The organism is Pseudomonas sp. S8 (assembly GCF_050473925.1).
GTDB lineage: Bacteria > Pseudomonadota > Gammaproteobacteria > Pseudomonadales > Pseudomonadaceae > Aquipseudomonas > Aquipseudomonas parakoreensis.
Genome location: NZ_JBFDVZ010000016.1, coordinates 5,704,953 through 5,820,295, shown reverse-complemented (window position 1 = coordinate 5,820,295; position 115,343 = coordinate 5,704,953). Strand labels below are relative to the sequence as shown.

The following is a 115,343-nucleotide window of genomic DNA, read 5'->3' as shown; positions in this document are numbered from 1 at the left end:
TAGCAGGCGTAGCCTTCAGCCCGGGCCATCGCGACCACAGTGGCCGAATCGAGGCCACCCGATAGCAGGATTACCGCACGTTTTTCGTGAGTGTTCAGTTGTTCAGTCATATCAGCGCCCCGGCTCGTCATTCCATAGATATTTATGCAGCTGCAACTGCAACCGCACCGGCAGGTTGTCTGCCACCACCCAGTCCGCCAGATCCCTGGCATTGAGGTCATGATGACTTGGGGAAAACAGCACTTCACCCGCACGTCGATCAAGACCGTACTGGATCAGCTTCGAGACCGCCCAGTCATAGTCGTCCCGCGAACAGATGACAAACTTCACCTGATCGTTGGGCGTCAACAGTTCGATGTTTTCGTAGCGGTTGCGGTGCGCCTCTTTGGAGTCCGGCGTCTTCAAGTCGACCACGCGACTGACGCGCGAATCCACCGCCGAGATATCGAGCGCACCACTGGTTTCCAGTGATACTTCGTAACCGGCATCGCACAACTGCTTGAGCAAAGGGATGGCATTGGGCTGCGCCAGCGGCTCACCGCCGGTCACGCAGACGTAGCGCGGGCGAAACCCGGCCACTTGCTCAAGGATATCGTCGAGGGTGCGGATCGTGCCGCCGCTGAATGCATAGGCGCTGTCGCAGTATTGGCAACGCAATGGGCAACCGGTCAGGCGCACAAAAACCGTGGGCAGCCCGGCAGTCCGCGTTTCCCCCTGCAACGAGTAGAAAACTTCGGTGATTCTCAATGTGTCTTGCATAGTCGCCACGGGCGTAACAGCTAAACAGGCTGTCCGCCTCCGTCAGGCACTTCAGGCAACCCCGCCAACGCGTAGATCACCAGAAGCGTGTTTCAGAAAAAGGGCGTGAATTCTAACGAAAAAACCCGCGACAAGCGCGGGTTTCTTCCAAACGGGTCAAACACACTTACATACGTTGCAGATCGCGTTGGGCCAACTGAGCAGCGGAGGTCCCCGGGTATTGGGAAACCACTTGTTGCAGAATGCCTTTGACCTTGTCGGTATGACCGAGGCGGCGCTCTACATCAGCCAGCTTGTACAGCGAATCCGGCACTTTGGCGTGCTTGGGATAGAGCTGTGAAACCTTGGCAAAAGCCTGACCCGCACCTTGCAGATCGCCCTTGGCCAGGTTCACTTCGCCCAACCAGTACTGGGCATTGCCCGCATATTGGCTGTTCGGGTATTTGCGCAGGAATGCCGAGAAAGCCTGGCTGGCCTTGTCGAAATCCTTGGCTTTGATCAGGTCGAAAGCCGCATCGTAATACAGCTTTTCCTTGGCCGGATCACCCGGTTCGCTACTGGCAGCAGGTGCCTGGGCGGCGGCAGCCCCGGCGCCAGCGGCAGCACCGGCAGCAGCACTTGCATCGCCACCGGCAGAAGAATTCTCAGGAGTCGCGGCAGGTGCAGCACCGGATCCTATGCGCCGATCAAGATCCTGGTATCGCTCCAGGGATTCCTGCTTCATGCGCGCAACCTGATTCTGCAGTTCTTCGATCACACCTTGCTGGCGCGATATCTGATCCTGCATCTGTTGCAGTTGGTTGAACAGCATGCCCTGTGCCGAGGCAGGGGCCGAAGCCGCTCCCCCGGCATAGGCGCCGTTCGTACCGTAACCCGCAGGCGGATAACTGCTCCCGCTATTGTTATAACCGGAGTTGTCATCGACCACAGGAACCGCAGCCCACGCCGCAAGCGGCGCGAGGCTGAGAGCCAGAACAGTTACAGCACGACGGCACGTTCGCATATCGAATTACTTACGCAGTTCGACGCGACGGTTTTGAGCCCAGGACTGCTCGTCGTTGCCGGTAGCAACTGGACGCTCTTCGCCGTAGGAAACCAGTTCCAGCTGAGCTGGGGAAACACCTTGCAGTACCAGGTAGCGCTGAACGGCTTTCGCACGACGCTCGCCCAGTGCCATGTTGTACTCACGAGTACCACGTTCGTCGGTGTTGCCTTCCAGAACAACGCGAGCGCCGTTTGCTTTCAGGTCTTTGGCGTGAACGTCCAGAGCGCGCATGGCTTCTGGCTTCAGGTCCGAGCTGTCGTATTCGAAGTAGAAGGTGGTGATTGCGCGCAGAGCAGCTTCTTCGCTCAGGGAACCGTCAACGGCACCAGTGTTTGCGCCGTAACCAGCGTTTGGATCAACAGCGCCTTCACCGGCGTTGTCGCCGCCTTTGGACGAGCAACCTACAGCTACGGCCATGGCCAGAGCCAGCGCAGCAAATTTACCAAACTTCAGCATTTCCATCGTGAAACTCCTAATGAACCCCAGTGTGTTAAGTAAAACGTAAAGCGCCGCGTCAGTTCAGGTAAGGGGACCAGGACGGTTCTCTGACTTCGCCTTGTGCGGTAGGAAGCGGGAGCCTCACGCGTCCATTAATGGACACGAGCATCAAGACTCCCCGGCCCTGCTGGCGGGTGGCGTAGATTACCATGGTGCCGTTGGGCGCAACAGTGGGTGACTCGTCCAGAGTGCTATCAGTGAGGATCTTTACACTGCCTCGCTGCAAATCCTGGGCCGCCACCTTGAAATTGGTGAAACCGTCCTGGCGATGGATCATCACCAGGGTCTTTTCATCAGCCGAAAGCTTCGGGTTGGCGTTGTAGTTGCCAATGAAGGTCACACGCTCGGCACCACCGCCGCTGGCGCTGGTCTTGTAGATCTGCGGCTTGCCGCCACGGTCCGAGGTGAAGTAGATGGTCGAACCATCCTTGCCCCAGTACGGTTCGGTGTTGATGCCAGGACCAGCCGTCACGCGAGTGATCTGACGCGAACCCAGGTTCATCACATAGATGTCCGGGTTGCCGTCTTTCGACAGTACGAACGCCAGGCGATTGCCATCCGGCGACCAGGCTGGTGCGCCGTTCAGGCCTTCGAAGTTGGTGATCTGCTCACGGCGACCGGTGTCGATGTTCTGCATGAAGATCCGTGGACGCTTCTGCTCGAACGACACGTAGGCGATGCGCTTGCCATCCGGTGCGAAACGCGGCGACAGGATCGGCTCGCGCGATTGCAGCAGAGTCACGGCACGGGCACCGTCGTAGTCCGAACGCTGCAGGGTGTAGCGAGTGTTCTTCTCGGAGAAACGCTCGGCTGTCACGTACAGCAGGCGGGTCGAAAACGCACCTTTGATACCGGTGAGTTTTTCGAACGACTGATCCGAAATGAAGTGCGCCATGTCGCGCAGTTGCTCGGTGGTACCGGAAACACTGCCGTCAGCCACTTTCTGCTCGGTAGCCACGTTGAACAGTGCCCACTGAACCTGCAGACGACCGCCCGCTGGCGCAATGCTGCCGACCATCATGTATTGAGCACCCACCGCCTTCCAGTCACGGAAGATGATTTCGCTCGGCTGGCTTGGCTGGCTGATCATGTTCTGCTTTGGAATCGGCGAGTAATAGCCCGAGTTCCGCAAATCGTTACCAATGATTTCAGCCATGTCGTCCGGCAACACGGCACCGCCCTGCATGCCGAACGGTACGACGGCAATCGGGGTGGCCCGATCGCTGCCGCTGGTGACCAGAATGTTCTTTTCATCAGCCATCGCGATCCCTGCCATGCAGCAGATCACGACCAGCATTCCTCGAAGAAGGTTTCTCACAAGGCTAGATCCTCAGGTGTGAATGTCATCTTGAATGAACGATACGGAGCGAAATCGCTCGGCTTCATTCCCTGCATTTCCGTCAAACGTCCAATATTTTTGACCGCCGCGACCGCCGAAGCATCGAACGGACCGTCGCCACTGGATTTGGCCACGCTGACCGAAGTCACCGTACCGTCCGGCAACATGCCGATTTGCAGCACGACCGTCATGCCTTTGCGTGCCGAAGGAGGACGCGCCCAACCTTCCGCTGCCCGCGCACGAATCAGGTCATCGAAACTGCCCGCGACTTCGTCACCCTGCTCATCGGCCAAGGCCTGCTGACGCTGTGGCGTATCGGAAAGCAAATCTGCCAGGGCCTGAGCCTTTTTCTCTTCGGCGGACTTACGTGCCGCTTCCTGCGATTTTTTCTTCGCAGCATCGGCAGCAGCTTTCTTCTTCGCTTCGTCGGCGACTTTCTTCTTCGCCTCTTCAGCTTCAGCTTTTTTCTTGGCGTCTTCGGCGGCTTTCTTCTTCGCGTCTTCGACGATCTTCTTCTTGGCTTCTTCAGCGGCCGCTTTCTTGGCCTCTTCTTCAGCCGCCTTCTTGGCTTCTTCTTCGGCTTTCTTCTTGGCTATATCAGCCAATTGTTTCTCTTCTGCCTTCTTGGCCTCGGCTTTCTTCGCATCGTCGGCTTTCTTGGCTTCATCAGCCTTTTTCGCCTCGTCCGCTTTCTTCGCCTCGTCGGCCTTCTTGGCTTCCTCGGCCTTTTGAGCCGCTTCTTCTTTCTTTTGTTCCGCAGCCTTCACCGCTTCCTGCTCGACCTTTTTCTGTTCCATCTGCTCGACTTCGGTCTGGCGCGCGGCGGATTTCTTCGCCTCACCCGCAATCTTCTGATTGGTCTGGGTGGTTGCCTGACTTTTCGATTTCAGCTGGTACAGGGTCGCCTGGACAATCGGCTTGGCCGGCGGCAACTCGGGTGTGAAGGCAAAACTGACGAACAGCATGCCGAACACCAGCACGTGCAGGACAATCGCCAGAACACTGGGCCAGAAGTAGCTTTCCGAGGCGGACGGCTCTCGCTGTTGCTGCATCAGGGGGCCTCGGTAATCAAACCAACATTACCGACCCCGGCTTTCTGCAACCCGCCCATGGCACCCATGACGGCGCCGTAGTCGACCGACTTGTCGCCACGGATAAAGACCTGGGTACGCTTGCCGCCTTCGGTGCCGGCGCGAATGATCTTGGTCACTGCGTCAGTCATCTGTGGCAGCGTCATTGCCCTGTCCTGCTGCTTTTCAGTATCGACTTCGCTGCCAAGGTTCCAGTAGTAGGTCTTGTCAGCCTTGATCGAAATGGTCAGCACCTGAGTGTTGTTGTCCTGCGGCAAGGCTTCGCTGGAAACCTTGGGCAGATCCACTTTCACGCCCTGATTGAGCATCGGCGCGGTCACCATGAAGATAACCAGCAGCACCAGCATCACGTCGATGTATGGCACCACGTTCATCTCGGCGACCGGCTTGCGCTTGTTTCGGGCTCGAGCGATTAAAGCCATCGGGAAATACCTGCTTATTCTTCGCTGGTGTGCACTTTGCGGTGCAGGATCGCCTGGAACTCATCGGCGAAGGTGTAGTAGCGGCTCAGCAAGGTTTCGCTGCGGGCAGAGAAACGGTTGTAAGCGATAACGGCCGGGATCGCGGCAAACAGGCCGATCGCAGTGGCGATCAGGGCTTCGGCGATGCCCGGGGCCACGGTGGCCAGGGTCGCCTGCTGGGCGCTGGCCAGACCGCGGAAGGAGTTCATGATGCCCCACACGGTACCGAACAGACCGATGTACGGGCTGACCGAACCCACGGTGGCGAGAAACGGCAGGCTCTGCTCCAGCTTCTCTTCCTCACGGGAGATCGCGACGCGCATGGCCCGCGCCACACCTTCCATCACCGCTTCCGGGTCAACACCTGGCTGCTGACGCAGACGGGAGAATTCCTTGAAGCCGGCACGGAAGATCTGCTCCACGCCGGAATCCGGATCCGGGTTGCTGCCGGCCTGACGGTACAGCTTGGACAGGTCGATACCCGACCAGAAGCGCTCTTCAAAGCTCTCCAGGGCGCGTCGACCGGCGCGCAGCAGATTGCTGCGCTGAAAGATCATGATCCATGAGGTCACCGATGCGGCCACCAGGGTCAACATTACCAACTGCACCACGATGCTGGCATTGCTGACCAGGCTCCACATGGAGGAATGGTCGACGACGTTAGCTTCCACGCTTTATCTCCTGCTTTGAGTGTGTACCCGTGCCGCCCGCGTCGGCAAAGGCCGCACGCAAGGATTCGGGCATGGCCCGGGGTTTCAAACTGTCGGTGCGCACGCAGGCCACCAGAAACTGCCCTTCACAGAGCAGCACATTATCCGTGGCCCGCCTGACCTGCTGTTTGAAGCGCAGGCTGGCACGGTTCAATTCGATTACATCAGCGCTTACCAGCAGTTCGTCGTCCAGTCGCGCCGGCGCGTGGTAGCGCGCTTCGCTGGAATGCACGACAAACAACAGGTCCTCTCCGGCCAGTTCCGACTGGGCAAAGCCCAGCGTCCGGAGCCGCTCGGTTCGAGCCCGTTCCATAAACTTGAGGTAATTAACGTAATACACGATGCCGCCCGCATCGGTGTCCTCGTAATAAACGCGACAACGATGTGCGAACGGCTCAAGCCCGTTTTGCGCGCGCATACTCTAGTGCTTACTCCTCGGGTTGCCAATCCGGCCAGGCAACTGTTTTTTCAGTGTTTAAGGCTTTACCGCAAAAGTACCGTCCTGTGACAGTACAAACGCTGAATAAATCGCCAAAAAATGTGTATCAATCGTCCACGGCATCGAGAAACTCGTCTGCCACGGGCATCTCGCCCATTCGTGACGGAATGTTTAAACCGAAATGCAGGTACGCATGCCGCGTCACCACCCTGCCCCGCGGTGTACGCATGATGTAGCCCTGTTGAATCAGGTACGGCTCCAGCACGTCTTCGATGGTGTGGCGCTCTTCACTGATCGCCGCCGCCAGACTGTCGATGCCCACCGGGCCGCCATCGAACTTCTCGATCATGGTCAGCAGCAAGCGCCGGTCCTGGTGATCGAAGCCGTGTTCGTCGACGTCCAGCAGGTTCAACGCCAGATCGGCCACCGACTTGGTGATGTGGCCCTTGGCCCGCACTTCGGCAAAATCGCGTACCCGCCGCAGCAGACGGTTGGCGATCCGCGGCGTACCGCGAGCACGACGAGCAATTTCAAAAGAGCCCTCCGGGTCCAGCGGCAGTCCGAGAATAGACGCCGAACGACTGACAATCGTCGCCAGATCCGCCGTGCTGTAGAACTCAAGACGCTGGACGATACCGAAGCGGTCACGCAACGGATTGGTCAGCATGCCGGCACGGGTTGTGGCGCCCACGAGAGTGAACGGTGGCAGATCCAGCTTGATCGAGCGTGCCGCCGGCCCTTCACCGATCATGATGTCGAGCTGGAAGTCCTCCATCGCCGGGTACAGCACTTCTTCAACGATGGGTGACAGACGATGGATTTCGTCGATGAACAACACGTCGTGCGGCTCAAGGTTGGTCAGCAGAGCCGCCAGATCGCCCGGACGTTCAAGTACCGGACCGGACGTGCTCTTGATCGACACGCCCATTTCCTCGGCGATGATGTTGGCCAGTGTGGTTTTGCCCAGACCCGGCGGGCCGAAGATCAGCGTGTGGTCGAGGGATTCACTACGGCCACGCGCCGCCTGGATGAACAGTTCCATCTGCTCGCGCACGGTCGGCTGGCCAATATAGTCGGCCAGACTGACCGGGCGAATGGCCCGATCCTGGACTTCTTCGCGCTCGCGCGGACTGTGCGCGGCGGCGATCAGACGATCAGCTTCAATCACTTAAATCATTCCCTTCAGGGCGCGGCGGATCAGGTCTTCACTGCTCAAATTCTTGTCCTTGATGGCGGTAATCGCCTTGCTCGCTTCCTGCGGCTTGTAGCCCAGGGAAATCAGCGCACTGACGGCATCGTTCTCGGCAGTGTTGACCGGCGCCGGGCCGTCCGGCTGGTTCGGCACCAGAGCGAACATGGCTGGTGAGGTTTCCCAGGCCTTGAAACGATCCTTGAGTTCGACCAACAGGCGCTCAGCGGTTTTCTTGCCGACACCCGGGACCTTGGTCAACGCCGAGGTGTCCTGCGATTGCACGCAGCGGATCAGCTCATCGACTTCCAGACTCGACATCAGCGCCAGGGCCAGTTTCGGCCCGACACCATTGAGACGGATCAACTCACGAAAAAAGTCTCGCTCACGCTTGCCGGCGAAACCATAGAGTAACTGCGCGTCTTCGCGTACGACCAAATGGGTGTGCAGCGTCAGCGGTTCACCGACCGACGGCAGACGATAAAGGGTGGTCATGGGCACTTCCAACTCATACCCGAGGCCGTTTACATCCAGAATCAGGTGCGGCGGCTGTTTCTCAGCCAGGGTGCCGCGCAAGCGTCCAATCACGTTTCAGATCCTTGAGCGTTGGCCAGCCGTGGGCTGGCGACAGATGGAAGGCGGGAATCGGGCCGACGACCCAGGCGCAAAATCCGCATTCCGCAAAAATGATTGCTGATGCTATCAGAGACGCAGGCGCCCGCCACGACTGCGTGCGGTTCCCAAACCATGCGGCAGCAGGCTGGAACGGGTATGCGCGTGACAAATGGCAATGGCCAGAGCATCCGAGGCATCGATCTGCGGCTTGCTGGTCAGCTTGAGCATGTGCATGACCATCATCTGCACCTGTTCTTTATTGGCCGCGCCGGTGCCGACCACGGCTTGCTTGACCTGAGTCGCGGTGTACTCAGCAATCTCCAGGCTCTCCTCGGCGCCAGCCACAATGGCGGCGCCGCGAGCCTGCCCGAGTTTGAGGGCGGAATCGGCGTTTTTCGCCATGAACACTTTTTCGATGCCCATGGTCACCGGGCCATAGGTCTGAATGATTTCACGCACACCGCGATAAACGATCTGCAGCCGCTCATGCAGCTCGCCGGCGCCGGTACGGATGCAGCCCGAGGCCACATAGATGCAGCCGCCACGTCCGGTATCGCGAACAATCCCGTAACCGGTGATGCGCGAGCCGGGGTCGATACCCAGAATTAATGTCATAACGCCTGCAGAAATTGATGCGAAAGCTGAGGGTACATGTAGGAGCTGCCGAAGGCTGCGATCTTTGTGTTTTTAAAAATCAAAAGATCGCAGCCTTCGGCAGCTCCTACAGGTGAATTGTAGAGCCATCAAAAACTGCGACCTTTGTATTTTGCATCAGCCGAGCTGAGCGGCCACGTCTTCCGGAATGTCGGCGTTGGAATAGACGTTCTGCACGTCATCCAGATCCTCAAGCATGTCGATCAGCTTGAGCACCTTCTCCGCGCCTTCCAGATCCAGTTCGGCGCTGGTGGTCGGCTGCATGACGATTTCCGCGTCGTCGCCCTTGAACCCCGCCGCTTCCAGCGCGTTGCGCACGGCATAGAAGCTGGTGAACGAGGTGAACACGTCGATCGAGCCGTCTTCATGGCTGACCACGTCGTCGGCATCGGCTTCCAGCGCCGCTTCGGTCAGGGCGTCTTCATCGACGCCCGGGGCAAAGCTGATCTGCCCTTTGCGCTCGAACAGGTACGCCACCGAACCGTCGGTGCCGAGGTTGCCGCCGCATTTGCTGAATGCATGGCGGACGGCTGCAGCGGTACGGTTGCGGTTGTCGGTCATGCATTCGACCATCACCGCCACGCCGCCCGGGCCGTAACCTTCATAGGTCAGCTCTTCAACGTTGTCCGCTTCCGTCGCACCGGCGCCACGTGCCACGGCGCGGTCGATGATGTCGCGGCTCATGTTCGCACCGAGGGCCTTGTCCAGGGCCAGGCGCAGACGCGGGTTGGAACCCGGATCGCCGCCGCCCTGACGGGCCGCAACGGTCAGTTCACGGATCCACTTGGTGAAGATCTTGCCTCTCTTGGCATCCTGACGTTCTTTGCGGTGCTTGATGTTCGCCCACTTGGAATGACCTGCCATAACTCGCTCCGAATTCTCTTGAAACGTTGCCCGCCCTGCTCACGCAGTGGCCAGCAAACAAAAAATCTCGACCTGCTCTCTATAGAAAGAAAAAAGGCGCATCCGAAGATGCGCCTTCAGGCCCGTCTTACTCAGCCTTTGGCGTTTCGCGCAAACGAATGTGCAGCTCGCGCAGCGCCTTGGCATCCACCACACCCGGCGCTTGCGTCATGACGTCCGCAGCACTCTGGGTTTTCGGGAAAGCAATCACTTCACGGATCGACTGGGCGCCGGTCATCAGCATCACCAGACGGTCCAGACCGAAGGCCAGACCACCGTGCGGCGGCGCACCGTACTTCAGCGCGTCGAGCAGGAAGCCGAACTTCTCTTCCTGTTCCGCTTCGTTGATGCCCAGCAGGCGGAACACCGCTTGCTGCATTTCCTTGCGGTGGATACGGATCGAACCGCCGCCCAGCTCGGTGCCGTTCAGAACCATGTCGTAGGCACGGGACAGAGCGCCGGCCGGGTTGGCTTCCAGCTCTTCAGGCGAGCACTTCGGCGCGGTGAACGGGTGGTGCAGTGCCGAGAAGCTGCCGTCGTCGTTTTCTTCGAACATCGGGAAGTCGACGACCCACATTGGCGCCCACTTGCAGGTCAGCAGGTCGAGGTCGTGACCGAGCTTGATACGCAGCGCGCCCAGGGCTTCGCTGACGATCTTGGCCTTGTCGGCGCCGAAGAACACGATGTCGCCGTCAACTGCACCAACGCGATCAAGGATCACGTTCAGGTTGGCTTCAGGGATGTTTTTCACGATCGGCGATTGCAGACCGTCAACACCGGCAGCGCGCTCGTTGACCTTGATGTACGCCAGGCCCTTGGCACCGTAGATGCCGACGAACTTGGTGTAGTCGTCGATCTGCTTGCGCGGCATGCTCGCTCCGCCTGGAACGCGCAGTGCAGCGATACGGCATTTCGGATCGTTGGCCGGGCCGCTGAACACCTTGAATTCGACTTCTTTGAGTTGATCGGCAACGTCGACCAGTTCCAGCGGGTTACGCAGGTCTGGCTTGTCGGAACCGTAACGACGCATGGCTTCTTCAAAGGTCATGTGCGGGAATTCGCCGAATTCCAGATCCAGCACTTCCTTGAACAGGTTGCGGATCATGCCTTCGGTCAGGCCCATGATGTCTTTTTCGTCGAGGAAGCTGGTCTCGATGTCGATCTGAGTGAACTCAGGCTGACGGTCGGCACGCAGGTCTTCGTCACGGAAGCACTTGGCGATCTGGTAGTAGCGGTCGAAACCGGCAACCATCAGCAGTTGCTTGAACAGCTGAGGCGATTGCGGCAAGGCGAAGAAGGAACCGGCGTGAGTACGGCTCGGCACCAGGTAGTCGCGAGCACCTTCCGGGGTCGCGCGGGTCAGGATCGGCGTTTCCACGTCAAGGAAGCCGTTCTCGTCGAGGAAGCGACGGATACTGGTGGTCATGCGCGAACGCAGACGCAGCTTCTCGGCCATTTCCGGACGACGCAGATCGAGGAAGCGGTAGCGCAGACGGGTTTCTTCGCCGACGTCGGAGTATTCGTTGAGCGGGAACGGCGGGGTTTCCGCTTCGTTCAGCACTTCCAGCTCGTAGCCCAGCACTTCGATCATGCCCGACGCCATGTTGGCATTGGTTGCACCAGCCGGACGCAGACGCACCTTGCCGGTGATTTTCACCACGTACTCGCTGCGCACGCGATCGGCGGCGGCGAAGCTTTCGGCGCGATCCGGATCGAACACCACCTGCGCCAGACCATCACGATCACGGATATCGAGGAAAATCACCCCGCCGTGGTCGCGACGACGGTGAACCCATCCGCAAAGGGTAATTTCCTGGCCTTCCAGGCTTTCGTTCAGTTGGCCGCAATAATGGCTGCGCATCATGGTAGTGGTTTCGCTTCTCGTAATTCGAAATTCGGTGGAGATACCGTCGCACTCAAGCACTGCGGAATCTCACGCGTGTCGTTCGACCTGGGCCTGAACCCTAGTCAGATTTGTCGCCACCGGCCAGATTCTTCTTGGCTCCGGTCTTGAAATCGGTTTCGTACCAACCGCTGCCGCTGAGGCGAAAACCCGGCATGGACAGCTGTTTTTTGAGCTCTGGCGCCTGACAGGCAGGGCAGTCGACCAGCGGTGCCTCGCTGATCTTTTGAATGGCTTCCAACTGATGACCACAGGAAGCACATTGGTAATCGTACATCGGCATGGGGGTGTCTCGGCGATCAGATTGCCACCGCGCGCAGGGCTTTGCGGCGAAAGAGCGGGATTATATCCATTAAATGCGGGCTGTGCAGCCGTAAGACTGCACAGCCCGCCACGTCATTTCAAGTATTGGTCGTTCCGGGCATGACGGTCGCCGGGGTATCCCGCAGACCATTCATCACACACACCACCCGCACCAGACCGCTGAAGTTTTTCACCCCGCCGTGGCGCAGGTGCACTTCACGGTCCACATGTGACAGCAGCGTACTGACCGAACAGCCGTTGTGCCCGGCCATGTCACCAAGAATGTTCCAGTAAACCTGCTCGAGCCTCAAGCAAGTGGCAAACCCGTTCAAACGCACTGACCTTGCCAGCGGCCGGATCAACTCAAAATCAAAATCGCTGACAAACGGATCGACCTTCATTTCCCGTTGCGAACCGACATGCTCGCATCGCCTGTCTCCACCTACCATATCGCTGACACTCCTTTGCCATCGCTGCTTGTAATAAAGACAACATCCTGTGCCTTCATAAAAACGCAGACGCAAAGTCAGCGCCAGATGACTAGTTGCCCAGCGACGTAGGATAAGCCGACATGTTCAGTAAGATTTGAAACAGTACGCGGACATCCCCCCGGACATCCGCGCAAACGCTTGTCAGGTCTCGAGCAACGCGCGCAGCATCCACGCAGTCTTCTCATGCACCTGCATGCGCTGAGTCAGCAGGTCGGCTGTCGGCTCGTCACTGACCTTGTCCAACAGCGGGAAGATCCCGCGAGCGGTACGAGTCACAGCCTCTTGGCCCTCGACCAACTGCTTGATCATGTCCTCGGCGCTTGGCACGCCGACTTCCTCTTTAATGGAGGAGAGTCGCGCGTAAGTCGCGTAGGCACCCGGCGCCGGAAAACCCAGGGCGCGGATACGCTCGGCGATCAGATCCACCGCCAGCGCCAGCTCGTTGTATTGTTCTTCGAACATCAGATGCAGGGTCCTGAACATGGGACCTGTGACGTTCCAGTGGAAGTTATGGGTTTTCAGATACAGCACGTAGGTGTCCGACAACAACCGCGACAGCCCCTCGACGATGGACTTGCGGTCTTCTTCACTGATACCGATATCGATTGCCATGCTTACCCCCTAAGGCGATTGAATTCATCCAACAGGTGCAGACCCACTCTAGCAAGGCAGCCGCGACCTCGCAGCCGGCAATTTTCGCTCGCCGTGCGACAAATCGACCGGGCAGGTGCCGCTGGCCGGGGTGATTTGAGTCGCTGCAGGCTTTGCTGTTAAATAGGCAGTGTGTCGCTATGCCCCATTTTTCGGGGCCTCGCGCATAGGCTGATGCCGGGCACGTGTCCAACGCCTCTTTATTGTTTCCGAAGCGAACCGTGCGCCTTCAGCTCTTCCTTGTGAGCCGTCATAACGTGAGCCAATCAAAATGTTGAAAATCGTCCACCTGCTAATGGGCGCAGCGGCTTTGCTGCTGTCGTTCATACCCAGCTTGAAAGCCGAAGCTGTTCCTTACCTGCAACAACCCGATGCACTTTACCTGGCCTTTTTCGGCCTGCTGAATCTGGTCATCGCTCCAGTGATTCCTTACTGGAACAAAGGCCCGCGCCAGCATCTGCAAAATCTGGTCAGCGCTCTTCTCGTGCTGACTGTCGTCCTGCAAACCCTGACCCTGATCGCACCGATGCCTGTCATCGCCGGTCAACCGGCGGTGTTGTTCAGCCTGGTGATCGCCCTGGTTGCCGTGGTCCTGCATCTGGCCATCAGCTTCTACAAGTCTTCACCGGCCGCCGCACCGACTACCTATGACATGAGCAACCGCGATACCGGTACCGTCAAGTGGTTCAACACGTCCAAAGGCTTCGGCTTTATCTCCCGGGATTCCGGCGATGATATTTTCGTGCACTTTCGTGCAATCCGTGGCGAAGGCCACCGCGTCCTGGTCGAAGGCCAACGCGTGGAGTTTTCGGTGATGAACCGGGACAAAGGCCTGCAAGCCGAGGACGTGATCGCCGCCCTGCCGCGTCGCTGATCCAAGGCAATAAAAAACCGCGAACAGCCAGGCTGCTCGCGGTTTTTTTTTACGCCTGCATAAAGGTGTTGGCATCAGTAATGCGGTGGTGGCGCCTCTTCCTCGAAAGAATCGAACTGCCCGACCATCTCCTCCTGACGCTTGAGCAACGCCGCCATTTGCAACTGCAGGCGCTCGATCACGCGCTGCTGCGCCACCAGCTCATCGTTCAACGCCTGAATGGTGTCATCCTGAAACGCCAGACGGCTTTCCAGATCGGTAACGCGTTCTTCAAGGTTCATGGATCAACCCTCCAGAAACGTGAAGTGTTCGGTCAGCACCAGACTCAGCCGCTCACGAATGCCCGCCACCTCCTCGGCGCTGTAGGGTCTGGCCGGGTGTTTACCCCAGACCGGCGCCGGCCAGGCCGCGTCATCACGCTTGCGCACGATCACATGCATGTGCAACTGGCTGACAACGTTGCCCAGCGTTGCAACGTTCAACTTGTCGGCGTCGAACAGATCCTTCAGCAGCTCGGCCAGCGCCGTGGTTTCCTGCCACAACTGCTGCTGGTCGGCGACATCCAACTGAAACAACTCGCTGATATCGTCGCGACGAGGCACCAGGATGAACCACGGGTAATTGGCATCGTTGGACAGCAGCAGCCGGCAGAGCGGGAAGTCACCGATGGTCAGGGTGTCCTGTTGAAGTCGTGAATCTAAAGCAAACACTGCGTGCACTCCCAGCTGATCGACATAATTCAGCTTAGCGGCCGTGAACGACAGGCGACACACCAAGCGACAGGCAGGCAGCATACCTGCGAATCCATCAGGCTTCACGAGCGCCGTGCCCACCCAGGCCATCACAGCCCAGGCAAGAGACATTTGCAGAGACCGCGCACCATTACAGCGCCAGGACGGTGCCCGGACACGGGCAAACACCCGAAGTGGGCAGGTTCATTGACAGCAGGCTCGTCACAAGCTGTATGAATCCGGTACAGCCTGTAAATTTTTTGCACCAAAACCGCACAGTGCGTCTACGCTCAGTGCGTCGGGCATCCGCCAAATACTCACTGACGGGGTGAACCGGTAACGTTTTTGGTTGTCATGGCCCCACTCGAACCTGACAACACGATGCAAAGGTATGCGTCAAGCCCCTGATACAAAAGGGCTTGAACCCCCGTTTTTATGCGGTTTTTACAGCGAAAGGCGGGTGTGCAGAAAAATAAACGTGGCAACCCTGCACTTTGTGCACGCTTGTTGCATTGAGACACACATGGTCTATAGCGCACCACGGGAAGTGGCAGCTTGAGACCAAACAAATACGGTGGCAGGGTTGCCCCAATGGAGATTCAAGTGTTTTGCCAGGGACTCTTTTTTACCGATGCAAAAAGGCCCAGAAACAGCGATAAAGTTGTCAGCCCGGCTGCATGGGTAACGTGAATTTGCGACATCAACCCAGCTGTTTGCGACGTCGTCGTAAAGATCATGAAAGGTTGTATGAGCAAGTATCGCCAACATTGTCGGCGTGATATAAGTTTGCGCCGACACAAAAAGAAAGAGCCGCCCAGATAATAAAACAGGTGGGACGGCAGTACTCTTCTAAAACCAAAGGAGCAAATCACGATGCGCGTGATGAAGTGGAGCACAATCGCACTGGCAGTTGCAGCAGCAGCCAGCACTCAGTTGGCTACGGCCGCCCCGTTTGTTAGTGACCAGGCAGAAGCCAAAGGTTTCGTTGAAGATGCAAAACTCACCGAAACGTTGAAGAACTACTACTTCAACCGCGACAACAAGAACGGCGGCCACGACCAGAAAGACTGGACTCAGGGCTTTCTCGGTAACTTCACTTCCGGTTACACCCAAGGCACCGTAGGCGTCGGTATCGATGCATTCGGTTACCTGGCGGTCAAACTGGATGGCGGTGATGGTACTTCCGGCACCGGTAACATGAGCCGTAGCGACACCGTCAAAGCCAACGGTTATGCACACGACGTTAACGACAGCCAAGGCAAAGCCGGCGCAGCCGTTAAATTCCGCATCTCCAAAACCGAGCTGAAATTTGGCGACATGCAGCCAAGCACCGCTCCGGTATTCGCTGTTGGCGGCTCCCGTATCCTTCCGCAAACGGCCACTGGCTTCCAGTTGCAGAGCAGCGAAGTCAAAGACCTTGACCTCGAAGCCGGTCACTTCTACTCGGCCACCAGCCAGGACAAAAACGCTCGTGAAGGCGGCCTTTACGCCACTTACGCGGGTGTTGAAGCCAAAAACATCGACTACTTCGGTGGCAAATACGGCATCACTGACAACCTGACTGCCTCGCTGTACGGCGCCAAGCTGGAAGACATCTGGAACCAGTACTACGCCAACGTGAACCTCACCACCCCATTCGGTGGCGACACTTCGCTGAACACTGACTTCAACATCTACCGCACCACCGACACCGGCAGCGCCAAAGCGGGCGACATCAGCAACACCGCCTTCTCGCTGGCAACCGCCCTGTCGTTCCTGAAGGCACACACCTTCACCCTGGCCTTCCAGAAGGTCAACGGCGACACTCCGTTCGACTACATCGGCGTAGGCAAGAACAACCGTGGTGGCGACTCGATCTTCCTCGCCAACTCCATCCAGTACTCCGACTTCAACGGTGCAGGCGAGAAATCCCTGCAAGCCCGTTACGACCTGAAAATGGCCGAGTACGGCGTTCCTGGCCTGAGCTTCATGGTTCGTTACGTTAAAGGTTGGGATATCGACGGTACCCACACTCCAGCGGGTAGCGCTTACGCCGGCCTGTACGGTGAAGACGGTAAACACCACGAAACCAACTTCGAAGCCAAGTACGTTGTTCAGTCTGGCCCAGCGAAAGACCTGTCCTTCCGCATTCGTCAAGCCTGGCACGTTGCTAACGCTGACGAAGGCGAAGGCGACGTTAAAGAGTTCCGCCTGATCACCGAATACCCACTGAACATCCTGTAATTGTCAGTGGTTAGTTTGGAAGCATAAAAAAAGGCCCATCTTCGGATGGGCCTTTTTTATTGCCTGTCACTTGTCATAAATGCCTGACCAACAAGTCAGGCATTTAATTAGCAACCTATCATTGTGTAGCTGTTTCCTGAACCACACGAATCACCCGCTGTGGAAACGGAATATCAATACCGGCCGTCTTCAAACGATCACGCGACTGTTCGTTAAACATGAACATCACGTCCCAGTAGTCTGCAGTTTTAACCCATACACGCAGGGAAACAGTGATCGAACTGTCACCCAACGTCGAAATGACCGCTTGTGGCGCAGGGTCCTGCAGAACGCGCTCATCCTTGGCCAGATCCAGCAGCACCTGACGGGCTTTCTGCAGATCCGCTTCGTAATCCACACCCACGTCGAACACCACCTTGCGGGTTGGCTGACGGTTGGTGTTGGTGATGATGCCGTTCGACAGATTGCCGTTCGGGACGATGATGGTCTTGTTGTCACCGGTACGCAGCACGGTGTGGAAAATCTGGATGCTGTCGACAGTACCCGCCACGCCTTGCGCTTCGATCCAGTCGCCGATACGGAACGGACGGAACAGCAGAATCAGCACGCCGCCAGCGAAATTCGCCAGGCTGCCCTGCAACGCCAGACCGATGGCCAGGCCAGCAGCACCGATCGCGGCCACGAACGAGGTGGTTTCCACGCCGATCATCGAGGCCACGCTGACGATCAGCAACACCTTGAGGATGATGTTCGCCAGGCTGCTGATAAAGCCTTGCAGCGCCAGGTCGGCATTGCGCAGGGCCAGCAGACCGCCAAGCTTTTGCGTGACCTTGTTGATCAGCCACCAGCCGATCGCCAGGGTAATCACCGCCAGCAGCACACGGCTGCCGTATTCCATGATCATCGGAATCCACGCCTGGGACGCCTTGACCAGGTTGTCTACCTCAGCATTCAAATCCATCTTCCATCTCCTGATTTCCGGCTACCCGGGCTGTAAAAAATCAGCGGCAGAAACCGCCAGGTATACATAAAACAATGTGGGAGCGAGCTTGCTCGCGAAGGCGATGTGTCAGTCAACTCATGGCTGAATGACATACAGCTTTCGCGAGCAAGCTCGCTCCCACAGATCATCTGACCGAGCTTAGTCGCGGAAGTTGTTGAACTGCAGCGGCATGCCGAATTCCTTGGCACGCAGGGCCGCGATGGCTTCCTGCAGGTCATCGCGTTTCTTGCCGGTCACACGCACCTGTTCGCCCTGAATCGCGGCCTGCACCTTGAGCTTGGCATCCTTGATGTGAGCGACGATTTTCTTCGCCAGCTCCTTGTCGATGCCTTCCTTGAGGATCGCGTCCTGCTTCATCAGCTTGCCCGAGGCATAAGCGTCTTTGACTTCAAGGCACTGCACATCGATCTTGCGCTTGGTCAGGGCCAGCTTCAGGATCTCGATCATCGCTTCCAGCTGGAACCCGGCTTCAGCGGTGAGGTTGACGGTCAGGTCCTTTTCCTTGAACTCGAAGCTGCCTTTGCCTTTCAGGTCATAACGACGATCGAGTTCCTTCACGGCGTTCTCGACCGCGTTGGTCAGCTCGTGTTTGTCCAGTTCGGATACCACGTCGAACGACGGCATGTAGTCTCTCCAATAAAAAGGCGCGCTCGATCAGGAGGGAGCGCGCTTGGCTTGCGGTTAAAATCCGGCTCATTATAACGGGTCTTTTCCCACCAACACGGCGAGCCTTGCATGCCAGTACCTTACCGAGTGAAAAACTGATGTCCACCCCCTGGCACGTTCTCGGCGCCGGGAGCCTCGGCACCCTCTGGGCCACGCGTCTGGCCCGCGCGGGTCTGCCGGTACGGCTGATCGTGCGTGATGCCGAGCGTTTGCGCAGCTATCAGGCGGCCGGCGGGCTGACCCTGGTCGAGCACGGCGCAGCCACCACCTACGCCGTCCCCGCGCAAACGGCGGATGACCCGGAGCCGATCCGCCGCCTGCTCGTCGCCTGCAAAGCCTATGATGCCGAAAGCGCGGTCGCCCGCCTCGCCCCGCGCCTGAGCGCAGATGCCGAGCTGATCCTGCTGCAGAACGGCCTCGGCAGTCAGGACGCGGTCGCAGCGGTGGTTCCGCAGGCACGCTGCATTAGCGCCTCCAGCACCGAAGGCGCGTTCCGCGACGGCGACTGGTGCGTGGTGTTTGCCGGGCACGGTTTCACCTGGCTGGGCGATGCCGGTCATCCGGTGGCGCCGATCTGGCTGGACGACCTGCAAGCGGCGAACATCCCCCACGAATGGAGCACCGACATCCTCACCCGGCTGTGGCGCAAGCTGGCGCTCAATTGTGCGATCAATCCTTTGACCGTGCTTCACGATTGCCGTAACGGCGGACTGGAGCAGCATCAATGCGAAGTCGCCACGCTGTGCGCGGAACTGGCCGAGTTGCTGGAGCGTTGCGGTCAACCGGCAGCCGCGCTCAATCTGCAACAGGAAGTCGAACGAGTAATCCACGCCACGGCGGCCAACTACTCGTCGATGTATCAGGACGTGGCGAACCAGCGCCGCACCGAAATCAGCTACTTGCTGGGCCACGCCTGCAAAGTCGCCACCCGTCATCAACTGAACCTGCCGCACCTCAAGCAATTGCAGCAGCGTCTGGTCGAGCATCTGCGCAGCCTTGGATTGCCCAGCGACTGAGCAGCGGCTACGCTGCCCACTTGTTCCTCTGCTGCGATAAACCTGATGCCATTGCGCCAGCGCCTTGAAAACCTGCCGGTCGGCCAGAAACTGCTGGCCGCCCTGCTGGTGTTGTTGACCACCGTTCTGCTGGTCGCCAACCTGACCTTTATCAGCGCCGCCTATTACATCTCCCAGGAAAGCATGGCGCCACAGGCGCTGCAGACCATCGGCCGGCTGATCTCCAACCCGAGCCTGGTCGCGCAAGCTCTGGAATCGCCACAAAGCGCCGAACGCCTGCTCAAGGAACTCGACAGTTATTCGCCGCTGCGCGCGGCAGCGCTGTATGACGGCAAAGGTGACCGTCTCGCTCAGGTGCAGCGTGGCGACAAGCTCAATCTGCCGGAACACTATCGACACATCGAAGCCTGGCAACTCACCGAGTTTCGCAGCAACCAATTGATCACCTTGCCTCGCCCGGGCACTGCACCGGGTCATCTGCTGCTGGTGGCCAGCAGTGAACTGCCGATGGCGTTTTACACCGGCACCCTGACTGCCAGCCTCGGCATCCTGATTTTCAGCGTGCTGCTATGGCTGGTAATCGCGCGGCAGATCAAACGCCTGATCACCCGCCCGATCCATGAGCTGGAGGAGCTCTCGCGCCAAGTCACTCGCGAAGAGAACTACGCCCTGCGCGCCTCGCGCGGCAATCACGACGAAATCGGCAGCCTCGCCGAGGCGTTCAACACCATGCTCTCGCGCATCGAAGCCCGCGAGCAGCAGCTCAAGCGCGCCCGCGATGACTCGCAGGCCGCCTACGATCAGGCTCAGGGGCTGGCCGAAGAAACCCGTCACACCAACCGCAAGCTGGAACTGGAAGTCCAGGTTCGCAGCAAGATCGAGAAGAAGCTCACCGGCTTCCAGAACTACCTCAACAGCATCATCGACTCCATGCCCTCGGCGCTGATCGCCCTCGACGAACAGCTCTACGTGACGCAGTGGAACCAGGAGGCCAGCGCCCTCTCCGGCACGCGCCTGGATGAAGCGTTGAACCAGCCGATCTTCCTCGCCTTCGAACCGCTCAAGCCGTTTCTGCCGCAACTCAAGCAGACCGTGGAAGAACACACGGTGGCGAAGATCGAGCGGGTGACCTGGTTCAAGGACGACGAGCCCAAGCATTACGCCCTGACCTTCTACCCACTGATGGGCGGTGCCGGGCGCGGCGTGGTGATCCGCATCGACGACATCACCCAACGCCTGTCGCTGGAAGAAATGATGGTGCAATCGGAAAAAATGCTTTCGGTCGGTGGCCTCGCCGCCGGCATGGCCCATGAGATCAACAATCCGCTCGGCGCGATCCTGCACAACGTACAGAACATTCGCCGGCGGCTGTCGGCGGATCTGCCGAAGAACCTCGAAACCGCTGAACAGCTCGGCATCGAACTGGACACGGTCAACCGTTACCTGCAAAGCCGCGAAGTGCCGAAACTGCTCGACGGCATCCAGCAGGCCGGCGCCCGCGCGGCAAAAATCGTCACCCACATGCTCAGTTTCAGCCGGCGCAGCACCCGGCAAATGGCCCCGTGCGATCTGCCCGCGTTGATCGATCAAGCGGTGGAAATTGCCGGCAACGACTTCGATCTGGCGATCGGTTTCGACTTCAAGGGTCAGGCGATTATCCGCCAGTTCGACCCGGCGCTCGGCCCGGTGCCAGGCACCGCCAACGAACTGGAGCAGGTGCTGCTCAACCTGCTGAAAAACGCTGCGCAAGCCATTCATCAGCGCGACGATGACAGCGAGCCCGGGCGGATCATCCTGCGCACCCGACTCAATCCGCCATGGGCCGAGATTCAGGTCGAAGACAACGGCATCGGCATGAGCGAGAGCGTGCGCAAACGCACCTTCGAGCCCTTTTTCACCACCAAGGAAATCGGCCAGGGCACGGGGCTGGGGCTGTCGGTGTCGTACTTCATCATTACCAACAACCATAAAGGCCAGATGGAAGTGCAATCGGCGCCGGGTCAGGGCACCTGTTTCACCCTGCGTCTGCCGCTGACACAACCGGCAGCCATCCCCGCCGAAACCAATCAACTAACGAGGTAACCCATGGGCTTTCGCTTGTCGAAGATCTACACCCGCACCGGCGACAAGGGTGAAACCGGCCTGGGCGATGGCCGCCGCGTGCCCAAGGATCACCCGCGCATCGAAGCCATTGGCGAAGTCGACACACTGAACAGTCAGGTCGGTGTGCTGCTGGCCGGGCTGATCGCCGAGCGCGAGGCGTTCCCCGATCTGAATGAACTGATCGAGGTGCTCGCGCCTTGCCAGCATCGTTTGTTCGATCTGGGCGGTGAGCTGGCGATGCCGGCCTATCAGGCGCTGAACACGGCGGAAATCGAACGCCTGGAAGCAGCGATTGATGTGTGGAACGAAGAATTGGGGCCGCTGGAGAATTTCATTCTGCCCGGCGGTTCGATGCTGATCGCCCAGGCTCATGTATGCCGCAGCCTGGCGCGCAGTGCCGAGCGGCGCTGTCAGCATTTGAATGCGATTGAGCCGTTGGCCGGGGTGGGGTTGGCGTACATCAATCGGTTGTCGGATTTGCTGTTTGTGGCCGCAAGGTTGATTGCGCGGCGGCAGGGGATTGCAGAGATTCTGTGGCAGCCGGCGGCGAAGCCTTCAGGAACGTAGTGTTTGATCGGCCGCCATCGCTGGCAAGCCAGCTCCCACAAGGTTTTGTGTCGTTCTCCGCATTTGCGGTGCATCCAATACCTGTGGGAGCTGGCTTGCCAGCGATGAGGCCAGTGGCCTCAGCACATAATCAAGCTTGCGGCCAGAATGCGCGAATCCCCGCTACACCCTGAGCGCCAACACCCCAAGCCTTCTCGCGCTCCGCCGGACCAACGCCGCCGAGCAAGAACACCGGCTTGCTGAAACCCTCGATCAACATCGACGCTTGCTCCCAGCCCAACGGCTGCGCATCCGGATGGGTCAGGGTCGGCTGTACCGGCGACAGCGTGACGAAATCCACGCCCATCTGCTCGGCCAGCGCCAGCTCCTCAGCGTTATGGCACGAAGCCGCGAGCCAGCGCTCCGCCGGCAACGGGCGCCCCGCTTCGGCGTATTTGCGCAGTTGCGCGGCGGTAATGTGCCAACCGGCCGACGGGAAATCACCGAGCCATTCGAACGGCCCCTTGATCATCAACTGCGCCTTGCCAGCACACAGGCCGACTGCATCCACCGCCAGGTCTCGATACTTGGGGTCATAGCCGTTCGGTGCGCGCAGCTGAATCAGTTTGATCCCGCCGGCAATTGCCTTCTGAATGCCGCGCAGCAGGGCCGGGGCTTCCAGATCTTCCGGGGTGATCAAGTATTCGCCGGGCAAACGCGCGGCGGCGACAATCGGCTGGTTGGCGGCCGGGAATTCGTAGTTCAGCAGATCCTTGGCGCTGACCCAGGCCAGTGGCTGACCTTCGGCACCGTGCGGCTCACCGCTGAACTGCGACACTTCCCAGACATCCAGCAACACCTGCTTGTCCGGGTAATCGTGGCGAACCTTGATCAGCGGACGAGCAGCGCCAACGACAATGCCCAGCTCTTCGTGCAGCTCGCGCGCCAAGGCGCTTTCGACGGATTCATCAGCCTCGACCTTGCCACCGGGAAATTCCCACAGACCTCCCTGATGCTGGGTATCGGCACGGCGGGCGATCAGGATCTTGCCACTGTCGTCACGAATGACGGCAGCGGCGACATGTACGCGTTTCACGGATTCAACTCCTCCAGTCCAGCCTTTTGCCATGCCTTGAAGGCGGGCCATTGGTAGACGGTTTCAACATAGGCTTGATCAACCGCCGGTAACGGCACCTGGTAAGTTCGCAGACGCACGGCAATCGGCGCGAAGAACGCGTCAGCCAGGCTCACCCGGCCAAACAGATACGGCCCAGGCTCCGTGGCGGCAGCACGGCATTCAGCCCACAGCGCGAGCATGCGTTCGATATCGACCTTCACCTCTGGCGGCACCGGGTTGAGCGGTGCGTCGTGGCTCAGGTTGAACGGCATGTGATTGCGCATGGCGAAAAAGCCACTGTGCATCTGCGCGCACGCAGAACGGGCCTGAGCGCGAGCGTGAACATCGCTCGGCCAGAGCTGTTCGGCCGGGAACTGTTCGGCCAGGTATTCGACAATCGCCAGGGAGTCGGCGATGGTGCCGCGAGAGGTTTGCAGCAACGGCACCTTGGCGGTCGGCGAATGCTTGAGCAGCCGCTCGCGGGTGTCGGGCTTGCCGAGCTTGATCAGTTCTTCGCTGTAAGGGGCGCCGGTCAGTTCCAACGCCAGGGCGGCGCGCAAAGACCAGGAGGAAAGCAGTTTGTCGCCGATGATCAGGTGCAAGGACATGGTGTGGCGCCTTTTCGTCAGTGGAAAGCTTCAAGACTTGTAGTGACTGGACCGACGCTTTCGCGGGCAAGCCCGCTCCCACAGTAGTTTCGGTCGTGCACAAATCTCGTGTACACCACAGAACCCTGTGGGAGCGGGCTTGCCCGCGAAGAGGCCGGCAGCCCACCCTCACCCTTTGGATCAGGTGCGGTACTCGGCGTTGATCTTCACGTACTCATGCGACAGGTCGGTGGTCCAGATGGTTTCGCTGCAGTCGCCGCGACCCAGTTCGATACGGATGGTGATCTCTTCCTGCTGCATCACCGCCGAACCCTGCGCTTCAGTGTAGGTCGCTGCGCGCGCGCCACGGCTGGCGATGCACACGTTGCCGAGGAACACGTCGATCTTGCTCACATCCAGGTTCGGCACGCCGGCACGGCCGACAGCCGCCAGAATACGGCCCCAGTTCGGGTCGGAAGCAAACAGTGCGGTCTTGATCAGCGGCGAGTGGGCCACGGTGTAACCGACATCCAGGCATTCCTGATGATTGCCGCCGCCATTGACTTCAACGGTGACGAACTTGGTTGCGCCTTCGCCGTCACGCACGATGGCCTGGGCCACGTCCATGCACACTTCGAATACCGCCTGCTTGAGCTTGGCGAACAGCTCGCCTTCGGCACGGGTGATTTCCGGGAGGGCAGCCTTGCCGGTGGCAATCAGCATGCAGCAGTCGTTGGTCGAGGTGTCGCCGTCGATGGTGATGCGGTTGAACGACTTGTTCGCACCGTCTAGCATCAGGTTGTGCAGCACATCGCGGGAAACTTTGGCGTCGGTGGCGATGTAGCCGAGCATGGTCGCCATGTTCGGGCGAATCATGCCGGCGCCTTTGCTGATGCCGGTAACGGTGATGGTCACGCCATCATGCTGGAACTGGCGGCTGGCGCCCTTGGGCAGGGTGTCGGTGGTCATGATGCCGGTGGCGGCCGCTTCCCAGTTGTTTTCCGACAGATCATCCAGCGCCGCTTGCAGCGCGCCTTCGATCTTCTCGACCGGCAGCGGCTCACCGATCACACCGGTGGAATACGGCAGGATCTGGCTGGCATCGACACCGGTCAGTTCGGCCAGTTTCGCCGTGGTGCGCTCGGCAGCCGCCAGGCCCGGTTCACCGGTGCCGGCGTTGGCGTTGCCGGTGTTGGTCAGCAGATAACGCACGTCGTTCTGCACACGCTTTTTCGCCAGGATCACCGGCGCGGCGCAAAAGGCGTTCAGCGTGAACACCCCGGCCACGGTCGAGCCTTCGGCACAGCGCATCACTACCACATCCTTGCGCCCGGGGCGCTTGATGCCGGCCGAAGCGATACCGAGTTCAAAACCGGCAACCGGGTGCAACGTTGGCAAAGGACCAAGACCAACAGCCATGAATGCGCTCCTTACTCAATGATGTCAGCACCGCTCAGAGTGATGGCGGTGGTGTAAATGGCAAAACGCCGCGACGGCAGGAGCCGGTCGCGGCGCGGGTATTTCAGCGATTGAAACGGGAGTTACTGGATCTGCCCGTGGCAATGCTTGAATTTCTTGCCCGAACCGCAGTAGCACAGTTCGTTGCGACCCAGCTTCTGCTCGTTGCGAACCGGCGCTGTGGCGAGGGCTACATCGACCTCTTCACCCAACACTTCCGGCTGCTCCAGACCAGGGGCCTCGGCGTGTTCGAACTGCATGCGCGCGGCCAGTGCTTCGGCTTCCTCACGCAGGCGTTGTTCTTCGGCTTCCGGATCTTCGCGGCGCACCTGAACGTGCGACAGCACACGGATCGAGTCGCGCTTGATCGAATCCAGCAGCTCGGAGAACAGCGTGAACGACTCGCGCTTGTATTCCTGCTTCGGGTTCTTCTGGGCGTAGCCACGCAGGTGAATGCCGTGACGCAGGTGATCCATGGTCGACAGGTGGTCTTTCCACAGGTCGTCGAGGACGCGCAGAACGATTTGTTTCTCGAACGAGCGCAGTGCTTCGGCACCGGCCTGATCTTCTTTCTCGTTGTACGCCGCCATCAGCTCGACCATCAGCTTCTCGCGCAGGGTCTCTTCGTACAGGTGATCGTCTTCGTCGAGCCATTGCTGGATCGGCAGTTTCACCCCGAAGTCGCTGGCAATCGACGCTTCCAGACCGGCCACGTCCCACTGCTCTGGCAACGATTGCGGCGGAATGTGTGCGCTGACGGTGGCGTTGAGCACGTCCTGACGGAAGTCGGCGATGGTTTCACCGATGTTGTCGGCGGCCAGCAACGTGTTACGCATGTGATAGATCACTTTACGCTGTTCGTTGTTGACGTCGTCGAACTCGAGCAGTTGTTTACGGATGTCGAAGTTGCGACCTTCCACCTTGCGCTGCGCCTTTTCGATCGCGTTGGTCACCATGCGGTGCTCGATCGCTTCGCCCGGCTGCATGCCCAGGGCTTTCATGAAGTTCTTCACCCGGTCAGAGGCGAAGATGCGCATCAGGCTGTCTTCCAGCGACAGGTAGAAGCGGCTGGAACCGGCATCGCCCTGACGGCCGGCACGGCCACGCAGTTGGTTGTCGATACGACGGGATTCGTGACGCTCGGAGGCGATCACCTGCAGACCGCCGGACTCCAGCACTTGCTGGTGACGTTTCTGCCAGTCGGCCTTGATCTGGGCGATCTGCTCAGGACTCGGGTTTTCCAGCGCCGCGACTTCCACTTCCCAGTTACCGCCCAACAGGATGTCGGTACCACGACCGGCCATGTTGGTGGCGATGGTCAGGGCGCCCGGACGACCGGCTTGCGCGATGATCTCGGCTTCTTTTTCGTGGAACTTGGCGTTCAGTACCTTGTGCTCGATACCTTCCTTGTTGAGCAGGCTGGACACGTGCTCGGAGGTTTCGATGGTCGCGGTACCCACCAGGATCGGACGGCCCTGGGCCATGCCTTCCTTGATGTCGTTGATGATCGCCGCGTATTTCTCTTCGGCGGTCAGGAACACCAGGTCGTTGTAGTCTTTACGCGCCAACGGCTTGTTCGGCGGAATCACCATGACCTGCAGGCCGTAGATCTGGTGGAATTCGAACGCTTCGGTGTCGGCGGTACCGGTCATGCCGGACAGCTTGGTGTACAGACGGAAGTAGTTCTGGAACGTGGTCGAGGCCAGGGTCTGGCTCTCGGCCTGGATATTCAAACCTTCCTTGGCTTCGATGGCCTGGTGCAGGCCTTCGGACAGACGACGACCCGGCATGGTACGACCGGTGTGTTCGTCGACCAGTACGACCTGACCGTCCTGCACGATGTATTCGACGTTGCGGTGGAACAGCTTGTGCGCACGCAGACCCGAATAAACGTGGGTCAGCAGGCCCAGGTTATGCGCCGAATACAGGCTCTCGCCTTCGGCCAGCAGGCCGACGCCGGTGAGCATTTCTTCGATGTACTGGTGACCGGCTTCGTTGAGTTCGACCTGACGGGTCTTCTCGTCGATGGTGTAGTGACCGGCCTTGGTGACCTGGCCTTCGACTTCTTCGACATGCAGTTCAAGCTGCGGGATCAGTTTGTTGATCTCCATGTACAGCTTGGAACTGTCCTCGGCCTGACCGGAAATGATCAGCGGGGTACGGGCTTCGTCGATGAGGATGGAGTCGACTTCGTCGATCACGGCAAAATTGAGTTCGCGCTGGAATTTCTCTTCCATGCTGAACGCCATGTTGTCGCGCAGGTAGTCGAAACCGAATTCGTTGTTGGTGCCGTAGGTGATGTCGGCAGCGTAGGCGGCGCGCTTCTCTTCCGGCGGCTGGAACGGCGTCACGACGCCGACGGTCAGGCCGAGGAATTCATACAGCGGACGCATCCAGTTGGCGTCGCGGCGGGCCAGGTAGTCGTTCACGGTCACAACGTGCACGCCCTTGCCGGACAGCGCGTTGAGGTAAACGCCCAGGGTGGCCACGAGGGTTTTACCCTCACCGGTACGCATTTCGGCAATCATGCCTTCATGCAAGGTCATGCCGCCGATCAACTGGACGTCGAAGTGGCGCATGCCCATGACGCGCTTGCCGGCTTCACGGGCGACCGCGAAGGCTTCAGGCAACAGCTTGTCGAGGGATTCCCCTTTGGCGATACGGGCCTTGAACTCGTTGGTCTTGGCACGCAATTGATCGTCCGAAAGGGCCACCATTTGCTCTTCGAAGGCATTGACGAGCTGCACCGTCTTGAGCATGCGTTTGACTTCACGCTCGTTCTTGCTTCCAAAAAGTTTCTTTAACAAAGGCGCAAACATATCGGCAGGATCTTCCACACTAAAGGGATGGAGGGCGGCCCCGTGAGTCGCCCGTGCAGCCCTCATGGCCGCATGCGAACGAGCATTCTACCCGGAAACGGTGGTGAGGAAAGTGGCGATATTCCACGATGCTGGCACTGCGCTTTGACGGGGCTCACTTAAAATAAGGGCGTTTTGCTCAACTTCAACCCATCAAGGCAAGAAGTTAGTTGTTGATTTAATGGGTAAAGCAGGGACAAAAGCAATGGGCGAGTGGTTCCGTTGCTTTCTGCTAACATGGCGCTTCTGTTACTTCAGGTGTTCGATCATGGCATTTCGCCCTCTTACAGCCAGAGCGCCCGCCGTTCTGCTACGCGAAGCCAAGCCGCTCAAAGCCATTCTCGGTCATGCCCAACGCCTCGCTCATCTGCAACGCCTGCTTGAAAGCCAGCTGCAACCGGCCGCCCGCACACATTGCCATGTGGCCAAGTGGCGTGAAGGCCAATTGACGCTGGTGGTGACCGACGGGCACTGGGCGACGCGCCTGCGTTACCAGCAAAAACGCCTGCAACGCCAACTGCAGCTGTTCGAAGAATTCGCCAACCTGACGCGCATCCTGTTCCGCGTGAAACCGCCGCTGGTCCAGCATCGGCCAGGCGGACACTCAATGGATCTGTCGACGGATGCAGCGCAGACGATTCAATCAACGGCCGACGGGATCAGCGATCCTGGCCTGCGTGCAGCGCTTGAGCGTCTGGCGGCGCACGCTAAAGACAAAAGCTGAAGGCAAGATCAAAGGATCGCAGCCTGCGGCAGCTCCTACATTGGGAATGCGTTCCCCTGCAGGATCTGCCGCAGGCTGCGATCTTTGCCTTTAGCGGCGTTTGCTGCCGCCGAGCAACGACCCCATCAGCCCGCGCACCAGTTGTTTGCCGAGATTGTTCGCCGCCTGACGCATCGCTGACTTCAGCGCCTGCCCCGCCGCCGTCCCCAGGAATTCCCCGGCACGGTCGGCCAGGCTCGGTTCTTCAGGCGCGGCCTTACCGGTCGGCACTTCTGCCTCCGGCGCCAGATCCTTGCGGCCCATCAGGATTTCATACGCCGATTCACGATCGATCGGCTTGTCATATCGACCCTTGAATGGTGACCCTGCGATCAGCATAGTGCGTTCGGTCTCGCTCAGCGGCCCGATCCGCGACTGCGGCGGCGCCACCAGCACCCGCTGGACCATTTCCGGCGTGCCCTTTTCCTGCAGCGTCCCGACCAGTGCTTCGCCGATGCCCAGTTCGGTCAATACCGACAACGTATCGAACGCCGGATTCGGCCGGAAGCCATCGGCCACCGCCCGCAGGGATTTCTGTTCCTTGGCGGTAAACGCACGCAAGCCGTGCTGGATGCGCAGGCCAAGCTGCGCCAGCACGTTATCCGGCAAATCCCCCGGCGACTGGGTGACGAAATACACGCCGACACCTTTCGAGCGGATCAGCCGCACCACCTGTTCCAGACGCTCTTGCAGAGCCTTGGGCGTATCGCCGAACAGCAAATGCGCTTCATCGAAGAACAGCGCCAGCAGCGGTTTGTCGGCGTCGCCGCGCTCCGGCAACTGCTCGAACAACTCGGCCAGCAGCCACAACAGGAACGTCGCGTAGACCTTCGGCGCCTCGTGTACCAGACGGCTGGCATCAAGCAAATGAATGCGCCCACGGCCATCGGCGCACGGTTGCAGAATGTCTTCGAGTTGCAGTGCTGGCTCGCCGAACAAGGCCTCAGCGCCTTGCTGCTCCAGGGTCGCCAGCCGACGCAACAGCGCCTGGCTGGAACCGGTGGTCATCAGCGCGGCGTCTTCGCCCAACAGTTGCGGGTTGTCCTTGAGGTGGTTGAGCAGCGCTTTGAGGTCTTTCAGGTCCAGCAACAACAGTCCTTCACGGTCCGCCACTTTAAATGCCGCGTACAGCGCCGCCTGCTGGCTGTCGGTCAGTTCCAGCAGGCTGCCGATCAGCAGCGGGCCCATTTCACTCAAGGTAGTGCGCAACGGATGACCGGATTCGCCGTGAATGTCCCACAGCGTTACCGGATAGGCCTGCGGCTTGTGGTCGAGCCACGGCATCCCGGCGATGCGCTCGGCGACCTTGCCCTGCGGATTGCCGGCAGCGCCCAGGCCGCACAGGTCGCCCTTGATGTCGGCGGCGAACACCGCGACCCCGGCGTCACTGAACGCTTCGGCAAGACGTTGCAAAGTCACGGTCTTGCCGGTCCCGGTCGCACCGGCGATCAGCCCGTGGCGGTTGGCCAGGCGCATGGCCTGAGCAATCGGTTGCCCCGCCAGATCGGCGCCGATAACGAGTTGCGATGTGTCAGGCATTTTGTCACCTATGGTTAATCTTTAATCCGCTGTGGCCGATAGATAAGGGCGAGAACCTGACTGAAAAGTCGGTCGGACATTTCCCTAAGGAGAGCCGGAAATATCAGTTTTTTTCACCCTTGCCCATATTGCGCGTCTTTATAAAAGCACGCCCAGGACATTAAGACCTTAGCGGAACCCCAAGCCATGAACAAAAACCTGCGCTTCAGCCATAAAATTTTGCTTGCCGCCGCCCTCATCGTCATCGCCGCTTTCGCCTCGTTCACGCTGTACAACGACTGGCTGCAACGCAACGCGATCCGCGATGACCTGAACAACTATCTCAACGAGATGGGCGAAGTCACCGCCGACAACATTCAGACCTGGCTCAACGGGCGCATTCTGCTGGTCGAGAACGCCGCGCAGAACATCGCCATCAACCCGGAGCCGGCCAACGTCGCCAGCCTGCTGGAACAGAAATCCCTGACCTCGACGTTCATGGCCACGTACCTGGGCGATGCCACCGGTCACTTCACCATCCGCCCGGACGTAAAGATGCCGGACGGCTTCGATCCACGGGTGCGCCCCTGGTATAAAGGGGCCGAGAGCAGCAGCGCCTCGACCCTGACCGAACCGTACATCGACGCCGCCACCGGACAGTTGATCATCTCCATCGCCACCGCCTCGAAAAAAGCCGGTCAGAGCGTCGGCGTGGTGGGCGGCGACCTGAGCCTGCAAACCCTGGTCGACACCCTCACCGCCCGGGACTTCTCCGGCATGGGCTACGCGTTCCTGGTCAGCGCCGACGGCAAAATCCTCGTGCACCCGGACAAGGCGCTGGTGATGAAGTCACTGAAAGAAGCCTACCCGCAGGACACCCCGCGCATCAGCAGCGACTTCAGTGAAATCACCGTCGACGGCAAGACCCGCATTGTCAGCTTCACCCCGATCAAAGGCCTGCCGTCGGTGAACTGGTACATCGGTCTGTCGGTGGACAAGGACAAAGCCTTCTCGATGCTCAGCGAGTTCCGCACCTCGGCGGTGATTGCCACCGTGATTGCGGTGGTGATCATCATTGCGCTGCTGGGCATGCTGATTCGCCTGCTGATTCAGCCGCTGCACGTCATGACCCGCGCCATGGAAGACATCGCCGATGGCGAGGGCGACCTGACCAAGCGCCTGACTATCGTCAACAACGATGAATTCGGCGTGCTGGGTACCGCATTCAACCGCTTCGTCGAGCGTATCCACGGCTCGATCCGCGAAGTGTCGTCGGCCACCGGCCAGGTCAACGAGGTCGCGCTGCGCGTGGTCGCCGCGTCCAACTCGTCGATGTACAACTCCGACCAGCAAGCCTCGCGCACCAGCAGTGTCGCCGCCGCGATCAATCAACTGGGCGCTGCCGCCCAGGAAATCGCGCGCAATGCCGCACAAGCCTCGAACCAGGCCAGCGACGCCCGCGGCCTCGCCGAAGACGGCCAGCAAGTGGTGGATCGCAGCATCAAGGCGATGAACCAACTGTCGAGCATGCTCAGCGCCTCCAGCACCAATATCGAGTCGCTGAACAGCAAAACCGTGAACATCGGGCAGATTCTGGAAGTGATCACCAGTATCTCCCAGCAAACCAACCTGCTGGCCCTCAACGCCGCCATCGAAGCGGCGCGTGCCGGTGAGGCCGGACGTGGTTTTGCCGTGGTCGCCGACGAAGTGCGCAACCTGGCGCACCGCACTCAGGAATCGGCGCAGCAGGTGCAGACCATGATTGAAGAGCTGCAAGTCGGCGCCCGTGAATCGGTGAGTACCATGAGCGACAGCCAGCGCCACAGCCAGGACAGCGTGGAAATCGCCAACCTCGCCGGCGAACGCCTGAACAGCGTGACCCAGCGCATCGGCGAGATTGACGGGATGAACCAGTCGGTGGCCACCGCGACCGAAGAGCAGACGGCGGTGGTCGAGTCGATCAACGTCGACATCACCGAAATCAACACATTGAACCAGGAAGGCGTCGAAAACCTGCAGGCGACCTTGCGCGCCTGTTCGGATCTGGAGCAGCAGGCTTCGCGGCTGCAGCAGTTGGTCGGAAGTTTCCGCATCTAAGATCAAAAGATCGCAGCCTGCGGCAGCTCCTACAGGGTGAACACACATCCTGTGTAGGAGCTGCCGCAGGCTGCGATCTTATTACCCTTGAGACCCACCGCCAATTCCCGACCGAACATCTATTCTGGATAAAGGTCAACCAAGGGAGAGCAGCACAGCGGAGGGCTCGTCATTGTGCATATCGCCGACATCACCATGTTCTACGCCCCGGCCAGCGGCGGCGTACGCACGTACCTGGACGCTAAGCACCGCCGGCTGGGCGTCAAACCGGGCATTCGCCACAGCCTGCTGATCCCCGGTGCGCACTTCGGTGAACACGATGGCGTCTACACAGTGCCCGCACCTGCCCTGCCCTTCGGCAACGGTTATCGCTTCCCCGTGCGTCTTGCGCCGTGGCGCAATGTCCTGCAGGACTTGCAACCGGATCTGATCGAAGTCGGCGACCCGTACCTGACTGCCTGGGCGGCGCTCGACGCGCGGCGTCAACTGGATGTACCGGTGATCGGCTTTTATCACTCGGACCTGCCGTTGCTGGTGAGTAATCGAATGGGCCATTGGGTCACGCCGAATGTCGAGGCTTACGTCAGCAAACTGTACGGCAACTTCGACCGGGTGCTGGCGCCGAGTCAGGTGATGGCCGATAAACTCCGGGGCCTGGGGGTGCGCAACGTGTTCGTGCAGCCGCTGGGGGTGGATCTGCAAACTTTCCATCCTGGCGCCCGCGACAAGGGCTTGCGCGCCGAACTGGGAATTGCCGAAGACACCCGTCTGCTGATTTTTGCCGGACGCGGCTCCAAAGAGAAAAATCTGCCGGTGCTGCTCAAATGCATGCAACGCCTCGGCCCGCGCTATCACCTGTTGCTGGTCGGTTCATCGATGCCCGCCGTGGTGCCGGACAATGTCAGCGTGATCGACTCCTTCTGCCCGGCGCCCACCGTGGCCCGGTTGATGGCCAGCGCCGATGCCCTGATCCATGCCGGCGATCAGGAAACCTTCGGCCTGGTGATCCTCGAAGCCATGGCCTGCGGGGTTCCGGTGGTCGCCGTGGCGGCCGGTGCGTTTGAAGAAATCGTCGCCGAAGACTGCGGCTTGCTCTGTGCACCGAACAACCCGCAAGCCATGGCCAATGCGGTGCGCGAGCTGTTCAGTCGCGGCTGCCTGAAACTCGGCCGACAAGCGCGACAACATGTCGAACGGCGTTATTCCTGGGACAGCGTGGTCGACAGTCTGCTCGGCCATTACCACGCGGTGCTCGGTCACTCTCTGCCCAGGGTGGCCAATGGCTGATTCCTTGAATGACCGCGCAGTGCTGCTGGTGCTGCACGACGTGGCACCGTCGACGTGGGCGGATTATCGGCCATTTGTCGAGGCGGTCGACGCAATGGGCGGCGTGCCGATGACCTGGCTGGTCGTTCCGGATTTCCATGGCCACGATGCGCTTGAGGATCATCCCGTGTTTTGCCGAATGCTCGGCGAGCGCGTGGCCCGTGGCGATGAACTGGCCTTGCACGGTTTTTTCCATGACGACCGTGAGCCGGCACCGACCACACCGCGCGACTGGTTCATGCGCCGGATCTACACCCACGAAGGCGAGTTCTATCACCTGTCCCGCGACGCCGCCCTGGCTCGCCTGCGTGCCGGCATCGAACTGTTCCGGCGCAATGAATGGCCGTTGCACGGCTTCGTCGCCCCGGCATGGCTGATGAGCGAGGGCACCCGCCAGGCCCTTCGTGAAACGTCATTGAGCTACACCAGCGACCCGCAACATCTTTATCAATTGCCGGATTTCACCGCCATCAACGCCCCGGGCCTGGTCTGGAGTGCGCGCAGTGCCTGGCGCCGGGGTCTGTCAAAACTCGTCAGCGACCAACGCGAACAGCAATGGCGCGACGCGCCGGTGATTCGTCTAGGCTTGCACCCGGTAGACATGCGCCACGCCTTCCCGCGTGATTACTGGCTACGAACCGTTGAACGGCTGCTGGCAGAAGGACGCACGCCCATGAGCAAAATCGACTGGCTCACCGAGCAACGCGAGCGAATGGAGCGCGCTGCATGAGTCGCGGCATTGTGTTGTTGATCGGCCTGCTCGCTGCTGTACTGATCCCGGTGCTGCTCGGCGGCGGCGAGATCGGCGCGCGGTTGCAGAACTTTCCGCTGCACTGGCTGCTGATCATGTTCGGCATGATTCTGCTCTGCTGGGGCATCAACACCCTGCGCCTGCGCTTGCTGCTGGGCGATCAACGGGATCGGGTCACGCCGCTGAAAAGCCTCGGTGTGGTGATGGCCGCGGAATTCGCCTACTGCGCCACGCCCGGCGGCAGTGGCGGGCCGCTGACGATCATGGCCTTGCTGGCGCGCAGCGGCGTACGCCCGGCCCGAGGCAGTGCGGTGTTTGCCATGGATCAGTTGAGCGATCTGCTGTTCTTTCTCTGCGCCCTGAGCGGGATTCTGATTTACGCGTTGTTTCAGCACCTGAGTGACCGCCTCGAATGGTTACTGATGGTCAGTGCGGTGTCGCTGTTCGGTGGGCTGTTCAGTTGCGTGCTGCTGGCGCGCTACCACCGCCGCCTGATCCTTCTGAGCGGACGCCTGCTTGCCCGCCTCAATGTGCAACCGGCCACGCGTCGGCGCTGGGCGCGCAAGCTGCTGCATTTTCTCGACGCGTTTATCGACACCCTCAAGTTGCCGTGGCAGACGCTGATCAAGGTATTCGCCCTGACCTGCATGCACTGGCTGCTGCGTTACAGCGTGCTGTATCTGGCCCTGCGCGGACTCGGCGCGGACCTGCAGTGGGCCTGGAGTTTTCTGGTGCAGATGCTGTCGCTGGGGGCTGGTCAAATGAGCCTGTTGCCCGGTGGCGCGGGGGCGGCGGAACTGACTTCGGCGGCGCTGCTGGCACCGATGATCGGCAAATCCACCGCAGCGGCAGCGATCCTGATCTGGCGGGTGGTGACGTTCTATTTCTATCTGGTGGTGGGCGGCCCAGTGTTTCTGTTGATGCTGGGGCGGCCATTGCTCAAGAAGCTGCTGAAGATCAGGCAGGCTTCTTAGGTTCGTCCGCCTCCTTCATCTGCTCCCACAACTCGGCGGCGCCGGGGAACTCGGTGCCGTCTTCCGGGCTCAGGTCATCCGGGTCATAACGGCTCAGACAACCTTCGCCCAATGTGGCCGGCGCTTTCGAAGTGGCTTTGTCCAGTGGATCGCTCACGGCATTTCCTCCAGGGCTGAAACGAAAAAAGGGCCTGGGATGATTGAACGCCCAGGCCCTTCTTTACTCAAGCACGCGTGGGGTAGATCAGAACACCACGGTCTTGTTGCCATGCACCAGCACGCGGTCTTCGAGGTGATAACGCAGGCCACGGGCCAACACCATCTTCTCGACGTCACGGCCGAAACGCACCATGTCTTCAATGCTGTCGCTGTGGCTGACGCGCACTACGTCCTGCTCGATGATCGGACCGGCGTCCAGCTCTTCGGTCACATAGTGGCAAGTCGCGCCGATCAGCTTCACGCCGCGCAGCGACGCCTGATGGTACGGCTTGGCACCGACGAAAGACGGCAGGAAGCTGTGGTGAATGTTGATCACCTTGTGCGCGTATTCGCGGCACAGCGCCGGCGGCAGGATCTGCATGTAGCGCGCCAGCACCACCACTTCGGCGTCGTGCTGTTTGACCAGACGCGAGACTTCGGCGAACGCTGGCTCCTTGTCCTGCGGATTGACCGGGACATGGTAATAAGGAATGCCGTGCCACTCGACCATGCTGCGCAGGTCATTGTGGTTGGAAATCACGCAGGAGATTTCGCAATCGAGCTCGTCGCTGTGCCAGCGGTGCAGCAAGTCGGCCAGGCAGTGGGATTCGCGGCTGGCCATCAGCACCACGCGTTTCTTCTGCTCGGTATCAGTGATTCGCCAGTCCATCGAGAACTCTTCGGCGATTGGCGCAAACTTCTCGCGCAGCACTTCAATACCGAACGGCAGCGAATCGGCGCGGATCTCGTGACGCATGAAGAACCAGCCGTTCTGATTATCCGAATGGTGGCTCGCTTCGGTGATCCAGCCATTGTGGGATGCCAGAAAGTTACTGACTTTGGCAACGATGCCAACGCGGTCAGGGCAGGAAATCACCAACCGAAAGGTGCGCATGAGGGGGAAACTCCAGAACTTCGCAAAGGCGGCCATTCTAGCGACTGTGCGCGGAAACTGCAGTATTGATCAGCACTCGCCCCGAGAAGGCGCGGTTCATGGCGCCTGAGCGCACTGTACGACAAAGCGATGATGTGCTCGTGAAGCTGTTCGGCCAGATAATTGTGAATATTCGTGATGACTGCATCACATTATTTAGATGACCATTCAATTTACCGGTTATTTCACGTAACTAATTCAAATAAAAAAACCGCTTAAATGTTTACTTGATGAAACAGCCTGACTATTATTGCCGCACTGTCCCCTGCCATTCAACACATCCGCATAAGGTAGTTACCATGTCCTTGATCAACGAATATCGCGCCACCGAAGAAGCTATCAAAGAGCTGCAAGCCCGTTTGAAGAATCTGTCGCAAGACGACAAATTGCAAGCCGAGCTGGAATTCGAAGGCAAACTGCGCACCCTGATGGGCGAATACTCCAAGTCCCTGCGCGACATCATCGCCCTGCTGGATCCGGAATCGAAAACCAAAGGCACCCGTGGCGCCGCAGTCAAAACTACTGGCACCAAGCGCGCACGCAAAGTTAAACAATACAAAAACCCGCACAACGGCGAAGTCATCGAAACCAAAGGTGGCAACCACAAGACGCTGAAAGAGTGGAAAGCCAAGTGGGGCGGTGACGTGGTTGAAGGCTGGGCTACCCTGCTGGGCTAAGCCGCAACGCCGGTCGCCGATAGCCTCTGCGACCCATGAAAAACGCCAGCATACGCTGGCGTTTTTTTATGCGTGATGTTTCATCGACGCACTATGTTCGATTTCAAAGATTCAAACGTTTGCGCAATGCCTGGACATAATTCTGCCACTCATTGAGCACTTGATTCTGCATCGGCGTAGCACTAAGCGCCCATTGCTGCGCGGCTTCGGCAAAAGATTGCAGGGTATTAGGTGCGCCCATGTGCGGCTCGGACAAACGCTGCTGGCAGAATATTCTCCAGCGCTCTTGCTCGGCAAAACTCAACGTATCGGGAAAGTTGCGTGCGCGATATCGAAAGAGTAATTCCGGTAGACGTTCATCATCGAACGGCCAGTGCTCTTGCGCTAATTGCGCCGGATCCGCTGTCCTCACTTGCTCGCACAGGCGCCGATCGCGATCACCGATAAATCCATCGTACAACTGCTGTTCCGGATCTTCATTCGGGGTGAAATCTTCGCTGGCATAAATTGCCGTTACTTTATCTTTCCAAACTTGTTGTGCGTCACTTAGCCGCAGCGCACGCGCCTGATACAGCGCCATGTCCAGGTCCAGGCGCTGCTGATCTGCGGCACGCAATACCGACAACGGCGCCACCACCGGACAACGGTTGATGTGAATCAGCTTGAGCGGCACCGGCAGTTCCCCCTCGGCGAGATCATCGCGACGGGTGTACAGGCGCTGACGCAGCGTTTCGGCGTCCAGATCGAGCAGACCTTGCGGGTCAAGGTGCAAGTCACAGACGATCAGGGCATTGCGATTGCGCGGATGCCAGGCCAATGGCAATACCACACCAACATAGTGCCGCGCCGCCGAAAAGCGCCCGGAGATGTGCACCAGCGGCTGCAACAGGCGAATCTGATCCATGACTTTCTGTTTGCTGCGCAGTTGGAACAGCCAGTCATACAACTTCGGCTGTTTCTCGCGGATCAACCGCGCCAGGGCGATGGTGGCACGTACGTCCGAGAGCGCTTCGTGAGCATGCCCATGGTCGATGTTGTTGGCGACCGTCAGGCGTTCGAGCTTGAGGGTGACCTTGCCTTCGTCATCGGTCGGCCAGACCAGACCGTCGGGGCGCAACGCATACGCGGCGCGCACCACATCGATCAGATCCCAACGACTGTTGCCGCCCTGCCATTCACGGGCATACGGGTCGAAGAAATTGCGATAGAGACTGTAGCGGGTCATCTCGTCGTCGAAACGCAGGGTGTTGTAACCCGCACCGCAAGTACCGGGTGCCGCCAGTTGCGCATGCACCCGAGTCATGAAATCGGCTTCGCTCAAACCCTGTTCGGCGAGACGGCTCGGGGTGATACCGGTAATGGCGCACGCCGCCGGGTGCGGCAGGATGTCTTCGCTGGGCTGGCAGTAGAGGTTGACCGGTTCGTCGATTTCATTGAGATCGTGGTCGGTGCGAATCCCGGCGACCTGCAGCGGACGGTCATTGCGCGGATTGATGCCGGTGGTTTCGTAGTCGTACCAGAAGATTGAAGTCACGGGCGGTTCCTGAACTTGAGATCGGCAAAGTCTAGGCGTTCAACCGCCATTGCGGCCAGCGCCGTGTCATTCGGCCAGCCTGCGCCACACGCGGTGCAATACATAGTTATGTGGTTTTCCCCCAAGAGGCTGCTAGCATCGGACAAATCTCGTATCCCGATCCGGCCCCATCAGGTAGCCCATGCTCGAGAACACAGCACTGCCACGGAAAGCACCGCTGAACCCGCCACTCGATACCCGCTATCCAGTGGAAACCCCGGAGGGCATCGACCTGCCGTTGCGCCCGGCCGGTCTGTTGGTGCGCAGCCTCGCCTTCGGCATCGACCTGGGCATTCGCGGCGCCATCCTCGGCGTGCTGTTCCTGGTGCTGGCGTTTCTTGGCCAGCTCGGCATGGGCCTGGGTTCGTTGCTGCTGTTTGCCGTCAGCTGGTGGTACATGGTGCTGTTCGAAGTGCTGCGTCAGGGGCGTTCGCCAGGCAAGCAATGGATGGGCCTGCGAGTGATTCACGACAACGGCACACCGGTCGGCTGGTCGGCGTCGCTGCTGCGCAACCTGCTGCGTTTTGTCGATCTGCTGCCCTTCGGTTACGCCTTTGGCGCCATCAGTTGCCTGCAACATCCCACCTTCAAACGCCTGGGCGACATCGCCGCCGGCACTCTGGTGGTCTACCGCGAACCCGCCCTGCTTCGCCCGCAATTACCCGACGTCCAGCCGCGCCGCTCGCCCGTGCCGCTCAACCTCGGTGAACAACGGGCCCTGCTCGCCTTCGCCGAACGCCAGGCCGAACTGTCGCCGGCGCGGGTCAATGAGCTGGCCGCCCTGCTCGCCCAGCCGCTGCACATCCCGGCACCCAAAGCGGTCAGCGAGCTCAATGGCATCGCACGCGGCTTGCTGGGTCCGACATGAAGCAAAGTCTTTTCGAAGCTCGCCACAAGGCCGAATGGGAGCGTTTCACGCTGGCTCTGGAACGCCTCGAACGTGGCAAGGACACTTCGCAGGTGGCCGGATTCCCCAAGGCTTATCGACGCCTCTGCCAGCATCTGGCATTGGCGCAGGAGCGCGGCTACAGCAGTTTTCTGATCGACTCGCTGCAACAACTGGTGTTGCGCGGCCACCAGCAGCTGTATCGGCACCGCAGTCGCTTCGCCGCCAACCTGCTCGGTTTCATCCTCGCTGACTTCCCCCGGCTGGTGCGCGCCGAATGGCCGTTCGTGCTGGCCGCTGGCCTGGTGTTTTTCGGCAGCCTGATCGGTTTCGCCTTGCTGGTGTATGCCTTTCCCGAACTGATCTACAACCTGATCCCCGCCGAACAGGTGCGCGAGATGCAGAGCATGTACGACCCGGTGGCCGGGCACCTCGGGCGCTCGGCCGAGCGGGCGGCCAGTGAGGACTGGGTGATGTTCGGCTATTACGTGATGAACAACATCGGCATCGCCTTCCAGACCTTCGCCAGCGGTTTGCTGCTGGGCGTGGGCAGCGCATTTTTCCTGTTCTACAACGGGCTGGTCATCGGTGCGGTGGCCGGGCACCTGACCGAGATCGGTTTTGGCCAGACGTTCTGGTCATTCGTGATCGGCCACGGCGCCTTCGAGCTGACGGCCATCGCCCTGGCGGGGGCGGCGGGGCTGAAACTGGGCTGGAGCGTGATTGCGCCCGGGCGGCTGACGCGCGGCGAAGCGCTGGTGGAGGCCGCGCGCAAAAGCGTGCTGCTGGTGTGCGGGGTCATGCTGTTCCTGTTGATCGCGGCGTTCATCGAAGCGTACTGGTCGTCGAAGACCGGGGTCACGCCGCAGATCAAATACGCGGTCGGTGCTGCGCTGTGGATCGCAGTCGCGGCTTATCTGCTGCTCGCCGGAAGGACACGCCATGCGCCTGAGTGATGCCACCGTGGCGATCCGCCCGCGCAGCAGCTGGGAAGCCATGGACCTGGGCGTGCTCATGAGCCAGCAGCATCGACGCCTGTTGATGACCAGTTGGGCCATCGTCACCCTGCCGCTGTTCGCCGTGCTGACCTTGCTGCTGTGGGATTCGCCGTCGCTGGCGGTATTGATTTTCTGGTGGCTGAAACCGGCGTACGAGCGCCTGCCGCTGTACATCCTGTCCAAGGCCCTGTTCGGCGAAACGCCCACGCTGAAACAGGCCCTGCGCGAATTTCCGCGGCTGTTGAAACCACAGCTGCTGGCCAGCCTGACCTGGCGCCGCCTGAGCCTGAGTCGCAGCTTCCTGCTGCCGGTGGTGCAACTCGAAGGCCTCGACGGCACGGCGCGTCAGCAGCGCTTGCAGGTGTTGCTGCAACGCAATGCCGGCGCCGCGCAATGGCTGACGATCATCGGCATGCACCTGGAGACCGCGCTGTGGATCGGCCTGATGGTGCTGTTCTACATGCTCCTGCCGCAGCAGATCGAAACCGACTGGGACTGGCAATCGCTGATCCTCGACAGCGATCACCACTGGCGTTGGCTGGAGCACCTGACCAACGCTTTCTACGCGCTGGTACTGGTGGTCTGGGAACCGGTGTATGTCGCCTGCGGTTTCAGTCTGTATCTGAACCGACGCACTGTACTGGAGGCGTGGGACATCGAACTGGTATTCCGCCGTTTGCGCCAGCGCCTGAGCGGCAGCGCTCTGGGCCTGCTGTTGGCCGTCTGTCTATGGTTGCCGACAGTGCCGCCGGCGTGGGCGGATGCGCCGTCCAACGCCCCGCAGGCACCTCGCCTGCTGAATCAACCGCTGACCAGTCAGGCTGCGCACGACAGCATCAAGGCACTGCTCGAACAACCACCGTTCAAGAACAAGGAAAGCGTGACGCGCTATCGCTTGGGTGACGACCCGGCAGCCCCGGCCGAGGGCAAACCCGGCGAGGCCCCGCAATGGCTGAAAACCCTGCTCGGCTGGCTCGACGGTCAACGCTTCAATGCTTTGGCGGTCTTGATCGAAGTGCTGCTGTGGGGCGCGTTGCTCGCGGCTATCGGCTGGCTGGTCTGGCGCTACCGCGAATTCCTGCGCACCTTCGTCAGCCGTCGGCCGAAGCCGCCCGCCCGCGTCCGATCTCCTGCCCCACAGCAAGCATTCGGCCTTGACCTGAACCCGCAATCCCTGCCCGACGACATCGCCGCCAGCGCCGAACAACTCTGGCAAACCCAGCCGCGCGCCGCGCTGGGCCTGCTCTATCGCGGATTGCTCAGCCGTCTGCTGCACGATTTTGCCCTGACCTTGAAACCCGCCGACACCGAGCATCAGGTACTGGTGCGGGTTGAGCAATTGCAGCGCCCTGAACTGCTGGCGTTCAGTCGCAGCCTGACGCTGCACTGGCAGAACATGGCCTATGGGCACCGCGAGCCGGCGGCCCATCTGCGACAGGAACTGTGTGACGGTTGGCGCGCCTTGTTCGACCATGGAGCGCACGCTTGAGCCGGCGCAGCGCGTGGTTGCTCGTCGGGCTGATCGTCGCCCTGCTCGCCGCGTTGAGCGTTTATCTGTACCTCAAGGCCCGGCCCTATCAGGAAGTGATCGATCACGGCCCGTCGCCCCAGGCGCAAGCCAATCCTTATCTGGCGGCAGAAATGTTTTTGCGCGAGCACGGCCTCAACGTCAGCCATGCCGAAACGCTGGCGGTGCTGCCCGATATTGATCCGCGCCGGCACACCCTGCTGTTGTTTGGCGAGCGTTCGCGGATGACACCGCGTCAGGTTGATCAAGTGTTGAACTGGGCTCGCGCCGGCGGGCGAATCGTGTTCGTGGCCGAAGCGTTGTGGGACAAGCAGGCCAAACAGAGCGATGACCTGTTGCTGGACCGGGTGCAGTTGCACCAGTCGCTGAGCAAGGATCTCAAGGAACCGCCGGCGGACCTGGCCGATGACCCGTACCCGAACCTGACCAAACTCTACCTCGAAGACGAGGACGCGCCGGCCTACGCCGGTTTCGACACCGCGTTCCATCTGGACGACCCGAAGAATCTCGCCCAGGCCTGGGCCAACAGCGCCAAGGCCACGCACATGATGCAATTACCCTACGGCGTCGGCTCGATCACGGTGGTCACCGATGCCGAACTGTGGAAAACCCCGGCTATCGGCAAGCACGACAACGCCTGGCTGCTCTGGTACCTGAGCGCCGACACCGACGTCACGCTGATTTACAGCACGACGCACGATGGTCTGCTGACCTTGCTCTGGCGTTACTTCCCGCAAGCCATCGTCGCCCTGCTGGCGCTGATCGTCCTCGGCTTGTGGCACGTTGCTGTGCGCCAAGGGCCACTGCAGGCACCTGCCCCGAGTGGCCGTCGCCAGTTGCAGGAACACTTGCGCGCCAGTGCTGATTTCATCGTGCGCCACAACGGTCAGCACACGCTGTTGCAAGCCCTGCAACAGGATGTGCTGCGCCGCGCTCGCCGCCGCCATCCCGGCTTCGACCAGTTGAATGTGGCTGAGCAATGGCTGGTGCTGTCGCGCCTGACCCGACAGCCGACCCGCGCCATCAGCCAAGCCCTGAGCCCGGTGCCGAAACAGCGCATGAGCAGCGCTGATTTCAGTCGCCAGGTGGCCCACCTGCAAACCTTGAGGAACACGCTATGAGTGAACAGATCGAGCCCGGCAGCGCCACTCACGCCGCCCAGCAACGCCAGCGTGCCAGCCAGTTGGCGCAAGCGGTGCGCGGCGAATTGCAGAAGGCCTTGATCGGCCAGAACAGCGTGATTGACGACGTGCTGACCGCGTTGATCGCCGGCGGCCACGTGCTGCTCGAAGGCGTCCCCGGACTTGGCAAGACGCTGCTGGTTCGCGCCCTGGCGAAATGCTTCGGCGGCGAGTTCGCGCGCATCCAGTTCACCCCGGACTTGATGCCCAGCGACGTCATCGGCCACGCGGTCTACGACCTGCAGAGCGAACAATTCAAGCTGCGCAAAGGGCCGTTGTTCACCCACCTGCTGCTGGCCGACGAGATCAACCGCGCCCCGGCCAAGACTCAAGCCGCATTGCTCGAAGCCATGCAGGAACGCCAGGTCACCCTCGAAGGCCGGGCGCTGCCGATCGCCCAGCCGTTCATGGTGCTCGCCACGCAAAACCCGATCGAACAGGAAGGCACTTATCCGCTGCCAGAAGCCGAGCTCGACCGTTTCATGCTCAAGGTGCGCATGGATTACCCGGAGGCCGAGCAGGAGTTGAACATGGTGCGTCAGGTCAGCCGCTCGACCCGTGCCGACATGCTCGATGTGCAACCGCTGCGCACGGTACTGCAGGCCAAGGACGTGCAGGCTTTGCAGCGCATCGCCAGCGAGCTGCCGATTGACGACCAAGTGCTGGATTACGCGGTGCGACTGGCACGCAGCACCCGCTCCTGGTCCGGCCTGACCCTCGGCGCTGGCCCGCGAGCCTCGATTGCGCTGGTGCGATGCGCCCGCGCCCGTGCGTTGCTGCGTGGCGGCGAGTTCGTGATCCCTGATGACATCAAGGGTTGCGCGCTCTCGGTGCTGCGCCATCGGGTGCGAGTAGCGCCAGAGCTGGACATCGAAGGCCTGCAGGTCGATCAGGTGCTGCAGCAGTTGCTCGACCAAGTGCCGGCGCCGCGCTTGTGAGAGTTCAGGAAAGATCAAAAGATCGCAGCCTTCGGCAGCTCCTACACGGAATCACGCTCCCTGTAGGAGCTGCCGCAGGCTGCGATCTTTTCAGCAGACAACCTGGTACAGCGCCATGAAACCTTCGCGCCTGTTATTGATCTGGCTCGCCGCCCTGTGCCTCATCGGTATCCTCACGGGCACCCTGCAAGCCCTCGACATCGACGTGCCCGCCCCGCTGTCGGCGATCAACTGGGGCTTGCTCCTGGCGCTGCTGGTACTGGCGATCATCGATGCGCTGCGCCTCAGCCACCGGCCCTCGCCACGCATTCAGCGCCAGACCCCAGGCAGCCTGGCGCTCGGACGCTGGAGCGAGGTACGGCTGCAGCTCAGCCATGACTTCAAAGAACCGGTTGCGGTGGATATTTTCGACCACGTGCCACAGGGGCTGAGCTTCGAAAACCTGCCGCTGGCGGTCGAACTGCAACCCGGGCAATACAGCGAGGTCGGCTATCGCCTGCGCCCGCTCAAACGTGGGCACTTCAGCTTCGAGCATTGCGAAATCAATCTGCCCAGCCCGTTCGGTCTGTGGACAGGCAGACGCCTGCTCGACGTGCGCGGCGAGATCCGCGTCTATCCGGACTTCGCCCGGCTGTACGGCGGCGAACTGCTCGCAGTGGACAATTGGCTCAGCCAGCTCGGCGTACGTCAGCGCCAGCGTCGTGGCCAGGGGATGGAGTTTCATCAACTGCGCGAATTTCGCGAGGGCGACAGCCTGCGCCAGATCGACTGGAAAGCCACCGCCCGTCAGCGCACGCCGATTGCCCGCGAGTATCAGGACGAGCGTGATCAACAGCTCATGTTCATGCTCGATTGTGGCCGGCAAATGCGTAGCCAGGATGGTGAGCTGTCGCATTTCGACCATGCGCTGAATGCGTGTCTGCTGCTGAGCCACGTGGCCCTGCGTCAGGGTGATGCCGTGGGGCTGAGCACCTTCGCCGTCGCGCAACCGCGTTTTCTCGCGCCGATCAAGGGTGCCAGTCAGCTCAAGGTCCTGCTCAACGCCGTTTATGATCTGGACAGCAGTCAGCGTCCTGCCGACTATTCAACCGCGACCCATCAGCTGTTGGCGCGGCAGAAGCGCCGGGCGCTGATCGTGCTGCTGACCAACCTGCGTGACGAAGACACCGAAGACCTTCTCGCCAGCGTCAAACGTCTGAGCCAGCAGCATCAAGTGCTGGTGGTCAGCCTGCGCGAGGAAACCCTCGATCGCGTGCGCAATGCCCCGGTACAAACCCTGACCGAGGCATTGGCCTATTGCGGCACGGTGGATTACCTCAATGCCCGGGCCGAGCTGCATGAGCAGTTGAATGCTCATGCAGTTCAGATGCTGGATGTGCGCCCTGAGGAACTGGGCTCAGCAATGGTGACGCGATACTTGAGCTGGAAGAAGATCGGAGCAATTTAACGACGTGGGAACGGATGAAAGCTCACGCCGCTAACGGCATCCAGTCAGTGCCGCGTTATTTATCTTCTGCATCCTCATTCGCGCTCCGCGCGATGACCCGGAATCGAGCACCATTTGAACCAACAATGCCCGGACTATACAACGACATCGCAAATTGCGTTTGCACGGGAACATCTACCTTCATTTTCCAGAGGACAATGCGTTGGTCGACTCTCCTTAGCACATTGATAGCTGGAGTAAAGATGATGCCTGGATGAGTGCATCCGACAGAGCATTGCCGACCGATCCAATCGACTGGAAAATGTCCCTGAATACTGACCTCGCTGCCTTGCACTAGAGGACTGATCACATGAAACGGAATGCTGACGATCAAATCATCGGCCATCAGTGCAACTTCGTTTATCACACGATTGTCATAGTCGCTCACCCATACATCAACACCAGCCGTGACATCGTCTCGCCCGCTCCTCACGGAAGCACTGAGCCTTGCTATTCCGGTGTCGGGGTACTCCGTCGGCAGAACCGAATGCCGAGACCAGCCGCTCGCATCAGTTTTCACCACTACCGATTGATTTGCCGTTAAAGACCAGGTCACCTCTATATTTTCTGCAGGCCTGCCGGTAGTTCGGTTCAGCACTTGTACCTGCGCAGACTGCGGTTTGGAAAGTTCCACAGCCGTACTGGCCACCGTCAGATCCTTTAGCTCCAAGTCATGACTAACGAAAAATTCCAGCGATTGTGAATTTTGGAAGCCTACCGTTGCAGTGAGTACGAAAGTCCCCAATTCCCACTGTTCGAAGTCCACCCGCGATTTGCCGTCAACTCCTGTTTTGGTGTCAGGTAAATTCCTTCCTGGAAACGCCCATACGACTTTTATTCCACCAACGGGCTTGCCGCTTGAATGCGATACAACGGTCACTTCCGCAATGATTCGCTGGCCGGGAAGAATAGTTTGCGCGGGGCTGGTCAACGACTCAATCACCGGCACTATGCCGAAATATCCCAGTCGCGCCATATCCCAACCACCCAGCCCGCCTCGGACAATGGCCGATAAGACTTCATCTACGTCAGCCGGATAATTAAAGGTCAACCGCGCAAGACCCTCCTCATCCGTCAGCGACGGCGTCAAGGTACTGCCTGCAAAATCCCAGCGCACCTGCACACCCGCCAGCGGTAAACCGGTACGTGCCGACACCACTTTGGCTATGGCATGCGCCTGTTGCTCATTGGGTGGCAAACGAGAATCTTCCGGTTCGTACAATTCGCTGATGACGCGCGGTTCTTCAAGCGTATACCGCAGCTCAACCGACTCCGCATGCGCCGTCTCTCCCACCGTCGCCGTCACCACCGCCGGACCCGGTGCCTGCGGTTTGAAGCGCACAGAGGCAACACCATAAAAGTCGGTCAGACGGGTGACCGTCCCCAAATCCTCGTTGCGCCAGGTCACCAATACTCCGGCGATACCCTGACCGGAAACGGACGACACCACTTTCACCTGCTCGACCAGTTCCTGCTCCCATTCCAGCATTTGCTGAATGCTAGTACTGGTGCGAAGTTTCCACACCTGCGCCCCCTCTCCCAGCGACATCGCGTTGGCCGGTGACAGACGGGCCAGACGCTCAGCCCCAAGACGCAAGGCGAAGCCACCGTCCTTCAAGTCGGCACAACGCAAGGAGTAGCGCAGAAAACCGAAGGCTGAAGGCTGGCGTGGCGCGCCGAGCGCGGGTTCGAAACTCAGCCCCAGTTCCACTGGCCCGGTACCGGTCAATCCCAAGGTCAGATCCTGCTCCAGTAGCGGGCTGTTGTCCGGGAACAGCACTTCGACGACATGTGAACCGTTGCGTCGCGGAAAGTAGGTGTGACTGCCCCATGGATGTTCATCATGTCCATCGAACCGCACCCGCACTTCCTCCCAAGGGTCACGGGCAAGTGCCGTAAAGGACAGGGCTCGCTGCTCTTTGTAGCCATCGAAGCGGCTGAGCACGTTGGCTACCACCTCCTGCTGACCCGCCGTAACCGGCAGCAGGCCAAAACCCGACCAGCCGAGGTCATCGCTGGCGACAGTGTCGGAGCCGATTGCGCTCGTCCACTGCACCGCCACCTGCGCGACTGCCTGGTGGGTGAAAGCCGAGACCACCCGGATCCAGCTCCAGGCTTTATCCTTGCCAAGGACGGCATCGACCGCGGACTCACGCCAGTCTTCGATTCGCAACTTGTTGTGGCCGAGCAGCATCGGGTTGGCGGTCATGGACAGGTTCAATGCCGGCAAATAAAGACCCAGCATAAAGGTGCCGGAGACCTTGCTCGCGCTGAAGTCCAGTACCCATCCGACACCACCGTCTTCGAGTGGCCGGGCAGTATCGAGCGGAGGTTCGACGCTCGCGTCCAGCTCTTCAGCCGGGGTTCCCAGCCACATCAACGTCCCCTGCAGTCCCACCAGAGGGCTCAAGGCATTGGGCAGGTAGCGCAAGCTGTGCGTGGCCCCGATGCAGGGAAACATTCTCTGACTGGCGATTGTCGCAGTCATCTGATCCAGCATCACCGTCAGTTCATCCACAAGCTCTGTAGAGATCAGCCGCCCGAACAACTCCCGGGGCGCGGCAAGCACCGGACTGCTCAAGGTCAGGCTGAACAGACTGCTGGTACTCGAGGCAACCTGCGAACTGAACGTCCACTCCAGACCTTTTGCCTCAAGCTTGCGCGGCTCGCCGATAGACGTGACGGTCAACCCGATTCCCGGCGACTCCCCCCGCCATTGCAGCGTCACCATCTGGTCAAGCAGCACACTGCCGGCCGTGGGTTCGACTTTCAGTGTGTGTGGGGCTCCGCGCCAGCACAGCAACCCCAACTCGGCCAGATCGACTGCGACATCGTCGAACAAAATCCTGACCTGATTCTTCCACGGACTGCTGGCCAGCGCCGTCACTGCAAACGTTCGCTCTATCGGCACCGCGTCATCGTGCGCCCGCACGCGAGCGGTCACCAGCAGCTCACCAGCGCGGCTCGGTTGATACAGCACACTGGCCCAGCCGCCGAGCCCCGATCGGGTGACAATCGTGCCTTCGGGCGTCTGCCAGTCCACCCGTGCATTGTTGACCGGCTCGCCGTCGCCACTGGTGACCACATGCACCACCTGCACCCGCAACAGAACACTTTCGCCTTCGTCCACCACGGGAAACTTGTTGGCCTCCTGAGCGTCGCCAATGCGCACCAGATTGCGTGCCAGTGACATCGGTTTTCTGTCCGAACGCAGCAATAACTTTGAGCACGAAAGCTGTAACTGGAAACGCCCGTCAAGCTCGTCCCGGCAGTCCAGTTCCCAGCTCAAGTCAGCGGCGTCGGACGGCACCCATTCCTCCAGCTCGGGACGTACCCGCACACCCAACTGTGCCGCGGAATCGCCTTCCCAGCGCATGGCCAGTTCGCTGCCACGTAACGCCTCAGGCAGCCGCACACTCAGCTGATAAGTCGAACCCCGATTGGGATAACCGGTCTTTTGCGCCCAAGGCGAGGCATCGCCTTCTACCACGGCCAGTACGTCTTTCCATGGATCGGTCGCCAGCACACGAACGTCCAGCTTCGTGGTCTCGACCCCGCTGGCGTAGTAAGGGCTCGCCACCGAGGCCAGAATGGCGATGTCGCCTGCTGCAACGGGCAGATAATCGAAATACGCCCAGCCTTCCGGGTCGGTGGGTGTCGTGCTCAGAACCCCCCGCTCTTCTGTGGCCCAGGTCACCGTGCGCCCCGCCAGAAACTGACCGGTGTACCAGGACGCCACTCGCACCCCCAGACGCACTGATTGTTCCAACTCCAGCACCGGGAAATACGCGGCTTCCAGCACCTCACCAAACATCAGCCGGTGATGCCCCAGCGAGACCTGCATCGAGTATGGCTCGGCGGTGAACTGGTTCACCAGTTGCACCGTGAACAAGTAAGGTTCCTGATTACCGATCAACGGGCATTGAAGGAACCACGGTGAATCCAGTGGTTGATCCACGCCCCAGGCAGGGGTCGCAATAATGGCACCTTGTGGATTGTCATCGCACACCAACGCAGCTTTGGTGTGCAGCCAGGGACTGTCGGGGGCGAGTATGAACTCAAGTCGGTGCTGAAAGTTCTCCGTCGCGCCCAGCCCCAGAAAAATCGATTCGTCAGGCAACAAGTGCTCTGCGTCTACCTTCACCGTGCGCATCTGCGGCAGCTCAAGGTGCAAGTCCAGGCGAATGCGGGTGATCACAACCTGCAGGTGATAGTCCTCGGGATCAGCATTGGCCGGAGCGACGATTGTGAGGCGAATCTTGTCTTGGCGCTGTACCGGCAGATCCAACGGAGCGTTGTAGAACGTCGGTTTGAAATCCAGCGGCTGCCCACCGGCAATCCGGACCTGATCCTCCGCGGAGTTGCGAGGGTTGCCCGGCGGCAACAGTATTTCTCTCAACGGGGTGCCATTTTCAGCCGTGATAAGTATTTTTCCCGGTTCGGTGTGCCGCGTTTCATACAAAAAACTCAGCACATACCTGGCGCTGGCACCCGGTTCCACAGGTAAAGTGAACTGTTGGGAGACAGAGGCACGGTTTCCCGCAGTAAGCACTTTAATCTGCACATCCTCATACACCTCGCCTTTGACTGAAATCTCGCGGGGATTGTCGCCCTTTTCCCAGAACTCCAGAGCCTCACGGAAATCCCCATTGAGCACCAGACTGTCATTAGCCTGAATCACCGGTTCAAACATGATGGTCTGCTCCTTGGTTATTCCGTGACTGTCGGGAAGTCAGCGCCCGGGTGACGAGGTCTTTGACGGCGAGGGTAAACGTCGGCTCACCGGCCTTGGCCGTGTATCGGACGCGCACAATGATGTCGGTAAGCGATTCGAGCATCGACGCTTGCCCCGCGCTTTTGGGCCAGGGAAAGTGCAACTGCCAGCGCGAAACCGCGCCGGTGTTCTCGAACGGGTTGAGCAAGCCCTCGTCCGGTTTACCGGCGTTCATACCGTTGTCGGCGATCCCTACCGATAAACCGATCTGCTGACCACTGCGCAAATTGAACAGCACCTCGGCCGGCGCCACCTTGCCCGCCGGCTGATGCAGGTACTCGACCGAGCGTGCCGAGGCCTGGGTAGCGGTCATGCTGCCAATCTGCAGCAGCGTCGCCTGTACATCCTGATAAGTTCCGAGCACTCCGGGCAGATCGACCTCGACCAGGTTGATCAGCCGGCAATATTCGCCGGGGTGATCGCGATCGAATGACAGCTGCGTCAGCTGAAATTCCAGCGTGCCCTTGTCGATCAGCTCTTTTAGTGCCTGGGCCCAGTCGGAAAACCCCGTCTGCGGATCAACCCGGTCATCGAACAACCGTCGCAACGAAACGGTCTTGACCCGCTCCAGACGGCGCTCATGGCTTTGCAGGTACAGGCGATCCATGCGCAGCAGGTATTCGCGCAAGTGCTCACCGGCGGTCAATCCGTGACGGTTGTCCAGCCAGACCTGCGGTAACGCTTCAGCGGTTTCGTAATCGCCGGTTTCAGCACTCAACGACGCACGGGCACTCAGGCACAGACTGACCACCGCATCGTAAGCCTGATAGTGCAAGGCCTTGAGCTGGCCCAGAAGCCAACCGAACAATTCTGCGTTGGTCGCACGTTTTTTCAGATAGTTGTAGAGCGTCAGAGCCTGACCGTTGGCCCGCCGGGTTTGCTCCAGACTCGTCCTGGCCGCTTCGAGGGCGAATGTTTGCGCGGCGATCTGCTCGGCCAGCGCCCCGACTTCGGCCAATGCCTGATCGCGTTGCAATTCCCACTCTCTGCGGCGCAGGCGGTAGCTTTCGGTGATGGCCTGTTTATCCGCGTCGACCTGCAACAGCATCGCGCCGATTTCCAGACCGAAAACCACGGCATCGGCGATTTTTTCTGGACGATGACCACCGTTGGCCACGCCGAAAATATTCGGCAGGGCCCCCACGACCGCGCCTCCGGTCTTGATCGCGTGCGTCCCTGCATTCATCCATTTGACGGCCTGCAGCTTTTCCATGACCTGGTATTCGGCATCGCTGATGTGTTCGTCGTACCAGGCCTTGTATCGATCGGCCCGCTGCCTGGCCATGGCCTGACTCTGCCTCAGGCCCGTGAGTCCCGCTTCAAGCTGGGCAATGGATTGTTCTTGAACCGTGCGGGCGTAGTCGCCCAGTTCCTTGAGATGCTCTTGCTGCAGTTCTTCCTGCTCGGCCCGATCGCGCTGTTCCAGCAGGCGCAAAACCTGGCTGCCGTACTCCTGTAATGTCTGCACGGCGCGCAAGGCCGCCTCGTAGGTGACCCGCCAGCGGAAGGCGCCCACCACCAGACGTCCGCCCATCGGCCGCGGCATGCCAATCCCGCCAGCGGCCAGATCGAGCAACAATTGATTGGGATCGGTGGGCGGGCTGAACAGCGGAACGTCCAGTAGTTTGCCATCCAGGGTCAGGTTGTTGCGCAAGTTGTTCAGTCGCTGGCCCGGCCAGTCGAACAGATCAAGCAACTGTTCGTTGATCGGCAGTTTGAACGGCTCGTTCGCCAGCAGGCCCAACAACGGTGAAGCTTCGGCAGCCGGAGGAATGTCTGCCGGAGCAAACTGCAGTTCCTGCTCGAACTGTTCGAGCATCGGGCGGTTCGTGCTCCGCTTCAACAAGTCATCAACCGTCCGCGCTTGCCAGCGAGTCACCGCCCGGGCAAAGGGCGGCTTGCCCATCAGAAACTCGGCTTGTACGTAACACAGTTTTGCCGCCACCAGCGCATCGCGGGTGAGCTGGCGGTAGTACCAGTCGCCCCACGCGACCAGGTTTCTCACGTACTCGGTGAACACCAGAATCCGATAGTGTCGTGGTGCGGCATAGGCAATCGCATCAGGATCGGTGGGCATCTGTGTTTCGTACCCGACGTTCCCCTCGCTCGCCAGGGGGCGGCAGCGCCAATAACGAGGTTTCTTCGGTTCGACCGACGTTTCAACGGCTTGCGGATCGAACACATAATGCAGCCAGTTCTGCGCCTCCAGATAGCGATCCTCAGCCCGCAAACGGGTCGCCACCAAATGCGGCAGATGAAAAAACAGCTCCCAGAAATACAGACCATTGGCCCCGTCGAACGCCCCGTTCGGCTCAGCGATCGGACCCGCAGCTGGAGGGGGTTCCGTCAGGAACTGGGTGTCCCAGTCCAGTACGGCCTCCACGGAAATATTGCTGCGCAGCACCAGCTCCGGGCCGAACAGCGAGTTCAAGCGTGTGCGAGGCAACATGCCGGGCTGTCTGAATCCGATAAACTGCGCGGCATTCAGCGTATTTTTTTCCAGCGTCGGCGGCACGAAACGAGTGATCCCGGTCAGCGAGACTGTAAATTGCCTGCTGCCTTGTTCGGCGTTGCTCAAGGAGAAGTCGACCAGCCCGGTGAATCCACCTTTCGAGCGCTTGAGGTGCATCCAGTCGGTGGCCCACCCCCCTGCAATCGGTTTTGATGCCTTGACAGGTTCAGGGTCGCCTACTGCACCATTGCTCAGTGCCAGCTCAAACTCGGCGAGCTCGCTGATGATTCCGCCCCTCTTCCGACATAGCCCCCTGACCCAGAGAAGATCCTCTGTACCCTCCTCCGAAAACACCGCCTGCAGCCCGTAATAATCCGTCAGCGCCCCCGAGGTCTCACTCTTGATCGCGACCACTGGCTGATTCTTCGGTGTCAGCGGATGCTGCAAGGTCAGAATATCGGTGAAGCGATGAGTGGCCAGATGATCGAGCCAAGTGCCGTCGTCTTCGTCCAGCGAACGAAAAAGCACGTCACGGGTGGTGGCGCGTATGTTCAGACCCGCAGGGCTGGTGAGCAATACACCCAGCCGTCCCTTGGGGTGAATGAGGTCATCGGCCAACGTCATCGCCAGCAACCGGGCACCCGCGCTGGTATCGCTGTCCTGATCAGCTCTGTACAAGCACAGGGGTGCGGACCATTCCGCGTTCTGGCTCATGAACGCCAGGTTGATATCCAGCTTGGGGGGCAAATAGCCGTCCTCCCCTTTTTTACCCACCTGGTCGCGCCATTCGGCCCACACCAGACACATGCGTCCCGCCCAGAACAACGGCCGTAAATCCAGAACCCGACCTCCCACCGGAATGTCGACGGGTTGCCATTCACTCCATGTCGCCGGGTTGACCGGATTACCGGCAGCGGTGAGTTCGATGTCGGCCTTGCGCCAGTAATACTGCAACGGCTGCACCCGCTGACGACCGATGAAACAGTAAGTTGCACGGCTCGGCGAATCGCCATCCAGACAGGCGCTGATAATGTCCAGATTGCAGGTCTGTTCGAATACCTTGAGGTATCCCTGCAACGCACGCCGCACCGAATCGTCGGTCAGACGCGTCTGATTCAAATCATTTTCCAGCGCCTTGAACAGACGTGTCTTGCGTTGCCGCACAAAGGGATTGATGAAGTTTTCCGGATAGACCGCGATCAACGTCAGCGCCGCCCAGTCGGGGTAATTGCTGTACAGCTCCCAGAGCTTCAATTCCGCCGCCGGGAATGCGATGTCTTTGTAGCCTGGCTCAAGCTTGCGATAAGCCGCATGAATGAATTGCTGCGCGCAACCGGTCGCCTCGGCAACCCATGAACTTTGCACCGGGTAGTTGTCCAGCGGATCCATGCGCAATAACTCGAACAGATCCTGCGGCGTTTTCACGAAAGGGTATTTCTCCCTGGCAGCCTGACCGATGCAGTACTCGACCAATGCTGCGCGGCGTTTTTCCAACAAGGGAGACAATTTGCGTTGAGTCATGGTCTTGTCCTGAGTCGTGGGGTGAACGCTGCGTCAACCAACGCTGTCATTGGAGAATTGGTGCTTCGGTGAAAGTGACCGGGTCAAAATATATTTCGCTGTTATTGGCTTCGCAGCGCACGCTGAAAATGAACGTGCCACCGGACGAACTCGACACGTACACCCGCGTAATCCCCTCGGCATCGGCATAATTCTGTTCGGGACGGATCACCGCCGAGCCGCTACTGCCGCTGGCGGGTCGGGCATACCAGCGCACCAGACGGTTGCGTCCGGGGTTTCGATAGTTGTCGCGCAGCGTGGCGTACAACGCGACTTCCTGCCCCGCAGGAACCGGTTCCAGCGGCACCAGAGACGTTAATGGTGCCGGGAAGAAGAGCGTCTCGGGGTCATCGGTGATGTTGATGGCCGGGGCCTGTTGCGCATCGATCAGGTCAAGCCAGAACAGCGGCGTTTCCTGCCCCATGACCTTGCCCGGCAGATACTCGACCGATACCGTTCCGTCGACCTCGGTGGCCTTGGTCGCAAGCGTGCCGAGGCTCACCTGCCAGTACACGTTGACACCACTCAATGGCCGCTTGTCGGCATCGAGCAGCGTCACGGTAAACATCACTTTCTCGTCGGGTTTGCCGGCCACCACCTCAGTCTTGTCTACAACACAGGTCATGGTGACCAGCGGTTGCGCTACCTCATCGGCGAAGGCGCCCACCGACTCACGGTTGTCTGAAAGGCTGAACAGCGAGCGCTCGGCAGCGACTCGATAAGCATCCCTGTCTACGGTCTGCGGCAGGTTCCCCACGAGGAAAATCGTCAGGGCGTCCATGCCGCTGTCCCGGGCCAATACGCGGACGCGCATCAGCAAATCGAGCTGGGGCAGTGTCTTGAGAATCTTCAACGTCGGGTCGATGCGGCTGACACATTCACGCACCTCCTGCACGCTCCAGTCGAAAAACGTCGCCAGCCGCAACGCGGCCGCTTCCTGTGCCAGGCGCAACGCATCGCCTGTCAGAGGGCTGGGCAATGCATTGACCTGACGCAGGTAGTCGAGCAGTTTGCCGGCCGGCTGCTCGCTCAGCTCGAAGGCCCGACCCAGCGCGCTCAGGTAATACAGGGTACGAATCGTCAGCTGATGTCGATCGTTCTGAGCCATCCAGGCCTTGTGGCCGTATTGCAGAAAGTCGTCGAGCAACACCGCAGACAGATCCAGCTGGTTCGTCACGGCGCTGCGACGTCGCACATCAGCCAACAAGCTCAGCAGCGGGTCGGACTGTTCAGAAGCACGTGCAGCGTGGCTGAGCGCATCAGCGGCATCATGATCGGCACGTGCGCTGACCTGAGACAACAATTGATAAACCGTGGACTGTGCCCAGGTCAGCATCAGCAATCCGCGTTCGATATCAAGGCCGGTGTACGCCACCAGACACTCCCTGGCGACCGAGACCTGCGCTTCCCGCGCCTGCAACAGCACGCCGAGCATTCGCTCGACAAGCGCGCCCCGAACACTGGCATCGTTCTCGCCCAGCCCTTCCCTGATGGCCTGGTCGAAAATCTCCCGGGCCAGGCTCAAGTACTGGGCCTCGGGTAATTGCAGATCGATGATCAACCCCCTGTGGTCGACCAGCTTGGTCAGCAATTGCAGCCAGTCCAGCCCCTCCAGCGAGGGTACGCCAGCCATCGACAACCCGGCATTGTTGAACAGCGTCGCCGGCAGCAGGTTAAGAATCTGTTCAAACAACCGACGCTCAGCCTGCGTGGCCACCGCCAGCGCCTGCAGCGGTGCCACCTGATTCAACATCCATAGGACAGGGATTTCGCGATCCCTGCACCAAGACACACAGGCGTGCAGGGCATCAATCAGATTGAGCACATCCGGTGGGGTTTCGCTTTCGGGCGGTGTGTACAGGCGCGGTACGCCTGCGAGCCCGTCGACCCAGCGCTCGCCACCCAACAGGGTCAGCATCAGCACCCCTTCGACCGGGGTAATGCCCAGTAACCGTGGCAACTTCACCAATCGGTAGAAACTCGAAATGACTGCCGGGGAGCGCCGGAGCGTGCCGTTAAACCCGTGTGCCCGTTCGATCGCGACCGCAAGGTAGGCATAAGTCTGCAGATCGATAGCCAATCCGCTGCACAACTGACTGATCGTCAGTTCCGCCCCAGACTGCGCCGGCAGCGTCGCAAATGCTCCGCCGTCCAGCATCAGCGGCTGACGATAATTGCCCTGGCTGTTGAAGGTACGATCGAACAGTGACAGGACATCGGCACGGCCGTAAATCGGGATTTCATCGATAAAAACCGCGAAGTCCTCTGCCGAACAGCCAAAGCGTTCACGCAGCGACTGAAACAAGCCGAGGGCCTGCACCTGATGAGTGGAAATCCACCACGGGGCTGCCAGTTTCGCCTGACGTGCCTCTGCCCTGATCGCCGCCGTCAACAACGCATCCACCTGCTCGCTGGGCAGCTCCAGCCATCGATCCAGGCGCAACTTGCGATTCATTCGCTCGTAGCGGTCAATGGTGTCCGGGGTTTGTGTAAAACGATGCAGAAAAGTTGCGCTGTCTTCACTGTAAGCAATGCCGAGTGCCGGACTGGTCGCGGCATTGAGATACACCGAGCCGGATCGCTGGCTCTCGTCAGCGCCCGGTTGCTCGCTTTCATACACAGTGACGTTGGCCGAACGCGTCGGGGCGAATTCGCGAATCGACAGCAACGACTCGATATCCCGGGTGTCCAGCCCTGTGTGCTGGCCAAAGAACTTTACCTGATTGAGGTCCTGCCAATCTTCTTCGGCCGTACCAAAGTTGCGTTGGTAATATTCGAGTTTCTCTGCCTCGTCAGTGGGCGCTTCCGTCAACAGTTCACGCTGGTGGGGGCCCAACCGCGACGCATGGGTAAAGGCGCGCCCGGCATTGTTCTCCCACACCTCAGGCTGCAGGAAGTAGGGATAGGCCAGATCCACCACCTGGACGATATCGCCCACCGACAGGCCATGTTCACGGGCGACAAAATCAAGCGTGACCCAATGCTGGTGGTACGGCAGACCGTTGGGATAACGGGTCTGGATCAACGCCTCTTCGAGGTCAGCAGTATTATCGTTTACCTTGATGAACGTTTCGAGCACCGGGACGATGATGTCCAGCGCCGACACCGCCTGATGCACGGCATTGAAGTCAACCAGCAGCTTCTTCAGATCCTGACGACGCTCATGCAAATCGAATTTTTCGTCGCTGCCAACGGCGTATATTTTCTCCTCGATCCAGCGCAACAGCTCAATCAGGTAGGCCACCGGGGAGACGATTGACTCCAGTGCCTGCGGCGGACAGAGGCCATCGAAATCTGGCGAGAACAGCTGCTCGTAGCTTGGCCCTTCGACCCTCGACAACAGACCGCTGGCGGGGCGCGTTATCCGGGCGTTCGAACCGCTCAACGAGTGTTCAATGAACCGGCGCCGGACGAACACAGCCAGGCTGTTGGCTCTGCGTAAAAAGGTCTGCGCATCGTCGGGGTTCAACCGGTAATGCCTGACCAGCCCCTGAACGCCTTGCTCGACCAGCGGAAAAATCGAACCACCGTTTTCGAGGTGTTCACAAAAATCGGCGTAGCTTTCGCGCTGTTCGTCACTGAAGACTTGTTTCAGCCACTGCTGCACTGGGCGGATCAAAGGCTCGGTCATGGTCGGGCTCCCGGAGCAATCGACGTTATCTCGAAACGCTCGCTTTCAACCCAGTCGGATACGGTCGAGCCGTCCGCTGCGTCGGTGATGGTTTGTTGGAATCGACACCACTGGCCGCCCGGGAGCAGGGGTTGCGTTGCTTCGCCGCACCAGCCTTCAGCAGTGACGGCAATGCCTGCGCTCAGCGCGGTTTCAGGGTTGAACCAGGGCACTACGCGCCCGACGCCCGTGCGTCCCTTGCCGACGAAGCGCAGCGGATGTTCTACCCAGAATCCCGGCGCCGGTTCATCGATAGTTGGCAAATATGTGCCCAATACCACTGGAAGTGCAGCCGAGGCGGCAGATTCGAAATCATCACGCGAAGCCACCGCCACCAGATTCGCGGGGCCGAGGGACTGCCCCGTTTCAAGCATCAAGGACCAGGTACGGTCCTCAAGCACCGGAGCGCTCGCTCGCACCGTGCCTCCGTTGCCTGTCAGCATCACAAGAACGGTGTCACCCGGATAGCCGAAGCCGGACACAACGACCTGACGACCGATGTGCACGCCCCGCTCAGGGCTTTCGATTACTGGGACGGCTGGCACCACTTTGTAGGTGCGCGGAGCGCTTTCTTTTGACTCGTGGGTCTCCAAGAATTGCCGGCCCTTCACGGTGTAATTGCCGACCGGCAGCGTTACCTCGGCACGCCATTCGCCCACAGAGTTGACCGGGACTTTATCGAGCAGGATTTCACTCGGATTTTCACGCCAGATCGTCACTTGACCAAAGGGTTCGGCGGTGCCCGAAAGCGTCGAGGTACGGGTCAGCGATTGATTCGGCGCCGGCACCTTGATGACCGGCGGCACCAGCACTACAAAATAGCTGCGCACGGCACTGGGCAAAGAAGGTCTGCCAGCAATGGTTTGCACGGCTTCGATCTGGTATTTGCGAAACTCGAGTTTTTTCAGTTCGACGAACCAAGCGTTATGAGTGGTCAGACGTTTCGGCTCACCCAGATTCCGCCCGAATTGCGCGTCCCGCAGTTGCAATGTCGCACCGTTGTAGCCGTTGACTCCGCGCACGGTCATGTCGTAGTGGGTGTCTGTGTTTTCAGTCGGTTCGGTGATCACCAGCCGCTCCGGGCTGACTGAAAACGCTTGCGAAGCGGGCGGCGATGCGCGTCCGGCAACGCTCTGGATCACCGTCACGGTGTGCTCCCTGTCCGGAGCGAAGCCGGCGTCGCGCTTGAAGGTCCATGTGCCGCTGGTGCCGACCGGCCGGTGCTCGTTCGCACTGTCGCTGTACATCAGCCTCAGCATCGCGCCGGGCCAGCAGGTGCCGGAGATCTTCGGTGACAGTCCATCGTCCTCGACGGCAGTGATGATGGGGGCCAGCAGCGGCACGCTGATCGTCATTTCCACCGGGTCGGAAGCCAGCGCACCGTCCTTTTGCACCAATAGCACCACCTTGGTGGTGTTCGGTTCCCAGCGTGCAGATGCCTGTGCCGACCAAACCAGAGCCGATACCGATGCCGGCGGCGCAATCGCCGCTCCGGTAGCCTTGTCCGTCACGTGCACGGTCGCGCCACTGACCCCTTTGCCAGACAGGATCGGCGTGTAATCGACCACCGTATAAGACAGGTCAGTCGGTGCTGGAAAACGGTCGATATTGATGATCAGCTTTACCGCCTCCGACTCCGCATTACCCAGTTTTTGCACGACTCGCACCGTGCGCGTCGAACCTGGCGCCCAAGCTTGAAAAGCCCGGGTCGACCAGCCTTGCGCCGTGACGGTGGTTGCCGGCGCAACCGCATTGCCATTGGCCTCGTCGGTAACCTCGACCGATGCGTCGGTAACGCCCTTTCCGGTGAAGGTGGGGGTGTAATTGGAAACGGTGTAAGTCACCTCCGTGGGCGGAGGCAGTTTCGATGAAGTTTTGAACAGGTACTCATGCGAAGGAATCCAGCCCCCGGCGTTATCGGAAACCTTCTGCACGATCTTCAGATCGTAGTCGCCGATGGGCCAGTTCTGTGAAGTTGTTCTCCAACTGCCTGCGGTCACGACTACGGCAGGTGGCAGCGTCGCACCTGCCGGGCCTTTGACAATCGTGATCTCGACTGTGGCGTTGGTAAGCCCTGCACCGGAAAACTCGATGGTGGTAAGGGTTGGATTGGTGACGCTGACGGAGGTCAGTGCTGGCGGGCGGACTTTGAAAGTACGTGGCGGACCCACATCAGAAGTAACCCCTGACACCGTTTGCTTTGCGACGATCGTGAACGAACCGAACGGCATGTCTCGGGTGAACGTCGTGACCCGCCATTGTCCGTTGCTATCTGCCGTGCCCTGGCCAATTTTATATGAATGTTCTAAATCCTTGAGGACTTCGACGACGGCGCCTGAAGCAGCTCGCCCCCCAGCGATTGTGCCTCTCGGATCGGTCACTGCGCCTTCGGCCGGCGTCGTGATTGTCGGGCGCAGAAGCAAGGTGAAGAATTGCGGAGTGGTCCAATCATTCATGTCACGGTGGCCAGCCGTGATATCGACGCGACCGCCGTCAGGGTAGTTGGACTGGTTGAATGATGCTTCCCATGTATCGTCAGGCTTGACGGTTGTCGTGGCGTGTAACACAGCGCCCCCCGGTGTCATCACATCAATGACTTTGCCTGGCGTGCCTCGGCCTTTGATCAGCAATCCGCTGGCCGACTGAAGCACAGCGCCGTTCGCCGGAGAGTCGACGCGTGGTGCCACGTACCTTGGCTTGAGGTTAACGATATTGGACTTACCGGAGTTCTGGTTGCCAATGATTTGCTCGGCGTAGAAAGCCAATACGCCGGGTGGCAACCCGATGGAGGTATTCCACCTCCCGTTGCTCAGGACAGAAGCAGTACCCACTGGAATTTCGGTACCGTTGTTCTGACACTTCAAGTGAATTGTGCCGGGGACAAGCCCGTTTCTACCGGAAACAGTGAACGGCTTCTCGACATCGATCTCGGTTCCGGAAGTCGGAACCTCGATAATCGGTTTCTGTGCTGGATAGATATCAAGGCCCCAACCTTCGTCGGGTTCAACATCGTTGTTGGTTCCGTCGTAGTCAACCCGGATTGCCAGCGACACGCCAAAATCAGGAGGGCCGAGCAGGGAGTCGAGAAAAATTTCGTAATCGTGCCATTGGGTGTCCTGACGCATGGAGTCAGGGGATTCCTTGCGAACCCAGTCACGAGCTTGAAGACCCACATCTATATTGGCGCGATACCAGTTCCCGTAGCGCGTGGTCATCTTGTAACGCAAGGTCTTTACATAGATGCGGCCGGATTCGAACTTGTACCGGCACACCATTTCAGTTTGCAACTGCGGCACTCGGGGGTGGGTCTGGTAAAGCGATGTTTCGACCGCGTCCGCCCAGAACACCTCGGAAAACTGCGCTCCATCGCCCAGTTCCTTGAGTGATCCGTCTGCCAGTTTCGTGACCTGAGCGATACTGATCTGAACCTTTTCGGTATCAAGCCAGGCTCGTCCTTTCTCGTCGTCCTCGACGGTTTCGTTCATGTCGGCAGTGCTCCGGGCAATGGGTCGCTCACGTTGTGGGATCAACATACGTGTGCTCATTGCGCGCAACCACTGTCAGAACTGACAGTTCAAAAGATCCAATTCATCTAAAAAAACACTGCTTGATTACTAGAACAGCTAAGGCTTTCCACGCCCAACTTCGACACGCGCAGCTAACTACATCGTCTTGTGCCTTTGCCTACAGATCCGCCAGAATCCGCCGGCTTGTGCGCCTTGCCGATGCCCCGTAACGTGATCCGTGCCGCTGCCAATCAGTGGTCGGGTTTAGTCGCCCGGGGGGTTCACCAATGTGCATAAGTGTCATCAAATCGGGTATTCCCTATCCCCGCACTCGATGGTGGCTGTGCACAGGGCGCCCTCGGGCGCGCCGGTATTTCGTATGCCTCCCGGTCGACTAACCTGCTTACAGCCGCCACCCTCGCGCAATTCCGTGGATCGCGGCATGCAGATGTTTCCCGTTGCGGCGCAGAAGACGCTGGACAGTGAGCGGGCGATTGCTGTGGGTTAGCCTGTAGATAGATGTTGTCTGGGCTGACGCCATCGCGGGCAAGCCCGCTCCCACAGGGATTTGTGGTGTGCACAAACGCTTTGATCAACCGAGGACACTGTGGGAGCGGGCTTGCCCGCGATGGCAATCGTGCGAGCGCCGCCGAAGTCAGGCCGAAGCCGGCAATGGCTGGAAGCTGAAGTACTGGCGCAGCGCCTCGACCAGTTGCCCGTATTCCGGAGGCGGGCGTTGCAGGCTGAAACCGGCATCGTAATGCAACGGTGTTGCGTCTTCCTGGCACCACAGGCAACACGCGTTGAGGTCGATCACCTGCTGGCAACCATCGCTGGCAGGGATTTTCAGGCGTAGACGGAATTCGGCGCCGATCATCATCGGCAACTGACTGATGAGCATCAGCCCGTCTTCGGACACGTTGCCCAGAAAACCGATGGGTTTGTCGGTGACGCTGTTGTACACCCGGAGGAAGTACGGCAGTTGATGCCGTTCGATTCGGCGGTCGGTAAACATGCGCAGTACGCCATGCAAGGCTCCATCACAGAGCCGCACCTTTGCTTCGGAACGTGCCCGTCTCGCAGACACACTCTCCCCGCTCCCGGTGTGACGGTCGCCAGTACGCCATCACCTCAACCTCTACCAGTCGCAGGTGTTGCCCCGGTTCAGGCGCCAGGCGCAGAACCGGATCACTGGACTATAGCTCAGCTTGTACAGTCGGCCAGCGTTTGTACGACACTCGGCATCAGAAGCGTTGCGAACCTGGCGCGGCCGCTGCGCTGCGCGTCGGGTAATGACCCAGGCTCTGCAGGGTTTCCAGGCGCGCGCGAGCGCGGAAGGCGTATTCGCTGTTGGGGTAAGAGGCGATGATGAACTGGTAGGTCTGCGCCGCGTCGATGTACATTTTTTGCCGTTCCAGACACTGGCCGCGCATCATCGACACTTCCGGCCACACATACGGGCGGGCCCGGCTGGCGCGTTCGACCTTGGACAGTTCGAGCATCACCTGCTCGCAATTGCCCCGGTCATAGGCGCTGTAGGCGTTGTTCAGATGATGGTTCATCGACCAACGGGTGCAGCCCGTGACGGCGAGGACGCTGAGGGCAAGGGCGGCAATGGGCACGAATCGCATGGGGTATTCTCCTGTCTTGTGATCATTATCGACCTCGGGCGAGAAATCTTCAGAGCCCTTTGTTCCGATTGTCGCGTTCAATAAAGAAAACAATAAGTAGTGCAAACGAACAATGACTACACCCAAAGAGCGTAGTAGCCTCTGCGAGCGCTTGAACCTGAGGAGTCTTTGCATGTCCGTCCGTCGTACCAAAATCGTCGCTACCCTTGGCCCGGCCAGTAACTCGCCGGAAGTTCTCGAACAGCTGATTCTGGCTGGTCTGGACGTCGCCCGTCTGAACTTCTCCCACGGCACCCCCGACGAGCACAAGGCTCGCGCGAAGCTGGTGCGTGACCTCGCGGCCAAGCACGGTCGCTTCGTCGCCCTGCTGGGCGACCTGCAAGGCCCGAAAATCCGTATCGCCAAATTCGCCAACAAGCGCATCGAGCTGAAGATCGGTGACAAGTTCACCTTCTCCACCAGCCATCCGCTGACTGAAGGCAACCAGCAAGTGGTCGGCATCGACTACCCGGATCTGGTCAAGGACTGCGGCGTGGGCGACGAGTTGCTGCTCGACGATGGTCGCGTAGTGATGCGCGTCGAAACCGCCACCGCGACCGAACTGCACTGCATCGTGACCATCGGCGGCCCGCTGTCCGATCACAAAGGCATCAACCGTCGCGGCGGCGGCCTGACCGCGCCGGCCCTGACTGAAAAAGACAAGGCCGACATCAAGCTCGCCGCCGAAATGGAAGTCGACTACCTCGCCGTGTCCTTCCCACGTGATGCGGCCGACATGAACTACGCCCGTCAACTGCGCGACGAAGCCGGCGGCACTGCCTGGCTGGTGGCGAAGATCGAACGCGCCGAAGCCGTGGCCGATGACGAAACCCTCGACGGTCTGATCAAGGCCTCCGACGCCGTCATGGTTGCCCGTGGCGACCTCGGTGTGGAAATCGGCGACGCCGAGCTGGTGGGGATTCAGAAGAAGATCATTCTGCACGCACGCCGCCACAACAAAGCGGTGATCGTGGCGACCCAGATGATGGAGTCGATGATCCAGAACCCGATGCCGACCCGCGCCGAAGTGTCCGACGTGGCCAACGCCGTGCTCGACTACACCGACGCCGTGATGCTGTCTGCCGAATCCGCTGCCGGCGCTTATCCGCTGGAAGCCGTGCAGGCCATGGCGCGCATCTGCGTCGGCGCTGAAAAGCACCCGACCAGCAAGACGTCCAGCCACCGCATCGGCAAGGAATTCGAGCGCTGCGACGAGAGCATTGCCCTGGCGACCATGTACACCGCCAACCACTTCCCGGGCGTCAAGGCGATCATCGCGCTGACCGAGAGCGGCTACACCCCGCTGATCATGTCGCGTATCCGTTCGTCGGTGCCGATCTACTGCTTCACCCCGCACCGCGAAGCCCAGGCCCGCGCGGCGATGTTCCGTGGCGTGTACACCGTACCGTTCGATCCGGCTTCGCTGGCCCCGAACGAAGTCAGCCAGAAAGCCATCGACGAGCTGGTCAAGCGCGGCGTCGTGGAAAAAGGCGACTGGGTCATCCTGACCAAGGGCGACAGCTACCACACCACCGGTGGCACCAACGGCATGAAGATCCTGCACGTGGGCGACCCGCAGGTCTGAGTGAATCGCTGAAAACCAAAAGCCCCGGCATGTGAGTGCCGGGGCTTTTTGCATTCTGATCCAACAGATTTTGTATCGGCTCTGGCCTCATCGCTGGCAAGCCAGCTCCCACAGGGCTAGGCGGTGATCACAGATCTTGCATCCACCACAAAAACTGTGGGAGCCGGCTTGCCAGCGATGAGGCCAGCCCGGCCAGCGAAATCTCAATGCCGCTTGATAAACCCGGTCAACGCCGCCAACGCCTCCGGCGAGCGTAAGCGCTGGGTGAACAGCGCGCCCTCCTCCTCGATCACCTTACGGATCAAGTCGCGATCCGGCGCCTTCATCAATTGCTTGCTGATGCGCACCGCGTCCGGCGGCAATTCGTCGAAACGCAGAGCCATTTCCCGGGCCTTGTTCAGCGCCGCTTCGCCGCTGCCCAGCGCCTCGCTGGCGATGCCCCACTGCGCCGCTTGCTCCCCGCTGAAGCCTTCGCCGAGCAACAACAACTCGGCCGCTTTGGCCTGCCCGAGCAAACGCGGCAGGATCAGGCTGGAACCGAACTCCGGGCACAGCCCCAGGTTGACGAACGGCATGCGCAACCGCGCATCGCGGCTGACGTAGACCAAATCGCAATGCAGCAGCAACGTGGTGCCGATGCCCACCGCCGCGCCGGCCACGGCGGCGATCACCGGTTTGCGGCATTCGAGCAGATTGAGCATGAAGTGGAACACCGGGCTGTCGAGGTCGCTCGGCGGTTGCTGGATGAAGTCGGCGATGTCGTTGCCGGCGGTGAAGCATTCGTCGCTGCCAGTGATCAGCACGGCATTGATTTCAGGATCGCTGTCGGCCTGCTTCAGGGCCTCGGCAAGGCGACTGTACATCGCGCGGGTCAGGGCGTTTTTCTTGTCCGGGCGGTTGAGGCGCAGGGTAAGCAAACCGCGTTCGCGTTCCAGCAGGATGGTTTCGGTCATCAGCGTTACTCAACATTAAAAAGGGCTGACAAAGTTCTTTTTTGGTGAGGCTGGATTGCTGTGGTGAGCCAGAACTCCTGTGGTGAGGGGATTTATCCCCGATTGAGTGCGCAGCGCTCAGAAAAACTGGGGGCCGCTGCGCAGCCCATCGGGGATAAATCCCCTCACCACAGGAGTTCACCTTCACACGAGATTCAGCGCTTAACGGCGGGACAAAAACACATCGGCCAGCAGTTGATTGCGCGGCAGTCCGGCCAGGTACAGACGCTTGGCAAACGCATCGACGCTGGCCGTTGAGCCGCAGACTAAGGCCAGGGTCTGCCGGGAAACAAGGCGCAGTTGCGCCAAAGCGGCGGCTGACTCGGCCGCCGTCCATAGCTCGACGCTGAGGTTTTCGCGCTGCGCGGCGAGCGCCGCCAGGGGTTTGGCCAGATAGTGCTCGCGCGCGTCATGAGCCAGGTGAATGACGCGGATGGCGCCTTGGTGATCCTGACGCAAGGCTTCGCGCAGCACGCCGAACAGTGGCCCCAGCCCGGTGCCGGCGGCCAGCAGCCACAGCGGGCGCTCGTGCCAGTCCGGGTCGTAATGCAGGGCGCCGCCGCGCAGCTCGCCGAGGCGGATCAGGTCGCCGATCTGCAGGCGCCGCGCCGCATCGCTGAATTCGCCGGGCTGGCGACAGTCGAGGTGGAATTCGAGAAAGCGGTCTTCCTGCGGCAGGCTCGCCAGCGAATACGGCCGGGCGATGTGGTTGATCCACAACACCAGATGCTGCCCGGCGCTGTAGCGCAGCGGTCGTTGTGGGGTGAGGCGCAAACGCAGGACGTTGTCACTGAGCCAGTCCAGCGCCTCGACCACCGCCGGGCGCCCGTCGGTAACGGGGTCGAAGGTGTGTACCTGCAAATCTTCCGTGACCTGACACTGACAAGCCAGCCGCCAGCCTTCCTGGCGCTGTTCGGCGCTCAAGGCATCCGGGCGACTGTCGGCGGGCAAGCCGTTCACGCACTGCACCAGACAGGCATGGCAACTGCCGGCGCGGCAGCTGTAAGGCACCGCGACGCCGTGCTGATTCAGCGCGTCGAGCAAATTGCTGCCCGCCGTCACCGACCATTGCCGGTCACCGACCCGAAGTTCAGGCATCCACATTCTCCCACGCCGCTGCACAACGATTGCGCCCGTCGCGCTTGGCCCGGTACAGCGCCTGATCGGCGCGCTGCAAGGCGTCGTCCAGATCATCGCCCGGTTCCAGCAGGGTCATGCCCGCCGAGAGACTGAGGTTACGCACGTTCAGGCCTACCAGCTCGACGTCGGTGAAAGCAATGCGCAGGCGTTCACAGCAAGCAGTCAAACGCTCGGCATCGCAGTCGGGCAGCAACACCACGAATTCCTCGCCACCGTAACGCGCCAACACGTCGCCGTCACGCAGGCAGGCACCCGCCACGCCAGCGAAGGCCTGCAACACCTGATCGCCGGCGGCATGGCCGTGCAGATCGTTGATGCGTTTGAAATGGTCGAGATCGATCAGCGCCAGACCGTGAACCACACCCGGCTCCATGTCGTCGAGTTCGCGGGAAGCCAGACGCAGAAAATGCCGGCGGTTGAACAGCCCGGTCAACTCATCGGTGGCCACCAGATCTTCGAGCTGGCGCATCATGCCGCGCAAGGTGTCCTGATGCGCCTGCAGGGCAAACCGGCGCTGGCGCATGCGTTGTCGTGAGACCTGGACAAAGCGTGCGTAAATCACCAGCCACGCCAGGACCATCGCCAGAATGCACACCTGCAACGCCGCCAGCGCCGGATCCGGCAGACGGAAGTGGTAGCCGTCCCAGAGGGTGATCGCACAGAAACTGAAAAACACCAGCAGCGCACAACGAATGAACGCGCGACGGGTTAAATGAAACAGGCCGAACAGCAGGATCAGCACGTAGAACACCAGAAACGCGCCGCGTGCTTCGTCCAGATGAGCGATCAGCCAGGTCTGCCAGCCGAGACCGAGCAGCACTTGTGCCTCGGTCAGGCTAGGGTCGGCGAAGCGCTGATTGCGCCCGGACCAGAACAGCGCAAACAACGTCGCCTGGCAGATCACCACCAGCGCGCTGCCGATGGCCACGCTGTTCAGTGATTGCGGATAATGCCCGGTGAAAAACGCCAGCCACAGCAGCAGCAAAGCCAATCCATAGGTGGCCGCAGCGAGGGCGAAACGTTTGAGCAAAAGACGTTGAATGGCGTTATGGGTCAATCGTTGACTCACCGTGCGATAGGAGGCTGACCGAGTGTCCTACTCTACAGACCGGATGCCACTTTAGAGGCGTAGTCGATAAATGACCATCGATTTTCGGCGCCAAAAATTGACGTCAAATGCATGACCCACCAATGCCCCATGAAGACCTGTGGTGAGGGGATTTATCCCCGATGGGGCGCGAAGCGGCCCCCTGCAATCCTTCACACAAACCGGGTGCACAGAATTTACGGCTGCTGCGCAGCCGATCGGGGATAAATCCCCTCGCCACAATGTTTATCCGACCAAAAGCCAATGTGTGCCCACCACCGAGGCGCGGTATACTGCCGCGCCTTTTTAGCGTCGCGCCAGCAGCCCCGGCGTGCCTTGAAAGGTGCTTGCAACCGACCGATGCACCCAAGCTGCAAGCACCTTATTGAATGTTCCCGTCTTTTAGAGGAGCGCGACTCATGACCGTGATCAAGCAAGATGACCTGATTCAGAGCGTTGCCGACGCCCTGCAATTCATTTCCTACTACCACCCCGTGGATTTCATCCAGGCGATGCACGAAGCCTACCTGCGCGAAGAATCGCCAGCGGCCCGTGATTCGATCGCGCAGATCCTGATCAACTCGCGCATGTGCGCCACCGGCCACCGTCCGATCTGCCAGGACACCGGCATCGTCACCGTGTTCGTGCGTGTGGGCATGGACGTACGTTGGGATGGCGCGACCATGAGCCTGGACGACATGATCAACGAGGGCGTGCGCCGCGCCTACAACCTGCCGGAAAACGTCCTGCGTGCCTCGATCCTCGCCGACCCGGCGGGCGCTCGTAAAAACACCAAGGACAACACCCCGGCGGTCATCCACTACTCCATCGTCCCGGGCAACACCGTGGAAGTGGACGTGGCGGCCAAGGGCGGCGGTTCCGAGAACAAGTCGAAAATGGCCATGCTCAACCCGTCCGACTCGATCGTTGACTGGGTACTGAAGACCGTTCCGACCATGGGCGCCGGCTGGTGCCCACCGGGCATGCTGGGCATCGGCATCGGCGGCACCGCCGAGAAAGCCGCGGTCATGGCCAAGGAAGTGTTGATGGAGTCCATCGACATTCACGAACTCAAAGCCCGTGGCCCGCAGAACCGTATCGAAGAGATCCGTCTGGAGCTGTTCGAGAAGGTCAACCAGTTGGGCATCGGCGCCCAGGGCCTCGGTGGCCTGACCACCGTGCTCGACGTGAAGATCATGGACTACCCGACTCACGCCGCCTCCCTGCCGGTGTGCATGATCCCGAACTGCGCCGCCACCCGTCACGCGCACTTCGTGCTCGACGGCAGCGGCCCGGCCTCGCTGGAAGCGCCATCGCTGGATGCTTACCCGGAAATCGTCTGGGAAGCCGGCCCGTCGGCCCGTCGCGTCAACCTCGACACCCTGACCCCGGAAGAAGTGCAGAGCTGGAAGCCGGGCGAAACCGTCCTGCTCAACGGCAAGATGCTCACCGGTCGCGACGCGGCGCACAAGCGCATGGTCGAGATGCTGAACAAGGGTGAAACCCTGCCGGTGGATCTCAAAGGTCGCTTCATCTACTACGTCGGCCCGGTGGATCCGGTCGGTGACGAAGTGGTGGGCCCGGCAGGCCCGACCACCGCGACGCGGATGGACAAGTTCACCCGTCAGATCCTGGAGCAGACCGGCCTGCTGGGCATGATCGGCAAGTCCGAACGTGGCCCGACCGCGATCGAAGCGATCAAGGACAACAAGGCTGTGTACCTGATGGCCGTGGGCGGCGCCGCTTATCTGGTGGCCCAGGCCATCAAGAAATCCAAGGTGCTGGCCTTCGCCGAACTGGGCATGGAAGCGATCTACGAGTTCGAGGTCAAGGACATGCCGGTCACCGTCGCAGTGGACAGCAACGGTGAGTCGGTACACATCACCGGCCCGGCGATCTGGCAGCAGAAGATCGCCGAAAGCCTGGCGGTAGAAGTGCAGTAAGCGTTTCACAGCCATGAACAAGGCCGGCCCGTCATCTGACGGGCCGGCCTTTTTTGTACCCAGCACATCAATAGCCCTTTGGCACCTGTCAGATCTGACAGGTTACGTACTTCCCACTTGTTGGTAGCGTCTGTGCACTCACGTGTGTCACGTGTGCAATGGATCCGACCATGGCCGATCAAGAGCTGAGCATCATCACCCCGTCCATCGCCAGCAGCGCGTCGATCACCACCATCGGCAAAAGCTGGGGAGCGGTCGGTGCGACCGGCGCGGCTTCATTTGAACTGCCGCTGCCTTTGTCCGCCGGACGCGGCTGGGATCCACAACTCACGCTGACTTACAGCAGCCAGGCCGGCAACGGGCCGTTCGGCATCGGCTGGAGCCTAAGCATTGGACAGATCAGCCGTCGTACTCAAAAAGGTGTACCGCGTTATAGCGATCTCGATGAAATCATCGGTGACGACGGTGAAGTCTGGCACCCCGAACTGAACAGTGATGGCACACCAAAGTCACGTGTAGAAGACAGCTACAACGCCATTCCCGTCGGCGCTCATAACGTGGTGCGCTTCTGGCCACGGGTAGAGAGCGACTTTACCCTGCGCGAACGCTGGCAGCCTGTCTCTGCGCAGGGGGAACCAGAGGAGCCACCCTTCTGGCTGATCCACGGCGCGGACGGTTCGCTGCACGTATACGGCAAGACCAGCGCCTCGCGCCGGGCCGACCCGGACGATGCACTTCGCGTCGGCAGTTGGTTGCTGTGCGAGAGCATGAATCCGCTTGGCGAGCACATCTGCTTCGCCTATCTGGCCGATGATCAGGACCTCGACCCGATTCACGATTACCGCGCCCAGCGTTACTTGCACGCGGTGTTCTATGGCAATGTCAGCGCCAGCCAGCATTTGTACAGCTGGACCGTGGACGATCCGGCCGAACTGGATTGGCATTTCCATCTGTTGCTCGACTACGGCGAGCGCACCCGTTCACTGACGGAGGCTCCGGTGTACGCTGGCGACAGCCTGGCTGTCTGGGATAAACGCCGGGATCCGTTCTCCACCTTCGGTCAGGGTTTCGAGCTGAGCACGCGGCGCCTGTGCCGACAAATCCTGATGTTCCACAACTTCTCGCGGCCTGCCGGTGAGGATCCACTGCTGGTGCGGCGGCTGCTGCTCGAATACCCGTCGCCCTCTGATCCGTGGACTTACAACCGGATCAACGCCGCTCACTATCAGGCCTTCGATGCCAGCGGCGCGCTGGAGACGACACCGCCGGTGGAGTTTGACTATTCGCCCTTCGCGATCAATAAAATCCCCACACAGATGTTCGCCGAAGACACTGTGCCAGGCATCGAGGATGGGCAGTTTTACCAGTGCGTCGATCTGTACGGCGAAGGTGTACCGGGATTTCTCTGCCGCTACGAGCAGTGCTGGTATTACCGCGAACCGCTTCGTGCAATCGCGGGACCTGACACCATCACCTATGCGCCCTGGACTGAACTGGAACAGATCCCGGTGGCCAGACGCGACGGCGCCGCCCGGCAGATCTTGCTCGACCTGACCGGCAACGGACGACTGGACTGGAGCGTTGCCCAACCGGGCATCAGCGGATATCGCACGTTGAATGCCGACCGCAGTTGGGCGCCATTCATCGCGTTTAACGGCATGCCGCTGGAATTTTTCAACACACTTTCGCAGCTCGGCGACCTGGTCGGTGATGGCCTCAACTCACTGGCACTGATCGGTCCGCGCGCGGTGCGCTTGTATGCCAACCGCCGGGAGCAGGGATTTTCCAGCGCCGAAGACGTGCCTCGCGAAGACGATGAGGACAGCCTGCCGCTGTTCGGCAACGCCCCCACAGAACTGGTGTTTCTGGGCAACATGCTCGGCAGTGACATGAGCGAGCTGTGCCGGATCCGGCACAACGAAATCAAATCCTGGCCCAATCTGGGGCATGGCAAATTCGGCCAAGGCCGGGTGATCAGTGCCCTGCCCTTCCTGTATGGCGAATTCAACGTCGAACAACTGCGGATCGCCGACATCGACGGCTCCGGCGCACCGGCCTTGTTTTATCTGAAAACCGCCGGCTTCGAGATCTACCTCAATCGCGGCGGCAATGGCCTGGAACAGACGCCCGTCTTCGTGCCGTGGCCGGAAGGCGTGAGTTACGACCGCCTGTGTCAGGTCAGTTTCGCCGACCTGCAAGGCCTGGGTTGTGCCAGCCTGATCCTGACGGTGCCGCACATGACCCCGCAGCACTGGCGCTACGACTTCGTCGCGGCCAAGCCTTACTTGCTGACCGCTAGCAACAACAACATGGGCTGCGCCACGCAAGTGGTCTATCGCAGCTCTGCCCAGGAATGGCTGGATGAAAAGCAGCAGTGGCACACCGATCATCCCGGAGAAATACCGGTCTGCCATTTACCGTTCGCGGTTCAAGTCGTCAGCCGGCAACGCCAACTGGATGAAATCACCGGCAATTGCCTGACACAATCGTGCCTCTATCGCGAAGGCGTCTACGACAGTATCGAGCGTGAGTTTCGAGGTTTCGGTCACCTGCAGCAGAGCGACAGTGAACGTTCGGCGGGCGATGACGACGTTGGCTTCACAGCACCGGTGCGGGTCTGTACCTGGTTCTTGACCGGGCAGGCGATGGATCGGTCAAGGTACGGCTACTTCGACGGTGACCGTGACGCAGTTGATTTGCGACCCACCGTCTTCAGTCGCTATCACCCCGGCGATGAATACGATGAACCCGTAACGCCAGAGGACGAAGGCGTACGCCATACAATCGCGCGCGCGCTGGTCGGCGCCATCGCCCGCATCGAAACCTGGACCGGCACTGACGAGCCGGCCAATACACGGCTCTGTGCGGTAGAGGAGTTTCGCTATCGGGTACGAGATGTCCAGCCCACAGGTCGGCAGGGATTGGCAGCCGTGCTGCTGGTGCAGACCCTGGAAAAACTCAGCTATCAGTACGATGGTTTCATTGACGACCCGTTGTGCCGTCATGAAGTGTTGCTTGCCAGCAGCGAATACGGCCACGCCACGCACAGCCTGACCATCAGTTATGCACGACGGCGCCTGCCCGGTGATCCGCCGCCTTTCAGCGACCCCGACGAGCAACAGTGGTGGCGGGACGCGCATGACCCGGCGCAGCAGTCGTTTTATATCAACGAAACGCGCGCGCGCGCGATTGATCTGGACGACAAGCTCTATCAATGGCGGCTGGGCCTGCCCTGGCAGCAACGCAGCAATGCGCTGGCGCTGCCCAAAGGTGATCTGCCGTCGGGCCTCAATCCGCAACAGGTGACATGGGATTTACTCAAAGAGCATGTCCGCTCGCCCGAGTGGAATGCCCTGCGGGTGCTGAGCGGACAAACCGTGCAGCGCTATATCGAGACAGAAGACGGCAGTCCGCTGCCCGACGGTACAGCCGGGTTCGAAGCGCTGAAAGCGCCGCTGGAAATGGCCAGCTTTGACAAGACGGCCCTCGCCGCCTACGACGTTGTGCCGCCACCGTTCGATATCCTGCAGGAGCTGGCGAACATCGGTTACACACCGATGGCGTTGCTGTTCGAAGACTCGGCGATCAATGCGGACGCAGAAAGCCTCTGGTCCGCGCATTACAACTACGCGAAGTACGCCGAGGCCAAGGATTTCTTCCGGGTCCTTGAGTACCGCGAAACCCTGAGCCACGGCTGGACCGAAGCGCAATATGACGAGTATCGCCTGTTGGTCATCAGCGTCGAACTGCCGGATGGCTGCATCACCCGCTGCGAATACGATCGCCATGCCCTGCAGCCCGTGCGCATCATCGATGCCAACGAGAACATCCAGGAAGCGCTTTATGCACCTTCCGGCCAACCTTTTGCGACCAGTTTCCATGGCACAGAAAACGCTGTCGCTGCCGGTTTTCGACCGCTCGACGAATACGTCCGCCCAGTAGATCCAGGCCCGGACGCCGCCATCGCCAACCCGCAAGCGACCGTACAAAAAGCGGCCAGCACCTTGCACAGGGATTTGTTCAGCTGGATGGGACGGTTGCCTGCGACGATCAACGCAACGCCGCAGCTGCTTGACCAATGGCTGGCCAGCGGCGATGTGTTGCCGAGCCTGCACATTCGCGCCAGCGCGCGCCGACGGCTCGCGCAATTGACGGCGCCGACACCCGCCGAACAGGCACTGCGTGAGCTCATCGACGCGGTTGCGCGCACACCGGTGCACAGCGTGACGCTGAGTGCCGACCGTTATCCCGATGATCCGGTGGCGGCACAAGTGCAGATCATCATCAGCTACGTGGACGGCTTTGGCCGCGCGCTGCAAACCCTGCAACGGGTCGAACCCGGCATCGCCTGTGCGGTGGCCGCTGATGGGTCGCTGATCGTCGATCGCGGACAGCTGCGCGAGGAACACGCCGAGTCACGCTGGCGGGTCAGCGCCCGGGTCGAATACAACAACAAGGGCCTGGCGGTGCGGCAGTTCCGGCCGTTTTTTGCCGACACTCACGGCTACGTCAATGATCAATCGCTACGACGGTACGGCTACTTCGATCAACTGTTCTATGACCCGCTCGGGCGTCCGATCAAGTTGATCAACGCCAAGGGCTATTTTTCTCGCGAGACTTATCATCCGTGGTATCAGACCAGTGAAGACTTCAACGACACCGAAGAATCCGTCGAGTCGAAGCCGGCATCCCCCTGGACCCTGCACTGATGAACGCCAATCTCCATCGGCGCACGCCGTCGCTCCTCGTGATCGACAGTCGCGGCTTGCCGCTGCGTCAGGTTGCCTACCTGCGCGCACTGGCCGATGAACCGGCCGTGGCCTTGGTGACGCGGCAACAGCACGATATGGCCGGGCATCTGGTGGCGCAGTTCGATCCACGCCTGAACGGTCCGAGTATCACCTACCTCAACGACCTCAACGGCCAGCCACTCAAGGTCAGCAACGTCGATGCCGGCTGGCGCCTGAGTCTGCCCGGGCTGGCCGGGCAAGTCTTGCAACGCTGGGACGCACGCGGCGTGCACTGGCGCAGCCGCTACGATGCGCTACTGCGCGTGGTAGCGAACAGCAATAGCGCCGACCCGCTCAGCGACACCTTCACCTATGCCGATGCCAGTGCCCCGACCGATCACAATCAGCGCGGACGATTGCTGGAACAGCTCGACCCGTCCGGCACCCTGCACCTGGACAGCTACAGCCTGACCGGTCAGTTGCGGTGTGAACGGCGCACCTATACCGATGCCCGGGAATTTGTCACCCAGCGCATCTTCAGCCCGCTGGACGCGGTGCTGGAACAGACCGACGCCGGCGGCCACCGCCAGCAATCGCGCTATGACCTCGCGGGTCAGCTCAAGCATCTGCAACTGCAGTTGGCCGGACACAACACTTGGCAAGCGGTATTGCTCGACGCGCACTTCAACGCCGCCGGACAGATCATCGCGCAGCATGCCGGCAATGGTGTCAGCCGCTACTGGCGTTATGAGCCGGACACCGGGCTTGTGCAACGGCAATGGGCACAGAAAGGTGCGCAGCAGCCCCTGCAGGACTTCGAGCATGAATACGACCCGGTCGGCAATCCGACCCGGATCCTCGACCACGCTTTCACGCCCAGCCATTTCGCCAATCAGCGGGTCGACGGCGAACGCACCTTCAGCTACAACTCGCTGTATCGGCTGATCAGCGCCAGCGGTTACGACGACGCTGCCCCCGGCGACATTCCCGGCCGCCCGCAGCCGAGCGATCCCAACGACCGACGCAATTACCTGCAGACCTATACCTACGATCACGGCGGCAACCTGACGCAACTGTGTCATGTGCGCGACGGCGCCTGCCAGACCCGGTTGATGCGTATCGACGCTGCGAGCAATCGCGGTGTGCGCTGGAAAGAAGGTGACCCCGCTCCGGATTTCGCTCAGCTATTCGACCGCCACGGCAACCTGATGGCCCTGCAACCGGGACAGACATTACGCTGGGACGCCCGCGATCAACTGGCCTCGGTGACCCTGGTCCAACGCGAAAACGGCGCGGATGACGCCGAGTTTTATCGCTACAGCCAAGGCGTGCGCGTGTACAAACGCCACGACACCTACAGCGGTTCTACCCGGCATTTCCACGAAGTGCGCTACCTGCCCGGACTGGAGATCCGCAGCAAGGACAACGCAGAGCAATTGCACGTCATCAGCCTCGCCAGCGGCGGCAGCCATGCCGTTTGTCTGCATTGGCTCAGCGGTAAACCGCCGGGCGTTGCCGACAACCAGTTGCGTTACACCCTCAATGATCACTTGGGCTCCTGCGTGATGGAACTGGACCAGCAGGCGCGCTTGATCAGCCACGAAGGCTATTACCCGTTCGGTGCGACCGCGTGGATGAGCGCGAACTCGGCTGTTGAGGTTGACTACAAGACGCTGCGCTATTCAGGCAAGGAAATGGATGTCAGCGGTTTGTATTACTACGGTGCGCGGTATTACGCGCCGTGGTTGCAACGATGGGTCAGTGCGGATCCGGCGGGAGATGTCGATGGGCCGAACCGGTTTGCGTTCGTCGGTAACAATCCGCTGCGCTATGTGGACCCTGACGGAAACAACAGGGCGGAAAGTGTGATCATGCTGTATTCAGCCTTTCTTTCAAGGGTCCAGGGACACTCCACGCAGGTGGCGGGGCAAATCCATAACATTCTCCATGAGGAGGGTGTGGCAATGAATCTGGCACTGAACATGGGAGGCGAAGTCGTGAGAGGGGTCGTCGGCTATGAGGGCGGTGTCGCAGGCGGCAAGCAGGTTGACCTGATCATGCCCAATGTACCTGGCACCACACCCTACACCACCACCGGAGGCGTGATCGGCGGCAATATCGGCGGCGACTCCGCCACGGCCATGATCGATCCGATAGCCAACAGCGCTGGTCTCAGAACGGGCCCACTGATTCCGCAAACCTCGCAGATCTCGGTCAAGGCCATTGATCACGAGCTGGGCATCAGAGAGCGCGCCAAGGAAATCAGCTCTTGGCGAGACGTGAAGGACAACCTGATTCATCCGGGCCTTGATGCGGTACTCAACCCCTCCTTCGTGATGGGCCGGCTCATGGCTTCGTGGATATCGATCATCCCCGCAGCACTGAACATGTTTGCCCGGGCAGTAGAAGCAGAAGACATCAAAAACCGCCTTGATCCGGTAAAGATCAAGAAAATAGACACAATGCTCGATGACTGGAAATCAGCGGTAGAACAACGCGCCGGCTGGGCTGAAAATGCATTCGATGCGCTGGGCACCGATATCGTTTACCCGGCCAACTCCCTGCCGAACATCAACCATATGACATCGGCAGAAACCCTGACTCCCATCTCGCGCTCAGACCTGCGTCGTCTGACCCGTTTTACGCTGTCCAATATCAAGCGCTCTCAAGACATGATGACGGCGTACAAAGCGATGGGCACTACTGACAATCAGTTCTTGCTGGCGCAGCGCCGAACCCGGAAAAAGGCAGCCTGAATGATCCGTTTCACGGAGGGGCGGGCATGAATTCTTCAGTGCACTGGCGAACACCCACCCTGTCGGCTCACGATCCCAGGGGGCTGCCGGTCAGAACCGTTGCTTATCTGCGGGCGATGGTGGACGCCGAAGTCCAATGCCAGACCAGCCGCCAATGTTACGACCCCAACGGCCGTCTGATCGAACAATATGACCCACGGCTCCGAGTGCCCTGCCTGACCACCGCCTACCGTCTGGACGGCGAACGACTGAGAGTCGACAGCGTCGACTCCGGCTGGCGCGTCAATCTGCCCGGTCTGGCCAATGAAGTGTTGCAACGCCACGACCAGCGCGGCAAGCAATGGCACTATCGATACGACCCGATGATGCGGTTGATCGCCGTCACTGAAAATGCGCAAGACGATGTCGAGCGCTACAGCTATGCCGACCACAATGCCGACCCCGGGCATAACCTGCGCGGTGAGCTGAGCGAAAGCGCCGACCCGGGCGCCACGGTGGTGGTCGACGGATACAGCCTGCATGGCAAGGCCTTGGGTGAAACCCGTACGCTGTCTGGCGAGACGGCAGCGTTCATCACGCGTATGGATTTCGACGCGCACGGCAATGTGGTGCAAGTCACCGATGCCGGTGGTCACCGACAACGCTCGAGCTACGATGTCGCCGGCCAGTTAAGTCGGGTATCGCTGTGGATAGCCGGGGCTGACGCGGCACAACCGGTGCTCGACGCTGCCACGTACAACGCCTCCGGCCAACCGCTGGAACAACTGGCCGGCAATGGTGTTCGCAGCCGCCGCGCATACGATCCCGCTGACGGTCGGCTGCTGAATCTGCTGGCCGGCAAGGATCAGGAAAAACCGCTGCAGGACTTGCGCTACACCTACGACCCGGTCGGCAATGTCCTGCGTATCGAGGACCGCACTCTGGCCACGGTGTATTTTGCCAATCAGCGCGTCGATGGCGTCCGTCTCTTTGTCTACGACTCGCTTTATCGTTTGATCGAAAGTCTTGGCTTCGAAGGCGAGATCCCGCAGCAGTCGCCCGGTTTGCCGCAACCGATCCAGCCTGTCGATCCAGGACGACGCTACAACTACACCGAACATTATGAATATGACGCGGGAAACAACCTCGTCGAGCTTGTGCATGTGCGCGAAGGCCACAATTTCACTCAACCGATGAAGATCGACCCGAACAGTAATCGTGGGGTGCGCTGGAAACCCGGTGATCCCGACCCGGTGTTCAGCGATCACTTCGACGAGCACGGTAACCAGTTGAGACTGCAACCCGGCGCTCAGCCTCTGGCGTGGGACAGTCGTGATCAACTGACTCGCGTTACCTTGCTGCAACACAGCAACGGCTTGCCCGACGACGTTGAAACCTACCGTTACAGCCAAGGTGAGCGCATCTACAAGTGCGCGCTGAGCCACACCCCGTCCGTCACCCACCGTCACGAGGTGCGCTACCTGCCAGGCCTGGAAATCCACAGCCGCAGCGACGGCCAGCAACTGCATGTCATCATTCTTCCAGGGGCGCGTTGCCTGCACTGGCTCAGTGGCCGACCGCCCGGCATCGAGGCCGATCAACTGCGCTACAACCTTGATGACCATCTTGGTTCTTGCGCACTGGAGCTTGATCGGCAGGCTGACGTCATCAGCCTGGAGCATTACTACGCATTTGGTGGAACCGCCTGGCTGGCAACTCGCTCGACGCTGGAAGTCGGCTATAAAACCATTCGCTATTCAGGCCGGGAAATGGACAGCAGCGGCCTTTACTACTACGGCGCACGCTATTACGCACCGTGGTTGCAACGCTGGGTCAGCGCTGATCCGGCCCTGGATATCGACGGGCTGAACCTGTATGCCTTTGTCGCCAACAATCCGATTGGCCACATCGACACCGACGGCCAGACCTTGGACGGGTTTCTCGAAACACCCGCTCAGCGCGATCAGAGAAAGGCACTGAGCAAAGAGGAAAAACAGAATTACCGGGCTCGGGCCAACCTGTCGCATCAGGTCGAACGTCACCTGAACATTCTGGCGCTGTCGCTGCGTCGCGGTCTGGATGCCCAGCAACAGGTACTCAACCAGCGCTCGACGGGGCAATTTGCCGGGGCCGTCCTGCGCCGCACCGGTGTACACCTGGCCGGACAAGTCGTGGCCTATGGTGGCGGCATTCTGGTCGGTATTCTCTTCCAGGCGCTGGGCGCCGCCGCCCCCGGCGTGGGCAATGTCCTGGGGGCCGCGATGGGCATTGGTGCAAAGAAACTGATCAGCGGGTTGTGGGATTACGCCGCAGAACGCACCGGCGCCAGCGCTTCTGTGAAATTCAAGGCCAGCCGCCTGTCCAAGGAAAAAATCGTCGAGAAAGCCGAATATAAAACCATGGCACCGGTCCATTACCTGCAGCAAAAGTACGCGAAAATGATCCCCGATACGCAGAAGGGCGTGCTCAAGGGCTCCAAGGAAGTGGCGTCCACGCTCATCAGTGTTGGCGCCAAAGAAGTGCTGCCGCAAGCCGCCGCTGAAATCAGCGCCACGGCGGGTGCGATGTTGGGCGCAATTGAAATAGGCCATGAAATCGCCGGAGCCAGTCATGAGCTCAGTGCTCAGAAAATTGCCAAGGGCATCGCCAATGCGAGCGGGTTGATCGATTATTTATCCGCCAACATGCTCGATATCGAAAAAGCCTTCGAGGGCGCAGGCATGACGGCAATCAATACCTATGGGCTATTGGGCCGAAACGAAGGCAATACACCGCACAATCTATGGTATGCCACGGCGGCCGTGATCAACGAGCTGGATTACACGCGCACTATATTGCGCTCCAGATCCCGTCAGTTCACTACGGTCTGATCTGCTGACACATGAAGCGAACAGGATCGCCGGCCCCATGCTATCGTGCCCGCCCGTCCCCTTATCCATCAGTCCAGCATGCTGCCGACTTCTCGTACCCTGCGTTTGTCGTTGTACACCCTGCTGATCATTGCCGGTGCGGCCATCACCGCGACCTTTGCCATCCGCCACGCCGAGCGTCAAGCGCTGGAGGAAGACGCTACCCGCGCCAGCCAGCAATTGGCGCTGTATGCCAACTCACTGCATACCCTGATCGACCGCTACCGCGCCCTGCCCGCCGTGCTGGCGCTGGATCCGCAATTGCGCGGCGCACTGGCCGGGCCGGTGGGTGCGGAGCAACAGAACGCGCTGAATCTGAAACTGGAGCAAATCAACGGCGCCGCGCAGTCCTCGACCCTTGAACTGCTCGATCACACTGGCCTCGCGGTGGCCGCCAGCAACTGGCGCCTGCCGAGCAGTTACGTCGGCCACAACTACGGTTTTCGTCCGTACTTCAGCCAGACCCGCACTCAGGGCAGCGGGCGCTTTTATGCGGTGGGCGTGACCAGCGGCATCCCCGGATATTTTCTGTCCAGCGCCGTGTTGGGCGACAACGCCGAGTTCCTCGGGGCGATGGTGGTCAAGCTGGAGTTCCCCGAGCTTGAACGCGAATGGAGCCAGGGCAGTGACACGCTGCTGGTCAGCGATGCGCGCGGGATCATCTTCATCGCCAACCAGCCTGGCTGGCGCTATCGCTCGTTGCGGCCGCTGGATAGCCGCGACATGGCCGAGATCAAGCGTACACGGCAGTACGACAAACAGTCGCTGGTCCCGCTGACGCATCTGTCGCTGCGTCACTTCGACGACAACAGCGACTTGCGCCGGGTCGAAGGCCCGGACGGAACAGCGGATTACTTGTGGGAATCGCTGCCGCTGACTACCGAAGGCTGGACCCTGCACCTGCTGCGCCGCCCACAGGTGGCGTTCGAAGACTTGCGCAACGCCGGGCTGGCTGCTGCGGGTGTGTGGCTGGCGCTGGTGTTTTTGCTCTTGTTCCTCAATCAGCGCTGGCGCCTGTCGAAAGTCCGCCAGCGCAACCGCGAAGAACTCGAACAATTGGTAGAGGAACGCACCCGCGACCTGCGCACCGCGCAAGACGGTCTGGTGCAATCGGCCAAACTGGCGGCGCTGGGGCAGATGTCCGCCGCACTGGCCCACGAAATCAATCAACCGCTGACCGCGCAACGCATGCAACTGGCGACCCTGCGCCTGCTGCTCGAGCATGGCCGTGTCGATGACGCCTACAAGGCGCTCAAACCGGTGGACGACATGCTCACGCGCATGGCGTCGCTCACCGGCCACCTGAAAACCTTCGCCCGCAAAAGCCCCAGCGGCCTGCGCGAACGCCTGGATCTGGCGACGGTGGTCGATCAATCGCTGCAATTGCTCGACGCGCGCCTGCGTGATGAACAGGTCAGTCTGGTGCTGCACCTGACGCGTCCGGCCTGGGTGCGGGGTGATGCGATCCGCCTCGAACAGGTGCTGATCAACCTGCTGCGCAACGCCCTCGATGCGATGCAAGGCAAACTGTGCAAGCGTCTGGAAATCCGCCTGGAAGCCGACGAGCAGCTGTGGCGCCTGAGTGTGATCGACAATGGCGGCGGGATTGCCGAAGAACACCTGAATCAGGTGTTCGACCCGTTCTTCACCACCAAACCGGTCGGCGACGGTCTGGGGTTGGGGCTGGCGGTATCCTTCGCTATCGTGCACGAATCCGGTGGGCGTCTGAGCGCGGAAAATGGCGAAGCCGGCGCGATGTTTGCCCTGACCCTGCCGATCGATCTGGAGGCACACCTCTGATGCTCAATTCAGTGATGGTGGTCGATGACGAAAGCAGCATTCGCAACGCCGTGGAGCAATGGCTGAGTCTTTCGGGGTTCGAGGTGCAGCTGTTCAGCCGCGCCGAAGATTGCCTCGCGGCCCTGCCGGCGCACTTTCCCGGGGTGATCCTCAGCGATGTGCGCATGCCCGGTCTCAGTGGTCTGCAGTTGCTGGCCGAAGTGCAGAAACGTGATGCCGATCTGCCGCTGATTCTGCTGACCGGCCACGGCGATGTGCCGATGGCGGTCGAAGCCATGCGTGACGGCGCCTACGACTTCCTCGAGAAGCCGTTCAGCCCGGACACCCTGCTTGGCAGCCTGCGCCGCGCGCTCGACAAGCGTCGGCTGGTCCTGGAAAACCGCGCCCTGCACGCGCAGGCCGACCACCGCGCCCGCCTCGACGCGACGCTGCTCGGCGTGTCCCGTGGCATGCAGACCTTGCGCCGCCAGGTGCTGGATCTGGCGGCGCTGCCGGTCAACGTGCTGATCCGTGGCGAAACCGGCAGCGGCAAGGAACTGATCGCCCGCTGCCTGCATGACTTCGGCCCGCGCGCTGACAAGCCCTTCGTGGCGCTGAACTGCGCGGCGATTCCCGAGCAGTTGTTCGAAGCCGAGTTGTTCGGTCACGAAAGTGGTGCGTTCACCGGAGCGTCTGGCAAGCGCATCGGCAAGCTGGAGTACGCCGACGGCGGCACGCTGTTTCTCGATGAAATCGAAAGCATGCCGCTGGCCCAGCAAGTGAAATTGCTGCGGGTGCTGCAGGAACAGAAGCTGGAGCGCCTCGGGTCGAACCAGAGCATTCGTGTCGATCTGCGGATTGTCGCCGCGACCAAACCGGATCTGCTGGATGAGGCCCGGGCCGGACGTTTTCGCGAAGACCTGGCGTATCGCCTGAACGTCGCCGAGCTGCGTCTGCCGCCGCTGCGTGATCGGCGCGAAGACATCCCGCTGCTGTTCGAATCTTTCGCCTTCAGCGCCGCCCAGCGTCTGGGCCGCACCTTTGCGCCTCTTTCCGGAGCGCAATTGAGTCACCTGCTCAGCCACGACTGGCCGGGCAACGTGCGGGAACTGGCGAACGTTGCCGAGCGGCAGGTGCTGGGGCTGGATGAGCCGGTGCAGGGCATCGACCCCGGCCAATCCCTCGCTGCGCAGCAGGAAGCGTTTGAAGCGCAGTGCCTGCGTGCGGCGTTGACCCGGCACAAGGGCGATGTGAAAGCGGTGCTGGAAGAATTGCAGCTGCCGCGCCGCACCTTCAATGAAAAGCTGCAGCGGCATGGGTTGAATCGGGAGATGTTTGTTTCGGGCAGCTGAGTTTTGCAGTGTCTGATCGGGCCTCTTCGCGGGCAAGCCACGCTCCCACAGGGTTTTGTGCTGAACACAGAATGTGTGAACACCACCGACCACTGTGGGAGCGGGCTTGCCCGCGAAGAGGCCCGCACAGGCAACATTTATCCATCAGCCTGAATGAGCGACTTTCCGCTCACAACAATTCAGACCTAAGCGGATTTCCGCTCATTAAATCCCGCCACCCCGTCTAAACCGCCCCTCTCGCCGTTGGCACAGCTCCTGCTATAGCCCCGGCAGGCTGCGTTTTAACGCGCTCCACAAAAACAATTAAACGAAGGATCCTTCAATGGATAACTCCAACGCCCTGCCCCTTGGGTCGGCTGCCGCGCCCGCCAAAGAAAGAACCACCGCCAGCCGGATCAAATCGATCTTCAGCGGCTCGGTCGGCAACATGGTCGAGTGGTACGACTGGTACGTCTACGCCGCCTTCTCGCTGTACTTCGCCAAGACCTTCTTCCCCGCCGGTTCCACCACCGCGCAACTGATGAACACCGCCGCGATCTTCGCCGTGGGCTTCCTGATGCGTCCGATCGGTGGCTGGCTGATGGGCCTCTACGCCGACAAGGTCGGTCGCAAGAAAGCCTTGATGGCCTCGGTCTACCTGATGTGCTTCGGCTCCTTGCTGATCGCCCTCAGCCCGAACTACGAAACCATCGGCATCGGCGCGCCGATCCTGCTGGTGTTTGCCCGTTTGCTGCAGGGCCTGTCGGTCGGCGGCGAGTACGGTACCTCGGCCACCTACCTGTCGGAGATGGCGACCAAGGAACGTCGCGGTTTCTTCTCCAGCTTCCAGTACGTGACCCTGATCTCTGGCCAGCTCATCGCGCTGGGTGTATTGATCGTGCTGCAGAACCTGCTGACCACCGAACAGCTGTACGCGTGGGGCTGGCGTATTCCGTTCGCCATCGGCGCACTGTGCGCGGTCGTCGCGCTGTACCTGCGTCGCGGCATGGAAGAGACCGAGTCGTTCACCAAAAAAGAGAAGTCCAAGGAAAGCGCCATGCGCACCTTGCTGCGCCATCCGAAAGAGCTGCTCACCGTGGTCGGCCTGACCATGGGCGGTACGCTGGCGTTCTACACCTACACCACTTACATGCAGAAATACCTGGTGAACACCGTCGGCATGAGCATCTCCGACTCCACCACCATTTCCGCGGCCACGCTGTTCCTGTTCATGTGCCTGCAACCGATCATCGGTGGCCTGTCGGATAAAATCGGTCGACGTCCGATCCTGATCGCTTTCGGTGTGCTCGGGACGATCTTCACCGTGCCGATCCTGATGACCCTGCACACCATCCAGACCTGGTGGGGCGCGTTCTTCCTGATCATGGCGGCACTGATCATTGTCAGCGGCTACACCTCGATCAACGCCGTGGTGAAGGCCGAGCTGTTCCCGACCGAAATCCGCGCGCTGGGCGTCGGCCTGCCGTACGCACTGACCGTGTCGATCTTCGGCGGTACCGCCGAATACATCGCACTGTGGTTCAAGAGCATCGGCATGGAAACCGGTTACTACTGGTACGTGACCGCGTGCATCGCGGTGTCGCTGCTGGTGTACATCACCATGAAAGACACGCAGAAACATTCGCGGATCGTGACGGACTGATCGGGTTTTCACAGCCACTGCAACGGTGGCTGCGGTGGCCTCATCGCTGGCAAGCCAGCTCCCACAGGTTCAGGTGGTGCACACAGATTTGGTGAACATCACCGATCATTGTGGGAGCTGGCTTGCCAGCGATTGGGGCGACTCGGTATCAAGTCAACTCGGCAACCGGCGGCTTGCCATAACGCTTCTGCGCATACGACGCGCCGACAATCATCACCAGCAGAATCCCTGCCAGCACCGCCGACGAGCCGATGGTGCCGAAGTCCAGGCCACCCTTTTCATGGGATTTGGTCATCAGGTCGCCCAAGGTCGCACCGAACGGCCGGGTCAGCACGAACGCCACCCAGAACAAGACCACGGTCGAAATCCTGGTGAAGTATTTGAGCGCAACCACCACGGCAATGGTCGAGCCGATCAGCAGCGCGCCACCGGCAAAACCCAGGCCCGAATCATCGGCCAGGTAGTCGCCGAGCGCGGTCCCCAGGGTGTTGGAAAACAGAATCGCCATCCAATAGAACATCTCGCCGCGGAAGGTTTGCACCTTGCTGACGTTCAGCGAATCGCCGCTCAGGCGCCAGGCCGCGAAGATCGCCAGCAGAATCGCAATCAGGATCATCGATCCGGTGGCGTAGCCCAGTTCAAGGGTGCGGTCCATGAAGTCGGACATGGTGGTGCCGGCGGTGCTGGTCGACAGAATCACGATCCAGTACAGCAGCGGCTTGTAGGTCTTGGCCATCAACTGGGTGATCAGGGTCAGCACGAACACGCTGATCAGGATCAGCGAGCTGAGGGCGTAACCGACGTTGAGGGTCATCGACAGCAAATCCCCCGCGGTTTCCCCCAGGGTCGTCGCGCAGATTTTCATAACCCAGAACGCCAGGGTGATTTGAGGCAGTTTATTCATCGCAAGCAAAGCTCCAGAGTGAGACGGCCGGTTCTTGGTTTTCTGGCCGTGGGCAGACTGGCGTTGCACCGGTGAAAAACCGGTCGGGAATGTATGAAAAATCTGTCACACAGCCCGAAGGAGGCCATTAATTAGCGGTTAATGCATCTCCCGCATCCTGCACCTACCTGATCGATGACCTGCGCGGCGCTCGCTCTAACGACGAAAGCGAATTGAATGCGCCGCCCTTAATATCAAGTTAATCGATTGTTTTTAGCATTTATTTGCGCTTTTTAATCAATTTAGTTGATGTAACATTAGATCCAAGCAAGACACATCGCCAACGCATCTGGAGTAACTGACATGAAAACCAAACTGATCCTCGCCCTGACCCTGTCCGTATTGGCCGCCAACACTTTCGCTGCCGATGGTTCGGACAAAACCAAATCGGCCGACTTCATTTCCGGCGCCAGCGCCGCAATCGAAACCAGCCACTCGGGCACTTACGCCGCTGACGGTTTCGATAAAACCAACATCGGCAAAACCGTGGCCGCCGATGGCTTCGACAAGACCGGTACTGCTGCAGCCATCAGCTAAGTTTCAGCAGTCCATTCACAGCCCGGCCTCGGCCGGGCTTAGTCATTTCTGGGGCTGCACAATTTCTGAAATCCATACAAATCCCCTGTAGGAGCTGCCGAAGGCTGCGATCTTTTGATTTTTTTTTTAAGATCAAGATCAAAAGATCGCAGCCTTCGGCAGCTCCTACAGTGGGATCAGCGTTCGACTGGAAATACGCGGTGCGCTCTTACACTATGGCGTCTTTCAGATTGCCCTTTTGAGGAACTCCATCCATGTCCGATGACATCCACTTCTACGAACCCGCTCACGGCCACGGCCTGCCCCACGATCCGTTCAACGCCATCGTCGGCCCGCGCCCCATCGGCTGGATTTCTTCGCAGGATGCCAATGGGCAGTTGAACCTGGCGCCTTACAGCTTCTTCAACGCGTTCAACTACATTCCGCCGATCATTGGTTTTTCCAGCGTCGGGCGCAAAGACAGCCTGAACAACATCGAGCAGACCGGCGAGTTCGCCTGGAACCTCGCCACCCGCCCGCTGGCCGAGCAGATGAACCAGAGCTGCGCGATGGTCGCGCCGCAGGTCAACGAGTTTGAACTGGCCGGACTGACGCCCGTAGCGTCGAAGGTGATTGCGGTGCCACGGGTCGCCGAAAGCCCGGTGTCCTTCGAGTGCAAGGTCACGCAGATCATTCAGCTGCAGCGCGCCGATGGCGAAACCGTGCCGAGCTGGCTGATTCTCGGCGAAGTGGTTGCCGTGCATATCGCCAAGTGGCTGTTGAAGGACGGGATCTACGACACCGCCGCGGCAGAACCGATTCTGCGCGGCGGCGGGCCGGCGGATTATTTCCAATTGGGGCCTGAAGCCCTGTTCAAGATGTGGCGCCCGGGGGCGGTCAAATAACTACCAGATCAACTCGGCGTCATCAGTGACACCCTTGAGGCGATCCAGCTCATTGATGGCAGCCTCATCGGCAGCGATGGCGCCGGGGAACACCTGGTCACCCAGCAGTTTATGGAAACGTGGCGCACCGCCATCGACCAGGGCCTTGACCGCGATTGCCGCGTGATAACCCTTGTTGCCGCCCAACTCGACGGGGACGACTGCGGAGACTGCTTCGAAGTGTTCGAACTCTTTACGTGCCATGGCACACATCCTGGCTCAGACCAATAAGCCGGACATTAAACCCTCAACCGGCGAGTTTGTGTATCGGTGCCGGACATTGTCCGAGCGCCTGCGCCGCCGACACCTCTTTGAAGGTGTGGAAATCCAGGCTGTTGACCACCAGGTCCTGGACCAGCTCGGCAAAGATCTGCATCGACGGGCTGTTGAAATACGCAGTCATTGCCTGTTGATGGCTCCAGAAACCGGAGACCAGCCACAGGTCCGGATCGCATTGCGAATGCTGCAGGGCAAAGTTCAGGCAACCGGGGGCGTTGCGTGACGGTTCGATCAAGGCACTGAGGCGTACACCCAGTTCGATGGAGCGTCCGGCGCGCGCTCGAACGAAGGCCATATGACTGACGGGAATCTGCTTGGACATGTTCAACCCTCCCAGGGAGTCGCGTGGCAGCCGGGGGACGGGCTGCGACAGGATCCAAGGTTAAGGGCCGGGCGCAAGGTGCCGTTAGTCGATTCCTGCCGCTGCGTTGCACAATCCTGCGAGACTGCATAAACGACTGGCAACCACCGCTAAAACCTTGTCACACCGCTGTCATACGAGTTTTGTGTAGGAGCTGCCGAAGGCTGCGATCTTTTGATTTTTGTTTTTAAAATCAAAAGATCGCAGCCTTCGGCAGCTCCTACAGGGGTCTTCGCCCCAAGCAATAAGGAGGTGATGACCGGGCGATGGCCGGCACGCAAAACCAGCCGATGCAGAATCAGGCAAGCATTTGACAGGATGTGTCTACCGCTGGCGCTTGCACAAATATAGGCTCTGCCCCATTCCACCGTCTTAGCAGAGGATGCCGCGCATGACGTCATTCGATCGTTTCCAGTCTCCGCCCGATGCCGACATGGAAAAACAGCGCGCAGAACTCGCGGCGATCATCCGCCGCAACACCACGGACGACGGCAGTTACCAGACCGCCATCGGCTCACTGTTCATGTCGCGCCACACAAAATCCCATGACTTCGCCCCGGTGCTCGCGCAACCGGCGCTGTGCATCATGGCCCAGGGCCGCAAAGAGGTGCGCCTGGCCGATGAGTTCTTCAATTACGACCCGCTGAATTACCTGGTGGTCTCGGTCTCGATGCCGCTCAGCGGGCGGGTGGTGAATGTCTCGCCGGAGGATCCGATCCTCGCCGTGCGCCTGGACATCGACCCGGCGGAAATCACCGCACTGATCGCCGACGCCGGCCCCATGGGCGTGCCGACCCGACCGACCGGGCGCGGCCTGTATGTGGAGAAGATCGACAGCGCGATGCTCGACGCGGTGTTGCGTCTGGCGCGACTGCTGGATGCGCCAAAAGACATCGCCATGCTCGCGCCACTGATTCGCCGAGAGATTCTCTATCGCCTGCTGCGCAGTCCGCAGGGCCACCGTTTGTATGAGATTGCGATTGCCAACAGTCAGAGCCATCGCATCAGCCAGGCGATCAAATGGCTCAACGGCAACTTCGAACAACCGCTGCGCATTGATGATCTGGCGAAAGAAGTGAACCTCAGCGTCTCGACCTTGCATCACCGTTTCAAGGCGATGACGGCGATGAGTCCGCTGCAGTATCAGAAGCAATTGCGCCTGCAAGAGGCGCGACGCCTGATGCTGGCCGAAGGGCTGGAAGCGTCGGCGGCAGGCTATCGCGTGGGCTATGAAAGCCCGTCGCAATTCAGCCGTGAGTACAGCCGCTTGTTTGGTGCGCCGCCGTTAAGGGATCTGGCGCGGTTGCGGCAGTCGGTCTGATCAAGGTGTTGTGTTGTATCGGCTGACGCCATCGCTGGCAAGCCAGCGATGGGGCCAGTCAAGACAACCTCAATCCAGAATCAGGCACCGAGTACCCGACACGCCTCGCTCGGCAACGTCACCGACACCGGATGCCCGATTCCCAAACCGATCCCCTGACACGGCGTACTCAACGCGGTGAACGTCACCCCGGAACACTCCACCGTGGTCTCGATGGTCGCGCCAATATCACGCACAAACGTCACCTTGCCGAGCAAGCGATTGCCCGCCGTCGCCTGTGGCGCGGACAGTTGCAGGTCTTCCGGACGAATCAGCATCTTCACTTTCTGCCCCGCCTCGATGCTGCTGCAGATCGGCACTTGCAGCGCGTCACCGCCCGGCAAGCTGACCTTGCCGTCGCCCAGCGCCGTGGCCGGAAAGATGTTGCCCGAACCGATGAAGTCGGCGACGAACTCGTTGGCCGGGTGCCGATAGATTTCGATCGGCGTGCCCACCTGCTGCACCTTGTGCTCGCCGAGCACCACGACGATGTCGGCCATGGTCATGGCTTCGCGCTGATCATGGGTGACCATGATCGTGGTGATGTTCAAGCGCTGCTGCAACTGGCGGATTTCCACCTGCATCGACTCGCGCAACTTGGCGTCCAGCGCCGACAGCGGTTCGTCGAGCAGAAGGATTTTCGGCCGCGAGGCGATGGCCCGGGCAATCGCTACCCGCTGTCGTTGCCCGCCGGAGAGTTTCGCCACCGGCCGGTCGATCATCGCCTGCAACTGGATCAACTCCAGCAATTCCACCACCCGCGCCTGCTGCTCGGCCTTGCTCACGCCGCGCAGTTTCAGCGGGTAGGCGATGTTCTCGCCAACGGTCATGTGCGGAAACAGCGCCAGCGACTGGAACACCATGCCGAAGTTGCGCAGGTGCGCCGGGGTGCGACCGATGTCCTCGCCATCCAGGCGAATCTCGCCGCCGGTGAGGGTTTCCAGCCCGGCGATCATCCGCAGCAAGGTGGTTTTGCCGCAGCCCGACGGGCCGAGAAAACACACCAGTTGGCCTTCCGGCAAATGCAGATTGACCTCCTGTACCGCGCAAGCCGAGCCGTAGAATTTCTCGACGTTTTCCAGAATCAGACCAGTCATGTTGCACCTCAAATCAAAAGGAAACGCCGCCCTCGCCCACCAGCTTCTCCAGCGCCCAGATCAGGACGAAGTCGATCAGCACGATCAGCACGGCAAACGAGAACACGGTAGGGTCGAGCGATGACACGGTGCGGCTGTACATCCAGATCGGCACGGTCATGACGTCGATGGTGTAGAGGAAATAGGTCACGGTGAATTCGTTGAACGAGACGATGAACGCCAGCAGCATCCCCGCCAGAATCCCCGACTTCATCAACGGCACCACCACGTCGACAATCGCCCGCAGCGGTGAGGCGCCGAGCATCCGCGCCGCCTCTTCGACTTCGTTGCCGATGGAGAGCATCGCGGCGGTGCAGTTTTTCACCACGAACGGCAGCGCCAGAATCACGTGGGCAATCACCAGCCGCGAGGTGGTCAGGTGAAACGGCAGGCTGTCGAACACCAGCAGCAAGGCCAGGCCCAACACCACCATCGGAAACACCAGCGGCAGCGACATCAGTTGCAGCGCCACGGCTTTGCCACGGAACTCGCAGCGGGTCAGCGCATAGGCGGCGGGCACCGCGATCAGCGTGGCGAAGACCATGGTCAGGCACGACACCAGCAGGCTGGTGGCCATGGCCTGGCCGAGGCTCAGCACGTCGCTGGCGTCCGGCGAAACGAAGGTGTGCCAGGCCGCCTTGTACCATTGCAGGCTGTAGCTGCTCGGCGGGAAGTCGAGGTTCGACGCGCCGCTGAACGACATGACGATCATGGTCAGGATCGGCAACACCGCCAGCAGCAGAATGACCCCGGAAAGGATCCCGGCGAACTTGCCGGTGTCGCCGGGCAGCAGCGCCATGCGCTTGTTGGTCAGGGTACTCATTGCGAAGCCTCCAGCAGGCGCCGACGACGGCCGGTGATGTATTCGGACAGGGTCATGATCGCCAGCGTGGTGACGATCAGCACCACCCCGGCCGCCGATGCGGCGGGCCAGTTCATCAGCGGCGCGATCTGGTCATGCACCATCACCGCGAGCATCGGCACACGGCGACCACCGAGCAGCAACGGCACGACAAAACTGCTGGCGTTGTAGGCGAACACCAGCGTCGCCCCAGTGATGATCCCCGGCAGACTCATCGGCAACACCACCTGACGGAACACCTGAAAACGACTGGCTCCCAAGGTAGCGGCGGCCTCTTCGTAGGTGCGCGCAACACCGCGCATTGCGCTGGCAATCGGCAGCACGGCCAATGGAAACGCGGTCTGCACCAAGCCCATGAGCACGCCGTTCTGGTTGTACAGCAACATGATCGGGCGCTTGATCAGGCCCAGGCCCATCAGCGTCTGGTTGAGCATCCCGCCCGGGCCGAGAATCACCAGCCAGCCGTAGCTTTGCAGCAGCAGGTTGACCAGCAGCGGCAACAGCACCGCCGCGAGAAAGATCCGCCGCACGAACGGCGAGGTCAGCCGCGACATGGTGTACGCCACCGGGATCGCCAGCAGCACCGCGATCACCGCACTGATCAGCGCCAGACGCAGGGTCAGCAGCAGGGATTTGAGGTAATAGGGTTCGAGTAATTGCGCGTAGCTGGCGAGGCTGAACCCGCTCCATTCCGCGCCTTTAGTGCCGACGCTCATGCGCAGCACCAGCAGGCTGGCGGCGATCAGCACTCCGAGAAACAGCATCGACGGCGTGAGGAAAAACCACGCCCGGGCGGTCGGCGAAATACCGCGCGCCGGACGCACGTCAGCGGTGCCGACCGGTTGGGTCAGGGATTGATGTTCCATAGCAATGATCTCGTCAATGGAAAAACAACTGACAAACACATCTCTCCAAAGCACCGCGCCCCTTGTGGGAGCTGGCTTGCCAGCGATAGCAATCTGTCAGTGACATCATTGTCGACAGGAAGCCCGTCATCGCTGGCAAGCCAGCTCCCACAGTGATTTTTGGTGTTCTGAAGGTTTGTGTTCGGCGTCAGGAAGAAAAAATTTCCGTATAACGACGAATCCATTGGTCATGCACGGTCGCCAGGAAGGCGTTGTCGTGCATGATCGCCTTCTCGGCAATCTGCTCCGGAGTGAGGATGTACGGGCTCTTGCGCGCTTCGGCGGAGATGATCGCCTTGGCGTTGACCGGGCCGTTGAAGATGTCTTCGGCCATCTTGCCCTGCACCAGCGGGTCGAGAGAGTGGTCGATGAAGGCGTAGGCCAGGTCGGTGTCGCCCGGACGGTTCTTCGGCATCACCGAGAGCATCAGGTCGGTGTAGAAACCTTCCTTCATGCCGAACGTGGCACCGAGGCCGTAGTTCGGATCGCGGATCTGCTTGGGGAAGAATGCCGGGGCGTACAAGCCGCCCATGTCCAGGGACCCGGTGCGGAACAGCTCGGCGATCTGGTTCGGGTTCTCGCCGAGGGTGACCACGCGATCCTTGAGCTCGGCGAGTTTCTTGAAGCCCGGCTCGATGTTGTGTTCATCACCACCGGCGAGTTTCGCGGCGATGATGATCAGGTCCATGGCCTCGGTCCAGTTCGGCGGCGGCAGGAAAATGTTCGGCGCCAGATCGGCATCCCACAGCGCGGCGTAACTGTCTGGAGCCTGTTTGAGGGTACGGGTGCTATAGACCAGACTGTTGCACCACAGCAGGTAACCGATGCCGTGCCCGTTGGCGCCGGTGCGGTATTTTTCCGGTACGTCGATCAGGTTTGGAATCCGGTTGAGGTCGGGTTTTTCCAGCAGTCCGGCGGCGGCCAGACCTTCGGCGCCAACCCCGGCCAGGGTGATGATGTCGTACTGCGGACGGTCACCGCCGGCCTTGAGTTTGGCGACCATTTCCGAGGTGCTGCCAGTGCGGTCGGCGATGACCTTGGCGCCGGTCTTGGCCTCGAACGTGGCGGCGATGTTGCGCAGTGCGGCGAGGCCGGTGTCATCCGACCAGGTCAGCAAACGCAAGGTCTTGCCGGCAAACCGCGTGTCGCTGGCGCTGGCCCGGATGAAGGGCATGCTCAGGGCCGCCGCTGCTACCGAGGCGACGCCGACGGTTTTAATGAATTGACGCCTGTTCAGATCATGCTCGCCCATGAAGGACTCCCTTTGTTCTTTTAAGTATGAGGTTGGTCGCAACCGTTGCATCCGCGCGGCCGGATCCGCTGCAGGCCTTATATTCAAAGGCCTGCAGCGCAGCCGACGGGTTCATCCTGAGGTCGTGCAATACACCTGACTATCGATAAAAACTCATCGAAGCCATGACACCGACGCATGCCTCGTTGCGAGGCATGCACTCACCGTTTTCGGGCGCTCAGAGCGCCCGGATCACGTGTTTGATTTCCTGAAACGCGGCCAGGCCCCACGGCCCCAATTCGCGGCCGATGCTGCTCTGCTTGTAGCCGCCCCACGCCGTCTGCGGGAAGATCACTTGCGGCGCGTTGAGCCATACAAGCCCCGCCTGCAGGGCATTGGCGAGGCGGTCGGCGGTCTCGGCGTTACGCGTCACCACACTGGCGACCAGCCCGAACTGGCTGTCGTTGGCCAGGGCAATCGCCTCGGCTTCGCTGCTGAAACTGCGCACGCACAGCACCGGGCCAAAGATCTCCTCACACCACAACGCACTGTCGAGGGGCACGTCGGTGAACACTGTCGGCTGCAAAAAATAGCCGCGCGGCAGATGCGCCGGACGATTGCCGCCGCACACCAGCTTCGCTCCGGCACTCAAACCGCGATCGATATGGCCGAGCACGCGCTGGTATTGCGCCTGATTGACCAGCGCGCCCATCTCCACGTCCGGGTCGAAAGGATCGGCCACGCGAATCGCTTGCGCGCGCTTTTGCAGACGCTCAAGAAACTCATCGGCCAGTTCATCGGCGACCAGCACGCGACTGGTGGCTGAGCACATCTGCCCGGCATTGAAGAAACCGCCGCCGCAAGCCAGTTCCACGGCCAGTTCCAGATCGGCATCTTCGAGTACCAGCAGCGAAGATTTGCCACCCAGCTCCAGGCTCACGCCCTTCACGGTTTCGGCGGCACGCTGCATCACTTGCACGCCGACAGCGTTGCTGCCTGTGAAGGAAATTTTCGCGATGCGCGGATCCGCCGACAGCGGTGCCCCCACCGCCAGACCGGTGCCGCAGACCAGGTTGAACACGCCGTCGGGCAGACCGGATTCAGCGATGATCGCCGCCAGTTCCAGCTCCGGCAGCGGCGTGACTTCCGACGGTTTGAGCACCACACAGCAACCGGCGGCCAAGGCCGGTGCGAGCTTCCACGCAGTGGTGACCATCGGAAAATTCCACGGCACGATCAGCCCGACCACACCGCACGGTTCACGGCGCAGACGCGCACTGAAATCGTCGCTGGGCAGCGCCACGTTGCTGTCGAGTTGGGCGTCGAGGCCTTCGGCCAAACTGGCGTAATACTCGAACGTGGCGATCACATCATCGACGTCGATGGCCGCTTCGAACTGTGGCTTGCCGTTGTTGCTCGACTGCAACTTCATCAAGTGGTCACGCCCGTTGCGCACACCGTTGGCAATGTTGCGCAGGATCGCGCCGCGTTCGGCACCGCTGGTTTTCGACCAGTTCTTGAACGCTGCAGTGGCCGCGCTGACGGCCAGATCAACCGCGCGTTCATCGCCGCCATTGACCGTGGTCAGCAGTGCTTCGGTGGCCGGGTTGATCACCCGCAGGTGCTCACGCCCGGCCGACCATTGACCATTGATGTACAGACCATCGAGGGTGGTTGGGAAGTTGATCATTGGGCCACCGCCTGCATCCATTGGGTCTGGTCGATTTCGATCACGGTCGGGCCTTGGCGGTCAGTCGCCGCACGCAGCGCGCCACGCAATTGCTCAACCGAGCTGATCGCTTCAGCGGCGCAGCCCAGGGCCTTGGCGACGCCGATGAAATCCGGGGTGTAGATATCGACGCCGACCGGCTCGATGGCGCGGTTGACCATGTATTTCTTGATCTCTTCGTAACCCTGGTTATTCCACAGCAGCACGATCACCGGGGTGCGCGCTTCAACTGCGCTGGCCAGTTCCGGCAGGGTGAACTGCAAGCCGCCGTCGCCAATCAGGCACACCACCGGCGGACGAGCGCCGCCCTCGAGGTTGCCGCCAAGCCACGCACCAATCGCCGCCGGCAGGGCGTAACCGAGGGTGCCGTAACCGGTGGACGAGTTGAACCAGCGCCGTGGTCGCTCCGGGTTGAAGGTGAGGTTGCCGGTGTACACCGGTTGCGTGGAGTCGCCGACGAACACCGCGTCCGGCAACTCGTGCAGCACGGTTTCCAGAAAACGGGTCTGTGCCAGGGTTGGCACGTCCCAGGTCGCGGCCAGCTCATCGCGCAGACGTGCTGCCCGCACCTGACCCCAATCATTGCGCCGCTCGGCCAGCGCCTGCTGCGACAGCGCACCGAGCAGCGCTTGCGCAGCGTTGCGCGAGTCGGCGACCAACGCCACGTGCGGCGGATAGTTGCGCACGGTCTGATCGGCGTCGATGTCGATGCGCAGCAACTTGCCGGGAATCTCGAAGCCGCCGGCGAAGGTCACGTCGTAATCGGTTTCGGCCAGTTCGGTGCCGATTGCCAACACCACGTCGGCATCGGCGACCAGTGCGCGAGTGGCGACCAGGCTTTGCGTCGAGCCGATCAGCAGCGGATGGCTGGTCGGCAACATGCCTTTGGCGTTGATGGTCAGCGCCACCGGGGCGTCGAGCAACTCGGCCAGTTCGGTGAGTTCGGCGGCGGCATCGATGGAACCGCCACCGGCGAGAATCAGCGGACGCTGAGCGCCGGCCAGCAGTTCGCTCATGCGCCGTACGGCAGCCGGTGCAGCCCCGGCGCGGTCGATATTGACCGGGACGCTGGCGAGCAGTTCGTCGGCCTCTTCCACCAACACATCCAGCGGAATCTCGATGTGCACCGGACGCGGACGCCCGGCCTGAAACAGTGCGAAAGCACGGGCCAGCACGCCGGGCAATTCCGCCGCCGACATAAGGGTGTGGGAGAACGCCGCGACGCCGCCGACCAGCGCGCTCTGGTTCGGCAACTCGTGGAGCTTGCCGCGACCGCCGCCCAACTGGCTGCGGGTCTGCACGCTGGAGATCACCAGCATCGGGATCGAGTCGGCGTAAGCCTGGCCCATCGCGGTGGTGATGTTGGTCATGCCCGGGCCGGTGATGATGAAGCACACCCCCGGTTTGCCGCTGGTGCGCGCGTAGCCGTCGGCCATGAAACCGGCGCCCTGTTCATGCCGTGGGGTGACATGGTTGATGCTCGAACGGGCCAGCCCGCGATACAGCTCCACGGTGTGCACCCCGGGAATGCCGAACACCTGCTCGACCCCGTAATCCTCGAGTAACTTGACCAGTACTTCGCCACACGTCGCCATGTCGATTGCCCTTCTTGTTGTTCAATACGCCGTGCCAGTGTGGGAGCGAGCTTGCTCGCGAAAGCGGTGTATCAGCCACATTGATGCTGAATGGAAAACCGTATTCGCGAGCAAGCTCGCTCCCACATCGATCCGGGTGGAATGAGCTCATTGAACGGGCGGCAGGTAGCGGCAACAATCGATTAAAAGTCATACTAGCCATGTCCTCACGTCATACCTTGGATCCACATGAAACGACTGCCTCCCCTGCCCGCCCTGCACACGTTTCTGATCACTGCGCAGTGCTGCAACTTCACCCGGGCGGCCGAGCAGTTGCACATCACCCAGGGCGCCGTGAGCCGGCAGATCGCCGGGCTGGAAGATCATCTGGGGTATGAGCTGTTCATCCGTCTGGCCCGAGGCCTGGAGCTGACCGCCGAAGGGCGCGAATGGCTGCCGCGGGTGGAAAAGATCTTCGGGTTGATCAGCGAGGCCACCGAGCAGATCGGGCGCAAGCGTCAGACCCTGCAACTCAAGGCGCCCAGCTGCGTGATGCGCTGGCTGGTGCCGCGCCTGTTGCAATGGCAAAAGGAACGCCCGGACGTACCGGTCAAACTGACCACCACACTGGCCCACGGGGTCGACTTTCAGCGCGAGCAGTTCGATGCGGCGGTGATCTACGGCACGCCGCCGGACAACTCATCGACCGCGCTGCATCTGTTTGATGAACAACTGACTCCGGTCTGTTCGCCTGCGTTATTGAAAGGCCCACCGGTGCTGAGCGAACCGGCCGATCTGCAACAGCATCTGCTATTGCATCCGACCCGCGATACGCAGGATTGGACGGTGTGGCTGACGGCGGCCGAATTGCAGTTGAACAACGTCAACACGGGCCAGCATTTCGAGACGCTGGATCAGGCGATGTCGATGGCGTCCCACGGGACGGGTGTGGCGATTGGCGACTGGTCGTTGATCGGCGACGACCTGCGCGCCGGGCGGCTGGTGATGCCGTTTGAGCTGAAGGTGAAAACGGGACTGGGTTACTACGTGGTGATGCCGCAGGGTGCAGGGGCATCGCCGCAGCTGGAAGAACTGATGATCTGGCTGGTGGAGCAGGCGCATACCCGCTGAAACACCACATTCCCCTGTAGGAGCTGCCGCAGGCTGCGATCTGTTGACTTTGATTTTAAAAACAAGATCAAAAGATCGCAGCCTGCGGCAGCTCCTACAGGGGGCGTTTGTAGGTCAGTAGCCGACGGTGAACCGCTGACGCGAATGCTTCGGCGTTTCCACTTCGTCAATCAACGCAATCGCGTAGTCGGCGAAGGTGATCCAGCTGCGACCTTCGGCACTCACCAGCAAGTGATCCTTGCCGACGCGGAAGCTGCCGGTGCGCTCACCTTCGACAAACTCGGCCGATGGCGAGAGGAAGGTCCAGTCCAGTTCCTTCTCCTGACGCAAGGCATCGAGAAACGCTGCCCCGGCGCTGGCCTCGGCTTTGTACTCGGCCGGGAAACCGGCACTGTCGATCACTCGGGTGTCATCCGGCAGCAACAGCGAACCGGCACCGCCGACCACCAGCAGACGTTTCACGCCCGCCTGCTTCACCGGGCCAACCACGGCACTGGCCGGTACCGTGGCGAAATGCGCAGCGCTGATCACCACGTCGTGACCGGCGACGGCGGCTTGCAGCGCTGCCGAATCCAGCACATCGACATTCTTGCTGACCACACCGGCACGTGTGCCGATCTTCGAGGTGTCGCGGGCGATGGCGGTGACACTATGGCCACGACGCAGGGCTTCTTCCAGCAGTTGGCTACCGGCACGACCGGTGGCACCAATGATTGCGATCTTGCTCATGACATTCTCCAGTTGGCTTGAGAGTGCTGCGTTTTCAGAATCGGCTTACCACTGCATTTCGCCCTTGGCGACTTTGGCGCTCAGCTCCAGCGAGCTTTCTTCGCCGAGTGTCGGGTAGCGTTTTTGCATGGCCTTGATCAGTGCGGCGGAATCCTTGGCCTTGGCGGTTTCTTCGTCGAAAGCCTTAATGTAGTCGGCGGTGAATTTCACGCTGGCCAGCGAGCGGCTGCTCTCGCCCAGAAAGTGACCGGGCACCACGGTTTTCGGCTTCAGGGTTTCGATCGAGTGCAGGGTTTGCAGCCAGTCGGCGTGGGATTGCGCAGTCTGGGTATCAGCCATCCAGACATGAATGTTCTCTGCGACCACAACACCACCGACCACAGCCTTGAGCGACGGAATCCACACGAAGCTGCGATCCGGTTGTTTGCCTTCAAGGCCGACCACCTGCAACTTCTGCCCCTCGAGCATCAGGCTATCGCCCTTGAGCACGCCCGGCACGATGGTTTTGGCCGGCACATCGGCGCCCATTTTCGGGCCCCAGAAGGCGAGTTTGCCGGCGACGGTTTTGTTGATGTGATCAACGGTCGGCTGCGACGCCAGGACCTCGACGTCGGGGAAGGCCTGGGTCAGGGTGTCGAGGCCGAAGTAGTAATCCGGGTCACCGTGGCTGATGTAAATGGTGGTCAGGTGTTTGCCGCTGGCGCGAATCTTTTCCACCACCTGTTCGGCCTGGGCCTTGCCGAATTGCGCGTCGACCAGAATCGCGTCTTTCTCGCCGCTGACCAGCACCGAGGTCACCGGGAAGATCGCGTTGGTGCCCGGGTTGTAAACGTCCAGGGTCAGGTTGGCGGCAGCGGCATGGGCCGCAAAACCGAGGGTGGCGGTGGCCAGCAAAACGCGCTTGAGGGTGGTGAAGCCGATCATCTGTTGCTCCGTGATCCGAATGCCGTGTTTGGCGATGGGACAGAGCTTAGTTGCCTGACTCGGTACAAAAAATGCGATGCTTGAACATAGTTTGTTTCTGAAAGCGGGCAAATCATGGATCGTCTTCAAGCAATGCGCGTGTTTGTCACGGTGGTTGATCTGGGCAGCCAGTCGGCAGCCGCCGATCATCTGGACCTGTCGCGGCCGGTGGTGTCTCGCTATCTGGCGGAGCTGGAAGACTGGGTCGGCGCGCGTCTGATGCACCGCACTACGCGCAAGCTGAGCCTGACCGCCGCCGGCAGCGAAATCCTGCCGCGCTGCCGACAGATGCTCGAACTCTCAAGCGATATGCAGGCCGCTGTCAGCGAACCCCACGATGCGCCGCGCGGACTGCTGCGCATCAGTGTCAGCACCTCGTTTGGCCAGGCACAACTGGCCGATGCCATGGCGGCGTACGTCAAGCGCTACCCCGGGGTCAGCATCGATCTGCAAATGCTCGACCGCACGGTGAACCTGGTGGATGAACGCATCGATCTGGCGATCCGCACCAGCAATGACCTGGACCCGAACCTGATCGCCCGCCGCCTGACGGTGTGCCGTTCGGTGGTCTGCGCCGCGCCCGCCTACTTGCGCGACAACCCGCCGCCGCAGCGGGTCGAGGACCTGAGCCGGCACAACTGTCTGACGCATTCGTATTTCGGCAAGAGCCTGTGGCATTTCGAAGAGGACGGCGAACCGGTGTCGGTGCCGGTGCAAGGCAACATCAGCGCCAACGAGGCCAGCACGTTGCTGCGCGCGACCCTGGCCGGTGCGGGCGTGGCGATGCTGCCGACCTATCAGGCCGGGGTGCATGTGCATGCCGGAGAACTGGTGCGCCTGCTGCCGAATGCCGAGCCACGGCAGATGAACATCTACGCGGTGTACGCCTCACGCAAGCACATGCCGGCGGCGCTGCGCAGCATGCTGGATTTTCTGGTGCAACGGTTTCCCGAGCATCCAGAGTGGGATGTGGGGTTGTAGAAAAGCAAAAGATCGCAGCCTGCGGCAGCTCCTACAGAGGAAATGCATTCCAAATGTAGGAGCTGCCGCAGGCTGCGATCCTTTGATCTTGTTCTATGCTGAAAGTAATACCGCAGGGTATGCGTTCAGAGGTCTACGCCATGAACATCAGAACAAGAAGGTACTTCGCGATCTTCATCACCTGCGCCGCCACGCTGGCGCTGTACGGCACTGCGGCCTGGCGGGTCGAGCAACTGCGACAACTGCCCCGCGATTATGCGAGCTGCAATTTCGAGCGTTGTATTCCGCACAATGCCACGCTGAACGCATTGCGCTGATTCGGCTTGCTATCAACCCTGTGGGAGCTTGGCTTGCCAGCGATGGCGGTGGCCCAGACGCCTTCAGTGCTGACTGACAGGACGCAATCGCTGGCAAGCCAGCTCCCACAGGGGGCGGTGGTGTTTTACCCGATCACTGCTCGGCCTTCAGCCGGTCGCGAAACGCCTTTGGCGAAATCCCCACCCTGCGCCGGAACAGGCGCGTGAAGTTGGTCGGATCGGAAAACCCCAACAATTCCGACATCTCGTAAATGGTCATGCTGGTATAGGTCAGCAAACGTTTGGCTTCCAGTAACTGGCGTTCGTGCATGATCTGCAGCGCTGGCTGCCCTGCCAGTTCCCGGCAAGTACCGTTGAGGTGCGACACCGAAATCCCCAGGCGATGCGCCAGGTCTTCGACCTTCACATGCTGGCGGTATGTCTCCTCGACCAATTGAATGAACCCATTGAGGTATTCGCGCTGGCGTTGTGGGCGCTGACTGGCGTTATGGCGCACGATCGCCTGACGGCTGACCCAGACCATGATCACGCTGACCAGCGAATGCATGAGCATTTCCCGCGCGGGTTGATGGCCGTTGTACTCGGCCTGCAATGCTGAAAACAGACTGTGCAGGTACTGCGCATCCTTGCCCGCCGGATAGTGCTCGGCCTGCGCCAGGGCATGCACCGAATTGCCCAGTTGCGCCTGCAGGTGGTTGATCAACGGATTGGCGAGGGTAACGACGAAACCTTCGACGTCCTCGGAAAAACGAAAGCCATGCACCGACAACGGGGGCAGGACTTGAATGGCGGGTTCGTTGAGCTGCGTGCGTTGACCTTCGATTTCAAGCTCTGCCTGACCTTTGAAAACGAAGAGTAACTGGCACAAATCGGCGTGGCGGTGGGGTTTGATTTCCCATTGATGTTCGCGGCTGCGTTTGGAAATGGTTTCACAGTGCAGCAAGTCAGGGGTCGGCCAGTCCAGGCTTTCACCGTAGAGCTTGAACACCGGAATCGAAGGCAGGTCAGGCTTGTTCATCACTTCAATCCAGGCCTCGAGGTTTGCGGGCGATAATCGCACCGATTGGCAGAATGTACAGGTATCGGCTCAGTTTTCACCTTCAATTGACAGACCCGCAAGGGAAAAATGCAAGCACTCGATCCATAAAAATCATTCACCGACTCACGTCGCGTGAAGCTTGCGAGTCATAAAAACAATGAAAACGCTGAAAACCCAAGTCGCCATCATTGGCGCCGGTCCCTCCGGATTGCTCCTCGGTCAGTTGTTGCACAACGCCGGCATCGACACCCTGATTCTTGAACGCCAGACGCCCGACTATGTCCTCGGGCGGATTCGCGCCGGCGTGCTCGAACAAGGCATGGTAGAGCTGTTGCGCCAGGCCGGAGTCGGCCAGCGCATGGACGCCGAAGGACTGGTGCACGGCGGTTTCGATCTGGCCCTGGATGGGCGTCTGGCCCACATCGATCTGCAGGGTCTGACCGGTGGCAAAACCGTGATGGTCTACGGCCAGACCGAGGTCACGCGGGACCTGATGGCCGCTCGTCGGGAGGCCGGTGCGTCGACGATTTACGAGGCGAGCCATGTCGTTCCTCACGGCATGAAAAGCGACGAGGCGTTTGTCACCTTCGAAAAGGACGGCGAAACCTGGCACGTCGATTGCGATTACATCGCCGGTTGCGACGGCTTTCATGGCGTAGCCCGGCAGTCGATTCCCGAGGCCTGCCTGAAGATCTTCGAGCGGGTCTATCCGTTCGGCTGGCTGGGGATTCTCGCCGACACCCCGCCGGTGCACGAAGAACTGGTCTACGCCCGTCACGAACGCGGCTTCGCCCTGTGCAGCATGCGTTCGGCCACCCGTACCCGTTATTACCTGCAAGTGCCGGCCGAGGAGAACGTTGCCGACTGGTCCGACGAGCGCTTTTGGGCTGAGCTGAAAACCCGTCTGCCCGCCGAGCTTGCCGAAAAACTGGTCACCGGCCCGTCGATTGAAAAAAGCATCGCGCCGCTGCGCAGCTTTGTCGTTGAGCCGATGCAGTATGGGCGGATGTTTCTGCTCGGCGATGCCGCACACATTGTGCCGCCCACCGGGGCCAAGGGCCTGAACCTGGCCGCCAGCGATGTCAGCACTTTGTTCAACATTCTGCTGAAGGTTTATCGCGAAGGCCGCACGGATCTGTTGGAGAAATACTCGGAAATCTGCCTGCGCCGGGTCTGGAAAGCCGAACGGTTTTCCTGGTGGATGACCTCGATGCTGCACCGTTTCGACGAGCATGATGCTTTCAGCCAACGGATCAGCGCCTCGGAACTGGACTATTTCGTCAGTTCAGAAGCGGGTCGGAAAACCATTGCAGAAAATTACGTCGGGCTTCCTTATGAGGCTATCGAATAGCTTCCTACCGACTTACACTGGCGAGCATCCCCGCTCGCCCGATGGCCTGCGGGATTCTCACTGCCCGCAGGTTCCGCCCGTGACCAATCTTCACCAGCCTGAAACCCCCAAACCGGCCATTCGCAGCGTGCTGGTCGCGCTGATGCTGGCGATCTTTCTCGGGGCATTGGACCAGACCATCGTCGCCGTCTCGATGCCCGCCATCTCCGCACAGTTCAAGGACGTCAGCCTGCTGGCCTGGGTAATTTCCGGGTACATGGTGGCGATGACCGTGGCCGTGCCGATCTACGGCAAGCTCGGCGATTTGTACGGACGGCGCAAACTGATGCTGTTCGGCATGGGCCTGTTCACCCTCGCCTCGCTGTTTTGCGGCATGGCGCAAAGCATGGAACAACTGGTGCTGGCGCGGATTCTCCAGGGCATCGGCGCCGGCGGAATGATCTCGGTCAGTCAGGCGATCATCGGCGACATCGTCCCGCCCCGCGAACGCGGGCGCTATCAGGGTTACTTCAGCAGCATGTATGCGGTGGCCAGCGTCGCCGGGCCGGTGCTCGGCGGTTACATGACCGAATACCTGTCGTGGCGCTGGGTATTCCTGATCAACCTGCCGCTGGGGCTGGGCGCCTGGTGGGTGGCCAATCGCAACCTGCGCGGGCTGCCGATTCCGCAGCGCAAACCGATCATCGACTACCTCGGCACGCTGTTGATGATCATCGGTTTGACCGCGTTGCTGCTGGCCATCACTCAGGTCGGTCAGGGCCATTCGTGGCGCAGCAGCGAAGTGCTTGGCTTGTTCGCCTGTGCGGTGCTGGTGCTGGCGGTGTTCGTCTGGCATGAACGCCGGGCGCGCGAGCCGCTGCTGCCGATGCATCTGTTCACCAACCGCAACGCGTTGCTGTGCTGGTGCACGATTTTCTTCACCAGTTTTCAGGCGATCTCGCTGATCGTGTTGATGCCGCTGCGCTTTCAGAGCGTCACTGGCGCCGGTGCCGATGCGGCGGCGTTGCACTTGCTGCCGCTGGCGATGGGCCTGCCGATAGGCGCCTATTTCGCCGGACGCCGCACCTCGGTGACCGGTCGTTACAAACCCCAGATTCTGACGGGTGCGATCCTGATGCCGATTTCGATTCTCGGCATGGCGTTCAGCCCACCGGATGCGACGCTGGTCAGCAGTCTGTTCATGCTGCTCAGCGGGATTGCCGGCGGCATGCAGTTCCCGACTTCATTGGTGGGCACACAGAACTCGGTGGAACAGCGCGACATCGGCGTCGCCACCAGCACCACCAACCTGTTCCGCTCGCTGGGCGGCGCAGTGGGTGTGGCGTTGATGTCGGCGCTGTTGCTGGCGTTGTTGCAGGATTCGAGTTTTGCCCACCTGGCGAGCAACTCGCTGCTCAGCGAGGGGCATTCGGGCAACGTGCTGCTCGACGGTTTGAACGCCGCACCGGGCGATGCGCAGAACGCCTTGCGCGCCGAGCTTTCGGTGACGTTCCGGCATTTGCTGTGGGTGAGTACGGCGGTGTCGTTGCTGGGGCTGGCGGCGGCGATTGCGATGCCGAACAACCTGCTGCGCGGGCGCGAGCACGGCGCCAAATAACAGCAAAAGATCGCAGCCTGCGGCAGCTCCTACAGAGATGCATTCCCATGTAGGAGCTGCCGAAGGCTCGGGCCGCGTTCGGACGATCTTTTGATTTTCAGGGGCTGTAGTAACCCACCGCCACCAGAAAATGCCCGACCTTCTTCAGGTACGCATGCTTGTCCTCGACCTTGCCGGTCACCGGGTTTTTCCAGCGGTATTCGTATTCACCGTCATCCTGCTTGGCGATCAGCGCCAGCATCGGCTCGCCCACCGGTTTACCTTCCGGGTCCTTGATCTTGCTGAAGTCGGTGTTGATCAGGCGCAGGTTGGTGCCGTGGGCAACGTAGCGTTCGGTCTGCAGATCGACCACGAACACATACAAGTCATCCTGCAGATAACCACCCTTGAGCGAGTTGATGGCCGTCAGCGTGCCCTTCTCGTTTTTCCCCAGATCGGTTGCAGCCTTGTCGAGAAGTGCCTTGGCCTGCTCGGCTGAAGCGCGCGGCAGGTAATAACCGACGGCCAGAATCCGCTGACCGATGCGCTGGTAATACACATGTTTGCGCTCGACCTTGCCGTCCGCCCAGTTCTGCCAGCGGTATTCGGCCTGTTGAATGCCGTTGCCTTCCGGCACTAGCAAGGCGTCCTTGAAGGCCTTCTGCAAATCCGGCGCAAGCACTTCGCTGACGTCACGGCCGATCAAGGCTGAGGACGGCCCGCCGCTGGCGAGCATCACGCCTTTGGTGTCGACCACGAACACGTAGCGATCCTTGTCGACGAACTCGCCCTGACGGCTGAACGCGGCGAAGGCCTTGTCGCCGTTGTCGTGGTAATAGGCCAGGGCCTTTTCCAGCAAAGCGATGGCGGCCTTGCTGTCGTCCTTTTGCGTGGCGGCAGCGTTGACCTGCCCTGCCCCCATAAAAAGCATCACCCCGAGCCACGCCACTTTATGCAAAAACCCCATAACGCATCCCTCGTTCTTGTTGGTGTTTCAAGAGCGTAGACGGCTTGGGCTCGGACGGGGCGCCGCATCCTGTAGCGAGGAGATTTATCCCCGATGGGCTGCGCAGCAGCCCTGATGCAGAGAACACATATTTTCTGAGACACCGAGCTGATAACAGGGAGCTGCTGTGCAGCCCCATCGGGGATGAATCCCCTCACCACAAAGGTCCCTGGCTACAGTTCATCAGGCCCTACGGCCGGGCATTGATCTGCTGTTGCAGGTTCTGGATCTGCGCCTGCAGGGTGTTGAGGTTGCGGGTCATCTGCCCGCGGAATGCGTCGAACTCGGCGGTATTGCCACCACCCTGCGCAGCGGCAGGGCGATTGTCCTGTTCGCTTTTGAGGACGACGATTTCCTGCTCCAGACGCTCGATCGCCGCGTTCGAAGTGCCCTGCTTCTTCAGCGCCGTGATATCAGCGCCGAGGCTTTTCAGCTGAGCGTCATAACTCTTGAGCTGGACATCGACCTTGCTGGTATCCGCCGATGCGCCTTTCAGGGCCGCCAGTTCCGCGCTCAAGGCTTTGACCTGAGCCTGCAACTGGGTATTGGCGTTCTGTTGTTCAATGGTCTGCGCGGTCATTTGCGCCAGACGCTTGTCCAGATCGCTGGCTTGGCCGACCACGCCTTGCTGCTGTTTACCCTGATCCAGCAACTGGGTTTCCAGCTGTTTGATCTGCAGCTTCAACGCTTCGCTGTCGCTGTTGACGTTGCTCTGGCTGGCCACCACCTTGCCGGAAATGTCCTGCAACCGCCCCGCCGCTTCCTCGCTGATGCGCGCAAAGCTTTCCTGGGTCGCGACCAACTGCTGCTCCATCAGCGAGATCTGCTGGAAACTCCACCAGGCCAGACCGATAAAGGCAAAGAACAACGCGCCGACCAGTGCCCACAGCGGCCCGGTACTCGCGGCCTTGACCTTGACCACCGGCGGCGTGCGCGAGTGCACGGAGGTGCGGGCGGTGGGCGAAATGTCATCGTCGTCAAAGGTGTCGGCCCGCAGGCTCGGTACATCGTCGAAATCGTCGTTGGCATCGTTACGCATGGACATTGAGGCAACCTTTGTGGAACGCGGTGATGGCTTAATGCTGCGAAGTATAACCGCCGCAGCCGCAGGGATTGACCCTCAAGCGGCAGTGCGGTTCATTGCTGGCCGGGCGACTTGTATCAACGGATGTCCTGAGCTTTCCACCAGCCACAGAACTCGTCGAGGGCCGACCACAGGCTGACTTTCGGATCGTAGTCCAGATAATGCCGGGCGCGGCTGATGTCGAGGGTGAAATTTTTCTTCATGACCTGCATGCCCAGCCGCGACAGGGTCGGCTCCGGGCGGCCCGGCCAGAGTTTGCACACGCCTTCGTTGAGCGCTGCAACGCTGTAGGCCAGGCCATACGAACGGTATTTAGTCACCTGCGGCACTTCCATCTTGCGCATCACGTAATTGACCACATCCCACAACGGTACCGGCGCGCCATTGCTGATGTTGTAGGCCTTGCCCAGCGCGGAGCCGGCCGCCAGCAAGCTGCTGAGCAGCGCTTCGTTGAGGTTCTGCACGCTGGTGAAGTCGACCTTGTTCAGGCCATCGCCGATGATCGCCAGACGCCCCTTGCGCTGCATGTTCAACAGGCGCGGGAAAATGCTCATGTCGCCGGCGCCAGTGACGAAACGCGGGCGCAGGGCGATGGTTTCCAGGCCGAATTCCTGTGCGCCAAAGACCTTTTGCTCGGCCAGGTATTTGGTCGCCGCGTAGTGATGTTTGAAGCGCTTGGGCACTTGTTCTTCGGTCAGGCCGAGGTGATCGCGGCCATCGAAATAGATCGACGGCGACGACAGATGCACCAGCCGCCGCACGCGTTGCTTGAGGCAGGCTTCGACGACGTTTTCAGTGACCTGCACGTTGCCCTGATGAAAGTCCTGATAGCGCCCCCACAAACCGACGGCGCCGGCGCAGTGCACCACGGCTTCGACGTCGGCGCAGAGTTCGCGCACCAGATCCGCATCGGTGAGATCGCCCGGGACGAACTCGGCGCCACGGCGCACCAGATGCTCGACGCTTTCGGCCCGGCGACCGTTGACCCGCACGTCCAGGCCCTGCTCCAGGGCGAAACGCGCAAAGCGTCCGCCGATGAAGCCGCTTGCGCCGGTGACCAGAATTTTCATGTAACGCTCCGATGACTTTCGTTTACCTGATACGTCTGTCTTGACGCTGATCATCAGCCCAAGGGCACCAGCCAGCGCGATGAAGAACGTAGCAATTGTTCGGTCAGCAAGGCCAGCAGCTGACCGCCATTGCGCCAATGATGCCAGTACAACGGCACATCGATCGGTTTATCTGGCAACAGTTCGCGCAATACGCCGCGTTGCAGTTGCTCGCGCACTTGCAGTTCCGGCACCAGGCCCCAGCCGAACCCGGCTTCGGTCAGGCGCACAAATCCTTCAGAGGACGGACACAAATGGTGCTCGAATCCGCCATCGACACCCAGCGATGCGAGATAGCGATGCTGGAGGAAATCGTCCGGGCCAAACACCAGCGCCGGGGTGCGCGGCAGCTGTTCGGCGCGTACCCCGTCGGGGAAATGCCGCTCGATAAACGCCGGACTGGCCAGCGCCCGATAGCGCATCGCCCCGAGCAACACGCTGCGCGCACCGGCCACCGGGCGTTCGCTGGCGCAGACACACGCCGCCACTTCCCCGGCCCGCATGCGCTTGAGGCCGACGGTCTGATCCTCCACCACCAGATCCAGCAATAAATGCTGCTCGGCGCAGAAATCGCCCACGGCTTCGGCCCACCAGGTGGCGAGGCTGTCGGCGTTGAGGGCGATGCGCAGACGCTCCGGCAGGCCCTCTTCGTCGAGTGCGGGGACCAGGGTCTGCAAGTCACGTTCGAGCAGGCGCACCTGCTGCACATGGTTGAGCAGCCGCCGGCCAATCTCGGTCGGCGACGGCGGCGTGCCGCGCACCAGCACCGGTTGGCCGACCCGCGCTTCCAGCAGTTTGATCCGCTGGGAGATCGCCGATTGCGACAAGCCCAGCACCTGCGCGGCACGTTCGAATCCGGCCTGCTCGACCACGGCGGCCAGCGCGGAAAGCAATTTGTAGTCGAACATCAGTTTTCCTAATGAGCGATCAGCACTATTGGTTTTTCTTATACCGCTTTCGACCGGAGAATAGCCAGCAAGCACTCTTTATCAAGGAACACAGCAATGGCTGGCGAAACCTCACTCACGACGCTGCTGCGCAGCATGAGCCCGCAGCTCAATGCCGGCGAATACGTGTTCTGCACCCTGCGCGACGCGCCGTTGCCCAATGGTCTGGAAATTGTCGGCAGCTTCCGCGAGCAGGAAGGCCTGACCGTGATCCTCGAACGCTCTCAGGCTGAACACGCCGGGTTCGCTTTTGATTATGTGGCGGCGTGGATCACCCTCAATGTGCATTCGGCGCTCGAAGCCGTTGGCCTGACCGCCGCGTTCGCCAGCGCGCTGGGCAAGGCCGGAATCAGTTGCAACGTGATCGCCGGTTATTACCACGACCATTTGTTTGTCGGTCAGGCCGACGCCGAGCGCGCCATGCACGTGCTGCGCGATCTCGCAGCCAACGCGGAGTAACTCTTTATGTGGCAAAGCTATGTGAACGGCCTGCTGGTGGCCTTGGGGCTGATCATGGCGATCGGCACCCAGAACGCTTTTGTGCTGGCGCAGAGTCTGCGACGCGAACATCACCTGCCGGTGGCGGCGTTGTGTGTGGCGTGCGATGCGCTGCTGGTGGCGGCCGGGGTTTTCGGCCTGGCCACCGTGTTGGCGCAGAACCCGACATTGCTCGCAGTGGCGCGCTGGGGCGGCGCGGTCTTTCTGATCTGGTATGGCAGCCAGGCGCTGCGCCGGGCGTTCTCGAAACAGAGTCTGGATCAGGGAGAAAACCACACCGTACGCTCGTTGCGCGCGGTGATGCTCAGCGCGCTGGCGGTGACGCTGCTCAACCCGCACGTTTATCTGGACACGGTGTTGCTGATCGGCTCGCTGGGGGCGCAGCAATCGGTGCCGGGCGCTTATGTCGTGGGTGCGGCAAGTGCTTCGCTGCTGTGGTTTTTCACCCTCGCCCTCGGTGCCGCATGGCTCGCGCCGTGGCTGGCAAGGCCGAGTACCTGGCGGATTCTCGATCTGGTGGTGGCGTTGATGATGTTCACGGTCGCCGGGCAATTGATATTGGCCCAGTGATTTATTCCAAACAGCTCTGGAACCTCTATCCCACACAGTTGTTGCGTGGTTAAGCCTTGACCCCGGTGCTATGATCCGAACCCTGCGCCGCAAAGAGTAAAAACTCGTCGGTGCATTTCTGGCCGCCCGTGATCGGCCTTGCGCTCACCGCAACAGACCTGATTAGGAGAATCATCATGGCTTTCGAATTGCCGCCGCTGCCTTACGCACACGATGCCCTGCAGCCGCACATTTCCAAGGAAACCCTGGAATTTCACCACGACAAGCACCACAACACCTATGTCGTGAACCTGAACAACCTGGTGCCAGGCACCGAGTTCGAAGGCAAGACCCTGGAAGAGATCGTCAAGACTTCCTCGGGCGGCATCTTCAACAACGCCGCTCAGGTCTGGAACCACACGTTCTACTGGAACTGCCTGGCGCCAAACGCCGGCGGTCAACCAACCGGCGCACTGGCTGAAGCAATTAATGCGGCTTTCGGTTCGTTCGACAAGTTCAAGGAAGAGTTCAGCAAAACTTCGATCGGCACCTTCGGTTCCGGCTGGGGCTGGCTGGTGAAAAAGGCTGACGGTTCCCTGGCCCTGGCCAGCACCATCGGCGCCGGCAACCCGCTGACCAGCGGCGACACCCCGCTGCTGACCTGCGACGTCTGGGAACACGCTTACTACATCGACTACCGCAACCTGCGTCCGAAGTACGTTGAAGCGTTCTGGAACCTGGTCAACTGGAAGTTCGTTGCCGAGCAGTTCGAAGGTAAAACCTTCACCGCTTAAGCTGCGCGCCAGTCAAAAAACCCGGCTATTGCCGGGTTTTTTTATGCCTTTGCTTTGTGTAGGAGCTGCCGCACCGTGCCACGATTTCTGGCGCCTCTGTTTTTCTGTAGGAGCTGCCGCAGGCTGCGATCTTTTGACTTTGATTTTTTAAAGCAAGATCAAAAGATCGCAGCCTTCGGCAGCTCCTACAGGAAATAGCGTTTTTCTCACGATGAACGTTGTCTGCGGCGGCTTGCCGGGGCAGCACATCGGACTAACATCAAACAGAGGAAAAATTGTCCCGCACCGCTCAAGTTGAGGGCCGAAACTACCGACACAGTACAAATAGAGCTGAGACTCCAGACAGCAGTATTTCGGCCAAGGCCACGGGCAAATGTTCCGAGGCTTGATTGTCCCTTTGACTGCCAACACGGGATTGCCAATACTCATGGCAACTTGACGCTACCCGCACGGAACAAGGAATAACCCTTTGAAGCTGGAACTCAAGAACAGCTTGTCGGTGAAGTTGCTCCGGGTCGTGCTCCTTTCGGCATTGATCGTCGGCGTGGTCTTGAGCTGCGCCCAGATTGTTTTCGATGCCTATAAAACCCGCCAGGCGGTGGCCGGCGATGCGCAGCGCATCCTCGACATGTTCCGCGATCCCTCGACGCAGGCTGTCTACAGCCTGGACCGGGAAATGGGCATGCAGGTGATTGAAGGCCTGTTCCAGGACGACGCCGTGCGCCAGGCCTCCATTGGCCACCCCAATGAAGCGATGCTCGCGCAAAAGTCCCGTGAGTTGCAGCACTCCAACAGCCGTTGGCTGACCGATCTGATCCTCGGTCAGGAACGCACCTTCACCACCCAATTGGTCGGTCGCGGCCCGTACAGCGAGTATTACGGCGACCTGAGCATCACCCTCGACACCGCCACCTATGGCGAGAGTTTCATTGTCAGTTCGGTGATCATTTTCATTTCCGGCGTATTGCGCGCCCTGGCCATGGGCCTGGTGCTGTATCTGGTCTATCACTGGCTGCTGACCAAGCCGCTGTCGCGGATCATCGAGCACCTCACCGAAATCAATCCCGATCGCCCCAGCGAGCACAAGATTCCGCAGCTCAAGGGCCATGAGAAAAACGAACTGGGGATCTGGATCAACACCGCCAACCAGTTGCTCGAATCCATCGAACGCAACACCCACCTGCGCCACGAAGCGGAAAACAGCCTGCTGCGCATGGCCCAGTACGACTTCCTCACCGGCCTGCCGAACCGCCAGCAATTGCAGCAGCAACTGGACAAGATTCTGGTGGACGCCGGCAAGCTGCAACGCCGGGTCGCGGTGCTGTGCGTGGGGTTGGATGATTTCAAAGGGATCAACGAGCAGTTCAGCTATCAGACCGGCGACCAGTTATTGCTGGCACTGGCCGACCGCCTGCGCGCCCACAGCGGTCGCCTTGGCGCCCTCGCCCGACTGGGTGGCGACCAGTTTGCGCTGGTGCAGGCCGATATCGAGCAGCCTTACGAGGCGGCAGAACTGGCGCAAAGCATCCTTGATGATCTGGAAGCGGCGTTTGACCTCGATCATCAACAAATCCGTCTGCGCGCGACCATCGGCATCACCCTGTTCCCCGAAGACGGCGACAGCACCGAGAAACTGTTGCAGAAAGCCGAGCAGACCATGACGCTGGCGAAGACCCGCTCGCGCAATCGCTATCAGTTCTACATCGCCAGCGTCGACAGCGAGATGCGCCGCCGTCGCGAACTGGAAAAAGACCTGCGCGATGCGCTGATTCGCGACCAGTTCTACCTCGTTTATCAGCCGCAGATCAGCTACCGCGATCACCGCGTGGTCGGGGTCGAAGCACTGATTCGCTGGCAGCATCCGGAACACGGTCTGGTGCCGCCGGACCTGTTCATTCCGCTGGCCGAACAGAACGGCACGATCATCGCCATCGGCGAGTGGGTGCTGGATCAGGCCTGCAAGCAATTACGCGAATGGCACGATCAGGGCTTCGTCGATCTGCGCATGGCGGTCAACCTGTCCACCGTGCAACTGCACCACGCCGAGTTGCCGCGAGTGGTCAACAACCTGCTGCAGATCTACCGTTTGCCGCCGCGCAGCCTGGAGCTGGAAGTCACCGAAACCGGCCTGATGGAAGACATCAGCACCGCCGCCCAGCATCTGCTGAGCCTGCGTCGTTCCGGGGCGCTGATCGCCATCGACGACTTCGGCACCGGCTATTCATCGCTGAGTTACCTGAAAAGCCTGCCGCTGGACAAGATCAAGATCGACAAGAGCTTCGTTCAGGACCTGCTGGATGACGACGACGATGCGACCATCGTTCGCGCCATCATTCAGCTGGGCAAGAGCCTGGGCATGCAGGTGATCGCCGAAGGCGTGGAAACCGCCGAGCAAGAGTCCTACATCATTTCCGAAGGCTGTCACGAAGGTCAGGGTTACCACTACAGCAAGCCGCTGCCGGCCCGGGAGCTGACGGCCTACCTCAAGCAAGCCCAACGCAGCAACGCGGCTATTTTATAAAGTCAAAAGATCGCAGCCTGCGGCAGCTCCTACAGGGATCGCATTCCCCTGTAGGAGCTGTCGAGTGAAACGAGGCTGCGATCTTTTGATCTGCGCCATCACACCGGCGTAAACAAGAAATATTTCCAGCCACAACCCTTTACACATAATGCGAAAGATTTGCATTATGTCGCAGCTTTGCGCACCCCCGCGCCCTGTCCATTCCATTACCGAAGCAGGATGTTCGCCATGATTCGTATGCCTCTGGCTACCGCCAGTCTGCTGGCCATCGCTATTTCCCTCGCCGGTTGCGGCGAAGGCAAAGACAAGGCTGCCGCCCCGGCCGCGCCGACGCCGGCCGCCAGCACCGCCGCTGTACCGGCCCCCGCCGCTGCCGGTAAAGTCGATGAAGCCGCCGCCAAGGCAGTGGTTGCGCACTACGCGGACATGGTCTTCGCCGTCTACAGCGATGCCGAATCCACTGCGAAAACCCTGCAAACCGCGGTCGACGCGTTCCTCGCCAAGCCGAACGCCGACACCCTGAAAGCCGCTCGTGCAGCCTGGGTCGCTGCGCGCGTGCCTTACCTGCAGAGCGAAGTGTTCCGCTTCGGCAACACCATCATCGACGACTGGGAAGGTCAGGTGAACGCCTGGCCGCTGGACGAAGGCCTGATCGACTACGTCGACAAGTCCTACGAACACGCACTGGGCAACCCGGGGGCCACCGCCAACATCATCGCCAACACTGAAGTGCAGGTCGGCGAAGACAAGGTCGACGTGAAAGACATCACTCCGGAAAAACTCGCCAGCCTCAACGAGCTGGGCGGTTCCGAAGCCAACGTCGCCACTGGCTACCATGCGATCGAATTCCTGCTCTGGGGCCAGGACCTGAACGGCACCGGCCCGGGCGCCGGCAACCGTCCGGCGTCGGACTACCTGGAAGGCGCAGGCGCCACCGGCGGTCACAACGATCGTCGCCGTGCCTACCTCAAAGCCGTGACCCAACTGTTGGTCAGCGACCTGGAAGAAATGGTCGGCAACTGGAAGCCGAACGTGGCTGACAACTACCGCGCCACCCTGGAAGCCGAGCCAGCTGAAAGCGGCCTGCGCAAAATGCTGTTCGGCATGGGCAGCCTGTCCCTGGGTGAACTGGCGGGCGAGCGCATGAAAGTTTCGCTGGAAGCCAACTCGCCGGAAGACGAACAGGATTGCTTCAGCGACAACACCCACAACTCGCACTTCTACGATGCCAAAGGCATTCGTAACGTGTACCTGGGCGAGTACACCCGTGTTGATGGCAGCAAGATGACCGGCGCCAGCCTGTCGTCGCTGGTGGCCAAGG

92 protein-coding genes and 1 pseudogene (2 of these 93 cut by a window edge) are annotated in these 115,343 nt (G+C 60.4%); 39 read left to right on the top strand and 54 right to left on the bottom strand.

Features of this window, described 5'->3' with window-relative positions; all coding sequences use genetic code 11:
- From queC to AB1J88_RS27350, 17 genes are all read right to left on the bottom strand, one after another.
- Positions 1–110, bottom strand: the beginning of a protein-coding gene (gene queC, locus AB1J88_RS27430; RefSeq protein WP_222018557.1) for a 7-cyano-7-deazaguanine synthase QueC. The gene continues 583 nt to the left of window position 1, outside the view; 110 of the gene's 693 nt are visible here — the first part of the coding sequence; its start codon is at positions 108–110; its stop codon lies off the left edge, out of view.
- A gap of 1 nt (position 111) precedes the next feature.
- Positions 112–759: a 7-carboxy-7-deazaguanine synthase QueE gene (queE, locus tag AB1J88_RS27425; RefSeq protein ID WP_047296033.1), complete on the bottom strand. Its 648-nt coding sequence runs from the start codon at positions 757–759 to the stop codon at positions 112–114.
- A 166-nt stretch (positions 760–925) separates the two neighbouring features.
- Complete coding sequence (gene ybgF / locus AB1J88_RS27420; RefSeq protein WP_064588907.1) at positions 926–1,762, bottom strand: tol-pal system protein YbgF; 837 nt, start codon at positions 1,760–1,762, stop codon at positions 926–928.
- Between the two features lie 6 nt (positions 1,763–1,768).
- Positions 1,769–2,266, bottom strand: a complete 498-nt coding sequence (gene pal, locus AB1J88_RS27415) for a peptidoglycan-associated lipoprotein Pal (protein ID WP_003178634.1) — start codon at positions 2,264–2,266, stop codon at positions 1,769–1,771.
- 52 nt (positions 2,267–2,318) lie between these two features.
- A complete protein-coding gene (gene tolB / locus AB1J88_RS27410; protein WP_164747834.1) occupies positions 2,319–3,599 on the bottom strand; it encodes a Tol-Pal system beta propeller repeat protein TolB in 1,281 nt (426 codons plus the stop codon).
- 17 nt (positions 3,600–3,616) lie between these two features.
- On the bottom strand, positions 3,617–4,693 hold the full coding sequence (tolA, locus tag AB1J88_RS27405) for a cell envelope integrity protein TolA (protein WP_041068568.1): 1,077 nt from the start codon (positions 4,691–4,693) through the stop codon (positions 3,617–3,619).
- A complete protein-coding gene (gene tolR, locus AB1J88_RS27400) occupies positions 4,693–5,145 on the bottom strand; it encodes a protein TolR (RefSeq protein WP_161794900.1) in 453 nt (150 codons plus the stop codon). The genes tolA and tolR overlap by 1 nt, the downstream gene beginning before the upstream one ends.
- Positions 5,146–5,168: 23 nt before the next feature.
- On the bottom strand, positions 5,169–5,864 hold the full coding sequence (gene tolQ / locus AB1J88_RS27395; protein ID WP_007912733.1) for a protein TolQ: 696 nt from the start codon (positions 5,862–5,864) through the stop codon (positions 5,169–5,171).
- Complete coding sequence (gene ybgC / locus AB1J88_RS27390; protein ID WP_027612533.1) at positions 5,854–6,321, bottom strand: tol-pal system-associated acyl-CoA thioesterase; 468 nt, start codon at positions 6,319–6,321, stop codon at positions 5,854–5,856. The genes tolQ and ybgC overlap by 11 nt, the downstream gene beginning before the upstream one ends.
- Before the next feature lie 127 nt (positions 6,322–6,448).
- Positions 6,449–7,510, bottom strand: a complete 1,062-nt coding sequence (ruvB, locus tag AB1J88_RS27385; protein WP_041068559.1) for a Holliday junction branch migration DNA helicase RuvB — start codon at positions 7,508–7,510, stop codon at positions 6,449–6,451.
- The gene (ruvA, locus tag AB1J88_RS27380; RefSeq protein WP_003227522.1) at positions 7,511–8,119 is read right to left on the bottom strand and encodes a Holliday junction branch migration protein RuvA; all 609 of its coding nucleotides are present in this window, start codon (positions 8,117–8,119) and stop codon (positions 7,511–7,513) included.
- 114 nt (positions 8,120–8,233) lie between these two features.
- Complete coding sequence (ruvC, locus tag AB1J88_RS27375) at positions 8,234–8,761, bottom strand: crossover junction endodeoxyribonuclease RuvC (RefSeq protein WP_007951206.1); 528 nt, start codon at positions 8,759–8,761, stop codon at positions 8,234–8,236.
- Between the two features lie 156 nt (positions 8,762–8,917).
- The gene (locus AB1J88_RS27370; RefSeq protein ID WP_003227527.1) at positions 8,918–9,664 is read right to left on the bottom strand and encodes a YebC/PmpR family DNA-binding transcriptional regulator; all 747 of its coding nucleotides are present in this window, start codon (positions 9,662–9,664) and stop codon (positions 8,918–8,920) included.
- A 127-nt stretch (positions 9,665–9,791) separates the two neighbouring features.
- The gene (aspS, locus tag AB1J88_RS27365) at positions 9,792–11,567 is read right to left on the bottom strand and encodes an aspartate--tRNA ligase (protein WP_095668473.1); all 1,776 of its coding nucleotides are present in this window, start codon (positions 11,565–11,567) and stop codon (positions 9,792–9,794) included.
- A gap of 100 nt (positions 11,568–11,667) precedes the next feature.
- Positions 11,668–11,889, bottom strand: a complete 222-nt coding sequence (locus AB1J88_RS27360) for an FmdB family zinc ribbon protein (protein WP_003227532.1) — start codon at positions 11,887–11,889, stop codon at positions 11,668–11,670.
- Positions 11,890–12,007: 118 nt separating this feature from the next.
- Positions 12,008–12,358: a ribbon-helix-helix domain-containing protein gene (locus AB1J88_RS27355; protein WP_041068547.1), complete on the bottom strand. Its 351-nt coding sequence runs from the start codon at positions 12,356–12,358 to the stop codon at positions 12,008–12,010.
- A 183-nt stretch (positions 12,359–12,541) separates the two neighbouring features.
- Positions 12,542–13,012, bottom strand: coding sequence for a Dps family protein (locus AB1J88_RS27350; protein WP_003227537.1), 471 nt, complete (start codon positions 13,010–13,012; stop codon positions 12,542–12,544).
- Positions 13,013–13,322: 310 nt separating this feature from the next.
- Between AB1J88_RS27350 and AB1J88_RS27345 the strand changes: the two genes are divergently transcribed.
- The gene (locus AB1J88_RS27345) at positions 13,323–13,925 is read left to right on the top strand and encodes a cold-shock protein (RefSeq protein ID WP_041068544.1); all 603 of its coding nucleotides are present in this window, start codon (positions 13,323–13,325) and stop codon (positions 13,923–13,925) included.
- 74 nt (positions 13,926–13,999) lie between these two features.
- Here AB1J88_RS27345 and AB1J88_RS27340 read toward each other — a convergent pair whose 3' ends face one another.
- Positions 14,000–14,206 (bottom strand): SlyX family protein, encoded by a 207-nt coding sequence (locus tag AB1J88_RS27340; protein WP_007962092.1) that lies wholly within the window; start codon positions 14,204–14,206, stop codon positions 14,000–14,002.
- Positions 14,207–14,209: 3 nt separating this feature from the next.
- Positions 14,210–14,635 carry an HIT family protein gene (locus AB1J88_RS27335; RefSeq protein WP_041068712.1) on the bottom strand — a complete coding sequence of 142 codons (426 nt, stop codon included), beginning with the start codon at positions 14,633–14,635 and terminating at the stop codon, positions 14,210–14,212.
- A gap of 894 nt (positions 14,636–15,529) precedes the next feature.
- Between AB1J88_RS27335 and AB1J88_RS27330 the strand changes: the two genes are divergently transcribed.
- Positions 15,530–16,879 (top strand): OprD family porin, encoded by a 1,350-nt coding sequence (locus tag AB1J88_RS27330; protein ID WP_041068541.1) that lies wholly within the window; start codon positions 15,530–15,532, stop codon positions 16,877–16,879.
- Between the two features lie 118 nt (positions 16,880–16,997).
- Here AB1J88_RS27330 and AB1J88_RS27325 read toward each other — a convergent pair whose 3' ends face one another.
- Positions 16,998–17,840 carry a mechanosensitive ion channel family protein gene (locus tag AB1J88_RS27325; RefSeq protein ID WP_041068538.1) on the bottom strand — a complete coding sequence of 281 codons (843 nt, stop codon included), beginning with the start codon at positions 17,838–17,840 and terminating at the stop codon, positions 16,998–17,000.
- Positions 17,841–18,020: 180 nt separating this feature from the next.
- A complete protein-coding gene (locus tag AB1J88_RS27320) occupies positions 18,021–18,506 on the bottom strand; it encodes a YajQ family cyclic di-GMP-binding protein (protein WP_003227548.1) in 486 nt (161 codons plus the stop codon).
- Positions 18,507–18,646: 140 nt separating this feature from the next.
- On the opposite strand from AB1J88_RS27320, the gene AB1J88_RS27315 reads away from it, so the two are divergent.
- From AB1J88_RS27315 to AB1J88_RS27305, 3 genes are read left to right on the top strand one after another with little or no spacing between them, the layout of a single operon-like run.
- Positions 18,647–19,564 (top strand): putative 2-dehydropantoate 2-reductase, encoded by a 918-nt coding sequence (locus tag AB1J88_RS27315; protein ID WP_430292433.1) that lies wholly within the window; start codon positions 18,647–18,649, stop codon positions 19,562–19,564.
- A gap of 45 nt (positions 19,565–19,609) precedes the next feature.
- Entirely contained in the window at positions 19,610–21,646 is a 2,037-nt protein-coding gene (locus tag AB1J88_RS27310) for a sensor histidine kinase (RefSeq protein ID WP_430292432.1), read from the top strand.
- Positions 21,647–21,649: 3 nt separating this feature from the next.
- On the top strand, positions 21,650–22,234 hold the full coding sequence (locus AB1J88_RS27305; RefSeq protein WP_222018554.1) for a cob(I)yrinic acid a,c-diamide adenosyltransferase: 585 nt from the start codon (positions 21,650–21,652) through the stop codon (positions 22,232–22,234).
- Positions 22,235–22,364: 130 nt separating this feature from the next.
- Here AB1J88_RS27305 and AB1J88_RS27300 read toward each other — a convergent pair whose 3' ends face one another.
- The 4 genes from AB1J88_RS27300 to secA form a co-directional block, all read right to left on the bottom strand.
- Entirely contained in the window at positions 22,365–23,309 is a 945-nt protein-coding gene (locus AB1J88_RS27300) for a Nudix family hydrolase (RefSeq protein ID WP_086791862.1), read from the bottom strand.
- The gene (locus tag AB1J88_RS27295; protein WP_430292430.1) at positions 23,306–23,938 is read right to left on the bottom strand and encodes a glutathione S-transferase family protein; all 633 of its coding nucleotides are present in this window, start codon (positions 23,936–23,938) and stop codon (positions 23,306–23,308) included. Before AB1J88_RS27295 ends, AB1J88_RS27300 begins: the two co-directional genes overlap by 4 nt.
- A 180-nt stretch (positions 23,939–24,118) precedes the next feature.
- Positions 24,119–25,336 (bottom strand): bifunctional glutamate N-acetyltransferase/amino-acid acetyltransferase ArgJ, encoded by a 1,218-nt coding sequence (gene argJ / locus AB1J88_RS27290; protein WP_430292429.1) that lies wholly within the window; start codon positions 25,334–25,336, stop codon positions 24,119–24,121.
- Between the two features lie 122 nt (positions 25,337–25,458).
- Positions 25,459–28,194, bottom strand: a complete 2,736-nt coding sequence (secA, locus tag AB1J88_RS27285) for a preprotein translocase subunit SecA (protein WP_041068523.1) — start codon at positions 28,192–28,194, stop codon at positions 25,459–25,461.
- A gap of 307 nt (positions 28,195–28,501) precedes the next feature.
- Here secA and AB1J88_RS27280 point away from each other — a divergent pair, with 307 nt between their 5' ends.
- Positions 28,502–28,957, top strand: a complete 456-nt coding sequence (locus tag AB1J88_RS27280) for a DUF721 domain-containing protein (RefSeq protein WP_430292427.1) — start codon at positions 28,502–28,504, stop codon at positions 28,955–28,957.
- 90 nt (positions 28,958–29,047) lie between these two features.
- Here AB1J88_RS27280 and AB1J88_RS27275 read toward each other — a convergent pair whose 3' ends face one another.
- A complete protein-coding gene (locus tag AB1J88_RS27275; protein WP_430292425.1) occupies positions 29,048–30,535 on the bottom strand; it encodes a helicase HerA-like domain-containing protein in 1,488 nt (495 codons plus the stop codon).
- Between the two features lie 186 nt (positions 30,536–30,721).
- Here AB1J88_RS27275 and AB1J88_RS27270 point away from each other — a divergent pair.
- From AB1J88_RS27270 to AB1J88_RS27250, 5 genes and pseudogenes are all read left to right on the top strand, one after another.
- Positions 30,722–31,753, top strand: a pseudogene (locus AB1J88_RS27270) (HAMP domain-containing protein); the annotation flags it as partial.
- Between the two features lie 93 nt (positions 31,754–31,846).
- Positions 31,847–32,611, top strand: coding sequence for a methyl-accepting chemotaxis protein (locus AB1J88_RS27265; protein ID WP_371260380.1), 765 nt, complete (start codon positions 31,847–31,849; stop codon positions 32,609–32,611).
- A 174-nt stretch (positions 32,612–32,785) separates the two neighbouring features.
- On the top strand, positions 32,786–33,898 hold the full coding sequence (locus AB1J88_RS27260) for a glycosyltransferase family 4 protein (RefSeq protein WP_430292423.1): 1,113 nt from the start codon (positions 32,786–32,788) through the stop codon (positions 33,896–33,898).
- Positions 33,891–34,667: a DUF2334 domain-containing protein gene (locus tag AB1J88_RS27255; protein ID WP_430292421.1), complete on the top strand. Its 777-nt coding sequence runs from the start codon at positions 33,891–33,893 to the stop codon at positions 34,665–34,667. Before AB1J88_RS27260 ends, AB1J88_RS27255 begins: the two co-directional genes overlap by 8 nt.
- Positions 34,664–35,662 carry a lysylphosphatidylglycerol synthase transmembrane domain-containing protein gene (locus AB1J88_RS27250; protein WP_430292420.1) on the top strand — a complete coding sequence of 333 codons (999 nt, stop codon included), beginning with the start codon at positions 34,664–34,666 and terminating at the stop codon, positions 35,660–35,662. The genes AB1J88_RS27255 and AB1J88_RS27250 overlap by 4 nt, the downstream gene beginning before the upstream one ends.
- On the opposite strand, the gene AB1J88_RS27245 is transcribed toward AB1J88_RS27250, so the two are convergent.
- On the bottom strand, positions 35,646–35,819 hold the full coding sequence (locus tag AB1J88_RS27245; protein ID WP_430292418.1) for a hypothetical protein: 174 nt from the start codon (positions 35,817–35,819) through the stop codon (positions 35,646–35,648). The genes AB1J88_RS27250 and AB1J88_RS27245 overlap by 17 nt on opposite strands.
- Positions 35,820–35,906: 87 nt before the next feature.
- Complete coding sequence (gene purU / locus AB1J88_RS27240; RefSeq protein WP_003227580.1) at positions 35,907–36,755, bottom strand: formyltetrahydrofolate deformylase; 849 nt, start codon at positions 36,753–36,755, stop codon at positions 35,907–35,909.
- A 338-nt stretch (positions 36,756–37,093) separates the two neighbouring features.
- Between purU and mvaT the strand changes: the two genes are divergently transcribed.
- Positions 37,094–37,471, top strand: coding sequence for a histone-like nucleoid-structuring protein MvaT (gene mvaT / locus AB1J88_RS27235; protein WP_003227581.1), 378 nt, complete (start codon positions 37,094–37,096; stop codon positions 37,469–37,471).
- A gap of 103 nt (positions 37,472–37,574) precedes the next feature.
- On the opposite strand, the gene sbcB is transcribed toward mvaT, so the two are convergent.
- Positions 37,575–39,005, bottom strand: a complete 1,431-nt coding sequence (gene sbcB, locus AB1J88_RS27230; RefSeq protein WP_430292416.1) for an exodeoxyribonuclease I — start codon at positions 39,003–39,005, stop codon at positions 37,575–37,577.
- Between the two features lie 181 nt (positions 39,006–39,186).
- On the opposite strand from sbcB, the gene AB1J88_RS27225 reads away from it, so the two are divergent.
- The 6 genes from AB1J88_RS27225 to AB1J88_RS27200 all read left to right on the top strand — a co-directional run bounded on the left by AB1J88_RS27225 (position 39,187) and on the right by AB1J88_RS27200 (position 46,022).
- The gene (locus tag AB1J88_RS27225) at positions 39,187–39,912 is read left to right on the top strand and encodes an RDD family protein (protein WP_430292415.1); all 726 of its coding nucleotides are present in this window, start codon (positions 39,187–39,189) and stop codon (positions 39,910–39,912) included.
- A complete protein-coding gene (locus tag AB1J88_RS27220) occupies positions 39,909–40,886 on the top strand; it encodes a stage II sporulation protein M (protein WP_430292414.1) in 978 nt (325 codons plus the stop codon). The genes AB1J88_RS27225 and AB1J88_RS27220 overlap by 4 nt, the downstream gene beginning before the upstream one ends.
- The gene (locus AB1J88_RS27215) at positions 40,873–42,417 is read left to right on the top strand and encodes a DUF4129 domain-containing protein (protein WP_430292412.1); all 1,545 of its coding nucleotides are present in this window, start codon (positions 40,873–40,875) and stop codon (positions 42,415–42,417) included. The genes AB1J88_RS27220 and AB1J88_RS27215 overlap by 14 nt, the downstream gene beginning before the upstream one ends.
- Complete coding sequence (locus AB1J88_RS27210; RefSeq protein WP_430292411.1) at positions 42,414–43,577, top strand: DUF4350 domain-containing protein; 1,164 nt, start codon at positions 42,414–42,416, stop codon at positions 43,575–43,577. The genes AB1J88_RS27215 and AB1J88_RS27210 overlap by 4 nt, the downstream gene beginning before the upstream one ends.
- The gene (locus AB1J88_RS27205; RefSeq protein WP_430292410.1) at positions 43,574–44,575 is read left to right on the top strand and encodes an AAA family ATPase; all 1,002 of its coding nucleotides are present in this window, start codon (positions 43,574–43,576) and stop codon (positions 44,573–44,575) included. Before AB1J88_RS27210 ends, AB1J88_RS27205 begins: the two co-directional genes overlap by 4 nt.
- Positions 44,576–44,690: 115 nt before the next feature.
- Positions 44,691–46,022 carry a DUF58 domain-containing protein gene (locus AB1J88_RS27200; protein ID WP_430292408.1) on the top strand — a complete coding sequence of 444 codons (1,332 nt, stop codon included), beginning with the start codon at positions 44,691–44,693 and terminating at the stop codon, positions 46,020–46,022.
- A gap of 55 nt (positions 46,023–46,077) precedes the next feature.
- Here the strand turns inward: AB1J88_RS27200 and AB1J88_RS27195 are convergent, their stop codons facing one another.
- From AB1J88_RS27195 to AB1J88_RS27170, 6 genes are all read right to left on the bottom strand, one after another.
- Complete coding sequence (locus tag AB1J88_RS27195; RefSeq protein WP_430292406.1) at positions 46,078–50,754, bottom strand: hypothetical protein; 4,677 nt, start codon at positions 50,752–50,754, stop codon at positions 46,078–46,080.
- On the bottom strand, positions 50,747–54,808 hold the full coding sequence (locus AB1J88_RS27190) for a neuraminidase-like domain-containing protein (RefSeq protein ID WP_430292405.1): 4,062 nt from the start codon (positions 54,806–54,808) through the stop codon (positions 50,747–50,749). The genes AB1J88_RS27195 and AB1J88_RS27190 overlap by 8 nt, the downstream gene beginning before the upstream one ends.
- Positions 54,809–54,854: 46 nt before the next feature.
- Positions 54,855–58,478 carry a Tc toxin subunit A gene (locus AB1J88_RS27185; protein WP_430292403.1) on the bottom strand — a complete coding sequence of 1,208 codons (3,624 nt, stop codon included), beginning with the start codon at positions 58,476–58,478 and terminating at the stop codon, positions 54,855–54,857.
- Positions 58,475–62,002, bottom strand: a complete 3,528-nt coding sequence (locus AB1J88_RS27180; RefSeq protein ID WP_430292401.1) for a hypothetical protein — start codon at positions 62,000–62,002, stop codon at positions 58,475–58,477. Before AB1J88_RS27180 ends, AB1J88_RS27185 begins: the two co-directional genes overlap by 4 nt.
- A 676-nt stretch (positions 62,003–62,678) precedes the next feature.
- Positions 62,679–63,038, bottom strand: a complete 360-nt coding sequence (locus tag AB1J88_RS27175; RefSeq protein WP_430292399.1) for a PilZ domain-containing protein — start codon at positions 63,036–63,038, stop codon at positions 62,679–62,681.
- Positions 63,039–63,267: 229 nt separating this feature from the next.
- Complete coding sequence (locus tag AB1J88_RS27170) at positions 63,268–63,654, bottom strand: tetratricopeptide repeat protein (RefSeq protein ID WP_430292398.1); 387 nt, start codon at positions 63,652–63,654, stop codon at positions 63,268–63,270.
- 172 nt (positions 63,655–63,826) lie between these two features.
- On the opposite strand from AB1J88_RS27170, the gene pyk reads away from it, so the two are divergent.
- Entirely contained in the window at positions 63,827–65,278 is a 1,452-nt protein-coding gene (pyk, locus tag AB1J88_RS27165) for a pyruvate kinase (protein WP_041068487.1), read from the top strand.
- Positions 65,279–65,481: 203 nt separating this feature from the next.
- On the opposite strand, the gene AB1J88_RS27160 is transcribed toward pyk, so the two are convergent.
- The 3 genes from AB1J88_RS27160 to AB1J88_RS27150 form a co-directional block, all read right to left on the bottom strand.
- Positions 65,482–66,231 (bottom strand): enoyl-CoA hydratase-related protein, encoded by a 750-nt coding sequence (locus AB1J88_RS27160; protein WP_430292396.1) that lies wholly within the window; start codon positions 66,229–66,231, stop codon positions 65,482–65,484.
- A 201-nt stretch (positions 66,232–66,432) separates the two neighbouring features.
- A complete protein-coding gene (locus AB1J88_RS27155) occupies positions 66,433–67,368 on the bottom strand; it encodes an iron-sulfur-binding ferredoxin reductase (RefSeq protein WP_430292395.1) in 936 nt (311 codons plus the stop codon).
- Positions 67,361–68,467, bottom strand: coding sequence for a GGDEF domain-containing protein (locus tag AB1J88_RS27150; protein WP_430292393.1), 1,107 nt, complete (start codon positions 68,465–68,467; stop codon positions 67,361–67,363). The genes AB1J88_RS27155 and AB1J88_RS27150 overlap by 8 nt, the downstream gene beginning before the upstream one ends.
- 449 nt (positions 68,468–68,916) lie before the next feature.
- On the opposite strand from AB1J88_RS27150, the gene AB1J88_RS27145 reads away from it, so the two are divergent.
- The 7 genes from AB1J88_RS27145 to AB1J88_RS27115 all read left to right on the top strand — a co-directional run bounded on the left by AB1J88_RS27145 (position 68,917) and on the right by AB1J88_RS27115 (position 85,587).
- Positions 68,917–70,440: a fumarate hydratase gene (locus AB1J88_RS27145; protein ID WP_027612504.1), complete on the top strand. Its 1,524-nt coding sequence runs from the start codon at positions 68,917–68,919 to the stop codon at positions 70,438–70,440.
- A gap of 170 nt (positions 70,441–70,610) precedes the next feature.
- Positions 70,611–75,149: a SpvB/TcaC N-terminal domain-containing protein gene (locus AB1J88_RS27140; RefSeq protein WP_430292392.1), complete on the top strand. Its 4,539-nt coding sequence runs from the start codon at positions 70,611–70,613 to the stop codon at positions 75,147–75,149.
- Positions 75,149–77,926 (top strand): RHS repeat domain-containing protein, encoded by a 2,778-nt coding sequence (locus AB1J88_RS27135; RefSeq protein WP_430292391.1) that lies wholly within the window; start codon positions 75,149–75,151, stop codon positions 77,924–77,926. Before AB1J88_RS27140 ends, AB1J88_RS27135 begins: the two co-directional genes overlap by 1 nt.
- A gap of 26 nt (positions 77,927–77,952) precedes the next feature.
- The gene (locus AB1J88_RS27130) at positions 77,953–80,775 is read left to right on the top strand and encodes an RHS repeat domain-containing protein (RefSeq protein ID WP_430292389.1); all 2,823 of its coding nucleotides are present in this window, start codon (positions 77,953–77,955) and stop codon (positions 80,773–80,775) included.
- A gap of 78 nt (positions 80,776–80,853) precedes the next feature.
- A complete protein-coding gene (locus AB1J88_RS27125) occupies positions 80,854–82,614 on the top strand; it encodes an ATP-binding protein (RefSeq protein WP_430292387.1) in 1,761 nt (586 codons plus the stop codon).
- Positions 82,614–83,945 carry a sigma-54-dependent transcriptional regulator gene (locus AB1J88_RS27120; protein ID WP_222018532.1) on the top strand — a complete coding sequence of 444 codons (1,332 nt, stop codon included), beginning with the start codon at positions 82,614–82,616 and terminating at the stop codon, positions 83,943–83,945. The genes AB1J88_RS27125 and AB1J88_RS27120 overlap by 1 nt, the downstream gene beginning before the upstream one ends.
- A 322-nt stretch (positions 83,946–84,267) precedes the next feature.
- Positions 84,268–85,587 (top strand): MFS transporter, encoded by a 1,320-nt coding sequence (locus AB1J88_RS27115; RefSeq protein ID WP_430292385.1) that lies wholly within the window; start codon positions 84,268–84,270, stop codon positions 85,585–85,587.
- A 148-nt stretch (positions 85,588–85,735) separates the two neighbouring features.
- Here AB1J88_RS27115 and AB1J88_RS27110 read toward each other — a convergent pair whose 3' ends face one another.
- Positions 85,736–86,491, bottom strand: a complete 756-nt coding sequence (locus tag AB1J88_RS27110) for a COG4705 family protein (RefSeq protein ID WP_041068467.1) — start codon at positions 86,489–86,491, stop codon at positions 85,736–85,738.
- A gap of 342 nt (positions 86,492–86,833) precedes the next feature.
- Here AB1J88_RS27110 and AB1J88_RS27105 point away from each other — a divergent pair, with 342 nt between their 5' ends.
- A complete protein-coding gene (locus tag AB1J88_RS27105; protein ID WP_187678121.1) occupies positions 86,834–87,067 on the top strand; it encodes a hypothetical protein in 234 nt (77 codons plus the stop codon).
- Between the two features lie 254 nt (positions 87,068–87,321).
- Complete coding sequence (locus tag AB1J88_RS27100) at positions 87,322–87,951, top strand: flavin reductase family protein (RefSeq protein ID WP_041068463.1); 630 nt, start codon at positions 87,322–87,324, stop codon at positions 87,949–87,951.
- Here the strand turns inward: AB1J88_RS27100 and AB1J88_RS27095 are convergent, their stop codons facing one another.
- Both AB1J88_RS27095 and AB1J88_RS27090 read right to left on the bottom strand, forming a co-directional pair.
- Complete coding sequence (locus AB1J88_RS27095) at positions 87,952–88,194, bottom strand: hypothetical protein (RefSeq protein WP_007965872.1); 243 nt, start codon at positions 88,192–88,194, stop codon at positions 87,952–87,954.
- A gap of 43 nt (positions 88,195–88,237) precedes the next feature.
- The gene (locus AB1J88_RS27090) at positions 88,238–88,591 is read right to left on the bottom strand and encodes an antibiotic biosynthesis monooxygenase family protein (protein ID WP_430292383.1); all 354 of its coding nucleotides are present in this window, start codon (positions 88,589–88,591) and stop codon (positions 88,238–88,240) included.
- Between the two features lie 430 nt (positions 88,592–89,021).
- Here AB1J88_RS27090 and AB1J88_RS27085 point away from each other — a divergent pair, with 430 nt between their 5' ends.
- Positions 89,022–89,951 (top strand): AraC family transcriptional regulator, encoded by a 930-nt coding sequence (locus AB1J88_RS27085; protein WP_007965868.1) that lies wholly within the window; start codon positions 89,022–89,024, stop codon positions 89,949–89,951.
- A gap of 80 nt (positions 89,952–90,031) precedes the next feature.
- Here the strand turns inward: AB1J88_RS27085 and AB1J88_RS27080 are convergent, their stop codons facing one another.
- From AB1J88_RS27080 to AB1J88_RS27055, 6 genes are all read right to left on the bottom strand, one after another.
- The gene (locus AB1J88_RS27080) at positions 90,032–91,087 is read right to left on the bottom strand and encodes an ABC transporter ATP-binding protein (protein WP_430292382.1); all 1,056 of its coding nucleotides are present in this window, start codon (positions 91,085–91,087) and stop codon (positions 90,032–90,034) included.
- 13 nt (positions 91,088–91,100) lie between these two features.
- Positions 91,101–91,949, bottom strand: coding sequence for an ABC transporter permease (locus tag AB1J88_RS27075; RefSeq protein ID WP_041068455.1), 849 nt, complete (start codon positions 91,947–91,949; stop codon positions 91,101–91,103).
- Entirely contained in the window at positions 91,946–92,854 is a 909-nt protein-coding gene (locus AB1J88_RS27070; RefSeq protein ID WP_222018529.1) for an ABC transporter permease, read from the bottom strand. Before AB1J88_RS27070 ends, AB1J88_RS27075 begins: the two co-directional genes overlap by 4 nt.
- A 187-nt stretch (positions 92,855–93,041) precedes the next feature.
- Entirely contained in the window at positions 93,042–94,145 is a 1,104-nt protein-coding gene (locus tag AB1J88_RS27065; RefSeq protein WP_027612490.1) for an ABC transporter substrate-binding protein, read from the bottom strand.
- 217 nt (positions 94,146–94,362) lie between these two features.
- Positions 94,363–95,814, bottom strand: a complete 1,452-nt coding sequence (locus tag AB1J88_RS27060; RefSeq protein ID WP_430292379.1) for an aldehyde dehydrogenase family protein — start codon at positions 95,812–95,814, stop codon at positions 94,363–94,365.
- Positions 95,811–97,448: a 5-guanidino-2-oxopentanoate decarboxylase gene (locus tag AB1J88_RS27055; protein ID WP_430292378.1), complete on the bottom strand. Its 1,638-nt coding sequence runs from the start codon at positions 97,446–97,448 to the stop codon at positions 95,811–95,813. Before AB1J88_RS27055 ends, AB1J88_RS27060 begins: the two co-directional genes overlap by 4 nt.
- 228 nt (positions 97,449–97,676) lie before the next feature.
- On the opposite strand from AB1J88_RS27055, the gene AB1J88_RS27050 reads away from it, so the two are divergent.
- Positions 97,677–98,558, top strand: coding sequence for a LysR substrate-binding domain-containing protein (locus AB1J88_RS27050; RefSeq protein WP_041068447.1), 882 nt, complete (start codon positions 97,677–97,679; stop codon positions 98,556–98,558).
- A 114-nt stretch (positions 98,559–98,672) separates the two neighbouring features.
- Here the strand turns inward: AB1J88_RS27050 and AB1J88_RS27045 are convergent, their stop codons facing one another.
- Both AB1J88_RS27045 and AB1J88_RS27040 read right to left on the bottom strand, forming a co-directional pair.
- Positions 98,673–99,287, bottom strand: coding sequence for an NAD(P)-dependent oxidoreductase (locus AB1J88_RS27045; protein WP_041068445.1), 615 nt, complete (start codon positions 99,285–99,287; stop codon positions 98,673–98,675).
- Between the two features lie 45 nt (positions 99,288–99,332).
- On the bottom strand, positions 99,333–100,211 hold the full coding sequence (locus tag AB1J88_RS27040; protein WP_430292376.1) for an MBL fold metallo-hydrolase: 879 nt from the start codon (positions 100,209–100,211) through the stop codon (positions 99,333–99,335).
- 114 nt (positions 100,212–100,325) lie between these two features.
- Between AB1J88_RS27040 and AB1J88_RS27035 the strand changes: the two genes are divergently transcribed.
- On the top strand, positions 100,326–101,231 hold the full coding sequence (locus tag AB1J88_RS27035) for a LysR family transcriptional regulator (protein WP_430292374.1): 906 nt from the start codon (positions 100,326–100,328) through the stop codon (positions 101,229–101,231).
- Positions 101,232–101,371: 140 nt separating this feature from the next.
- Positions 101,372–101,548, top strand: coding sequence for a hypothetical protein (locus tag AB1J88_RS27030; protein WP_174376820.1), 177 nt, complete (start codon positions 101,372–101,374; stop codon positions 101,546–101,548).
- 133 nt (positions 101,549–101,681) lie between these two features.
- On the opposite strand, the gene AB1J88_RS27025 is transcribed toward AB1J88_RS27030, so the two are convergent.
- Positions 101,682–102,566 (bottom strand): helix-turn-helix domain-containing protein, encoded by an 885-nt coding sequence (locus AB1J88_RS27025; RefSeq protein ID WP_095668431.1) that lies wholly within the window; start codon positions 102,564–102,566, stop codon positions 101,682–101,684.
- 187 nt (positions 102,567–102,753) lie between these two features.
- Here AB1J88_RS27025 and pobA point away from each other — a divergent pair, with 187 nt between their 5' ends.
- Together pobA and AB1J88_RS27015 are read left to right on the top strand one after the other, a co-directional pair.
- Positions 102,754–103,938: a 4-hydroxybenzoate 3-monooxygenase gene (pobA, locus tag AB1J88_RS27020; RefSeq protein WP_430292721.1), complete on the top strand. Its 1,185-nt coding sequence runs from the start codon at positions 102,754–102,756 to the stop codon at positions 103,936–103,938.
- Between the two features lie 79 nt (positions 103,939–104,017).
- Positions 104,018–105,535 carry an MDR family MFS transporter gene (locus AB1J88_RS27015; protein ID WP_086791809.1) on the top strand — a complete coding sequence of 506 codons (1,518 nt, stop codon included), beginning with the start codon at positions 104,018–104,020 and terminating at the stop codon, positions 105,533–105,535.
- A 97-nt stretch (positions 105,536–105,632) separates the two neighbouring features.
- On the opposite strand, the gene AB1J88_RS27010 is transcribed toward AB1J88_RS27015, so the two are convergent.
- From AB1J88_RS27010 to AB1J88_RS26995, 4 genes are all read right to left on the bottom strand, one after another.
- A complete protein-coding gene (locus tag AB1J88_RS27010) occupies positions 105,633–106,481 on the bottom strand; it encodes a cache domain-containing protein (protein ID WP_430292372.1) in 849 nt (282 codons plus the stop codon).
- Between the two features lie 229 nt (positions 106,482–106,710).
- Positions 106,711–107,565, bottom strand: a complete 855-nt coding sequence (locus AB1J88_RS27005; RefSeq protein WP_430292371.1) for an ATPase — start codon at positions 107,563–107,565, stop codon at positions 106,711–106,713.
- Positions 107,566–107,681: 116 nt separating this feature from the next.
- A complete protein-coding gene (locus AB1J88_RS27000) occupies positions 107,682–108,674 on the bottom strand; it encodes an NAD-dependent epimerase/dehydratase family protein (protein WP_047296149.1) in 993 nt (330 codons plus the stop codon).
- Between the two features lie 53 nt (positions 108,675–108,727).
- A complete protein-coding gene (locus AB1J88_RS26995) occupies positions 108,728–109,621 on the bottom strand; it encodes a LysR family transcriptional regulator ArgP (RefSeq protein WP_041068427.1) in 894 nt (297 codons plus the stop codon).
- 96 nt (positions 109,622–109,717) lie between these two features.
- On the opposite strand from AB1J88_RS26995, the gene AB1J88_RS26990 reads away from it, so the two are divergent.
- The 5 genes from AB1J88_RS26990 to AB1J88_RS26970 all read left to right on the top strand — a co-directional run.
- On the top strand, positions 109,718–110,119 hold the full coding sequence (locus AB1J88_RS26990; protein WP_430292369.1) for an ACT domain-containing protein: 402 nt from the start codon (positions 109,718–109,720) through the stop codon (positions 110,117–110,119).
- A 6-nt stretch (positions 110,120–110,125) separates the two neighbouring features.
- The gene (locus AB1J88_RS26985; RefSeq protein ID WP_086791803.1) at positions 110,126–110,728 is read left to right on the top strand and encodes a LysE/ArgO family amino acid transporter; all 603 of its coding nucleotides are present in this window, start codon (positions 110,126–110,128) and stop codon (positions 110,726–110,728) included.
- A 176-nt stretch (positions 110,729–110,904) separates the two neighbouring features.
- Positions 110,905–111,501, top strand: a complete 597-nt coding sequence (locus AB1J88_RS26980; RefSeq protein ID WP_003227660.1) for a superoxide dismutase — start codon at positions 110,905–110,907, stop codon at positions 111,499–111,501.
- A 469-nt stretch (positions 111,502–111,970) separates the two neighbouring features.
- Positions 111,971–114,022, top strand: coding sequence for a putative bifunctional diguanylate cyclase/phosphodiesterase (locus AB1J88_RS26975; protein WP_041068421.1), 2,052 nt, complete (start codon positions 111,971–111,973; stop codon positions 114,020–114,022).
- A 228-nt stretch (positions 114,023–114,250) separates the two neighbouring features.
- On the top strand, positions 114,251–115,343 hold the 5' portion of the coding sequence (locus AB1J88_RS26970; RefSeq protein ID WP_430292367.1) for an imelysin family protein. Its footprint extends 251 nt past the window's final position; the window shows 1,093 of its 1,344 coding nt (coding positions 1–1,093); its start codon is at positions 114,251–114,253; its stop codon lies off the right edge, out of view.

Bases quoted from the DNA above. Each gene is read 5' to 3' on its own strand.
- purU (WP_003227580.1), bottom strand. From the start codon at position 36,755: ATGCGCACCTTTCGGTTGGTGATTTCCTGCCCTGACCGCGTTGGCATC.
- AB1J88_RS26990 (WP_430292369.1), top strand. From the start codon at position 109,718: ATGGCTGGCGAAACCTCACTCACGACGCTGCTGCGCAGCATGAGCCCG.
- AB1J88_RS27085 (WP_007965868.1), top strand. From the start codon at position 89,022: ATGACGTCATTCGATCGTTTCCAGTCTCCGCCCGATGCCGACATGGAA.
- argJ (WP_430292429.1), bottom strand. From the start codon at position 25,336: ATGGCTGTTGGTCTTGGTCCTTTGCCAACGTTGCACCCGGTTGCCGGT.
- AB1J88_RS27120 (WP_222018532.1), top strand. From the start codon at position 82,614: ATGCTCAATTCAGTGATGGTGGTCGATGACGAAAGCAGCATTCGCAAC.
- ybgC (WP_027612533.1), bottom strand. From the start codon at position 6,321: ATGCGCGCGCAAAACGGGCTTGAGCCGTTCGCACATCGTTGTCGCGTT.
- AB1J88_RS27205 (WP_430292410.1), top strand. From the start codon at position 43,574: ATGAGTGAACAGATCGAGCCCGGCAGCGCCACTCACGCCGCCCAGCAA.
- AB1J88_RS27155 (WP_430292395.1), bottom strand. From the start codon at position 67,368: ATGCCTGAACTTCGGGTCGGTGACCGGCAATGGTCGGTGACGGCGGGC.
- AB1J88_RS27005 (WP_430292371.1), bottom strand. From the start codon at position 107,565: ATGTCCATGCGTAACGATGCCAACGACGATTTCGACGATGTACCGAGC.
- ybgF (WP_064588907.1), bottom strand. From the start codon at position 1,762: ATGCGAACGTGCCGTCGTGCTGTAACTGTTCTGGCTCTCAGCCTCGCG.
- AB1J88_RS27135 (WP_430292391.1), top strand. From the start codon at position 75,149: ATGAACGCCAATCTCCATCGGCGCACGCCGTCGCTCCTCGTGATCGAC.
- AB1J88_RS27025 (WP_095668431.1), bottom strand. From the start codon at position 102,566: ATGAACAAGCCTGACCTGCCTTCGATTCCGGTGTTCAAGCTCTACGGT.
- AB1J88_RS27280 (WP_430292427.1), top strand. From the start codon at position 28,502: ATGGCATTTCGCCCTCTTACAGCCAGAGCGCCCGCCGTTCTGCTACGC.
- AB1J88_RS27140 (WP_430292392.1), top strand. From the start codon at position 70,611: ATGGCCGATCAAGAGCTGAGCATCATCACCCCGTCCATCGCCAGCAGC.
- AB1J88_RS27350 (WP_003227537.1), bottom strand. From the start codon at position 13,012: ATGGCAATCGATATCGGTATCAGTGAAGAAGACCGCAAGTCCATCGTC.
- AB1J88_RS27125 (WP_430292387.1), top strand. From the start codon at position 80,854: ATGCTGCCGACTTCTCGTACCCTGCGTTTGTCGTTGTACACCCTGCTG.
- AB1J88_RS27055 (WP_430292378.1), bottom strand. From the start codon at position 97,448: ATGGCGACGTGTGGCGAAGTACTGGTCAAGTTACTCGAGGATTACGGG.
- AB1J88_RS27315 (WP_430292433.1), top strand. From the start codon at position 18,647: ATGTCCACCCCCTGGCACGTTCTCGGCGCCGGGAGCCTCGGCACCCTC.
- AB1J88_RS27305 (WP_222018554.1), top strand. From the start codon at position 21,650: ATGGGCTTTCGCTTGTCGAAGATCTACACCCGCACCGGCGACAAGGGT.
- mvaT (WP_003227581.1), top strand. From the start codon at position 37,094: ATGTCCTTGATCAACGAATATCGCGCCACCGAAGAAGCTATCAAAGAG.
- AB1J88_RS27075 (WP_041068455.1), bottom strand. From the start codon at position 91,949: ATGAGTACCCTGACCAACAAGCGCATGGCGCTGCTGCCCGGCGACACC.
- AB1J88_RS27170 (WP_430292398.1), bottom strand. From the start codon at position 63,654: ATGCGATTCGTGCCCATTGCCGCCCTTGCCCTCAGCGTCCTCGCCGTC.
- AB1J88_RS26980 (WP_003227660.1), top strand. From the start codon at position 110,905: ATGGCTTTCGAATTGCCGCCGCTGCCTTACGCACACGATGCCCTGCAG.
- AB1J88_RS27225 (WP_430292415.1), top strand. From the start codon at position 39,187: ATGCTCGAGAACACAGCACTGCCACGGAAAGCACCGCTGAACCCGCCA.
- AB1J88_RS27345 (WP_041068544.1), top strand. From the start codon at position 13,323: ATGTTGAAAATCGTCCACCTGCTAATGGGCGCAGCGGCTTTGCTGCTG.
- AB1J88_RS27250 (WP_430292420.1), top strand. From the start codon at position 34,664: ATGAGTCGCGGCATTGTGTTGTTGATCGGCCTGCTCGCTGCTGTACTG.
- tolB (WP_164747834.1), bottom strand. From the start codon at position 3,599: ATGCTGGTCGTGATCTGCTGCATGGCAGGGATCGCGATGGCTGATGAA.
- AB1J88_RS27175 (WP_430292399.1), bottom strand. From the start codon at position 63,038: ATGTTTACCGACCGCCGAATCGAACGGCATCAACTGCCGTACTTCCTC.
- AB1J88_RS27105 (WP_187678121.1), top strand. From the start codon at position 86,834: ATGAAAACCAAACTGATCCTCGCCCTGACCCTGTCCGTATTGGCCGCC.
- AB1J88_RS27050 (WP_041068447.1), top strand. From the start codon at position 97,677: ATGAAACGACTGCCTCCCCTGCCCGCCCTGCACACGTTTCTGATCACT.
- pal (WP_003178634.1), bottom strand. From the start codon at position 2,266: ATGGAAATGCTGAAGTTTGGTAAATTTGCTGCGCTGGCTCTGGCCATG.
- AB1J88_RS27000 (WP_047296149.1), bottom strand. From the start codon at position 108,674: ATGAAAATTCTGGTCACCGGCGCAAGCGGCTTCATCGGCGGACGCTTT.
- AB1J88_RS26995 (WP_041068427.1), bottom strand. From the start codon at position 109,621: ATGTTCGACTACAAATTGCTTTCCGCGCTGGCCGCCGTGGTCGAGCAG.
- AB1J88_RS27180 (WP_430292401.1), bottom strand. From the start codon at position 62,002: ATGAACGAAACCGTCGAGGACGACGAGAAAGGACGAGCCTGGCTTGAT.
- AB1J88_RS27370 (WP_003227527.1), bottom strand. From the start codon at position 9,664: ATGGCAGGTCATTCCAAGTGGGCGAACATCAAGCACCGCAAAGAACGT.
- AB1J88_RS27220 (WP_430292414.1), top strand. From the start codon at position 39,909: ATGAAGCAAAGTCTTTTCGAAGCTCGCCACAAGGCCGAATGGGAGCGT.
- AB1J88_RS27265 (WP_371260380.1), top strand. From the start codon at position 31,847: ATGTACAACTCCGACCAGCAAGCCTCGCGCACCAGCAGTGTCGCCGCC.
- AB1J88_RS27035 (WP_430292374.1), top strand. From the start codon at position 100,326: ATGGATCGTCTTCAAGCAATGCGCGTGTTTGTCACGGTGGTTGATCTG.
- AB1J88_RS27355 (WP_041068547.1), bottom strand. From the start codon at position 12,358: ATGGTAGGTGGAGACAGGCGATGCGAGCATGTCGGTTCGCAACGGGAA.
- AB1J88_RS27040 (WP_430292376.1), bottom strand. From the start codon at position 100,211: ATGATCGGCTTCACCACCCTCAAGCGCGTTTTGCTGGCCACCGCCACC.
- AB1J88_RS27145 (WP_027612504.1), top strand. From the start codon at position 68,917: ATGACCGTGATCAAGCAAGATGACCTGATTCAGAGCGTTGCCGACGCC.
- AB1J88_RS27095 (WP_007965872.1), bottom strand. From the start codon at position 88,194: ATGGCACGTAAAGAGTTCGAACACTTCGAAGCAGTCTCCGCAGTCGTC.
- aspS (WP_095668473.1), bottom strand. From the start codon at position 11,567: ATGATGCGCAGCCATTATTGCGGCCAACTGAACGAAAGCCTGGAAGGC.
- AB1J88_RS27340 (WP_007962092.1), bottom strand. From the start codon at position 14,206: ATGAACCTTGAAGAACGCGTTACCGATCTGGAAAGCCGTCTGGCGTTT.
- AB1J88_RS27185 (WP_430292403.1), bottom strand. From the start codon at position 58,478: ATGACCGAGCCTTTGATCCGCCCAGTGCAGCAGTGGCTGAAACAAGTC.
- AB1J88_RS27200 (WP_430292408.1), top strand. From the start codon at position 44,691: ATGAAACCTTCGCGCCTGTTATTGATCTGGCTCGCCGCCCTGTGCCTC.
- AB1J88_RS27115 (WP_430292385.1), top strand. From the start codon at position 84,268: ATGGATAACTCCAACGCCCTGCCCCTTGGGTCGGCTGCCGCGCCCGCC.
- AB1J88_RS27215 (WP_430292412.1), top strand. From the start codon at position 40,873: ATGCGCCTGAGTGATGCCACCGTGGCGATCCGCCCGCGCAGCAGCTGG.
- AB1J88_RS27295 (WP_430292430.1), bottom strand. From the start codon at position 23,938: ATGTCCTTGCACCTGATCATCGGCGACAAACTGCTTTCCTCCTGGTCT.
- AB1J88_RS27320 (WP_003227548.1), bottom strand. From the start codon at position 18,506: ATGCCGTCGTTCGACGTGGTATCCGAACTGGACAAACACGAGCTGACC.
- AB1J88_RS27255 (WP_430292421.1), top strand. From the start codon at position 33,891: ATGGCTGATTCCTTGAATGACCGCGCAGTGCTGCTGGTGCTGCACGAC.
- AB1J88_RS27060 (WP_430292379.1), bottom strand. From the start codon at position 95,814: ATGATCAACTTCCCAACCACCCTCGATGGTCTGTACATCAATGGTCAA.
- AB1J88_RS27065 (WP_027612490.1), bottom strand. From the start codon at position 94,145: ATGGGCGAGCATGATCTGAACAGGCGTCAATTCATTAAAACCGTCGGC.
- ruvC (WP_007951206.1), bottom strand. From the start codon at position 8,761: ATGACATTAATTCTGGGTATCGACCCCGGCTCGCGCATCACCGGTTAC.
- AB1J88_RS27330 (WP_041068541.1), top strand. From the start codon at position 15,530: ATGCGCGTGATGAAGTGGAGCACAATCGCACTGGCAGTTGCAGCAGCA.
- AB1J88_RS27275 (WP_430292425.1), bottom strand. From the start codon at position 30,535: ATGCCTGACACATCGCAACTCGTTATCGGCGCCGATCTGGCGGGGCAA.
- tolA (WP_041068568.1), bottom strand. From the start codon at position 4,693: ATGCAGCAACAGCGAGAGCCGTCCGCCTCGGAAAGCTACTTCTGGCCC.
- AB1J88_RS27110 (WP_041068467.1), bottom strand. From the start codon at position 86,491: ATGAATAAACTGCCTCAAATCACCCTGGCGTTCTGGGTTATGAAAATC.
- AB1J88_RS27360 (WP_003227532.1), bottom strand. From the start codon at position 11,889: ATGCCGATGTACGATTACCAATGTGCTTCCTGTGGTCATCAGTTGGAA.
- AB1J88_RS27030 (WP_174376820.1), top strand. From the start codon at position 101,372: ATGAACATCAGAACAAGAAGGTACTTCGCGATCTTCATCACCTGCGCC.
- AB1J88_RS27010 (WP_430292372.1), bottom strand. From the start codon at position 106,481: ATGGGGTTTTTGCATAAAGTGGCGTGGCTCGGGGTGATGCTTTTTATG.
- AB1J88_RS27100 (WP_041068463.1), top strand. From the start codon at position 87,322: ATGTCCGATGACATCCACTTCTACGAACCCGCTCACGGCCACGGCCTG.
- AB1J88_RS27130 (WP_430292389.1), top strand. From the start codon at position 77,953: ATGAATTCTTCAGTGCACTGGCGAACACCCACCCTGTCGGCTCACGAT.
- AB1J88_RS27325 (WP_041068538.1), bottom strand. From the start codon at position 17,840: ATGGATTTGAATGCTGAGGTAGACAACCTGGTCAAGGCGTCCCAGGCG.
- AB1J88_RS27195 (WP_430292406.1), bottom strand. From the start codon at position 50,754: ATGTTTGAACCGGTGATTCAGGCTAATGACAGTCTGGTGCTCAATGGG.
- secA (WP_041068523.1), bottom strand. From the start codon at position 28,194: ATGTTTGCGCCTTTGTTAAAGAAACTTTTTGGAAGCAAGAACGAGCGT.
- AB1J88_RS27160 (WP_430292396.1), bottom strand. From the start codon at position 66,231: ATGACCGAAACCATCCTGCTGGAACGCGAACGCGGTTTGCTTACCCTG.
- pyk (WP_041068487.1), top strand. From the start codon at position 63,827: ATGTCCGTCCGTCGTACCAAAATCGTCGCTACCCTTGGCCCGGCCAGT.
- AB1J88_RS27310 (WP_430292432.1), top strand. From the start codon at position 19,610: ATGCCATTGCGCCAGCGCCTTGAAAACCTGCCGGTCGGCCAGAAACTG.
- queE (WP_047296033.1), bottom strand. From the start codon at position 759: ATGCAAGACACATTGAGAATCACCGAAGTTTTCTACTCGTTGCAGGGG.
- AB1J88_RS27080 (WP_430292382.1), bottom strand. From the start codon at position 91,087: ATGACTGGTCTGATTCTGGAAAACGTCGAGAAATTCTACGGCTCGGCT.
- AB1J88_RS27045 (WP_041068445.1), bottom strand. From the start codon at position 99,287: ATGAGCAAGATCGCAATCATTGGTGCCACCGGTCGTGCCGGTAGCCAA.
- AB1J88_RS27190 (WP_430292405.1), bottom strand. From the start codon at position 54,808: ATGACTCAACGCAAATTGTCTCCCTTGTTGGAAAAACGCCGCGCAGCA.
- AB1J88_RS26985 (WP_086791803.1), top strand. From the start codon at position 110,126: ATGTGGCAAAGCTATGTGAACGGCCTGCTGGTGGCCTTGGGGCTGATC.
- AB1J88_RS27070 (WP_222018529.1), bottom strand. From the start codon at position 92,854: ATGGAACATCAATCCCTGACCCAACCGGTCGGCACCGCTGACGTGCGT.
- AB1J88_RS27090 (WP_430292383.1), bottom strand. From the start codon at position 88,591: ATGTCCAAGCAGATTCCCGTCAGTCATATGGCCTTCGTTCGAGCGCGC.